The organism is Variovorax sp. UC74_104 (assembly GCF_044055375.1).
Classification (GTDB): domain Bacteria; phylum Pseudomonadota; class Gammaproteobacteria; order Burkholderiales; family Burkholderiaceae_C; genus Variovorax.
In genome coordinates, this window is record NZ_CP171978.1 from 609,349 (window position 1) to 720,430 (window position 111,082).

The 111,082-nt window shown below is 67.9% G+C and carries 101 protein-coding genes, 5 pseudogenes and 1 riboswitch (1 of these 107 cut by a window edge); of the genes and pseudogenes, 33 read left to right on the forward strand and 73 right to left on the reverse strand.

Annotation, left to right across the window (positions count from 1 at the left end; translation table 11 throughout):
* Together ACHMXA_RS03010 and ACHMXA_RS03015 are read left to right on the forward strand one after the other, a co-directional pair.
* On the forward strand, positions 1-555 hold the 3' portion of the coding sequence (locus tag ACHMXA_RS03010) for a hypothetical protein (protein ID WP_395318352.1). The gene continues 39 nt to the left of window position 1, outside the view; 555 of the gene's 594 nt are visible here — the last part of the coding sequence; its start codon lies off the left edge, out of view; it ends in the stop codon at positions 553-555.
* A gap of 25 nt (positions 556-580) precedes the next feature.
* On the forward strand, positions 581-1,171 hold the full coding sequence (locus ACHMXA_RS03015; protein ID WP_395318354.1) for a hypothetical protein: 591 nt from the start codon (positions 581-583) through the stop codon (positions 1,169-1,171).
* Between the two features lie 87 nt (positions 1,172-1,258).
* On the opposite strand, the gene gap is transcribed toward ACHMXA_RS03015, so the two are convergent.
* Together gap and ACHMXA_RS03025 are read right to left on the reverse strand one after the other, a co-directional pair.
* On the reverse strand, positions 1,259-2,260 hold the full coding sequence (gap, locus tag ACHMXA_RS03020; protein WP_176665341.1) for a type I glyceraldehyde-3-phosphate dehydrogenase: 1,002 nt from the start codon (positions 2,258-2,260) through the stop codon (positions 1,259-1,261).
* A gap of 63 nt (positions 2,261-2,323) precedes the next feature.
* Positions 2,324-4,426 (reverse strand): transketolase family protein, encoded by a 2,103-nt coding sequence (locus ACHMXA_RS03025; protein ID WP_395318356.1) that lies wholly within the window; start codon positions 4,424-4,426, stop codon positions 2,324-2,326.
* Positions 4,427-4,579: 153 nt separating this feature from the next.
* Between ACHMXA_RS03025 and speD the strand changes: the two genes are divergently transcribed.
* Genes speD through ACHMXA_RS03040 form a run of 3 tightly spaced genes read left to right on the forward strand, consistent with a single transcriptional unit; the run spans position 4,580 to position 7,091 of the window.
* The gene (gene speD, locus ACHMXA_RS03030) at positions 4,580-4,960 is read left to right on the forward strand and encodes an adenosylmethionine decarboxylase (RefSeq protein WP_395318358.1); all 381 of its coding nucleotides are present in this window, start codon (positions 4,580-4,582) and stop codon (positions 4,958-4,960) included.
* A 20-nt stretch (positions 4,961-4,980) separates the two neighbouring features.
* A complete protein-coding gene (locus tag ACHMXA_RS03035) occupies positions 4,981-5,694 on the forward strand; it encodes an NDP-sugar synthase (RefSeq protein WP_395321213.1) in 714 nt (237 codons plus the stop codon).
* A complete protein-coding gene (locus tag ACHMXA_RS03040) occupies positions 5,691-7,091 on the forward strand; it encodes an aminopeptidase P N-terminal domain-containing protein (protein ID WP_184639187.1) in 1,401 nt (466 codons plus the stop codon). The genes ACHMXA_RS03035 and ACHMXA_RS03040 overlap by 4 nt, the downstream gene beginning before the upstream one ends.
* Here ACHMXA_RS03040 and ACHMXA_RS03045 read toward each other — a convergent pair.
* Entirely contained in the window at positions 7,033-8,007 is a 975-nt protein-coding gene (locus ACHMXA_RS03045; protein ID WP_395318361.1) for a LysR family transcriptional regulator, read from the reverse strand. The two genes, ACHMXA_RS03040 and ACHMXA_RS03045, sit on opposite strands and share 59 nt — an antisense overlap.
* A gap of 141 nt (positions 8,008-8,148) precedes the next feature.
* Here ACHMXA_RS03045 and ACHMXA_RS03050 point away from each other — a divergent pair, with 141 nt between their 5' ends.
* Positions 8,149-9,216, forward strand: coding sequence for an aldo/keto reductase (locus ACHMXA_RS03050; RefSeq protein ID WP_395318363.1), 1,068 nt, complete (start codon positions 8,149-8,151; stop codon positions 9,214-9,216).
* Positions 9,217-9,380: 164 nt separating this feature from the next.
* Here ACHMXA_RS03050 and ACHMXA_RS03055 read toward each other — a convergent pair whose 3' ends face one another.
* From ACHMXA_RS03055 to ACHMXA_RS03155, 21 genes are all read right to left on the reverse strand, one after another.
* Complete coding sequence (locus tag ACHMXA_RS03055; RefSeq protein WP_395318365.1) at positions 9,381-9,755, reverse strand: DUF3325 domain-containing protein; 375 nt, start codon at positions 9,753-9,755, stop codon at positions 9,381-9,383.
* A 5-nt stretch (positions 9,756-9,760) separates the two neighbouring features.
* A complete protein-coding gene (locus ACHMXA_RS03060) occupies positions 9,761-11,449 on the reverse strand; it encodes a PepSY-associated TM helix domain-containing protein (protein ID WP_395318367.1) in 1,689 nt (562 codons plus the stop codon).
* Positions 11,446-11,685 (reverse strand): DUF3649 domain-containing protein, encoded by a 240-nt coding sequence (locus ACHMXA_RS03065; RefSeq protein WP_395318369.1) that lies wholly within the window; start codon positions 11,683-11,685, stop codon positions 11,446-11,448. The genes ACHMXA_RS03060 and ACHMXA_RS03065 overlap by 4 nt, the downstream gene beginning before the upstream one ends.
* A gap of 228 nt (positions 11,686-11,913) precedes the next feature.
* Entirely contained in the window at positions 11,914-12,396 is a 483-nt protein-coding gene (locus ACHMXA_RS03070; protein WP_395318371.1) for a hypothetical protein, read from the reverse strand.
* 4 nt (positions 12,397-12,400) lie between these two features.
* Positions 12,401-13,009: a hypothetical protein gene (locus ACHMXA_RS03075; protein WP_395318373.1), complete on the reverse strand. Its 609-nt coding sequence runs from the start codon at positions 13,007-13,009 to the stop codon at positions 12,401-12,403.
* A gap of 2 nt (positions 13,010-13,011) precedes the next feature.
* Positions 13,012-14,025, reverse strand: a complete 1,014-nt coding sequence (locus ACHMXA_RS03080; protein ID WP_395318375.1) for a phage tail protein — start codon at positions 14,023-14,025, stop codon at positions 13,012-13,014.
* Between the two features lie 13 nt (positions 14,026-14,038).
* Positions 14,039-14,476, reverse strand: coding sequence for a hypothetical protein (locus ACHMXA_RS03085; RefSeq protein WP_126183631.1), 438 nt, complete (start codon positions 14,474-14,476; stop codon positions 14,039-14,041).
* Between the two features lie 31 nt (positions 14,477-14,507).
* Entirely contained in the window at positions 14,508-15,122 is a 615-nt protein-coding gene (locus ACHMXA_RS03090; RefSeq protein WP_395318377.1) for a DUF4376 domain-containing protein, read from the reverse strand.
* Between the two features lie 3 nt (positions 15,123-15,125).
* Positions 15,126-19,175: a hypothetical protein gene (locus tag ACHMXA_RS03095; protein WP_395318379.1), complete on the reverse strand. Its 4,050-nt coding sequence runs from the start codon at positions 19,173-19,175 to the stop codon at positions 15,126-15,128.
* A gap of 131 nt (positions 19,176-19,306) precedes the next feature.
* Positions 19,307-19,723: a DUF6950 family protein gene (locus ACHMXA_RS03100; protein WP_395318381.1), complete on the reverse strand. Its 417-nt coding sequence runs from the start codon at positions 19,721-19,723 to the stop codon at positions 19,307-19,309.
* 2 nt (positions 19,724-19,725) lie between these two features.
* Complete coding sequence (locus tag ACHMXA_RS03105; RefSeq protein ID WP_145759510.1) at positions 19,726-20,343, reverse strand: hypothetical protein; 618 nt, start codon at positions 20,341-20,343, stop codon at positions 19,726-19,728.
* The gene (locus tag ACHMXA_RS03110; RefSeq protein WP_395318383.1) at positions 20,340-20,966 is read right to left on the reverse strand and encodes a hypothetical protein; all 627 of its coding nucleotides are present in this window, start codon (positions 20,964-20,966) and stop codon (positions 20,340-20,342) included. Before ACHMXA_RS03110 ends, ACHMXA_RS03105 begins: the two co-directional genes overlap by 4 nt.
* Positions 20,963-23,524 carry a phage tail tape measure protein gene (locus ACHMXA_RS03115; protein WP_395318385.1) on the reverse strand — a complete coding sequence of 854 codons (2,562 nt, stop codon included), beginning with the start codon at positions 23,522-23,524 and terminating at the stop codon, positions 20,963-20,965. The genes ACHMXA_RS03110 and ACHMXA_RS03115 overlap by 4 nt, the downstream gene beginning before the upstream one ends.
* Positions 23,525-23,615: 91 nt before the next feature.
* Complete coding sequence (locus tag ACHMXA_RS03120) at positions 23,616-23,966, reverse strand: DUF1799 domain-containing protein (RefSeq protein WP_395318387.1); 351 nt, start codon at positions 23,964-23,966, stop codon at positions 23,616-23,618.
* 17 nt (positions 23,967-23,983) lie between these two features.
* Positions 23,984-24,334, reverse strand: coding sequence for a hypothetical protein (locus tag ACHMXA_RS03125; RefSeq protein ID WP_395318389.1), 351 nt, complete (start codon positions 24,332-24,334; stop codon positions 23,984-23,986).
* 46 nt (positions 24,335-24,380) lie between these two features.
* On the reverse strand, positions 24,381-25,310 hold the full coding sequence (locus tag ACHMXA_RS03130) for a hypothetical protein (protein WP_395318390.1): 930 nt from the start codon (positions 25,308-25,310) through the stop codon (positions 24,381-24,383).
* Between the two features lie 63 nt (positions 25,311-25,373).
* The gene (locus tag ACHMXA_RS03135; protein ID WP_395318392.1) at positions 25,374-25,856 is read right to left on the reverse strand and encodes a hypothetical protein; all 483 of its coding nucleotides are present in this window, start codon (positions 25,854-25,856) and stop codon (positions 25,374-25,376) included.
* Positions 25,857-26,009: 153 nt separating this feature from the next.
* Positions 26,010-26,279, reverse strand: a complete 270-nt coding sequence (locus tag ACHMXA_RS03140) for a hypothetical protein (RefSeq protein WP_369660278.1) — start codon at positions 26,277-26,279, stop codon at positions 26,010-26,012.
* Positions 26,276-26,926, reverse strand: coding sequence for a hypothetical protein (locus ACHMXA_RS03145; protein ID WP_395318395.1), 651 nt, complete (start codon positions 26,924-26,926; stop codon positions 26,276-26,278). The genes ACHMXA_RS03140 and ACHMXA_RS03145 overlap by 4 nt, the downstream gene beginning before the upstream one ends.
* Positions 26,923-27,501 (reverse strand): lysozyme, encoded by a 579-nt coding sequence (locus tag ACHMXA_RS03150; RefSeq protein ID WP_395318397.1) that lies wholly within the window; start codon positions 27,499-27,501, stop codon positions 26,923-26,925. Before ACHMXA_RS03150 ends, ACHMXA_RS03145 begins: the two co-directional genes overlap by 4 nt.
* A 104-nt stretch (positions 27,502-27,605) precedes the next feature.
* Positions 27,606-28,328 (reverse strand): XRE family transcriptional regulator, encoded by a 723-nt coding sequence (locus ACHMXA_RS03155; protein WP_395318399.1) that lies wholly within the window; start codon positions 28,326-28,328, stop codon positions 27,606-27,608.
* A gap of 360 nt (positions 28,329-28,688) precedes the next feature.
* Here ACHMXA_RS03155 and ACHMXA_RS03160 point away from each other — a divergent pair, with 360 nt between their 5' ends.
* From ACHMXA_RS03160 to ACHMXA_RS03175, 4 genes are all read left to right on the forward strand, one after another.
* Positions 28,689-29,081: a hypothetical protein gene (locus ACHMXA_RS03160; RefSeq protein ID WP_395318401.1), complete on the forward strand. Its 393-nt coding sequence runs from the start codon at positions 28,689-28,691 to the stop codon at positions 29,079-29,081.
* Positions 29,078-29,323: a hypothetical protein gene (locus ACHMXA_RS03165; protein WP_395318403.1), complete on the forward strand. Its 246-nt coding sequence runs from the start codon at positions 29,078-29,080 to the stop codon at positions 29,321-29,323. Before ACHMXA_RS03160 ends, ACHMXA_RS03165 begins: the two co-directional genes overlap by 4 nt.
* Complete coding sequence (locus ACHMXA_RS03170) at positions 29,320-29,727, forward strand: hypothetical protein (RefSeq protein WP_395318405.1); 408 nt, start codon at positions 29,320-29,322, stop codon at positions 29,725-29,727. The genes ACHMXA_RS03165 and ACHMXA_RS03170 overlap by 4 nt, the downstream gene beginning before the upstream one ends.
* 71 nt (positions 29,728-29,798) lie before the next feature.
* Positions 29,799-30,272 carry a hypothetical protein gene (locus tag ACHMXA_RS03175; RefSeq protein ID WP_395318407.1) on the forward strand — a complete coding sequence of 158 codons (474 nt, stop codon included), beginning with the start codon at positions 29,799-29,801 and terminating at the stop codon, positions 30,270-30,272.
* 19 nt (positions 30,273-30,291) lie between these two features.
* On the opposite strand, the gene ACHMXA_RS03180 is transcribed toward ACHMXA_RS03175, so the two are convergent.
* The 3 genes from ACHMXA_RS03180 to ACHMXA_RS03190 all read right to left on the reverse strand — a co-directional run bounded on the left by ACHMXA_RS03180 (position 30,292) and on the right by ACHMXA_RS03190 (position 39,017).
* Complete coding sequence (locus tag ACHMXA_RS03180) at positions 30,292-31,644, reverse strand: esterase-like activity of phytase family protein (RefSeq protein ID WP_395318409.1); 1,353 nt, start codon at positions 31,642-31,644, stop codon at positions 30,292-30,294.
* Positions 31,645-31,723: 79 nt separating this feature from the next.
* A complete protein-coding gene (gene pbpC / locus ACHMXA_RS03185; RefSeq protein ID WP_395318411.1) occupies positions 31,724-34,096 on the reverse strand; it encodes a penicillin-binding protein 1C in 2,373 nt (790 codons plus the stop codon).
* Between the two features lie 73 nt (positions 34,097-34,169).
* Positions 34,170-39,017, reverse strand: coding sequence for an alpha-2-macroglobulin family protein (locus ACHMXA_RS03190; protein ID WP_395318413.1), 4,848 nt, complete (start codon positions 39,015-39,017; stop codon positions 34,170-34,172).
* On the opposite strand from ACHMXA_RS03190, the gene ACHMXA_RS03195 reads away from it, so the two are divergent.
* A complete protein-coding gene (locus tag ACHMXA_RS03195) occupies positions 38,938-40,278 on the forward strand; it encodes a hypothetical protein (protein ID WP_395318415.1) in 1,341 nt (446 codons plus the stop codon). The two genes, ACHMXA_RS03190 and ACHMXA_RS03195, sit on opposite strands and share 80 nt — an antisense overlap.
* 37 nt (positions 40,279-40,315) lie before the next feature.
* Here ACHMXA_RS03195 and ACHMXA_RS03200 read toward each other — a convergent pair whose 3' ends face one another.
* The 9 genes and pseudogenes from ACHMXA_RS03200 to ACHMXA_RS03240 all read right to left on the reverse strand — a co-directional run bounded on the left by ACHMXA_RS03200 (position 40,316) and on the right by ACHMXA_RS03240 (position 48,912).
* Positions 40,316-40,786 (reverse strand): DUF2269 family protein, encoded by a 471-nt coding sequence (locus ACHMXA_RS03200; protein WP_395318417.1) that lies wholly within the window; start codon positions 40,784-40,786, stop codon positions 40,316-40,318.
* Position 40,787: 1 nt separating this feature from the next.
* Positions 40,788-41,165 carry a DoxX-like family protein gene (locus ACHMXA_RS03205; RefSeq protein ID WP_395318419.1) on the reverse strand — a complete coding sequence of 126 codons (378 nt, stop codon included), beginning with the start codon at positions 41,163-41,165 and terminating at the stop codon, positions 40,788-40,790.
* On the reverse strand, positions 41,162-41,668 hold the full coding sequence (locus ACHMXA_RS03210; protein ID WP_395318420.1) for an SRPBCC family protein: 507 nt from the start codon (positions 41,666-41,668) through the stop codon (positions 41,162-41,164). Before ACHMXA_RS03210 ends, ACHMXA_RS03205 begins: the two co-directional genes overlap by 4 nt.
* Positions 41,649-42,794, reverse strand: a complete 1,146-nt coding sequence (locus tag ACHMXA_RS03215; protein WP_395318422.1) for a saccharopine dehydrogenase family protein — start codon at positions 42,792-42,794, stop codon at positions 41,649-41,651. The genes ACHMXA_RS03210 and ACHMXA_RS03215 overlap by 20 nt, the downstream gene beginning before the upstream one ends.
* A complete protein-coding gene (locus ACHMXA_RS03220) occupies positions 42,791-44,437 on the reverse strand; it encodes an FAD-dependent oxidoreductase (RefSeq protein ID WP_395318424.1) in 1,647 nt (548 codons plus the stop codon). Before ACHMXA_RS03220 ends, ACHMXA_RS03215 begins: the two co-directional genes overlap by 4 nt.
* 7 nt (positions 44,438-44,444) lie before the next feature.
* A pseudogene (locus tag ACHMXA_RS03225) lies at positions 44,445-46,002 on the reverse strand (polyamine aminopropyltransferase).
* Positions 45,999-46,217 (reverse strand): DUF350 domain-containing protein, encoded by a 219-nt coding sequence (locus ACHMXA_RS03230; protein WP_019653703.1) that lies wholly within the window; start codon positions 46,215-46,217, stop codon positions 45,999-46,001. The pseudogene ACHMXA_RS03225 and the gene ACHMXA_RS03230 overlap by 4 nt, the downstream one beginning before the upstream one ends.
* Before the next feature lie 54 nt (positions 46,218-46,271).
* A complete protein-coding gene (locus ACHMXA_RS03235; RefSeq protein ID WP_395318427.1) occupies positions 46,272-47,753 on the reverse strand; it encodes a DUF4178 domain-containing protein in 1,482 nt (493 codons plus the stop codon).
* A gap of 106 nt (positions 47,754-47,859) precedes the next feature.
* Positions 47,860-48,912: an SPFH domain-containing protein gene (locus ACHMXA_RS03240; RefSeq protein ID WP_176665358.1), complete on the reverse strand. Its 1,053-nt coding sequence runs from the start codon at positions 48,910-48,912 to the stop codon at positions 47,860-47,862.
* 180 nt (positions 48,913-49,092) lie between these two features.
* Between ACHMXA_RS03240 and ACHMXA_RS03245 the strand changes: the two genes are divergently transcribed.
* The 4 genes from ACHMXA_RS03245 (at position 49,093) to ACHMXA_RS03260 (ending at position 52,725) form a co-directional block, all read left to right on the forward strand.
* Positions 49,093-51,441 carry an NADP-dependent malic enzyme gene (locus ACHMXA_RS03245; RefSeq protein WP_395318429.1) on the forward strand — a complete coding sequence of 783 codons (2,349 nt, stop codon included), beginning with the start codon at positions 49,093-49,095 and terminating at the stop codon, positions 51,439-51,441.
* Between the two features lie 182 nt (positions 51,442-51,623).
* A complete protein-coding gene (locus ACHMXA_RS03250; RefSeq protein ID WP_176665360.1) occupies positions 51,624-52,037 on the forward strand; it encodes a ribonuclease domain-containing protein in 414 nt (137 codons plus the stop codon).
* A 50-nt stretch (positions 52,038-52,087) separates the two neighbouring features.
* Positions 52,088-52,513, forward strand: a complete 426-nt coding sequence (locus ACHMXA_RS03255) for a barstar family protein (protein ID WP_086011111.1) — start codon at positions 52,088-52,090, stop codon at positions 52,511-52,513.
* On the forward strand, positions 52,492-52,725 hold the full coding sequence (locus ACHMXA_RS03260; RefSeq protein ID WP_176664992.1) for a hypothetical protein: 234 nt from the start codon (positions 52,492-52,494) through the stop codon (positions 52,723-52,725). The genes ACHMXA_RS03255 and ACHMXA_RS03260 overlap by 22 nt, the downstream gene beginning before the upstream one ends.
* A gap of 66 nt (positions 52,726-52,791) precedes the next feature.
* On the opposite strand, the gene rsmA is transcribed toward ACHMXA_RS03260, so the two are convergent.
* The 3 genes from rsmA to ACHMXA_RS03275 all read right to left on the reverse strand — a co-directional run bounded on the left by rsmA (position 52,792) and on the right by ACHMXA_RS03275 (position 57,717).
* Complete coding sequence (rsmA, locus tag ACHMXA_RS03265) at positions 52,792-53,562, reverse strand: 16S rRNA (adenine(1518)-N(6)/adenine(1519)-N(6))-dimethyltransferase RsmA (RefSeq protein ID WP_395318431.1); 771 nt, start codon at positions 53,560-53,562, stop codon at positions 52,792-52,794.
* Between the two features lie 138 nt (positions 53,563-53,700).
* Positions 53,701-55,110 (reverse strand): peptidylprolyl isomerase, encoded by a 1,410-nt coding sequence (locus tag ACHMXA_RS03270; RefSeq protein ID WP_395318433.1) that lies wholly within the window; start codon positions 55,108-55,110, stop codon positions 53,701-53,703.
* A gap of 21 nt (positions 55,111-55,131) precedes the next feature.
* Entirely contained in the window at positions 55,132-57,717 is a 2,586-nt protein-coding gene (locus ACHMXA_RS03275; protein ID WP_395318435.1) for an LPS-assembly protein LptD, read from the reverse strand.
* A gap of 234 nt (positions 57,718-57,951) precedes the next feature.
* On the opposite strand from ACHMXA_RS03275, the gene ACHMXA_RS03280 reads away from it, so the two are divergent.
* The 6 genes and pseudogenes from ACHMXA_RS03280 (at position 57,952) to ACHMXA_RS03305 (ending at position 66,128) form a co-directional block, all read left to right on the forward strand.
* Positions 57,952-59,049, forward strand: a complete 1,098-nt coding sequence (locus ACHMXA_RS03280) for an aminoglycoside phosphotransferase family protein (RefSeq protein ID WP_395318437.1) — start codon at positions 57,952-57,954, stop codon at positions 59,047-59,049.
* Positions 59,050-59,118: 69 nt separating this feature from the next.
* Positions 59,119-59,842 (forward strand): annotated as a pseudogene (locus ACHMXA_RS03285) (16S rRNA (uracil(1498)-N(3))-methyltransferase).
* A gap of 137 nt (positions 59,843-59,979) precedes the next feature.
* On the forward strand, positions 59,980-61,338 hold the full coding sequence (locus ACHMXA_RS03290; protein ID WP_395318439.1) for a M20/M25/M40 family metallo-hydrolase: 1,359 nt from the start codon (positions 59,980-59,982) through the stop codon (positions 61,336-61,338).
* A 100-nt stretch (positions 61,339-61,438) separates the two neighbouring features.
* Positions 61,439-61,900 (forward strand): YidB family protein, encoded by a 462-nt coding sequence (locus ACHMXA_RS03295; protein WP_206169463.1) that lies wholly within the window; start codon positions 61,439-61,441, stop codon positions 61,898-61,900.
* Between the two features lie 102 nt (positions 61,901-62,002).
* Positions 62,003-64,948: a DUF4132 domain-containing protein gene (locus tag ACHMXA_RS03300; protein WP_395318442.1), complete on the forward strand. Its 2,946-nt coding sequence runs from the start codon at positions 62,003-62,005 to the stop codon at positions 64,946-64,948.
* Positions 64,945-66,128: pseudogene (locus ACHMXA_RS03305) on the forward strand (MFS transporter). The gene ACHMXA_RS03300 and the pseudogene ACHMXA_RS03305 overlap by 4 nt, the downstream one beginning before the upstream one ends.
* On the opposite strand, the gene ACHMXA_RS03310 reads toward ACHMXA_RS03305, so the two are convergent.
* Together ACHMXA_RS03310 and ACHMXA_RS03315 are read right to left on the reverse strand one after the other, a co-directional pair.
* The gene (locus ACHMXA_RS03310; RefSeq protein ID WP_395318444.1) at positions 66,100-66,957 is read right to left on the reverse strand and encodes a lysophospholipase; all 858 of its coding nucleotides are present in this window, start codon (positions 66,955-66,957) and stop codon (positions 66,100-66,102) included. The pseudogene ACHMXA_RS03305 and the gene ACHMXA_RS03310 sit on opposite strands and share 29 nt — an antisense overlap.
* Positions 66,954-68,465: a M20 family metallopeptidase gene (locus tag ACHMXA_RS03315; protein WP_295984219.1), complete on the reverse strand. Its 1,512-nt coding sequence runs from the start codon at positions 68,463-68,465 to the stop codon at positions 66,954-66,956. Before ACHMXA_RS03315 ends, ACHMXA_RS03310 begins: the two co-directional genes overlap by 4 nt.
* A 95-nt stretch (positions 68,466-68,560) precedes the next feature.
* Between ACHMXA_RS03315 and ACHMXA_RS03320 the strand changes: the two genes are divergently transcribed.
* Positions 68,561-69,331, forward strand: coding sequence for a DUF72 domain-containing protein (locus ACHMXA_RS03320; protein ID WP_176665372.1), 771 nt, complete (start codon positions 68,561-68,563; stop codon positions 69,329-69,331).
* A gap of 108 nt (positions 69,332-69,439) precedes the next feature.
* On the opposite strand, the gene ACHMXA_RS03325 is transcribed toward ACHMXA_RS03320, so the two are convergent.
* Positions 69,440-69,964, reverse strand: coding sequence for a polymer-forming cytoskeletal protein (locus ACHMXA_RS03325; RefSeq protein ID WP_126020878.1), 525 nt, complete (start codon positions 69,962-69,964; stop codon positions 69,440-69,442).
* A 157-nt stretch (positions 69,965-70,121) separates the two neighbouring features.
* Here ACHMXA_RS03325 and ACHMXA_RS03330 point away from each other — a divergent pair, with 157 nt between their 5' ends.
* A complete protein-coding gene (locus ACHMXA_RS03330; RefSeq protein WP_395318447.1) occupies positions 70,122-71,021 on the forward strand; it encodes an ion transporter in 900 nt (299 codons plus the stop codon).
* On the opposite strand, the gene ACHMXA_RS03335 is transcribed toward ACHMXA_RS03330, so the two are convergent.
* The 4 genes from ACHMXA_RS03335 to ACHMXA_RS03350 form a co-directional block, all read right to left on the reverse strand.
* Positions 70,966-71,553, reverse strand: a complete 588-nt coding sequence (locus ACHMXA_RS03335; protein WP_395318449.1) for an IMPACT family protein — start codon at positions 71,551-71,553, stop codon at positions 70,966-70,968. The two genes, ACHMXA_RS03330 and ACHMXA_RS03335, sit on opposite strands and share 56 nt — an antisense overlap.
* A gap of 7 nt (positions 71,554-71,560) precedes the next feature.
* Positions 71,561-72,151 (reverse strand): methionine biosynthesis protein MetW, encoded by a 591-nt coding sequence (gene metW, locus ACHMXA_RS03340; RefSeq protein WP_395318451.1) that lies wholly within the window; start codon positions 72,149-72,151, stop codon positions 71,561-71,563.
* The gene (locus ACHMXA_RS03345; protein ID WP_176665376.1) at positions 72,148-73,311 is read right to left on the reverse strand and encodes a homoserine O-acetyltransferase; all 1,164 of its coding nucleotides are present in this window, start codon (positions 73,309-73,311) and stop codon (positions 72,148-72,150) included. Before ACHMXA_RS03345 ends, metW begins: the two co-directional genes overlap by 4 nt.
* A 235-nt stretch (positions 73,312-73,546) precedes the next feature.
* A complete protein-coding gene (locus tag ACHMXA_RS03350; protein ID WP_395318454.1) occupies positions 73,547-74,110 on the reverse strand; it encodes a TMEM165/GDT1 family protein in 564 nt (187 codons plus the stop codon).
* 18 nt (positions 74,111-74,128) lie between these two features.
* Positions 74,129-74,306, reverse strand: a riboswitch (yybP-ykoY riboswitch).
* 272 nt (positions 74,307-74,578) lie between these two features.
* Between ACHMXA_RS03350 and ACHMXA_RS03355 the strand changes: the two genes are divergently transcribed.
* Positions 74,579-75,109, forward strand: a complete 531-nt coding sequence (locus tag ACHMXA_RS03355) for an RNA-binding protein (protein ID WP_176665378.1) — start codon at positions 74,579-74,581, stop codon at positions 75,107-75,109.
* An 87-nt stretch (positions 75,110-75,196) separates the two neighbouring features.
* Here the strand turns inward: ACHMXA_RS03355 and ACHMXA_RS03360 are convergent, their stop codons facing one another.
* The 4 genes from ACHMXA_RS03360 to ACHMXA_RS03375 are packed head-to-tail and all read right to left on the reverse strand — an operon-like array spanning position 75,197 to position 78,205.
* On the reverse strand, positions 75,197-75,982 hold the full coding sequence (locus tag ACHMXA_RS03360) for an SDR family oxidoreductase (RefSeq protein ID WP_176665379.1): 786 nt from the start codon (positions 75,980-75,982) through the stop codon (positions 75,197-75,199).
* Positions 75,983-75,996: 14 nt separating this feature from the next.
* Positions 75,997-76,659: an LPS export ABC transporter periplasmic protein LptC gene (gene lptC, locus ACHMXA_RS03365; protein WP_176665380.1), complete on the reverse strand. Its 663-nt coding sequence runs from the start codon at positions 76,657-76,659 to the stop codon at positions 75,997-75,999.
* The gene (locus ACHMXA_RS03370) at positions 76,656-77,204 is read right to left on the reverse strand and encodes an HAD family hydrolase (RefSeq protein ID WP_176665381.1); all 549 of its coding nucleotides are present in this window, start codon (positions 77,202-77,204) and stop codon (positions 76,656-76,658) included. Before ACHMXA_RS03370 ends, lptC begins: the two co-directional genes overlap by 4 nt.
* Entirely contained in the window at positions 77,204-78,205 is a 1,002-nt protein-coding gene (locus tag ACHMXA_RS03375; RefSeq protein ID WP_395318457.1) for an SIS domain-containing protein, read from the reverse strand. The genes ACHMXA_RS03370 and ACHMXA_RS03375 overlap by 1 nt, the downstream gene beginning before the upstream one ends.
* A 104-nt stretch (positions 78,206-78,309) precedes the next feature.
* Here ACHMXA_RS03375 and ACHMXA_RS03380 point away from each other — a divergent pair, with 104 nt between their 5' ends.
* The gene (locus tag ACHMXA_RS03380; protein WP_395318459.1) at positions 78,310-80,295 is read left to right on the forward strand and encodes a monovalent cation:proton antiporter-2 (CPA2) family protein; all 1,986 of its coding nucleotides are present in this window, start codon (positions 78,310-78,312) and stop codon (positions 80,293-80,295) included.
* A gap of 41 nt (positions 80,296-80,336) precedes the next feature.
* On the opposite strand, the gene ACHMXA_RS03385 is transcribed toward ACHMXA_RS03380, so the two are convergent.
* The 7 genes from ACHMXA_RS03385 to rpmH all read right to left on the reverse strand — a co-directional run bounded on the left by ACHMXA_RS03385 (position 80,337) and on the right by rpmH (position 86,141).
* Positions 80,337-81,338, reverse strand: coding sequence for a zinc ribbon domain-containing protein (locus ACHMXA_RS03385; RefSeq protein ID WP_395318461.1), 1,002 nt, complete (start codon positions 81,336-81,338; stop codon positions 80,337-80,339).
* A gap of 106 nt (positions 81,339-81,444) precedes the next feature.
* The gene (locus ACHMXA_RS03390; RefSeq protein ID WP_176665385.1) at positions 81,445-81,906 is read right to left on the reverse strand and encodes a Crp/Fnr family transcriptional regulator; all 462 of its coding nucleotides are present in this window, start codon (positions 81,904-81,906) and stop codon (positions 81,445-81,447) included.
* A 102-nt stretch (positions 81,907-82,008) separates the two neighbouring features.
* Positions 82,009-83,415, reverse strand: coding sequence for a tRNA uridine-5-carboxymethylaminomethyl(34) synthesis GTPase MnmE (gene mnmE, locus ACHMXA_RS03395; RefSeq protein WP_395318464.1), 1,407 nt, complete (start codon positions 83,413-83,415; stop codon positions 82,009-82,011).
* Between the two features lie 83 nt (positions 83,416-83,498).
* A complete protein-coding gene (yidC, locus tag ACHMXA_RS03400; protein WP_395318466.1) occupies positions 83,499-85,196 on the reverse strand; it encodes a membrane protein insertase YidC in 1,698 nt (565 codons plus the stop codon).
* Complete coding sequence (yidD, locus tag ACHMXA_RS03405; protein ID WP_176665388.1) at positions 85,193-85,480, reverse strand: membrane protein insertion efficiency factor YidD; 288 nt, start codon at positions 85,478-85,480, stop codon at positions 85,193-85,195. The genes yidC and yidD overlap by 4 nt, the downstream gene beginning before the upstream one ends.
* Positions 85,477-85,905: a ribonuclease P protein component gene (locus ACHMXA_RS03410; protein ID WP_176665389.1), complete on the reverse strand. Its 429-nt coding sequence runs from the start codon at positions 85,903-85,905 to the stop codon at positions 85,477-85,479. The genes yidD and ACHMXA_RS03410 overlap by 4 nt, the downstream gene beginning before the upstream one ends.
* Before the next feature lie 101 nt (positions 85,906-86,006).
* Entirely contained in the window at positions 86,007-86,141 is a 135-nt protein-coding gene (gene rpmH, locus ACHMXA_RS03415; RefSeq protein ID WP_007834827.1) for a 50S ribosomal protein L34, read from the reverse strand.
* A gap of 317 nt (positions 86,142-86,458) precedes the next feature.
* On the opposite strand from rpmH, the gene dnaA reads away from it, so the two are divergent.
* The 3 genes from dnaA (at position 86,459) to gyrB (ending at position 91,805) form a co-directional block, all read left to right on the forward strand.
* Complete coding sequence (gene dnaA, locus ACHMXA_RS03420; RefSeq protein WP_126020845.1) at positions 86,459-87,838, forward strand: chromosomal replication initiator protein DnaA; 1,380 nt, start codon at positions 86,459-86,461, stop codon at positions 87,836-87,838.
* Positions 87,839-87,934: 96 nt separating this feature from the next.
* Positions 87,935-89,041 (forward strand): DNA polymerase III subunit beta, encoded by a 1,107-nt coding sequence (gene dnaN / locus ACHMXA_RS03425; protein WP_126020843.1) that lies wholly within the window; start codon positions 87,935-87,937, stop codon positions 89,039-89,041.
* Between the two features lie 136 nt (positions 89,042-89,177).
* Positions 89,178-91,805, forward strand: coding sequence for a DNA topoisomerase (ATP-hydrolyzing) subunit B (gyrB, locus tag ACHMXA_RS03430; RefSeq protein ID WP_395318472.1), 2,628 nt, complete (start codon positions 89,178-89,180; stop codon positions 91,803-91,805).
* A 160-nt stretch (positions 91,806-91,965) separates the two neighbouring features.
* Here gyrB and ACHMXA_RS03435 read toward each other — a convergent pair whose 3' ends face one another.
* From ACHMXA_RS03435 to ACHMXA_RS03450, 4 genes are all read right to left on the reverse strand, one after another.
* Positions 91,966-92,658 (reverse strand): hypothetical protein, encoded by a 693-nt coding sequence (locus ACHMXA_RS03435; protein ID WP_395318474.1) that lies wholly within the window; start codon positions 92,656-92,658, stop codon positions 91,966-91,968.
* A gap of 317 nt (positions 92,659-92,975) precedes the next feature.
* Entirely contained in the window at positions 92,976-93,431 is a 456-nt protein-coding gene (locus ACHMXA_RS03440) for a DUF2846 domain-containing protein (RefSeq protein ID WP_395318476.1), read from the reverse strand.
* A gap of 264 nt (positions 93,432-93,695) precedes the next feature.
* On the reverse strand, positions 93,696-94,130 hold the full coding sequence (locus tag ACHMXA_RS03445) for a hypothetical protein (RefSeq protein ID WP_395318478.1): 435 nt from the start codon (positions 94,128-94,130) through the stop codon (positions 93,696-93,698).
* The gene (locus ACHMXA_RS03450) at positions 94,115-94,372 is read right to left on the reverse strand and encodes a hypothetical protein (protein WP_395318480.1); all 258 of its coding nucleotides are present in this window, start codon (positions 94,370-94,372) and stop codon (positions 94,115-94,117) included. Before ACHMXA_RS03450 ends, ACHMXA_RS03445 begins: the two co-directional genes overlap by 16 nt.
* Positions 94,373-94,731: 359 nt before the next feature.
* Between ACHMXA_RS03450 and ACHMXA_RS03455 the strand changes: the two genes are divergently transcribed.
* The 3 genes and pseudogenes from ACHMXA_RS03455 (at position 94,732) to ACHMXA_RS03465 (ending at position 97,270) form a co-directional block, all read left to right on the forward strand.
* Complete coding sequence (locus ACHMXA_RS03455) at positions 94,732-95,253, forward strand: hypothetical protein (RefSeq protein ID WP_176665394.1); 522 nt, start codon at positions 94,732-94,734, stop codon at positions 95,251-95,253.
* A 139-nt stretch (positions 95,254-95,392) separates the two neighbouring features.
* Positions 95,393-95,884, forward strand: a complete 492-nt coding sequence (locus ACHMXA_RS03460) for a hypothetical protein (protein ID WP_395318482.1) — start codon at positions 95,393-95,395, stop codon at positions 95,882-95,884.
* Positions 95,885-96,078: 194 nt separating this feature from the next.
* A pseudogene (locus ACHMXA_RS03465) lies at positions 96,079-97,270 on the forward strand (metallophosphoesterase).
* A 16-nt stretch (positions 97,271-97,286) separates the two neighbouring features.
* On the opposite strand, the gene ACHMXA_RS03470 reads toward ACHMXA_RS03465, so the two are convergent.
* Complete coding sequence (locus tag ACHMXA_RS03470; RefSeq protein WP_395318484.1) at positions 97,287-97,793, reverse strand: polyhydroxyalkanoate granule-associated phasin; 507 nt, start codon at positions 97,791-97,793, stop codon at positions 97,287-97,289.
* Positions 97,794-98,009: 216 nt separating this feature from the next.
* On the opposite strand from ACHMXA_RS03470, the gene ACHMXA_RS03475 reads away from it, so the two are divergent.
* Entirely contained in the window at positions 98,010-98,660 is a 651-nt protein-coding gene (locus tag ACHMXA_RS03475) for an acyloxyacyl hydrolase (RefSeq protein WP_395318486.1), read from the forward strand.
* Here ACHMXA_RS03475 and ACHMXA_RS03480 read toward each other — a convergent pair.
* The 3 genes from ACHMXA_RS03480 to ACHMXA_RS03490 are packed head-to-tail and all read right to left on the reverse strand — an operon-like array spanning position 98,608 to position 101,684.
* Entirely contained in the window at positions 98,608-99,573 is a 966-nt protein-coding gene (locus ACHMXA_RS03480) for a lysylphosphatidylglycerol synthase domain-containing protein (RefSeq protein ID WP_395318488.1), read from the reverse strand. The two genes, ACHMXA_RS03475 and ACHMXA_RS03480, sit on opposite strands and share 53 nt — an antisense overlap.
* A gap of 19 nt (positions 99,574-99,592) precedes the next feature.
* Positions 99,593-100,876, reverse strand: coding sequence for a cardiolipin synthase ClsB (clsB, locus tag ACHMXA_RS03485; RefSeq protein WP_176665400.1), 1,284 nt, complete (start codon positions 100,874-100,876; stop codon positions 99,593-99,595).
* A gap of 10 nt (positions 100,877-100,886) precedes the next feature.
* Positions 100,887-101,684, reverse strand: coding sequence for an endonuclease/exonuclease/phosphatase family protein (locus ACHMXA_RS03490; RefSeq protein ID WP_176665401.1), 798 nt, complete (start codon positions 101,682-101,684; stop codon positions 100,887-100,889).
* Between the two features lie 223 nt (positions 101,685-101,907).
* Between ACHMXA_RS03490 and ACHMXA_RS03495 the strand changes: the two genes are divergently transcribed.
* Positions 101,908-102,339 carry a serine/threonine protein kinase gene (locus ACHMXA_RS03495; protein WP_395318491.1) on the forward strand — a complete coding sequence of 144 codons (432 nt, stop codon included), beginning with the start codon at positions 101,908-101,910 and terminating at the stop codon, positions 102,337-102,339.
* Between the two features lie 86 nt (positions 102,340-102,425).
* Here the strand turns inward: ACHMXA_RS03495 and ACHMXA_RS03500 are convergent, their stop codons facing one another.
* The 8 genes and pseudogenes from ACHMXA_RS03500 to ACHMXA_RS03535 form a co-directional block, all read right to left on the reverse strand.
* Positions 102,426-102,992 (reverse strand): Spy/CpxP family protein refolding chaperone, encoded by a 567-nt coding sequence (locus ACHMXA_RS03500; protein WP_176665403.1) that lies wholly within the window; start codon positions 102,990-102,992, stop codon positions 102,426-102,428.
* Between the two features lie 171 nt (positions 102,993-103,163).
* Complete coding sequence (locus ACHMXA_RS03505) at positions 103,164-104,237, reverse strand: flavodoxin family protein (protein WP_395318493.1); 1,074 nt, start codon at positions 104,235-104,237, stop codon at positions 103,164-103,166.
* A 99-nt stretch (positions 104,238-104,336) separates the two neighbouring features.
* Positions 104,337-105,233: a pirin family protein gene (locus tag ACHMXA_RS03510; protein WP_176665405.1), complete on the reverse strand. Its 897-nt coding sequence runs from the start codon at positions 105,231-105,233 to the stop codon at positions 104,337-104,339.
* A gap of 75 nt (positions 105,234-105,308) precedes the next feature.
* Positions 105,309-106,082, reverse strand: a complete 774-nt coding sequence (locus tag ACHMXA_RS03515; protein WP_395318496.1) for a GNAT family N-acetyltransferase — start codon at positions 106,080-106,082, stop codon at positions 105,309-105,311.
* A complete protein-coding gene (locus ACHMXA_RS03520) occupies positions 106,079-107,347 on the reverse strand; it encodes a biosynthetic peptidoglycan transglycosylase (protein ID WP_395318498.1) in 1,269 nt (422 codons plus the stop codon). Before ACHMXA_RS03520 ends, ACHMXA_RS03515 begins: the two co-directional genes overlap by 4 nt.
* Positions 107,348-107,359: 12 nt before the next feature.
* Positions 107,360-107,933 (reverse strand): annotated as a pseudogene (locus ACHMXA_RS03525) (hypothetical protein).
* The gene (xrtQ, locus tag ACHMXA_RS03530; RefSeq protein WP_395318500.1) at positions 107,914-108,843 is read right to left on the reverse strand and encodes an exosortase Q; all 930 of its coding nucleotides are present in this window, start codon (positions 108,841-108,843) and stop codon (positions 107,914-107,916) included. The pseudogene ACHMXA_RS03525 and the gene xrtQ overlap by 20 nt, the downstream one beginning before the upstream one ends.
* 26 nt (positions 108,844-108,869) lie before the next feature.
* Complete coding sequence (locus ACHMXA_RS03535; protein ID WP_395318502.1) at positions 108,870-110,930, reverse strand: VIT domain-containing protein; 2,061 nt, start codon at positions 110,928-110,930, stop codon at positions 108,870-108,872.
* Positions 110,931-111,082: the final 152 nt, after the last annotated feature.

The following is a 111,082-nucleotide window of genomic DNA, read 5'->3' on the forward strand; positions in this document are numbered from 1 at the left end:
CGCCCGCTCTTGCCCGGCGTGCTGGCAGCCGCCGTTCTGGCCACCGGCTGCGCGCCGTTGCTGACGCCGCCCTACGCGGCCGACTACGAGACCCTCGACAAGCTCGAGGCCACGCGCCCCGGCATGGTGGCCCTTGCGAAGGCGCAGCCCACCGACGCGGACGACAAGGTCAACACCGTGCGCCTGCGCAGCGCCCGGCTGCTGTCGCCCAGCGGCAGCTTCGCGCAGTACCTGCAGGACGCGATGATGCGCGACCTGAGCGAGATCTCCGTCTACGACCCGAAGGCGCCCACGCGCATCGCGGCGCGCGTGCTGGCCAACGAGATCGACCTGGGCGTGATCAACGGCGCGGGCCGCATGGAAGTCGAGATCACCGTCACGCGCGACACCACGCAGCGCCTGCGCAAGACCTATCGCGCCGAGACCGCCTTCGATTCGAGCTACGCGAACATCGTCGCCGTGCCTGCCGGGCAGGCCGCGTATCCGCGCCTCGTGCGTGCCTTGCTGCGGCAGGTGTATGCCGATCCGCAGTTCGTGGCCGCCATCGGCCACTGATCCCCAGAGGCGAGGAGGCGTTTCGATGCGGTTCTTTTCTCTTCCGGCGGCCATGGCGCTGTCGGCTTCGTTGCTGCTGCTCGGCGGCTGCGTGCATCCGATCACCATGATCACCGAGACGGCCCCGGCGCGTTCGCAGGCGTACCTCGTGCCGAAGAAAGTCGCCTACGTGATGACCGATGCCGACCGCGACCTCGAAGTGGTCACCCCCGGCGGCAGCGGCGACCGCGTGAGCTACTACCCGTACCGCGACCTGGAGAAGTCGATCCGCGATGCGCTGCGCGCCGTGTACCGCGACGTCGTCGTGCTGCGCACCGCCGCCGACGCGAAGGCCAACGAGGCGGCGGGCGTGTCGCTGGTGTTCTCGCCGCGCATCAAGACCGACTCGAGCTCATCCTCATGGATCAGCTGGCCGCCGACCTCGTTCACGGCCGAGGTCTCGTGCGTGGTGACCGATGCGGCGGGCGCCGAAGTCACGCGCGTGCGCGCCGTGGGCAATGGCACGGCCGAGTTCGGTGAGTTCAAGGGCGACTTCGGGCTGGCGGCGCGAAGGGCTGCGACGCGGCTGACGTCGCAGTTGAGCAGCGAGATACGCAGAAACGAGAAGCTGCGATAGGAGTGAAAGCGGCGAAAGCGGGGGAGCGGGAGCCCAATAAAAAAACGCGCCCGAAGGCGCGTTTTTCTATATTGAAGCCGCGAAGTCTTACTTCGACACGACCTTCACCATCTCCAGGCACTTGTTCGAGTAGCCCCACTCGTTGTCGTACCAGCTCACGAGCTTCACGAAGGTGCCGTCCAGCGCAATGCCGGCTTCGGCGTCGAAGATCGAGGTGCGCGGGTCGCCGCGGAAGTCGGTGGCCACCACCTTGTCTTCCGTGTAGCCCAGCACGCCCTTGAGCGCACCTTCGCTCTGTGCCTTCATCTCGGCGCAGATTTCCTTGTACGTGGCTTCCTTCACCAGCTCGACCGTCAGGTCGACCACCGACACGTCGGAGGTCGGCACGCGGAAGCTCATGCCGGTGAGCTTCTTGTTGAGCTCGGGGATCACCACGCCCACGGCCTTGGCTGCGCCGGTGCTCGAGGGAATGATGTTTTCCAGGATGCCGCGGCCGCCGCGCCAGTCCTTGTTGCTCGGGCCGTCCACGGTCTTCTGCGTGGCGGTGGCGGCGTGCACGGTGGTCATCAGGCCGCGCTTGATGCCCCACTTGTCGTTCAGCACCTTGGCCAGCGGGGCCAGGCAGTTGGTGGTGCAGCTGGCGTTGCTGATGATGGCTTCGCCGGCGTACTTCTTGTCGTTCACGCCGTAGACGAACATGGGCGTGTCGTCCTTCGACGGTGCCGACAGGATCACCTTCTTGGCGCCCGCGTCGATGTGCTTCTGCGCGGTTTCCTTGGTGAGGAAGAGGCCGGTCGACTCGAGCACGATGTCGGCGCCGACTTCGTTCCACTTCAGCTGCGCGGGGTCGCGTTCCTGCGTGAGGCGGATCTTCTTGCCGTTCACGATCAGCGTGTTGCCCTCGACCGTGACTTCGCCCTTGAAGCGGCCATGCACCGAGTCGTACTGGAGCATGTAGGCCAGGTAGTCGGGCTCGAGCAGGTCGTTGATGGCAACGATCTCGATGTCGTTCTTGAAGTTCTGCACCGCTGCGCGCAGCACGTTGCGACCGATGCGGCCGAAGCCGTTGATACCGAGTTTGATAGCCATCTGACTTGCTCCTAAGGTTGAAAAACTGTTGTCTGTCGTGAAACCAGCGAAAGAACGAACCGATCAGTCGCGCAGCACGGCTTCCACCGTGGCGGCGAGGTTCTCCGCCGTGAACCCGAAGTGCTTGAACAGCGCCGGTGCCGGTGCCGACTCGCCGTACGTGTCGATGCCGACGACTGCCGCGCAGCCGTACTTCCACCAGCCGCCGGTGCAGCCCATTTCAACGGCGATGCGCGGCAGCTTCTTCGGCAGCACGGCCTTCTTGTAGGCCAGGTCCTGGCGGTCGAAGGTGGTGGTCGAGGGCATCGACACCACGCGCACGGCGATCTTCTTCTCGGCCAGCAGCTTCTGGGCTGCCAGCGCGAGCGGCACTTCGGAGCCGGTGGCGATGATGACGGCGGCCGTCTTCTTGCTCTTGAGGCCGACGACTTCGGGCTCCGCGAGCACGTAGGCGCCGCGGCTGATGTCGCCGAGCTCGCTCTTGGGCGCGTAGGCGATGTTCTGGCGGCTCAGCAGCAGCGCGGTCGGGCGCGACTGGTTCTGCAGCGCCACGGCCCAGGCCACGGCCGTCTCGGCCGTGTCGCCCGGACGCCAGACGTCCAGGTTCGGGATCAGGCGCAGCGAGGCGGCGTGCTCGATCGACTGGTGCGTCGGGCCGTCTTCGCCGAGGCCGATGGAGTCGTGCGTGAAGACGTGGATCACGCGGCGCTTCATCAGCGCGGCCATGCGGATGGCGTTGCGGCTGTAGTCGCTGAAGGTGAGGAAGGTGCCGCCGTAGGGGATGTAGCCGCCGTGCAGCGCCACGCCGTTCATGATGGCCGCCATGCCGAACTCGCGCACGCCGTAGTTGATGTGGCGGCCGATGGTGCCGTGCGGCGCTTCGGCCGGGGCTTCGGGCTTGGCTTCGTCTTCAGCGCCCTGCTTGGCAGGGACGGCCGGCACGTTCATGACCACGGCGCCGGTCTTCGGGTCGAAGCGCAGGGCGGCGGTGCTCTTGGTGTTGGTGAGGTTCGAGCCGGTCAGGTCGGCGCTGCCGCCGAGCATTTCGGGCAGCGCGGCGGTGAAGGCTTCGAGCGCGAGCTGGCTGGCCTTGCGGCTGGCGACGGTCTCGCCCTTGGTGTGGGCGGCGACCACGGTGTCGAACGCGACCTGGTGGAAGTCCTTGGGCAGCTCGCCCTTCATGCGGCGGGTGAACTCCGCGGCCAGTTCGGGGTAGGCGACGGCGTAGGCGGCGAACCTGTCGTTCCAGGCGGCCTCGGCCTTGGCGCCGGCTTCCTTGTGGTCCCAGTCGGCATACACCTCGGCCGGGATCTCGAACGCGGGGTAGGGCCAGCCGATGGCTTCGCGGGTGAGCACGATCTCTTCGGCGCCCAGAGCCTCGCCGTGCGCCTTGGCGGTGCCGGCGCGGTTTGGGCTGCCCTTGCCGATGGTGGTCTTGCAGACGATCAGCGTGGGCTTGGTCTCTTCCTTCTTGGCCTTGGCAATGGCCTTGGACACCGCCGCGGCGTCGTTGCCGTCGATCGGGCCGATGACGTTCCAGCCATAGGCCTTGAAGCGCTCCTCGGTGTTGTCGATGAACCAGGGCTTGACCTGGCCGTCGATGCTGATGCCGTTGTCGTCGTACAGCGCGATCAGCTTGTTCAGGTGCCAGGCGCCGGCCAGCGCGCAGGCTTCATGGCTGATGCCTTCCATCATGCAGCCGTCGCCCAGGAAGGCGTAGGTGTGATGGTCGACCACGGTGTGGTCCTTGCGGTTGAACTCGGCCGACAGCAGCTTCTCCGCCAGCGCGAAGCCCACGGCGTTGGTGATGCCCTGGCCCAGCGGGCCGGTGGTGGTCTCGACGCCCGGGGTCACGTCCACCTCGGGGTGGCCGGCGGTCTTGCTGTGCAGCTGGCGGAAGTTCTTCAGTTCACCGATGGGCAGGTCGTAACCCGTCAGGTGCAGCACCGAGTACAGCAGCATCGAAGCGTGGCCGTTCGACAGCACGAAGCGGTCGCGGTCGAACCAATGCGGGTTGGCGGGGTTGTAGCGAAGGTGATCGCCCCAGAGTGCGACGGCCATGTCGGCCATGCCCATCGGTGCGCCCGGATGTCCGGAATTTGCTTGTTGGACGGCATCCATGGCCAGTGCGCGGATTGCGTTGGCCATCAGGGCGTGGTTTGCCATGTGCGGTGGACTTTCGGAGGGAAAAGGGAGGGTTGGGGTGGGGAGAACCCGCGATTTTACCGGGCGAGCCCCGAACGCTCCCGATACGGCCCGAACACCCTTCCGATGCTCCTGTGCGCCCTGGCCCCAGGGGGACTGCTAGAGTTGCCACCCATGCACGGGCTGCACCTCACCGCCGACCTCCACGACTGCCAATGCGGCCCCCAGTGGCTCACCGATCGCGATGCCCTGGGCGCGGTCTGCCTCAAGGCGGTGGCGGCCGCCGGGCTGCAGGCAGTGGGCAAGCTGATCCACGGCTTCCCGGCCACCCCCCGGGGCCCGGGCGGGGTCACGGCCACCGTGCTGCTGGCCGAATCGCACCTGTGCATCCACACCTGGCCCGAGCAGCGCGGCGTGACGCTGGACGTGTACGTCTGCAACTTCAGCGGCGACCACTCGGCCAAGGCGCATGCGCTCATGGAATGCCTGGTGTCGGTGTTCCAGCCCCTGCACAGCGAACGCAACGAACTGCAACGCGGAAGGGTCGCTGCGTGAGCGGCAACGCGGTGCGCGCCATGATCCTGGCCGCCGGGCGCGGCGAGCGCATGCGGCCCCTGACCGACAGCACTCCCAAGCCCCTGCTGGAGGTCCGCGGCAAGCCCCTGATGCAATGGCCGATGGAGGCGCTGGCCGCCGGCGGATTCACCGAACTGGTCGTCAACACCGACTGGCTCGGCACGCAGATTTCGGAACGGTTCGGCGCCAAGCCTTTGCTGGATGGGCACTCTGCGCTATCGATTTCATACTCCGACGAAGGCCGCGACTTCGGCGGCGCGCTGGAAACAGCGGGCGGCATCGTGCGCGCGCTGCCCCTGCTGGGCGATGTGTTCTGGGTCGCGGCCGGCGACGTGTTCGCGCCGGGATTCGCCTTCGCGCAGGCCTCGGTCGAGCGTTTTATCGCCAGCGGCAAGCTCGCGCACCTCTGGCTGGTGCCCAACCCGGCGCACAACCCCAAGGGCGATTTCGGCCTCTCGCCGGAGGGCCTCGCGCTCAACACTGCCGCCGAGAAATACACCTTCTCGACCATCGGCCTATACCGCGCCGCACTTTTCGCGCTGCCCTACTGCGACATCCCGAGCGGCAACCCGGCCGGCCGCAAAGCCCCGCTGGCGCCGATCCTGCGCGCCGCGATGGACAATGAACTCGTGAGCGCCGAGCTCTACACCGGCCCCTGGACCGACGTGGGAACACCCGAACGGCTCGCCCAACTGAACACGCCAACAAGATGACCGCAGCAGACATCGCCACCACGATCTACGCCGAGCGCCGCGCGCGCCTCGCCTCGCAACTCGGCAAGGACGGCATCGCCATCATCCCGACCGCGCCCGAGCGGCCGCGCAACCGCGACACCGACTTCCTCTACCGCCACGACAGCTACTTCTATTACCTGACCGGCTTCACCGAGCCCAACGCCTGGCTGGTGCTGGCGGGCGACGGCCGCGCCACGCTCTTCTGCGCGCCCAAGGACATCGAGCGCGAGATCTGGGACGGCTATCGCCTGGGCCCCGACGCGGCGCCCGCGGCGCTCGGCGTCGACGAGGCCTTCCCCGTCACCGAACTCGACGCGAAGCTGCCCAAGCTGCTGGAGAACCGCGCCACCGTGTGGTTTCCCTTCGCCATCCACAAGGGCCTGGAAAGCCGCGTCGACGGCTGGCTGCAGTCGGTGCGCGCGCGCGTGCGCTACGGCGCGCTGTGCCCCGACGAGCAACGCGACCTGTGCGGCCCGCTCGACGAGATGCGCCTGGTCAAGGACGCGCACGAGCAGGACATCATGCGCCGCGCCGCGCAGATCAGCGCCCGCGCGCACGTGCGTGCGATGCAGCTATCGGCCCGCATGCTGCGCGAGGGCAAGGATGCGCGCGAGTACCACCTCGACGCCGAGCTGCTGCATGAATTCCGCCTGGGCGGTTCGCAGTACCCGGCCTACTACTCCATCGTCGCGGCCGGCGCCAATGCCTGCGTGCTGCACTACCGCGCCGACGCCGCGCCCGTGCGCAAGGGCGAGCTGGTGCTGATCGACGCGGGCTGCGAGCTCGACGGCTACGCCAGCGACATCACCCGCACCTTCCCCGCCGACGGCAAGTTCACCGGCCCGCAGCGCGCGCTCTACGACCTCGTGCTGGCCAGCCAGGACGCGGCCGCCGCAGCCACCAAGGCCGGCAACCGCTTCAACGACCCGCACGACGCGGCGGTGCGGGTGCTCGCGCAGGGCATGCTCGACTTCGGCCTGCTCGATGCCAACAAGGTCGGCAGCGTCGACGACGTGATCGACAAGCGCGCCTACTTCCAGTTCTACATGCACCGCACTGGCCACTGGCTAGGCATGGACGTGCACGACTGCGGCAGCTACGTCGAGCCCACGCAGGTGGGCGAGGTGAGCGAGCGCAAGGACCCGCTGTCGAACGAAGTCATCAAGAACCGGCCCAGCCGCATCCTGCACCCCGGCATGGTGCTCACGCTGGAGCCCGGCATCTACGTGCGCCCCGCCGAGGGCGTGCCCGAGCAGTTCCACAACATCGGCATCCGCATCGAGGACGACGCCATCGTCACCGCCACCGGCTGCGAACTCATCTCGCGCGGCGTGCCGGTGAAGGCGGACGAGATCGAGGCGCTGATGCGGGCCTGACCGCCCGCTGCGACACCGGCGGCGGCGCGTGCCGCGCCTGCAGGAAGTCGATGAACACCCGCAGCTTGCGCGGCATCTGCGCGCGGCTCGGGTAGTAGAGATAGAAGCCCGGAAAGGTCGGCCACCAGGGCTCCAGCAGCGGCACGAGGCGGCCGCTCGCGAAATCCTCCCGCACCGCTCCTTCGAACGACGTTGCGATGCCCGCGCCCGAGCGCGCGGCCGCGAGCAGCAGGTCTGCGTCGTTGCTGACGAGCGGGCCTGCGAGCTCCACGTCGAGCACGCGCCCGTCCTGCGCGTACTCCCAGCGATAGAGGCCGCCGGTGGTCAGGCGGTAGTTCAGGCAGCGATGCTCGCGCAGGTCCTCGGGCGTGCGCGGCGGCTTGCGCCCCTTCAGGTAGCTGGGCGCCGCGTAGGTCACCATGCGCAGCGGCCCGCCCACCGGAACGGCCACCACGTCCTGCGCGAGGCTTTCGCCCAGGCGGATGCCGGCGTCGAAGCCGCCTTCCACGAGGTCGACCATGCGGTTGTCGCAGACGAACTCGAGCGTGATGTCCGGATAGGCGTCGGCGAAGGCGCCGAAGTGCGGAAAGAAGAGCAGCTCCGCCGCCACGCGCGAGACGTTCAGGCGCAGCAGCCCTGCCGGCTTGTCGCGCGCCTCGTCGATGCCCTCGACCGCCTGCGCGAGCGCGGCCAGGCCCTGTTGCGCACCCGCGAGGAACTGCCGGCCCAGCTGGGTGACACCGACGCGCCGCGTGGTGCGGTCCAGCAGGCGCACGCCGAGCTTCTGCTCCAGCGTGCGCACGGTCTGTGAAAGGGCCGATGGCGACACGCCCAGTTCCTCCGCGGCGCGCGTGAAGCTGGCGTGGTGCGCCACGCGGGCGAAGGCGGCGATGGCCGGGAGCAGGTCGGGCGACATGCCGGCCATTATGAAGACCAGCTTCACAAAGCATTCGGTCCGACCGGCTTTTTCCGAAGCAATCGCGCAAATACCTTCGAGGTCATGGCGATGCGGCCCTCGCGTCGCCACCCACACCGCGAAACGAAAGGACTTTCCATCATGAAGCTGGACGACTACATCACCCTCGGCCGCTCGGGCCTGCGCGTCAGCCCCATGTCGCTGGGCACCATGACCTTCGGCCAGGAATGGGGCTGGGGCGCCGACGCGGGCGAATCGCGCCGCATGTTCGACCTCTACGTGGAGCGCGGCGGCAACTTCATCGACACCGCCAACTTCTATACCAACGGCAGCTCGGAAAAGCTGCTGGGCCAGTTCATCGCCGACCGGCGCGAGTCGGTGGTGGTGGCCACGAAATACTCGCTGAACATGCAGCCGGGCAACCCGAACACGGGCGGCAACCATCGCCGCAACATGGTGCGCTCGGTGGAGGCCAGCCTGAAGCGGCTGGGCACCGACTACATCGACCTGCTGTACCTGCACATCTGGGACCGGCTCACGCCCTTCGAGGAAGTGATGCGCGCCTTCGACGACCTCGTGCGCTCGGGCAAGGTGCTCTACGCGGGCATCTCCGACACGCCGGCCTGGCAGATCGCGCGCATGCAGACGCTGGCCGAACTGCGCGGCTGGGCGCCGCTGGTCGCGCTGCAGATCGAGTACAGCCTGATCGAGCGCACCGTGGAGCGCGAGCTGCTGCCGATGGCTCAGGAGCTAGGCCTGGGCGTGCTGGCGTGGTCGCCGCTGGGCAGCGGCGTGCTTTCGGGCAAGTACACGCGCGCCGACCTCGACCATCGCAACGATCCGGGCTCGGGCGTGACGGGCTCGCGCAAGGACGTGGCCGTGGGCAACGGCGCGCTCAGCGCCCGCTCGCTGGAGATTGCCGAAGTGGTCGGGCAGGTCGCGAAGGAGCAGGGCCGCTCGAGCGCGCAGGTCGCGCTGGCGTGGCTGCTGCAGCGCCGCGCGCCTACGGTGATGCCGATCATCGGCGCGCGCACCTTCGCGCAGTTCGAGGACAACCTCGGCGCGCTCGACGTCCAGCTCGACGCCGAGGCGCTGCAGCGCCTCGAAGCGGCCAGCGCCGTGTCGATGGGCTTCCCGCACGACTTCATGGCGCTGCCGATGACGCAGGGCGTGCTCTCGGGCGGCAGCTCGGTGCGGCGGCCTGCATGAAGCCGCGGAGGCTGAGGGTGGCGGTCATCGGCGCGGGCGGCACCATCGGCCGCGCGGTGGTGGACGCGTTGCGCGAGCTGCACGAGGTGATCGCGCTGTCGCGAGGCTCAATGTATCGGCAGTGGAAGGCGCGATGAGCGGACAGGCGCTGCGTCCCGCCCCCGTCACGGCGTGAGCGACGCGGACGACGGCGACAAGAGGCTCGCCAGCAGGCTGCACAGCGCGACGGCCGTCGCCGCGAACGCGATCCAGTGGAAGCGGCGCGGCGCATAGCTGAGCAGCGCCACCGTGGACAGCGCCGCGGCCGTGAGCGCGCCCAGCCACAGCACCCAGCCGATCGCGCTCCCGGCCGCCCACAGGCTGGCGACAAGCGACAGGCACAGCAGCACGGCGCCGCCGAGTTGCAGCCAGCGCCGCCACCGCCCCGGCGTGCTGCCGCGGCCGTAGACGTCCTCGCTGTGGCGGTCCATCGCGAGGCTCAGTACGCAGAAGCCCGCGAGCGATGCGGCGAACACGAGGGAGAGAAGGGACGAGTCCATCGCCGTCACGAGCCCTGGCCCGACGCGGCGAGCGTCGGCGACGGCTGCTGTAGCTCCTGCTGTTGCGGCGAGGCCGACTGTTTCTTCTCCGCCTGCTGCCTCATGGCCATCGACTTGCGCCGCTTGCGCTCGACGATCCACACCCCGCCCGCGAGCCCCAGGCCCAGCGCGATCACGACCAGGTCGAAGCCCGCCACCGCGCTCGGGCCGGTGCGCAGGCTGACGGTCAGCGGCGCCGGCCCGGTGAAGGCGTTGATCACCGGCAGCAGTGCGAAGAGCAGCGCGCCCGCCGCGAGCTGCGCCTGCCACATGCGCAGCGTGGGCCGCAGCAGCCCCAGCACAGCGGCCGCGCCCCAGACGATGAAGAACCAGCGGATCTCCGCGTCGCCGCGCTCGGCCATGCCGACCGGCAGCAGGCGGTTGGCCCAGAAGAAGGAAGCCATCGCGACGGGCAGGCCGGCGATGGCGCCGAGGTTCAAGCCGTCGACCAGGCGCAGTCCGAAGCCGATGCGCCCGTCCTGCCTGAGCGTCTTCGCGAACTTCTGGCGCTCCTTCACGGCCCACAGCAGAAGCCCCGTCGCCACCATCAGGCAGCCCGCGATCCCCGAGAGGAAGAACAGCGCGCGCAGCAGCGGATCGCCGAAGCGCGCGATGTGCAGCCCGTAGAGCACGCCCCGCGTCTCGGCCGCGGGCTTGGGCACGTCGCCGAAGGCGCCGATCAGCGCCCCGGTCGTGCCATTGAAGAGCATCGACGGCTTGTCGTAGGACAGCTGCGGCCCTTCGGCACGGGTGAGCGAGACGATCGCGTTGGCGTCGTTGGGCTGGTGCACAGTGATGCGGCCCACGGGGGCGCCGTTCCAGTGCGCGGAGGCCTGCGCCATCATCGGCGCGATCGGTGCGAGCGGCGCCTTGTTGCCGGAGGCCTTGACCTGGTCGCGGCCGCCGCCGGGAAAGACCTCGGAGAAGAAGGCCTGCTCGCCGCCGCGCTCCTTGTAGGCCACCTCCGGGGCCCAGGGCATGTACATGAACATCAGCGTGACCAGGCCCGTGTACGTGATCATCAGGTGATAGGGCAGGGCAAGCACCGCCGTCACGTTGTGCGCGTCGAGCCACGAGCGCTGGCCCTTCTTCGGGCGGAAGGTGAAGAAGTCCTTGAAGATGCGCTTGTGCGTGACGATGCCGCTGAAGATCGCCACCAGCATGAACATCGCGCAGAAGCCGACGATCCAGCGCGCCCACAGCGCGGGCATGTAGTGCAGGTCGAAATGCAGGCGATAGAAGAATTCGCCGCCGCGCGTCACGCGGGCAGCGGTGAGCGCCTCGCCGGTGGCCGGGTCGAGCGAGACGCGGTCGAAGCGGCGGCGCGACTTGTCGCCGGGTGCGGCGCCCTGGCCAGGAGTAGCGAGATACAGCACGTCGGTCGACGGCTGGCGTTCGGCCGGCAGGTTGATAAACCAGCGCGGGCTGCCGGCGCCGTGCTTCTGCAGATAGGCCACCGCACCCTCGGCCGCCTGGACCTGCGGCACCTGGGCGCGCGCGGCCGGTGCATGCAGCTCGGGCTTCATCCAGAACGTGATCTCGTCCTTGAAGTACGAAGCCGTCCCGGCCGCGAACACCATGAACAGCACCCAGCCGACCAGAAGACCCGACCAGGTGTGAAGCCATGCCATCGACTGGCGAAAGCCCTCCTTCATGCGGCCGCTCCGGTGGTGCGCGTGAGCAGCAGGAGGAGCGAACCCAGCACCGCCGCGGCCAAGGCAAGGCCGGACCACGCACGCAGCGCCGTGCGCGCGGCGAAGACCCACATCACCGCGAAAGCGAAGACGGCGAAGGAAGCGAGCAGGCCGGTCATCGTGGCCTCGCTGCGCGCCATGCCGAAGACGGCGGGCAGGCACAGCGCGAGCACCACGGAAGAAGAGCGCCGCGACACCGTAGCCGCCGGCGATGGCTGCCACGGCTCGCGAAGTCACGCCCAAACGATGGCGGACGCCGGCAGTCACGACGCGCGCCGGACGGCGTGCGAGGTCGTACGGAGGTTCATGGAGGAGGGAAGAGAAATCCGTGAAGATGAGAATAATACTCATCTTCATGATGTCCGCGGCTGGCTGGCGGATATCCGGCCGGGTCTTTTCTTTCCCTCCCTCGCTCCGTCTTCCGGCTAAGGCGCAGGCCCCGCCGGACGCCAGCGCCCGTCGTTGGCAAGCCACTGGTACAGCCGCGATCCGATCTGGACGATGTCGCCGTTCGCGACGTTCGCAGGAAAGAGCTGGTCGTACGCTCGCAAGCGATAGCCGAGGAAGTCCGCCGCCGCCTGGACATAGCCCTCCGACGACACCACGCCCACTCCAACGCCGAGCAGCGGTGCGGACTGAGGCATCAGGCCGGAAACATTGGACACGATCGATGCGGGAGCCGCGAGCGCGGCCCCCTGCGTCATCGCCCCAACCGTGCTGCGCACGGCCGCCAGGCCGCCCGCGGCGTAGGCATCCAGTTCCAGCACACCGGAGGACGAAGCGCGGCTCGCACCGGCTCCCGTCAGGTTGGCGTCCCCGGCCAGGTGGCCTGCGACCTCATAGACGAGCGCACCCGAAAACGGCTTGGCGCCGAAGGTCGAGGCCCCGAAGGTCAATGCGCCGTACATCGGGCTACTCCGATGGCGGCCCGGCCGCCGGCTCGAACGCAAGGAAGTCGCACACAGGCAGCATCGGAAGCAGTTGCTCCAGCGTCGGCTCGTCGGCCTGGCCTGCGGCGACCTTGTCCTGCAGCGAATAGCAGAAGTCCCACACCAGCGAGCGCCATGCGCGGAAGGCACGCCCCTGCGCCTGGAAACGCGGGACGGCCGGTTCGTCGGCGTAGGTGACCGCGGTCCTGATGTCGTCGAAACCATGAGCGGCCGCTGTGCCGTCGAGATGCTTCTGCACCCCGTCGCGCAAGGCTGCGGCACGTTCTTCGAGAGTCGAGTCGTGTGGTTCGGGCGTCACTGGCTGCTCGATGCCGGGCGCTTCCGGCTCCGGCGGCGCCGGCGGTTCGGGAACGGGCTCCGGCACGGGAATGTCCTCGGCGATCCACATGCCGTTGGCGGCAGCGAAGTAGCGCTTGCCTTCGACGGGAGGCGGCGGCTCCACGACCAGGCAATTGCCTGGAACAAGCCACACCTCGCCTTCGTCGGCCGGAGAGAGGTCGCCCTCGTCGAGCACGATGGGACCGATGTAGACGCGGTCGGGGCCGAATGAATAGACGGTCTTTGTTTTCATGGTCAGTACTTGATGCATGCGAGGTAGGCGGTGTTGCGCGGCCGAGCCTCGGCCTCGCCGCTGGTGTTCAGCGAGATGCCTGCGAAGCCAGTCTTGATGACGATGCCAGTCGCCGCCGCGTAAATGCCGATGCCTGTGCCGGAACCGCCGACGCCGACGTTGTGTCCGTGATTGCCAGCGCCGTCGGTGCCCCAGTTCTCGTAGCCATCGGTGATGTTCCCGAGGGATCCCGCAAAGCCCGTACCGACGCCGGAAAAATGACCGCGCGTATAGCCGTGCGCATGATGGCCTTGAGCATCCGTCCACGCACTGTGTGCATGACCAGGATCTGCGACACCATGCGCATGGCCTGGATCCGTGATCGCATGGGCGTGCCCTGGATCGACAACGCCGTGCGCATGCGACAGGTTCGCGCTGTCCTGGTAGGAGCCCAGCGTGCGGCCGGGATCCAGTCCACGCCCATCGTCCAGCCCTCGATCGAACACCCCCCGCCCATCAGGCAGATTGAAGGTGGTCGAACCATCCCCCGCCCCATAGGTCGTGCCGATCTTCGCGAAGAGCCGGGCATAGGTCGTGCGCGACACCGCCGCGCCGTTGCGCTTCAGGTAACCCGCAGGAGGCGTCGACTGCGCGAAGTAGCAGACCATGCCTGTCTGGTCGAGGCCCAGCGCCTCCTGCCAGTCGGCCTTCAGCTGCTCGGTGGAGGCCGAGAGAATGGTCAGCCCGATCTGCTTCGGCCCTTCCGGAAAGTCGACCTTCGCGCCGTCGTTGCTCGATGCGATGACCAGGGTGCGCGCGAGCGCGCCGCCTGTCATCGTGGCCCGGCCAAGCTCGAACAGGCCGGTGGGGCGGCCGACGGAGTCGACCGCGTTGATCATGTAGTGGCAGGTGTCTCCCTCTGCCATGCCAGTTGCGGAGAACGGTCGATATGCATCGACGGCGCCCGCCAGCACGAAAGGCCCCAGCCCCACGGTGGTGCTGGCCTCCAGAATTCGGTCGGCTGTCTTGTGTGCCATCGCGATGTGCCGTTCAGACCGTCAGGAACGCGACCTTGGTCGAGGTCTTCAGGCGCGGAACCACGCCGGCCTGGATCGGGATCACCGGCGTCAGCGCACCGTGCAGCAGCAGCAGGCCGTTGCCCGCCGCCGCCGTGCCGATGCCCAGGTGCGTGGCCGTGCCCACGGCCGTGCCTGCCACTTCGAGGAACTCGAGTGCGTTCACCAGGAAAGCCTCGTTCCCGATCACCGACCAGCCCGCCGGGCTGCGCGGCACCGCGATCCGGGCGTAGCCCGGATACACCAGCTCGTTGGTGCTCTGGTTGGCGCCGGCACCCGGCGCGGCGGTGAGGAGACTGATGTAGAGATCCGTCGACGGATTCGCGGAGGCGTTGTCGGCCAGCCCGGCGATGGGCGTGCCGAGAAGGATCAGCTTGATGAAAGCGTTGGCGGATGCGGATGAATATGCCATTCGAAGCTCCTGGTTCGGGTTGGTTGGTTAGTTATGCAAGCGAGAGGTTGTCGGCGGGCTGTTCGCCCATGAAGTCGGCCAGGTTGCAGCTGGCCGGGATGTCCGAGGCGTCGAGCCCGTCGATGAAGACATGGGCTGCACGCTCGGCGGAAAAGCAGGCCCGCACGTGGTCGGCGATGGCAATGGAGATGGCTCTGGCCTCTTCGCGCGTGAGCGTGACGAAGCCCTCGGCGGCCTTGAAGTCGATGCTGTCGAGTGCGCCGGCCTCCATGTCGGCCAGCATCTGGGCAAAGGCCGCGCGGTCTTCACGGCCGGTTCGCACGCGCAGGCCGTCGGGTAGCGTCAGGCCACCGGTCTCGGCCTTCCAGCGTTGCTCGGCGAGGTCCGACTTGAGCTGGGCTCTGCGGTCGTCCGGCGTGCGCGGATCGCGCCACGCGTGCAGCGACCAGTCGAAGACATGGTGCTCGCTCGGCCGCTGCGGCAGCGGCGCTGGAGCGCCATCGCGGATGTAGGAGCCGGGCTCCGCCGGCCCCAGATAGACGGACTCGCCGGGACCGGCCTGCGCGTGACACCACTCAACGGTGGCTTGCGTGCCGGTACAGCGGATCTCGCCGGTGCGGGTGTTGTAGACGGTGAATTGAGGCATGGTTCAGCGACGCGTGGAGAGCGCGTAGATGGAGGAGCCGGCAGTGCCGGCCCAGACGGGTGAGAAAAGGCTGAGCGAGTGCCAACCCGGATTCAGCAATACCTGGATGCCTCCAGTCACGGTGGTCCCGGAAACGCCCGCGCCCATCCACCGGACCACGCCGTCGACGCTCAATGAGACCGGAGCGGTCTGGGACACATAGACCGTTCCCATGACGAAGGTGTTCAACGGTTCAGAGCCGGGCACGAAGTGATTGATCGATACAGCGCTCGTCGCAGACGAAGCGTATGAAGGCACCGTCACGGCCTGCCCGCGCAGGTTCAACGTGTCGATCACGTTCAGTTGATTGATCGTCAGCCCGTCGTTCTGCAGATTGAAGCCCGGCCCCCAGAGGCGGAATTGCCCGGTGGCGTTATGCATCTGCAGCCCCATGCCGTTGCAGTTCAGCTCGACGAAGGTGTCGCCGCCGGAGTGGCGCGCAAGAATCCATCCCCAGCTGTTGTCGCCGATCCACTTGTTCGCGCTGCGCAGGAAACCCCAGCCGCCCACACCGTCCCCGGAGATGTCGACCTGACCCGCGTTGACATAGCCCAGGCGAGAAGTGATTGCCGACAACCGGTCTACGCTGATCGAGCGCGCGAGGATGCTGCCGTCGACCACCAGCGTGCCGTCGATGCCGACGGTCGATGCACCGGCCACAGCGCCGACGACGAAGGGATACTTCGTGACGCCGCCGGCTGCTTGCTGCGCCACCGCGAAACGGTCGACCAGCACCGTGAAATTGCTCTCCTGGCCATCGTTGTTCAGCAGCACTCCCGCTACCTTGTTGCCTGCGACAACCTTCACGCCCCACTTGGCCGACAACTTGCCCATGTCGTCAACCTGAGTGCGCGACACATGTTCGACCGCAGCCTCCATGTCGTCGACACGCGAGACCAGCGAACTACGCATGTCGGCTTCCGCGGAAACGGCCGTCACACGTGCCGTCACTTCGTCACGGATCGCAGCCACGGCGCCTCTGTCGCTGGCCTCCGAGGTATAAGGCGTCACAGGGAAGCGCCCCTGCTCGATCTTCACGAATCGCACACCGATCGCCCCGCCTGCGGTGTAGTCGCTCCATCGGAACAAGACCCGCCCGGTGGCCGCCGCCACCGGCGCCAGCGCTTCGACCGCGAAGTCGTTGCGCCGGATCTGCTCGTTCATGAACGCATGCCGCCCCTCCTTGATGTTGCTCACATCACCCAGGGATTTCCCGCTAGCGTCGAAGAACTCGATCGCGAAACCGCTGTGGCCCGTGTCGCTCTCGAACATCGAATCGCCCGACGCTGCATACCAGCTTCCCGGCTTTGCAGGAAAGCTGTCGCTGACCAGGCGCCCGCCGGCAGGAACCGCAGCCTGCAGCCGCGCCGATGCACCCCAGTCGTCTTCCACGACATTCCAGTGGTTGCCTTGCTGATCCCACTTGTCGAGATCGAACTCGAACCCGCCGTTGAACACCAGGTTGGCACGCACATAGCCGACGGCACGCGCAGAGACGATGTCGATGCGCTGCGCGAGCTGCTCGGCCGTGTCGCTGACGACCTTCTCCACATGCGTGATCGCAGTGCCGCGCTCGATGGCTTCGTCGACCAGGCGTTCGCTGATGCCCGAGTTGACGTTCAGCAGGTCCGCGATCTGCTCGTCGAGGCCTTCCTGCAGTTCCTTGATCGCATCGTCGATCGACGGCAACGAAGCCAGCTGCACATACCCCGCATCGCTCGCATTGCCCGCCGCATCGAACGCCGTCACCCAGTAGATGCGCGTCGCCGCCATCGGCTCGTTGCGCACGAAGTTGAGCGAGCCCGTGCGCCCGATCTCGGCCGCTTCGGCCAGCGTCGGGCCGACCTTGACGATGTACGCCGAGATCGGCTGCGTCGTGCCGCACGGCTGCCAGGCCATCTCGATTTGCGAACCCCACACCTCGCCGCGCACGATCGGCTGCGCGGGTTGCGCGACCTCGATGGTGGTCGAAATCGGCACGCCCCACACGCCCTGCGTGTTGCCATGCTGCGCCCACACCTTCACCGTGCCCGCGGGCAGCCAGCCGATGTTCGCGGTCAGGGCCTTGCCGGTCCAGCGCTCCACGGCCGTCTCGAAGGTCGGGCCGACGAAGATCCGCGTCGCGCCCCATTCGAGCAGGTCGATACCCGCAGGGGCGGACCAGCGCGCGATCACTCCATTCGCTTCCACCGAAAGGCTCAGCCCCTCGACGTCGCCCGGCTTCACGCTCGCGCCCTGCAGCGTGTGCGTGACCATCGTCCAGTAGCTGGACGCATAGGCCGTCATGAACCTTGCGCGCACCTGGTACTCGCCGTGCACCTCCAGGCCGAGCAGGAAGGTCTCGGTGGCGGTGCCCGGAAGCGTAACGCTCTGCCAGTCGCCGACCGGCGTGGTCGTGCGCCATTGCACCTGCACGTTACCGCCGCGGCGCACGGCATCCTCCGCCGACGCGGACCAGCTCACGCGTGCGCGGATCACCAGCGTGCCGCCCTGCTGCACCATCTGCTCCTGGCCGCTGCGCACCTGCAGGTCGAGCGGGGGCTGCGGCAGCAGGAAGGGGTTGGGCAGATTGGTGTTGGGAGACGGGTCGCGCAGCACCTCGTCGGCGGTGTCGTAGAAGGCCTCTTCGTCCTCGATGACCTGGAACGAGAGCGGCGAGCTCATCGAATAGGTCCAGTCCTGCACCCGGAACGGCTTGTTGGCGAAGCCGTACAGCGCGCTGGTCAGCAGGATGCGGTCGCCAGGCTGCAGGTGCCACGCCAGCATCTTCGGATGGACCTGCAGCACGAAGCCGCCGCGGCTCTGCTCCACCAGCACGCGGGCGATCTGGTGGGTGCGCGCATGGGCCGTGGTGAAGGGCAGCACGAGGTCGAGGAATTTGTCCTTCTGATCGTTCTCGCGGAAGACCGCGTTCTGGTACTGCTTGAAGTCTTCCGACACGCCGTTGCGCGTGAGGTTGACGTACGTGCCCCTCGCGCCGTTGTAGCGCGCGGTGCCGGGGTTGCAGGTCTGCACCACGGTGATGGGCGCCAGCAGATCCTCGTCGGTCAGCGAGAGAACGGGCGTGGTCCAGGCACCGGCCAGGATGCGCCATACGCCGCCCGACTCGAGGCTGTAGCCGGCCATCGTGTCCTCGAGCTGCTGCCGCGTGCTGTCGCGGTCCTGGTCCGAACGGAACATGCCGTCGCAGGTGTAGCGCGCCACGCTGCCGCCATAGTTGGGCCGATCTGCGGCGACCGTCGCGGGGTTGTAGATGGCCGTGTCGCAGGCGTTGGCGGCGACGATGAGCGCGTTCTGGTCGATCTGGTCGTCGGAGGCCAGATAGCCTTCCTCCGAGCGCAGGAAGTCGGCCAAGCACAGCGCCGGATTGCGGCTGTACGCGGTCGCGCCGATGCGCGGGTCGTAGACCTTCTTGCCCTTCACGTTCGCGGTGATGCTGGGCAGGCCACCCTGGAAGCGCTCGACGAAGAGGTTGAGCGTGACGACGATGTACGTGTAGCCGCTGAGCTTGTGCGCATCGGTCCACAGGCCCCTGCTGGCGGGCCACGGATCGAGGTTCGCACGCATGTGCGCATCGGCCGTGTCGACGCTGTTGGGCGACAGGTGGATCTGCACGTTGACGCCGGGCACGCCGCCGCCGATCGACTCCGAATCCGTGACGATGAATTCCGGGTTGGACGAGTACCCGTTCGCGTCGAGCGCACCGATCGAAACGCCATCGATCTGGATATCGGTCACGGCTTCGCAAGGGTGCGCGGCCAGGACCATCACCACATGCTTCAGATGGCTGAACTCCCCACCAGTGAGCACTGCCACGACGGCTCCGCCGACCGGTGCGGGCTCACCGTAGATGACGGTGTGCGGCGCATCGGACGCAAGGATCGTGGTGGTGCGTTCCTTAATGTTGGCAACGTCTTCGGCGAGCTTGCGTGCCGCTGCGGCCTTGGCCTGCTTCTTGGCCTGCATGTTGCCGTAGGCACTCGACACGATGGACAGAGCAGCCGAAACGATCATGCCGCCCACAGCGGCAGCGGCCCCCGCAGCTGCGCCTACAGCCGACCCGATCGCACTAAGAATGGAAACGGGCTCTGCCATCGCAGCAGTGCACACCCCAAAAAGGGCACCGAGGAGGAGTGTGAGACGGATCAGACGCGCCATGTCGCAACCCCCGCACCAAGTGGCAAGAAAATCAGCCGATCAGCCGCCGGCGCCGCGATGTGCGACCCCGTGCAGATCCCGAAGCTGTACCCCGACACGCGCCCCACCTTGCCGCCACTGCGCGCCAACACCACGTCGCCGCGCTGTGCCATCGCGCCGGGCAGGGAAGGGCCGAGCCGCTCGGTAGCAGCCGACAGGAACCCACCGGCCGCGCGCACGGCGCGCATCGCAGCCAACAGGTTCTTTCTTCCGACAGGCGCGTCGGCAGCGCGCAGATCCGCCAGCGGATCCTTGCCTGTGCGCGCGATGATCCAGTCGGCCGCGATGTGCGCGCAGTCGTGCCGGAAGTACTCGAAGGGCACGTCTCGTCGTGCCGCGATGAAATCGTCCAGGTTCTTCGTCATGTTCATTTGCCTCGTGCTCGGGCCCAGTAGTTCAGTGCCATCTGCAGGTGCTTGTTGACCCACACGGTGGGCGATCCGATCATGGAATTCAGGTACTCGAAGCCGCGCTCGCCGGGGTGCCTGACCTGGTGCTGCGCGTCGTTGGTCCGCAGTGACGCGGGGTTGGAACGCACGTCGTAGGAGGCGGTGCGGCACTCCATCGCGATCTTTGCGGTGGTGCCGTCGCGCTCGACCTTCATCTGGTCCATGACGCCGGCGAAGCGCAGCACCGGCTCGCCGCTGACCTGCAAGGTGCCGGCATCGAGCAGCGCGATCCACACGCGCACGCCCCTGTCCTGGTATTCGCTCGGGTCGCCGAGTGCGAGCGCGCGCGTGCCGATGTCCACGGGCGACAGCGTGAGCGTCAGCTTCTCGGCCGCGCCGTCCTCGCTCTCGTGAAGCTCGCCGATGGAGCCCAGATTGCCCACGCCCTGCCACGTCTGGCCCATCAGCTGAAGGCTCAGGGGCCAGTTCGTGAAGCGCGCGGTGCCGCTGCGCAGCTTGAGTTCGACGAGCGCCAGCTGGCCATAGGTCTGCGAACGCGCGGCCGCCTGGAAGCCGGAGTTGGTCAGGATGGTCATTGCTCCCACGACTCCATCAGGTCCAGGCTGAAGCCGCCCTGCGTGCGCGACTCCGAGGCCCAGGTGGTCTTGCTGTCGACCCTGCGCATCAGGCAGGTAGGACGATCCCAGACGACAGTGCTGCCGGCCACCACCGGTGTGCGCAGCACGGGCTCGAACCGCACGGTGATCACGCCCGCGGCGTCGGCCACCGCATCGGCCTGCACGTGCAGCATCTGCCGCTGGTTGGAGCCCTGGTTGACGCCGATCCAATCGCCCTGCAGCAGGGACTTGCCGGCCTCGGAAGCGCCCATGCGAATGGTCAGCTCGGAGGCTCCCGCGGGCGCAGCCACTGCGGTCCACGCACCGCGCGCGGTGCCGCGCGGCACCGGCTGCAGCATGTCGTGCACGGCCAGCACGTTGACCTGTCCGCGCATCGAATGCACGAGCGAGCGCCAGGCGGCGGCATCGCGCATCAGCGGAATCCGCTCCTCGCTGACCAGCGTGCAGGTTCGGCGCGCCGGCCCGAGCACCGCCACCTGCATCGCGCCCGATTCGCTGTTGCTGAAAGTCAGGTCGTAGGCCTGGAGTCCGAAGTCCTGCCGCTTCACGGGCAGATCGGACGGAAGTGTCACGATGTTCATTGGGGAAGCACCTTCACGCGCTTGAGTTGTTCCATCTGGCCGCGGTTGTTCTCCGCGAGCAGGCGTTGCATGTCGGCCATCACCGCACCGCGATCGGAACGGGCGTCGATGTGGAAGACGTTGGAGGGCGCGAACTGGATCGTCGGCACGGCATTGCCGCCACCGCCAGGCGCACTGACCCCGAGGCGGCCATCCGCGCCACGGCGCAGGGGCATGATGGCTTCGGGTCCTGCCTCGCCCATGAGGCCGATGCCGCTGGCGAAGGGGAAGAACGTGGGTTGGCTGACGACGCTGTTGGCGTAGGCGTGCAGGCCGGGGGAGGCGAAGACGTTGCCCTTGGCGCTGGCGATGCCGAAGATGCCCAGCACACCGCTTACGAGACTGCCAAGCCAGTTTCCGCCGGAGCCCGAACCCGAACTCGAACCCGAGTTGCCGCCACCGCCCGAGAAAATCCCCTTGAACGCCCCGGAGAGCCATCCGGAGAAGGCTTCGACCGCTGGCTTCACAGAAGCGTCGTACAGGGCGTCGGCGACGGACGCTGCCAGCTTTTTCTTGAGCGCCTCGCCCATCTTGTCGATGGCATCTTTGCCGCCACCATCGAGGAGATTCACGAACCCGTCGCGGAACACGCCACCGATGTCGTCAGACAGCTTTGTTTTTTTCTTCTCGTCTTCGTCCTTGGTCTTTTTTTGCTCTTCGTCCTTGCTCTTCCGCTCGTCCGCAATCTTGGTGACTGCCAGCAGCTCCTTTTCCGCTTTGAGGCGTTCGTGCAGGGATTGAACGTAGTTCGGAATGACGTTCTCCGTCGCTTCGAGTTCGGTGATCTGTCGCTGCGTCTGCGCAATGTTCAACTCCATCACCGCTTCTTTGGTGAGGCCGTACACGGCGTTCTGCTGCTCTTGCGCACGTACCTGCTCGCGAACTTTTTCCGTCGCCTGTTGCGATGTCTTCAGCACCGCGCTCTGGGATGCGGAATCCAGTTCCGCGACAGAGCGGTCGGCCTCCGAGTTGACGAGTTCGCGTTGCTGCTCGACGGTATTCGACCGAAACACCAGCTGCTGCCGCTCGACTGCCGTCCCCTTCTTCGAACCAAGCAGCTGCCGCTCCTTCTGAATGGCCTCCTCCTGATTCTTCAGGTCTTCGAGGCGAAGGGTTTTCTTTTGAAGAACGACCGCATAGTCGTCGATCAACTCGCGCTTGCGCAGGCTCTCAATGTTCTTCAGACCATCGGCGGTAGCCCGTGCCTTGGCGTTGTATTCCTCCCGAACCGCTTCGATGCTTGCCCGCAATCCTTCGTCTTCGGCTCGGCCCACGCCCGAAGTTCCCGGGCGAGCAGTCGGCCGGTCTTTCTTCTCACTCTCCGTTTTGATCTTGGCGTCGTTCTCCTTCACGCGCTGGCTGTTCAGATATGCGCTCTGGCGAGCCAGACGATCGATATCAACGTAGTTGGCTTTCTCCGCCTCAAGCGCTGCCCTCTCCCCATCTCGCGTAGCTTTTGACTTTGGCCTGCCGAAGGCCGCACCACCGGCATTGACCGCGAATCCGTTGCCCGACTCCACCGCATCCAGTTGCGCGATCTTCTTGTCAACGTCGCCGATCTTCTGCTGGGTGCTTTGCGGGCGTCCGATGTTCAACATCGAATCCCACGCACGCTCCGCGACGCCCTTTACCGCGAGCCAGCCACGCTCCAGGCTGCCAAGGTTTCCCACAACCTCCGCCGTCCGCTGCTTCATAGCATTGGCGAAGGTTGTCTGCGCCAACGCTGCAGCCTCTTCGGTCTTCCCTTGCTTTTCGAGCGCAACGATCCGCTCGTGGGTGCTCGCGCTCAGATAGTGATACGTCTCGTTGAGCTTGGCCGATGCCTTCGACGGCTCATCGGCCAACTTGACGAAGTTGTCGACAGCTTCGTTGATCGAAGTGCCCAGCACACGGTTCATTTCCGCCGTCGCGCCAGCTACTTCGCTCACGACGTCACCGCCGATCCTGCCGGTATTGACCACTGCGGCAATGGCCTCCGCAGATCTTGCTTGCGTGCCTTGCGTTCCGGCGATCTCTACGGCCTTGGTCTGCAGCTGGTCCGTCGTGAGCCCGACGTAGTTGCCGGTCATCGTCCTCGCCCGGTTGTAGGCTGTCGCTTCCTTGCTGCCTTCGACATATGCCTCAGTCAGCAAGGTCACGGCACGAGTCGCCAGGTTGAGGGGCGAGACGAGGTCCCGGGCATAGGCGGCAACACCACTCAAGGCAGGGCCGATGCCACCGAAGGAAGAAACCAGCTTTGCCCCTTCACCCACGAACGAGGTAAGCGGCGATTGCCCGCTCTTGAGGCTCGCGTACAGGCTGTCCACCGATGAGGACACCTTCTCGATGGCGGCCTTCGCCTTTTCCTCGGCCTCCTTCGCAGCCGACTCGGCCTTGGCCTTCACCTCTTCGGCTTTGCTGGCACCGCTGAGGGCCTTGTCGATGGCCTTCGAGACTTCGCCGACGATTCGAGAAGTGTCCGCATTTGCGGCCGTCGCGCTCACCATCATCTGAAACGACATTTGTTGTATTGCAGCCATGTCTGTATGGTCCGTTTGAGCTAAGAAAAAAATGAGGCCGACATCCGCCGGCCCCATGCTTCTTCGATGGCCGGAGGCCTTCGCGGCGCCGCTAGACGTTCAGCACCGCGATGCCTTCGTCTTCCATCACCTGCAGCTGCAGGAACACTTCGCGCTGGCGTGCGCGGGGAATGCCAAGGCGCTTCATGGCGACGTCGACCGCGCCGAAGTCGAGCCCCTGGAACCACGCGCCTGCCGCCCCTGCGACGACCCGCCACTGCGTTCGGCAGGCATGGAACACCTCGAATGCTTCCTGGTGTTCGGGCCATAGCTCGAAGGGTGGCGGGCCGCCGCCGCTGGCCGTCGAAGAGACGAGCCTGACCGGGTCGAGACCGAGCGACGCGCACTGGCTGCGGAGATCGTCGTCCAGCTCGTCGTGGACGCGATTCGCTGCTCCGAGCACGAGGCGCGCGGCGCCTCTCAGTTTTTTACTGCGGCCGGGTACGCGTGTTCGAAGTAGCTGTAGGCGATGGCTGCCTCGAACGACGGCCACTCCTCCACCGCCGCCGCGCGGTTCTCGGCGGTGCAGATGAAGGGCGCGCCGTCGTCGCCGTCCAGGCCCTTCCAGTCGGCCAGCACCATGTCGAGCAGTTCCCGGTCGGTCAGGGTGCGGCCTTCGAGGCGCGACTGCAGGGTGTCGTTGTCGGACTTGGTCAGGCGCTTGAAGACGGCGCTGAAACGCACTTCCTCGACCTGGCCGTCGCCCGGCACGCGCATCACCACCGGCGCGACGAAGGTCGGCTTCACGGCAATCTTGAGTTTCTGGGGCATCTCTGTCTTTTCCTGTGTTCTGTGCTGATGGCGATGACGGTAAAGCTCAGCGCACGACGATCAGCCACTCGTCGTTGCCCGCGCCGGTGGGCACGAACTCGAGGGGCACGGTGATCATCTGCACGCCGTCGACGTCGCTGAAGGTCGGCTTGCCGATCTGCGCATGCGGCGACACGAACTCCACGACGTTGTTCGCGCCCTGGCCGTGCTTGAGCGCAAGGTTCACGCGCTGGCTGGCGCGGGCCATACCGATCCAGTCCTTCGTCGCGACCGAGGTGTTCTCGAAGGTGACCGAGCCGGTCGACACGCGCGCGGTGATGTCCACGGCATCCACGGTCATCAGGTCGCGCTTGATCACGGTGTTGCCCGCATCGAAGCTGAAGGCGTTGGCGGCCACGCCGAGGCCGTCGAGCGTGAGGGTGGTGTTGGCCTTGTTCACGCCCAGCGGGTCCATGAACTTGCTGTAGTCGGCCACAGGCAGCGGCGCGTCCTCGGCGGGCACGAACAGGCCGGTGAACTCGAACTGCCACTTGGGAATGCCCTTGGCGTTGATGGTGGCCTTCACGTTGCCGTGCGCGTCGGTCATCTTGTAGACGGTGCCGTCGACGTTGCCGTAGATGGTGAGCGATTCCAGCGCGTCGGTGGCCGGCGTGAAGGTGGTGCTGACGCCCGGCGCGGTGTTGACGCTGATGGCGCAGCCGCGCATCAGTGCGGCATATGCGGGCACGTCGCCGGCTGCGGCCACGCCAGCGATCTCGACCGAGAAGGCGATCTTGCTGTACTGCGTGACCAGCACGGAGCCGCGCGAGCCGAAGTAGGGGCGCACGTTGTCGCGCTGGACGACGTCGCCTTCGATGGGGGTGAGCGTGACTTCGCTCACCAGGATCGCGTTGGCCGCACCGGTGGGCGCCGCATCGGTGCCGCGTACCGTTTCAGCCTTGGCCAGGATGGCCATCTTGCGCATGAGTTTTGCCATGTCGGCGTTCTCCGTCAGTTGGTTGGTTTGGGTTGTCGAAAGGAAAGGTCTGCCTGCGTGCAGTCAGAGGTAGCGCCAGGTCCGCAGCTGCAGCGCGACGCCGTGGCATCGCACACCGCAGAAGGTGACCAGGCCGGTGCCGTCGACTTGCACGCCGTCGGTGCGCTTGTCGTCGGTGAGAGGGCCGGAGGCGCATGCGCCTCCGAAGGTGGGGTCTGCGCGCACCGCGTCGCGGATGTCCTCGACGAGCGCGTCGAACACCAGCTCCGTGGCGGCGGCATCGTCGAAGGCGAGATGGCCGTGCACGGTCCAGGTGTCGACGCTCATCGCACGTCCAGCGGCGTTGACGCTGCGCTCCTCGGTGGCGGTGCGGCGCAGCCACCAGCCGCGCAGCTGCTGGCCGCCGCCCGGCAGGTCGTACAGGAACAGCGCGCGCTGCGCAGCCTCGTCGGCCAGGGAGCGTTCGCGGTCATGAACGCGGCCGATCTGCGGCACGTTGCTCAGGGTCTGCACGATGGCACTGCGAAGGGTGTCGAGACGGCTCATGCCTGGGCTCCGTTGCGTGTGTGGAAAGTCGTGTGACAGCGGTTGATGAATTGCATCGATGGCTTCGTTGGTTGGTGTATGAACTGTCGCGGCGAAGGCCTGTTCGGCTGAGGCCGACATCCGCCGGCCCCTCGCATCGATGCATCGCAAAAATCAGTTGATGCCGGGCCCGTTGCGGAACCACTGCTTCACGGCCTCCGCAAGCAGCGCCGTGCCGACGGCCATCGCGCCGCCGGATGCGGCGCCGAACACCGCGGCTCGCTGCTCGACGGTGCGAAGCCGCCCGTCGAGCGCGTCGAAGCGTGTGTCGAAGCCGTCCATGCGGCGGGTCTGCCGGTCCTGTCCGTCCTTCAGGGCCTGCACCAGGCCGTGGATCTGGCCGAGCAGCAGGAGCTCCTGGGTGCGTGCGTGGAGATCGCTCATTGCGTGGGTCTTTCTGTGAGGAACTCGATCAGCGCGCGGTACCGGAGCCGATCCGCGGCGTATGACCTGGCGTTGATGTCGTGGTTGATCCAGGCGTCTTCGACCGTGATGCCGGCATCAGCAGCACAGGCTTCGCTGGAGGTGTCAGCAAGTCCGCAGGCACCCGCGGGTACGTCGGTGCCCGCGAGGGCGCTGTTCCACATCCAGACAGCAGCAAGGCTGAGGCGATGAGGGCCGCCGACAGCGTCGCGCTGTGTGTCGCCAGGCGGCGCAGCATCCAGCGTCGGTCGGGCCGCGGCAGACTGCGCAGGATCGGCAGTCCGCTGAGCGCGGCGATCAGGAACAGCAGGAGGAACGACAAGAGAAACGCGCCGGCGTAGATCATTGGTGGGGCCTTCGAGGGAGAGATAGCTGGACTGCAGCGCGCTCGCGCCGAGCTGGTACTGCGCCGAGGCGGCGCGCCCGCGCTCGTACTCGGCCTGCAGGTCTTGCGCGAGCTGCGTCGCGCGCTGCGTTTCCTTCTGCTGCCAGGCCGCGCGCTCCTGCATGCGTCCGGCGCCGTGGATCGCGAAGCCGGCGGCGGCGAGCAGCAGCGCGGCCAGCACACCGGCGATCAGGCCCGCCCAGGCCCTGGCGGTGAGGCTCATGGCGCGTCCCCCTTGCACTGCGCGTGCAGCCTGAGGCGGTCTTTCCAGAGACCGGCGCAGGTCTTGTTGCCGGTTACGGAGCAGTCGACGCCGCCCGCGTACTTCCATCCGAGGATCGCGTCGCACGCGCCCGCGTAGTCGCCTGCATTGAGGCGCTGCACGAGCATGGAGGTGCCGCCCTTGCGGCCACCGGTGCAGAAGTTGGATGCGCCGATGTTGTAGGCCAGGCTCACATACGCGTCGTACTCGTGCTGGTGCAGCGGCACCTTCACGCATTGCTTCAGCGCATGCTCGTAGCTCTGCACGTCGCGCAATGCGCGCTGCAGCGCGGGCACGGGCGTGGTGGTGTCGCCCATGCGCACACCCTCGGTCGTGCCGAAGCCGATGGTCGGCACGGCCGTGCCATGAACGGGGTCGGGGTAGGCCTTGTCGCTGTAGCCCTCGCGCGCGACGATGCCGACGAGGCCGGCGGCGCTGAGCGCGAGCACGGCAAGCAGTTGCCGCGGGGCCTGGCCCCGTTCACGCCCGCGGCGATGTTCGAAGAAGAAAGGTGTTCGGGAAGTGTCTTTGCCCATGGCCCGAATCGTCGGGCGCGAGGGTCAAATGGCTGAGGCCGACATCGGCCGGCCTCGGCGTCAGGAAGTCTTGCTTCCTACACTGCGACGCCTGTCGCGAGGCTTCAGATCTCGCCGCCGTGCCAGACGACGCGGCCGCTGATGTGCAGCTCCGCCGCCTGCTCGGCGCTCAGCACCTGCGGCTTGTACGCGGGGTTGTAGCTGATGATCTGCAGGCCACCGGTGGAGAAGTCGCGCTGCAGCACCTTCACATAGTCGTGGCCATCGAGCTGGATGACGTACACGCCGTCCTGGTCGAGCGACTTGGTCGCGGTGTCGACCAGCAGGATGTCGCCGTTGTTGATCTTGTCGGCCATCGAATCGCCGCGCGCATGGACGATGCGCGCATGCGCCGGCTTCACGCCTTTGCGCGCCATCCATGAGCGGTTGAATGCGAAGCGGCCCATGTAGTCCTGCGAGCTGTTGATGGCGCCGTTGCCCGCACTCACGCGAACGTCGAGCAGTTCGACCAGCACGAAGGTTTCGTCATCCAGTCCGCTCGACAGCTGGCTCGGCGAACTGGCCGACTGAAACGGGTTGAGTTCGGCCGGATCGACCCCGAGCGCCAGGGCCATCACATAAAGCTGCTCGAGGCTGGCATCGCTGACACCACGCTCGATGCGCCCCACGGTATTGAAGTGAAGCCCGCTGCGCTGCGCGAGGTCGTCGATGGTCAGCCCCTTTTGCTTGCGCAGGTCGCGCACGCGCGCGCCTTGCGCGAGGGCCAGTTCACCGACCCGGGCCTTCACCTCGGTGTCGTCGGGCGGAGTATTGATTTGCGACGTCACGATAACTCTGATTTGTGTGCACGGATGAATCCTAGACATCTGGAAGTTGGTTTGCAACCCGTTTCAGGTTAAAGAACACGAGAAAGTTCGTTTTTATGTTTTTCTTGATTGCAAAAACTCACTGCATGTGCATAATCGAGGCAACACACACAGAAAAGAATATTTCAACGGCATGACACCTTGATCGGGTTAAAGAAGCGCGCGAGCAGGAGAAAAAGCACCTGCACTGGTTCAAAAAGACACAAGTACGCGCACATCGACATCACCAAACCGAGCAGTGCTCACAAGCGAGGAGGAACGTACTGTGAAAAGAAACCGTGCCAGGACTAAGGCCCCCGGGCAGCCGGGAGGAAGCGCGTGATGGAAGAAAACACGACCTCCGAGTGGTTCGTCGCCAAGGCGCTGATGGCGCTCGCCCAGCGTCGCACCGAAGGCGGGCAGGGCGACGCGGCCTCCCCCCAGGCCGCGCCCGATGCGGTGATCCGCGATACGGACCCGTTCGCCGAGCGCCTGTGGAACCTGCTGCGCATCCGGCGCGCTCTGACGGCCGACGAAGCGGCCGCCTTGCTGATCGGCGAAGAGGACGACTTCGCGCAGAACCGCCGTCAGGCCGGCGCGCTCATGCTGTCCTGGTCGCGGCAATGTCCCCGGGCCGTGCGCGTCGACGCCCGGCGCGTGGACGGTCTCAAGCGCTACGCCTTGCTGCGCGACATCGGTGCCACGCCTCCGGCACCACCCGGAGAAGCCCCATGACGGGCACGCCGCTTTCCTACATGGGCGAAGCCTGGTTCGCCCTGCTGCGCGATGCCTGCGCCGGACAACGGCGATCCGAAGTCGCGGCGCAGTTGCGGTTGAGCGCCGCGGCGGTGAGCCAGGTGCTCAATGGCAGCGGCAAGTACGGCGCCGGCAAGGCCAGCACCGATCGCATCGCACGCCGGGTGCTCGACACCTTCGGCGCCACCACGACGAACGAGAAAGAAGGAGCCACCGAATGAGCATCGCACCCGATCGCGACCTTGCCGGCGAAGTGCGGCGCGCCGTCGCCGCGCACCTCGAAGCCAACGACGCAGCCTCGGCGAAGGAACTCGACAGCATGCTTGCCGAGCGCGTCGAGGGCTACCGCCCCGACCCCGGCGGCGCAGCGCTGCGGCAGCACCTGGCGAAGCTGGCCGAGGGCGGACACGTCCACAGCGTGGCGGTGGGCGGCAGGCCGCAATGGAAGAGAGGCCCCGCCCCCATGGCCGGACGCATCGCGAAGGGCCGTCGGGTGATGCTGCTCGACGCCAGCGTCTACGAGCCCGAGGCCGTCCCTGTCATCCGGCCCGGCGCCATGGACTTCGCCCGCATTCCCAGCCTGCTGCTCGGGCATCGCAGGGACTACCGGGGCACCTCGCGCTGAACGACGGCAATCCCTTGCACGCCATCCCACGAACAACAAGTCACACATCTGGATCAGAGGAACACAGGAACATGCACGCCCAGGAATTCGTCAGCAGGACACCGTTCGCGCCGAGCGGGTTCGAACCATCATCTTCTCCGTCGCGTGCTTCGAGCGGCCTGCGGCAGGCAGCCACCGCGCTGGCGAGCGAACTGCTGCCGCCGCGGCTGCGCGAGTTCGTGCGCCTGATCGGGCTGCCGGCGACGCTGCGGCTTATCGAGCGCTACGGCGGCCTGCGGATCTACATCCCCGCGCACCCGGCGCCGGACCATCCGCTGGCGGGCCTGATCGGCTTCGACAAGCTGCGCGCGCTGAGCGACGAGTACGCGGTCGACGGCATCGGCCTGCGCTTCGTGCTGCCGAAGGCCAAGCGCGCCTTCGATGCGATCCGCAACGAGCGGATCCGCACCGACTTCAGCACGGGCAAGTCGGTGCGCGCCCTGGCCGCGGAACACTGCCTGGTCGAGCGGCAGGTGGCCCGCATCGTCGCGGACATCACGCTCTGACCAGGCACGGCCGCCTTGCTCACTTGGCCTGCAGCAGCGCCCCCGCCTCCAGCAGCACCAACTCGTTGTCGTCCGCCTTGTTCGGCTCGCGGCTGCTGGAGAAGGGCAGGTTGTTGTCGTTGCCGACCACGATGTGCGTGGCGTCGACCACGTCGACGTTCTCGATGGTGAAGAAGGGGAACTTCAGCACGCCGTCGTTCAGGGGCTTGCGCGCGAGCTTGTTCGGGTCGGCGATGTTCAGCAGGTCGATGTAGCCGATCTTGCGCACCGGGCCGCCGACGTTCGCGTCGTTCAGCTCGACCTTGTAGACGCGCTTGAACCTGGCGATGTCATGGAAGCAGTCGGTGCGCTTCTGGCCTTCGGGGCAGGCCTTGTCGCCGGTGCCCTCGCCGTTGTCGCGCTCGATGATGAGGCCCGTGGTGACGTCGATCATGTTGAAGTCGCCGATGGCGTTGCCATTCGCCTCGAGCACGTACTTCCAGTGGCGGCCGGTCCACTTCTCGGTGGCGACGTCGAACTCCAGCACGCGCAGCGCTTCCTTGCCTTCGACCTTCTCGTAGTCCTTGGCCTCGGCGTTCCACACCGGGCCTTCGAGCAGCGCATACAGCTTGCTGCCGTCCTTCGACGAGGCCATGCCCTCGAAGCCCTTGGAGCGCTTGATCTGGAAGTCGACCGCGCCGCCCGGGGCGCCGGGGGTGGTCACGGCCGGATGGTCGGGCGAGCGCACGACCTTGCCGTCGACCAGCGTGTCGTGCACGGCGAGCACCTTGCCCTTCAGGTCGGCCTTGATGAGGAAGGGGCCGAACTCCTCGCCGATCCACAGTGCGCCGCCGGCGAACTGGAAGCTCTCGGGGTCGAAGTCGGAGCCGGTCAGGTAGCGCTGCTTCGTGCCTTCATGGACGATGCGGAAGGGCACCTTCTTGTCGGGGTCGTGCAGGAAGACGGTTTCGATGCGGTTGAACCTGCCGCTCTTGAAGTCCACCTTGTAGTGGTTCAGGTAGAGCATGAAGTCGGGCGAGTTGGCCTTGGCGCCGGCGCCGTTGTCGGTGAGGATCCAGAAGCTGCCGTCGTCCATCTTCTTGATGCCGGAGTGGCCCTGCAGCGGCTGGCCCTTGAAAGGCAGCGACACGCCGGTGCCACGGCCCCCCGAGAGGCCTTCGACCGAGCCCACTGCATCGACGCGCTTGCCGGTGGTGAACTTGCCGCTGACCTGTAGGTCGGCAGGCGCATCCTTGGGCGCGGAGACGAAGCTCTGCGCGGGCAGCACGGCATGGCCGGCGAGCGTGGCGGGGAAGGCGGTCTGTGCCTGGACTGCGCTGCACGCGAGAGCGGCAGCAAGGGCGATGAAAGACAGGGGGGCGAGACGCGTCATGAGAGGGAAAGGTTCCAAGTCGAAAACGCGTGACCATGCCGGCAAGGAGTGACGCGGCCATGACATGCCCCGCGCGACTTCAGGGCGCGATGTCGACCGTCACCTCGCGCGACTCGGCGCGCCCCTGATCATCGACCGCGCGCAGCAGGTAGCGCCGGCCGGATGACGCGAGATCGGGCATCCACGTGATGCCTTCGCCCGGCGCGGCGCGGCCGATGAGCGCGTCGTCCGCGAACCAGTAGATCGCCTGCGTGCCGGCCGCACCTTCGGCGCGCAGTACCAGGGGCTCGGGCTTCTTGGCGCGCAGCGTGTGGCGCACGCCGCGCAGCGGCGAGGTGATGAGCGGCGCGCTGTCCGACGAGGCATCGCCTTCGCTGCCCTGCGACTTCTCGCAACCGTCGGAAGGTGCGCTCGCACGCGGCAGCCCGGCCTGGCGGAACAGCCGGCGCATGTCGCTGCCCCATTGCTCCACCACCTGCTGGCGCGCATTCGGCTGCGGTCCGCAGACGACCTTGCCCGTGGTCTCGTCGACCCACACCGCGCGGTGCAGGTTGCTGACCTGGATCGGCGACTTACCGGCGATGAACCACGTCATGGTGCGCACCGGGCACAGCGCGTCGGGCAGGCCGCCGGTCGCCGAACAGACCTCGACTTGGCGCAGGTCGGGCGGTCGGCGCGACGCCATCTCGCCCGGGTCCAGCCGCTCCGCGCGTAGTGCGTCGACCATGCGCAGGAAGAGCGGTGCGGCGGCATCCACGCCCACCAGCGCGGGATTGCTGCTGCCATCGAAATTGCCGACCCACACCACCAGCACGTGGCGGCCGAATACGCCCGCGGTCCACGCATCGCGGAAGCCCCAGGAGGTGCCCGTCTTCCATGCGATGGCGGGGCGTGCGGGCAGCGTGGTGTCGGGGCGCGGGGTTTGCCGCATCATGTCGAGCGTGATGAACGAAGCCTCTTCGCTCAGCAGGCGCAGCGGCTGCACGGGCTTCTCGCCGGGCGCTGGCTGCGTGTAGCGGATGGGCTGCGAGACGCCGCCGTTGGCCAGCGTCGCGTACATGCCGGCCAGCTCCTCCGGCGTGACCTCGCCGCCGCCCAGCACCAGCGCGAGGCCGTAGTGCTGCTCGCTCTGCAGCTTCTGCACACCCGCAAGGCGCATGAAGTCGTAGAGCCCGGGCTTCGAGAGCTTCGCGGCCACGGCCACCGCGGGCACGTTGCGGCTGCGGATCAGCGCCTCCTGCGCCGGCAGCGGCCCCGCAAAGCGGTGGTCGAAGTTCTCGGGCGTGTAGGGGCCGAAGGAGGTGGGCGCGTCCTTCAGCATCGTCTTCGGATGCAGCAGCCCCTGGTCGAGCGCCAGCGCGTAGATGAAGGGCTTGAGCGTGGAGCCCGGCGAGCGCTTGGCCAGCACGCCGTTGACCTGGCCCGCGATGGCGTCGTTGCGGAAGTCGGCCGAGCCGATCATCGCGCGCACCTGCATCGTCGACGCGTCGAGCAGCAGCGCGCTCGCGTTGTTCATGCCCACGTCGGCATGCGCACGCAGGTACTGCGCCATGACGCGCTCGAGCGTGGCCTGCATGCGCAGGTCGATGGTGGTGCGCACCTCCTGCACGCCGCGCTCCTGCGCGAGCAGCATGTCGGTGGCGTGGGGCGCGAGAAAAGGCAGGCTGCCGCGCGACTGCGCCGACAGCGCGAGCTGCGCGTCGGGCGCATGCTGCTTCGCCGTGGGATCGCGCTCGGCCCACAGTGCAGAGAGGCGCTCGCGCGCGGCCTGAAGCTCGGCGTTGCGCCCGCGCTCGGCAATGCGCTTGACGGGGTTCTGCGGAATCACCGCGAGCGTCAGCGCTTCGGGCAGGCTGAGCCTGGCGGCGTCCTTGCGGAAGTAGATGAGGCTCGCGGCCTGCACGCCTTCGATGTTGCCGCCGTAGGGCGCGGTGTTGAGATACGCCTCGAGGATGTCGTGCTTGCTGAAGCGGGCCTCCAGCCACAGCGCCGCGAAGATCTGCGCGACCTTGCCGCCGGGCGTGCGGCTGTCGATGCCGTAGACGCGGCGCGCGAGCTGCATCGTGAGCGTGGAGCCGCCCTGCCTGCGCTCGCCGCTGGCGATTCGCCACGCGCTGCGCACCAGCGCGGCGGGGTTGACGCCAGGGTGCGCATAGAAGCGGCGGTCTTCGTACAGCAGCACGGCATCGACCAGCGTGGGCGAGATGCGCTCCAGCGGTACCCAGAGCCGGTACTGCTCGTCGGCCGCGAGCGTGAGGCGCAGCAGCTCGCCGCCTTGCGCATAGACCGCGCGCGAGCTGCCGACGGTTTCGCTCAGCGGGGCGTGGGGCCACAGGCGCAACAGCGCGAGCAACACGGCGACGACTGCAAAAGCAATGAGCGCCTTCCTCCCTCTCCCTCTGGAAGAGGGTTGGGGTGAGGGCATCGGCGACGGATCGAGCGCGGTGGTCATGGGAGGCGCTGCACCCTCACCCTAACCCTCTCCCGCTTGCGGGAGAGGGGGACAAGGCAAGAGCGCGTCATGATCAATTCGCCACCACCTGGAAGCGCGCACCGGCCGAGCGCGAGAACACGCGACGGTCGTACATCGCCTCGCCGTAGGCGGCCGGCACCACGTAGTCGCCCACGTTGGTGGCGCGCGCCTTGTAGGTCACTTCGAGCAGGTCCTTGCCGACGCCGCCGTAGAACACGACGCGGTCTTCGCGGATGTCGGCGTACTGCACCTTCCATGAACCGCCGCCGCCCAGGCGCTTCTTCCAGATGGGCGCGTCGGCATTGGCATCGTCGTCGTCACCCACCGCTTGCAGCACCGGCTCCAGCCCGCCGGGCAGCACGTCGACCAGCGCCACGTCGTTGATCTGCGCGCGCTCCAGGCTGCGCACGCGCACCCGCACCGTGACCTCTTCGCCGAGCTTCGCCTTGGTGACGGGGTTGCCCTTGGCGTCGAGCACCTCGTGGAAGATCTCCATGCCCTTGTTCACCGGCGTGGCGGGCACATTGCGCTCGAAACCCTGCTCGGCCCAGCTGTAGTACAGGTTGAAGTCGCTGTCGTTCGACAGCCTCAGCTTGGCGGTGCCAGCCGGCACCGCAGCGCGCGTGATCGGGTTCACCGCGCCCAGCGCGAGCGCCGCGGCCTGGCCCTGCGCATTGACGGTGCTCGCCGAGAGCTTGCCTTCCACGTTCTGCCCCACGGCCTCGAAGTAGGAGTCCACCGCGAGCAGCATCGAGGCCGACGACAGGCTGTTGTACCAGCCCTCCCGCACCATCTGGGCCATGCCTTCCCACACCGCGGGCTTCAGCGCCTTCAGGCGCGAGGGGAAGTGGCGGCCCACCAGGTGCAGCGTCATGCTGTCGTGCACCAGCGGGTCGTAGTAGGCACCCCAGGCGTTGCGGCGCTGCTTCTTCTCGGTGCGCGCGAGCAGGTCGGACCACACCGGGTCGAGCAGTTCGTTGGCGACCTGCTCCTGCTTCACGAGCTGGTAGCTCGCGGCGAGGTACACGGCGCCGAGGTCGTCGCCCCAGCCCACGCCCTGGCGCGCCAGCTGGTTGCGGCGGGCTTCGCGCAGGTTGGCGAGCGCGGCCGGCGCGACGATGCCCTGGCGCGTCAGCAGGTAGGCCGCCTGCGTGCGCTGGCGCCAGCCGTCGAGCGTGCTGTCGCCGCTGCCGAGCCAGCCCTGCAGGTAGGTGTTGGCCTTCTGCAGCAGGTCCTGCGGCACGGGCAGCTTGCGGTCCTTGGCCTCGACGAGCAGTTGCACCGCATAGAGGGTGGCGAAGGGGTCGGTGCCGGCGCCGGGCCACAGCGAGAAACCGCCGTCGGCCGTCTGCCGCGCGCGCAGCTGAACCAGGTAGCGCTCGAAGGTCTTGCGCGCCTCGGGCAGCGGGCCTTGCTCCGCGGTGCGGCCGCGCGACATTTCCTTCACCAGCTCGGGCCGGCCCGACAGCAGCACGGCCGGGAAGGTCTGGCTGGTGATCTGCTCGGTGCAGCCGTGCGGGTACGCCTCCAGGTACTGCATGAGGCCGGTCGCGAAGGCCCAGGGCGCGGCCGACACGGCCACGTCGCTCTGGCGGAAGTTCGGATACAGGTCGGCCTGGCTCGAGATTTCTCCCGCGCGCTGGAAGCTGCCGGCCTGCACCAGCGTGACGAAGGGCGATGCGGGCCGCACGCTCACTTCGGTAGAGAGGCGCGCGCTGTAGTTCTTGTGCGTCGATGTGAACACGAGCGCGGAAGAACCCAGCACCGCCTGCTCGCCCGGCTTGGCGCGCACGTTGAACTTGGTGCTGGCTTCGCCGCGCTCGTTGACCTTGAGCGTCTGCGTGGCGTCGCCCACCACTTCGAGCCCGCCCGATGCGGTGAGCGTGAGCGCGATGGGCGCCTCCTTGCCCGAACCGACGATGTTGTTGGCCAGGCCCACGCCCACTTCCACCGTATCGCCAGGCGCCATTGCAAGCGGTGCGTTGGGCAATATCACCATGTCGCCGCGCACCACGGTGCGGGTGCTCTTGGCAGCGGTGGTCTCATCGTTCACCGCCACGGCCATCACGCGCAGGCTGCCGTTGAAGCTCTCGGGCACGGTGTAGCTGAACTCGCGGCTGCCGTTCACGTCGACCAGGCCCGACCAGTAGGTCACCGGCTTGTCGCGCTTGCGCTTGAACGGGTTCAGGTGCTTGCCGAGTTCGCCTTCGCCATCGCCGCCGGGCGCGGCGCCCTGCATGAGCTTCTTGAACTCCGGCAGGATCAGGTCGAGCGTCTGCAGCGTGCCCACTTCGAGCGCGCGCTTCTGGAAGAAGTGCTTCAGCGGGTCGGGCGTCTTGTAGCGCGCCACCTGCAGGATGCCTTCATCGACCGCGAACACGACGGCGCGCGTGGGCTTGTCGCTCGTGAGCTTCATCTTCACCGTCTGCCCCGGCTTCACCAGCTCGCTGCTGGTGAGCTGCAGGTTGGCGGTGCGCCTGGTTAACGCGGTTGCGAAAGGCACCACGCCGTACGACAGCGGACTCATGTAGACCTCGTCGGAGGCCGGGTCGCGCACGAAGTGCACGTTGATGTAGCCGGTGCCCTCGAAGTCCTTGGGCAGGGTGATCTTCTGCACCGATGCGGTCTTGTCGGCCTTGAACCATGCATGCGCGTACACCTTGTCACGCTCGATGGTGATGAGGCCCGCGCCCACGTACGGCGCGCGGATGCTCACCGAGATCTCCTGGCCGGGCTCGTAGTCCTTGCGGTCGAGCGTGAGCTGCAGCTCGGCGTTGCGGTCGAGCGAGCGCGACACGTTGGCGTTGCCGGCCACGCTGTACTCCACGCGGTTGAGCTCCAGCCCCTGCGCGTTGCGCACCACGTAGGCGAAGTTGCCGGGCGCGGCGGTGTCCAGCGCCACGTTGTTGCCGGCTGCGGCAATGGCGAAGGGCTTCTCGTCGAGCACGATCTCCTTGCGGCGCGACTCGTAGCGGTACAGGCCGTTGTCCTGCCTGATGAGCACCGACAGCACCTTGCGCTCGACGCGCTCGATCTTCAGGTCGGCCACGGCCGTCTTCTTCGCGCGCGGGTCGATGGCGATCACCGTGGCGTTGCGCGTGGCGCCCTTGCTCACGTAGCTGGTGTCGCCGTCGACCTTCACGCCGACGAGGTAGGGCAGGTCGCTCACCAGCGTCTGCGCCTCGGCCGACACGCTACGCCCGCCCTCGGGCTCGAAGGCCTTGGCGAGCACGTGCACCTGGTAGGTGGCGGCGTCGAAGCGCGAGAGGCGCAGGTCGAACTCGGCCTTGCCGTCGGAACTGGTCTGCACGCTGCCCAGGTCGTCCACCTGCTTCTCGGTGGCGCGCTGCGGGTCGAAGAAAGCGTAGTCGGTGAAGGCGCGGAACACCGGGAAACCGGGGCTCAGCGTGAGCGTGCCTTCCACCTTGCGGTCGGGCGCGGGCGTGCCGAACAGGTTCTGCACGTCGATCTGCGCCTTCAGGTCCTTGGGGCTCACCCAGCCTTCGGCGACTTCGCTGCTGAGCTTGGCCGTGACCTTGGTGCGGTCGGGCAGGAACTCCTGCACCTTCACCGTGGTGCTGCCGATCAGCAGGCTCTCGACCTCGGGCGTGCCCGGCGACGACTGGCGCGGCAGGTAGAGGTTGACGGCGTAGTTGCCGGTGGGGGAGGTGTCCTGCGTGGTGTGGGCGATCTCGGCTGCGCCGCCCGGGCCGAGCCGGAGCTTCTCGCGGCGCACGCTGAGGCCGCGCGCATCGATGATCTCGGCCTCCAGCGGCAGGTCGCGCAGCGAGGTGCCCCAGTTGCCGGCCTTCACCATCATCGCGATGTGCATGGTGTCGCCGGGGCGGTAGATGCCGCGGTCGCTGAAGACATACGCGGTCATCTGATTCGGCACGCCGGCCGCGCGCAGGCCGCCGACGTCGAAGCGCGAGATGTCCAGCGTGCGGTCGCTGCGGTTGAAGGGCAGGAAGCTCAGGTCCCCGTCCTTGCGCACCACCAGCACCACCGGCGCCTTCTCGCGCTGGAAGCCGGCGAGGTTGGGCAGCTTGGCCGCGCCCGTGGCGTCGGTGGACTGCGACGCGACGATCATCCCGTTGCGGCCCCACACCTCGACCATCGCGCCGGCCACCGGCTGACCGCTGGCGATGCTCTGCACGAACACGTCGCGCGTGCCGTCGAGCGACTTCTTGGCCACGATGCCCAGGTCGGTGACGAGCACCAGGCGCTGGTCGATCTGCTGCTCGGGGCTACCGCCTTCGCCACCCTCGCCGTTGCTTTCCTCTTCGGAGGACTGCTCTTCCTGCTGCTGTTGCGCTTCCTCCGGCTGGCCTTCGCCCTCGGGCTTCTTCTTCGCCTTGGGGTCGTAGCCCTGCACCTTCAGCAGGAACACGCCGCGGCGGTCGGTCGCGTCGCTGCGCAGGTACTCGGCGAAGTCGACGGTCTCGTAGTGCGCCTTGCCGGCGGGAATGCTCAGCGGAATCTCCTTCTGGAAGCGATCGACGAGGTTGTCCGACTGCAGGCCGCCGTAGAACTGCGGATGCGCGAAGTCGCCGTTGGTCTGCGTCACCAGGTGCTGCAGCTGCTGCGGCAGCAGGCGGCCGATTTCGAGCCGGATGCCGGGCAGGTCGCGCACCAGGATCGGCAGCTTGCGCTCGCCCGAGAGCGCGAGCAGCGAGCCCTGGCTCATGATGCTGAGCTCGGGCGCGAAGGTCTTGAGCAGGCGCACGTCCTGGAACGCGGCGCCCAGCTGGTAGCCGCCGGGCGTCTTCAGGCCCTTGGCAACGCGCACCAGCAGGTAGCGGCCGCCTTCGGCCTGCGGCATGCGGAAGCTGACCATCTCGGTCACCTCGCGCTCGCTGGCGATGGGCTGCAGGTTGAGCTTCTTCGCGCGACGCAGCACGGCATCGGTCACCTTCGACGGATCGGCGGACCAGTCGAACTTGTCCGGCGGGGTCGCCCTTGGCCTCTTCCGTCACGGGCAACAGCCAGGCCTGCACCACGCGCGCCATCTCGCGCTCGTGCACCGGCATGGAGGCGCTGACCTGCATCACATGCTCGGGCTCGCCGTTCTCGCCGGTGACGATGGTGGGCTCGGCGCCGGAGATGGAAAGGCTGTAGAGGCCGGGGATCTCGACCGCGCGCGACTGGTCATTGCGCAGCGCCGGACCGCCCTTCTGCGCGACCGCACCGGCCGTGAGACTGAGGATCGCGGGCCGGTTCTTCTCCGGAATGGGCAGCGGCTCCGACTGCAGCGTGGCGATGAGGCGCAGCTTGTCGTAGCTGACGGTGAACTTCTCGCTCGCGCACTTGCCCACGCTGAAGAAGGAACTGCTGCAGGGCTGGTCGTAGGTCAGCACCAGGCGCTTCTCGAACTCGGCCGTGTTGACGGGGTGCGAGAAGCGCACCTGGAAGAGCGCACGCCGCACGTTGGCCTGGACCGGGTCCTGGTAGAACTCGGCGCCGATGAACTGCGCGGTGAACTCGGGAGAGGTGAACTCGTACTTGCGCTGCGCCAGTTCGATGTGCGGCGCGAGGGCGCTGTCGGCGATCTGCACCTTGTACGGCTGGCCGATGGGCCAGTCCTGCGCGGGCAGGAATTCGAGGCGGTTCTGCTTCGTCCAGGTCCAGCGGCCGGCGATGGCGGGCTCCATGGTGACGCCGGTGGCTTCCTGGCCGATGCGCGCAATGGGCGCGACGGAGGCCGAGAAATTGATGACGAAGGGGTTTGGGCCCCTGTCGAACTCGATCTGCGTGCGCTGCGGCGGATCGGTCTTCGCGGTGGCGACCACGGGTTCGACTCGGTCGGGCGTGAGGCCGTGCCACCACTTCATCACATGGGGATGGGCGATCCAGCCTGCCAGCACCAGCAGCGCAAGCAGCACCAGCCACGCAAGCCGCTGCTGCAGCCACTGCAAGCCCAGGAGAAGGAATGCACCCAGGATGCGCAGCCACCCCGGGGGTCGCCAGGAACCGATGAGCCCGCGGGCCAGCGGACGCAGGAAGCCGAGCGCGCGGCCCAGCCCGGTGAAGAACACGTCGCTGATCGACGCGAGTTTTCTGTTGGCGACTTGAAGCATGGAGGCTCCCCACTGTTTTTGTTGGCGCCCGCGAGTGTGCGAGCCATCTGTGAAGCAATCGCGCTGTGTGTGAAGTCTTCGTGAAAACCGCACAGGCCCGCGCCGGGCCGCATTCAACGAGTCATAGCTGGGGCTTGTTCACCATCAGGTAGAAGACCACCACCATGGCCGCGAAGGCCGGATAGCCCAGCAGTTCCCACCATCGCTGGTAGCGTGCATAGAGCGGCGGCAGGGGCGCCGCATCGCGATGCGCCCGCGCCGCGATCGCCGCCATGCGGATCTGCAGCCACACCACCGGCAGCCAGCAGGCCCCCGCGAAAACGAATAACGCCAGCGACAGCGCAAGCCATGGGGTGGAAAGCGGAAAGCCCGCCATATGCGCCAGCGCGAAGCCGGTAGCCGGCTGCAGGATGGCGGTGGGCGTGGTGAACCACCAGTCGGAGCGCACCACCAGTCGACTGACCACCGCCTGCGCAGGCACGCTGCCGCTGCGGTTGGCGAAGAACATGTAGAAAGCCGAGCCCAGCCCGGTGCCGACCATGAGGACGCTGGAGACGATGTGCAGCCACTTGAGGATGAGGTAGGTGTTCATGTCATGGTGCGGCGCGCCGGTACAGATGCCAGAGCAGCGCGGCGATCGGGATGTTCTTGAGCAGCGGACCGAGCGGATGCAGCCACAGGCCGGGCTGCAGCACCGTCGCCACCAGTGTCATGATGAGCATGAGGGCCAGGGCTGCCGCATAGCTGGCGCGCCCGGGCCACCGCCACAGCGCGATGCCGACCGCAAGATCGGCCGCCGCGCCGCCGACGATCAGCCCTTGCACCAGCCACTGCGGCGAGGCGATGCCGGCAGCGGCCAGCACCTGGCGGCTCTGGCCGTCCAGTTCGAAGATGCTGGCGATTGCGGTGAAGAGCCACACGGCGACAAGACTCAGGCGCAACAAGCGCTCCTCCGCAGCAGGATCTTTCACGTGGCGGAGCTCCCGTGCTCAGTGCGCTGCCACGCAACGACTTCATGCGCATGCGCAGCCAGGAACGCATGCATGCGCGCGAAGCGCCGGCGCGTCTGCCGTGCGAAGACCCACGCGACCACCGGCTCCAGCAGCCAGCGCAACGCCTGCGGGCCCGCCTCGATGGTGTAGACATAGATGAGAACCGAATGGCCCGGCTGCGCGTCGCGGTGCCGCATGGACGCGGCCCAGCGGCTGAAGGGAAAAGAGAGGCCGACCATCGAGGCCGCAGCCACATGCGGTCGGTCGAAGCTCACGAACCGTGTTCGCATCGACAAGCCGCGCAACCAGCCGTGGCCCGTGTTCTCCGTCTCGGCGCCGACAAACGGACAGGGCGCGCCGCCCACCACGCGGGCGTTGCCGACCAGTGAGTCCCAGCGTGCCCGCCACACGTGGTAATGGAAAGCGTCGAAGACCACGTCGGCAGGCGCCGGCATGTCGAATTCAAAACGCCGGTGCGCCATGGCCTGTCACTGCGATTGGCGCTTCTTCGACGATGTCGGTCACCATGCCCCAGCGCGCGAACTCCGGCTCGAACTCAGGCAGAGCCAGCAGGCCCATGCAGGCATGCGCACCGACGGGCAAGGTTGCGTTGCCGTTCGCGAGCCGGCGCGCCAGCAGGATCGCGGCCATGCATGGGATTTCCGGCCCATGGTTGTCGTCGGCCGCGATGTGCCAGGCGCGCCGCGCCGGCCGGCCCTGTGCATCGGTGCCGTCGACGCGCACGACCATGCCGCCCAGTGCCGTACCCAGCGCGTCGAACATGCCGCCGGTGGCATGCAGCAGGGACGCCAGCTTCTGCGGCGCCGGCAGCAGTCCCGCGCGGCGCATGAAGGCGAGGAAGGCGAAGGCGCGCTGCGTCAGTTCGACTTCGAGCGCGGCGCGGAACATCACCGACTGCACGCCTTCGTAGCGCGCCGGAAAGAGCTCCAGGTCGGGAATGTCGCAGAGCGCACCGCGGCGCGGCTTCATGCGCGCGAACTCCACCTTCGCCGGATCGGCCCAGCCGGGCATCTCGACCCAGCGGCCGCCTTGCCAGACGCGGATGGGCTCGCCGCAGTATGCGAGCACGCCGGCCAGCGTGGCCTCGCCGCGCGGCGCCCCCTGCGCGGGGGCGATGCAGATGTCGATGCTCCGGATGTCCTGCCAGCCGTCCGCGAGATGGTCGACCACGGCGGACGACAGTGCGGGCACGGTGCTGGCGCCGCTCACCGCAGTGCGGCCAGCGCGGCGAAAGGTGGCGTCCAAGGCAGCAGGAAAGTCGCACACGAAGCGGCGTCCGTCGGCCAGGTCGATGTAGTGCGCGCCCGCGGCAGCGACGGCCTGCGGCACGCGGTAGTCCTGGTTCTGGAAGGGCCCGGCGGTGTGGATCACGAGCTCCACGCCGAGGCCGCGCAGGGTGCCAGAGAGATCGGCAGCCTGCACGTCGATGCGCACGCCGCTCGCGGCCGCGTCCAGCGATGAGGCGAAGGCCGTGGCGCGCTGCGCATCGCGCCCCGCCACGAGCAGTTCGATACCGGGGCTGCCGGCCAGCGCGCGGCAGATGCGCGCGCCGAAGTTGCCGTAGCCGCCGAGCACCAGTGTCTTCATGCTGCCACCGCCGCGTCCGTTCCCGCGACATGCCCGCGCGTGAACGCCTCTTCGAAGATCGAATAGCCCGACCAGTCCGCGTGCGCAAACGACAGCCGGCCCGCCACCACGCTGCCGCGATGCTCGCCATCGGGCGCGCTGCGCTGCGGGCCGATCTGCGCCAGCAGGCCGGGCATGGGGATGGACATGGCGTGGCCGTAGCGAGTGATCTCGATGCGCGAGACCAGTGAAGGCAGATCAGGGTGCGGCACCGACAGCTCGGCGAGCAGGTCGTCGCGCCAGCCGGTCCAGGGGCGCTCCAGCAGCAGCTTGCGGCCGTCGACGGTGTCGTAGCCGCTCGGGCCCAGCGGGCGGTACCAGCTCAGCACCGTGCCGCGCGGCGTGGGGTCCAGCGCCTGGTGGCGCGCGTCCACGTAGCCGAGGCCCCTGGTGCCGTAGATCACGTTGTCCCAGCTCGGCGCGGCGCCCACGCGGTCGGCCAGCGGACCGCGCAGGTGGATGTTGGCCACCAGCCAGGGGGCGTAGCGCACGTGCGCGGCGGCGTTCTTCAGCACCTCGGGCGGGTTCTCGACCACGCGCGCGGCGATGAACACGGGCAGCGCGACGATGCAGCGCTCGGCCTGCCAGCGCACCATGGATTTCGACCCCGCATCCCACGCATCGATCTCGACGCCGTCGCGCACTTCCGCGATGCGCGTGACGATACTGCCGGTGCGCAGGCGCTCGCCGAGCGGCCTGGCGAGCTGCTTCGTGAGCCAGCCGTTGCCCTCGGGCCAAGTGAGGATGCCGTCGCGCTCGGGGCTCGAATCGTTGACGCTGCCCGTCGGATCTCCGGGCGCGTGGAAGCCGTGTCGGCTCGCGAAGTAATGGATGCCGGCCCAGGCCGACACCTGCCCGATGCCGGCGCCGTAGTCGTCGCGGCAGCAGTAGTCGAGGTACCAGCGCAGCTGCACATCGCCGAAGCCTTCGCCGTCGAGCCAGCTCTCGAAGCTGATGGCATCGAGCGCCAGCAGCTCGGGCGTGATGGCGACCTTGAGCGTCGGAATGGCGAAGTGCGCGGCGTGCTGCAGCGCGTCGATGCGCTGCGCGAACTTGCGGTACTGCGCGAGCGTGGCTTCGCCCACGCCGTGCACGGGCAGCAGCCCGTCCTGCCACTCGCCGTGGAAGAACAGGCGCTCCTGCGGGCTGTGGCACAGCGTGACCTCGTCGTATTCCCAGCGGCCCGCCACGCGGCGGCGCAGGCCGAGTTCCTCCAGCAGATCCTGCACCTCGCGCGCGTCGTCGCCAGGCACCGGCAGGTAGTGCGCGCCGAGCGGGCAGGCGATGCCGTTGACCACGCCGCCGCGCGCGTTGCCGCCGGCAGTGTCTTCCAGCTCGAGCAGCGCGAAGTCGTCGATGCCCGAAAGCCGCAGCGCGCGGGCAGCTGCGAGGCCCGCCACGCCGCCGCCGGCGATGACCACGCGCGTACGCTTCACCGTGGCAGGCGTCGTGCTCCCCAGGGCGTGGTCGCGCATCGCATGGCCCCGCGTGACGTCGATGCCGGTGAAGCCGCCCTCGATGGGCGGTGGCGGGGCCTCGCAGCCCGCGAGCGCCAGAGCACCCGCCGCGCCCGCAGCCACGCCGAGGAATTCGCGCCTTTGCATGACGGGGCTAGTGAGCCATGACCTTGCCCCACTCTTGCTCGTAAGTGGTGACCAGGATCTGGTTCGACAGCCGGTTCACTTCCGCCGGCACGCGCGCCATGTCGAGCGGAAAGTCGAACATCAGCGGCAGCGTGCTCGGGGATAGGAACCGCAGGCCCTGCGGCAGCGCATCGGGCATGCGGTAGGGCCTGCGGCTGGCGATGATGTAACCCCATTCGCCGAAGCTGGGAACGTGCGCGTGGTACGGCGTGGCGCGCAGGCCGACCGACTCGATGGTCGTCGCCACGGTCCAGTAGCTCTTGCGCGCCACCAGCGGCGAGGTGGTCTGGATCACCGCATAGCCGCTGGCCGACAGGCGCTTCTCGAGCAGCGCGTAGAAGCTGTTGGTGTAGAGCTTGCCGATGGCGAAGTTGGTCGGATCCGGAAAGTCGACCACGATCACGTCATACATGTCACCAGGCTGCTGCAGCCACTGGAAGGCATCGGTATTCACGATCTTCACCTTCGGCGAAGACAGCGAATGCCCGTTGAGCGCAGCCAGCGTCTCGTGCTCGGTGAAGAGCTTCGTCATGTTCGGATCGAGCTCCACCAGCGTGACCGATTCCACCGACGGGTACTTGAGGATCTCGCGCACCGCCATGCCGTCGCCGCCGCCGAGCACCGCAACCTTCTTGGGCGCGCCCTGCGCCACCATCACCGGATGCACCAGCGCCTCGTGGTAGCGGTATTCGTCGCGCTCGGCGAACTGCAGGTTGCCGTTGAGGAAGAGCCGGTGCCCCAGCAGCCCGCGCGTGACCACGATGCGCTGGTACGGCGAGGTGGCGCTGAAGACGATGCGGTCCTGATAGAACTTGTCTTCCGCCAGCGTGGTGATGTGGTTGGCCCCGACGAAGGCGCCCACCAGCGCCGCCAGCGCGAGAAAACAGGCCACGGCATGCGCGCCCACGCGGCGCAGCTCATGGCGGAACAGCCACAGCGCCCACACAGCCACGGCCGCGTTCATGAAGCCGAACAGCAGGCCGGTGCGGATCATGCCGAGCTGCGGCACCAGGATGAGCGGAAACGCCACCGACACGGCCAGCGCGCCGAGGTAGTCGAAGGTGAGGACCTGCGACACCAGGTTCTTGAGCACGATGTTGCGCTTCAGGATGCGCATCACCAGCGGGATCTTCGAGCCCCACCAGCGTGCCCACGACCATCACCAGGCCGTAGAGCAGCAGCCGGAACGCGCCCGGCACGTAGGCGTTGGCCAGGAACAGGACGGCCGGCAGCGCGCCGCCGATCAGCGCCACCAGCAGTTCGATGCGGAGGAAGTGCGCGGGCAGCTGCCGCTCGAAATAGCGCGAGAGCCACGAGCCCACGCCCATGGCGAACAGGTAGGTGCCGATGATGGTGCTGAACTGCAGCACCGAATCGCCCAGCAGGTAGGAGCTGAGCGCGGCCGCGGTGAGCTCGTAGACGAGTCCGCAGGCGGCGACCACGAACACGCTGGCGAGCAGCGCGATCTCGATCGGTTGCGGCCCCCGCGCGTCCGGGGTGCGCGCGGGCAGGGCCGCGTCGCTCAATGGATTGCAGCAGCCACGATGATGCTGATGCCGAGGCTCATCGCGGCAACCACCAGCCCCAGCGCCACGTTCTGCTTCTCGACGATCTCGCCCCACAGGTCGTAGGGCGTGATCTTGTCGATGATCAGGAAGCAGAGCCAGAAGATCACGACGCCGATCAGCGCGTACACGAGCGATCCGAGGACCACGCCCGGTTTCAGCCATTCAAATCCCATGGGGACCTCCAGTCGTAGCAGTAGTTAGAGAGAGCATCGCGCGCATCTTCGCCGTCATTTGTGGCCGCCGCCACTCGAGTAGCCGCCATACGAGCCGCCCGAGCTGCGATAGCCGGAGCCGCCGCTGCTGGAGCAGGTGCTCAGGATGATCAGCACGATGATGATCACGACGATGATGAGGATGATGGTGCCGCAGCCCAGCCCCGAGGCGGCGCTCACCGGCAGCGCGTCGGCGCGCTTGAACATGTCCTTGCGCGCATCGAGCTTGAAGGCGGTGGCGACCGCGCCGCTGTCGATCTTGCTGCCGGAGGACCACGTCAGCTCGTTGGCCGAGCGCTCCATCGACAGCAGCGCGCCGCCGTTGGCGAAGTCGCGGTTGAAGGTCTTCTGGCCGCGCTCGACCTGCCAGTAGAACTCGCCCGCCACGTAGGTGGTCTCGGCGTTGTAGGCGTATTGCTGCTGGTAGCGCTTGCCGAGGTAGGTGGCGGTGTTGCCGCTCTCGGCCATCACGGGCGCGCCGGTGGTCGGCTTGACCATGCTCCAGCCGTCCTCGGCGTCCACCAGGAAGCTGAAGCCGCGCTTGTTGTTGTAGAGCAGGTATTCGTCCCAGCCGAAGTGCTCGTCGTCGCCGGGCTCGCTGCCCATGCGGTGCTGGAAACCCACCACCTGCCACTGCGCGCCCTGCAGCTGACCCATGCTGCCCAGCGCGATGAGCGGGCGAACCGGCTCGTCCTGCGTGGCGTGCTTGAGCTCGCCGCCGATGCCCTGCGACAGGTCGATGATGCTGTTGCACGAGCCGCAGGTGATGCTCTTGCTGTCGGCGAGGTTGACCGTGACGGGCGAGCCGCAGTTGGGGCAGTTGAAGCTGCGGCCTTTTTCGTCCTTGGCGGATTCGGCGCGCAGGCCGGTGAGCTGGAGGTCTTCCAGCTGTACCGAGCGACCGAGATAGGCGCTGGGCTTGGCGGTGCCGTAGTCGATGCTGAGCACCAGCCCGCGGTCGTTGCGCAGCTCGACCATCGCGAACGGCCGGCCGAGTTCGGGCAGGTGCGGCAGTTCGCCCTGCGCCGAGGTCAGCGCCACCTGCTCGTTCGAAGTGACGGTGTAGCTCTGGCCGGCGAAGGCGCTGGTGGCGCCCACGCGCAGGTCGACAGGCGGGGGCGCGGCGCGCTGCAGGTCGAAGGGCAGCGCGAACACGTAGGCGCCGTTGTCCTCGCTGAGGATGGCGGTACGGTCGCCGTCGAGCGCGGCGATCCATTCGGTCCAGCGCCCGCCGGGATAGGTGTACTGCAGCCGGCCGATGAGCGTGAAGGGCTTGTCCTGGATCCGGCCGGCGGCGAACAGCTGCAGCGGGCTGAAGTCGTCGAACAGCTCCGCCATCTTGCCGGTGCGCGCGAGCGTGTCGCCCTGGCGCACTACGGTGCTCTGGCAGTAGGGACAGACCGCGTGCGTCGATTGCGCCGATCGGAATTCGACCGGCGCGCCGCAGCCGGGGCAGGGCGCTCGGTAGTAGCGTTGGTTGCCGGTTTCCTCAGCCATGGCGTCTCATCAGCCATGGCGCGGGCGGCCACGAGTCTTTCAAGCCAACGAGGCTTCCGACGCCCGTCGAAGGGGCGTCAGGCGCTGTGCGGAACATGGCGCCGCGTCAGACCAGCTTTTTGAGTAGTTCGGCCTTCTTGGCGTCGAACTCTTCCTGCGTGAGGATGCCCTTCGTCTTCAGCTCGCCGAGTTTTTCCAGCGTGGTCATCACATCGGCGGCGCTCACCACGGCCACCGCCGGTTGCTGCTGCTGCGCCGCAGCGGCGGCCGCCGCATTGGGGCTCAGGCCCTGCGCGAGGTTCTGCGCCAGCACCTGGCCGAGCGCCACGCCGGCACCCAGGCCCATCGCGTCGCCCGCGATGCCGCTGCCGCCGCCAGCCGCGCCCTCGGCGAACTTGGGAATGGCCTGCGCCGTCTGGTACTGCATGAACTTGCCCATGTCGTTGCCGACCATGCCCATGCCGATCTTCTGGTCGAGGATCTTCTGGAGCTCTTCGGGCAGCGAGACGTTCTGGACGGTGATGTTCTCGAGCTTGATGCCGATCTTCTCGAACTCGGGCACCAGCTGGGCGGCGAGCGCCTGGGCGAACTGGATCTGGTTGGCCGCGAGGTCCAGGAAGGGCACGCCGCTGGAGGCGATGGCGTTGCTGATGTTCTGCAGCACCAGGCCGCGCAGCTGGCCGTCGAGGTCGGCCACGGTGTAGGTGTCGCGCGTGCCGGAGATCTCGGTGTGGAAGGCCTTGGCATCGCCGATGCGGAAGGAGTAGTTGCCGAAGGCGCGCAGGCGCACGGCGCCGAAGTCCTTGTCGCGGATGGTGATCGGCTGGGGCGTGCCCCACTTCTGGTCGACCTGCTGGCGGGTGCTGAAGAAGTAGACGTCGCTCTTGAAGGGGGACTCGAACAGCTTGTCCCAGTTCTTCAGGTACGTGAGCACGGGCAGCGTCTGCGTCGTGAGCTTGTACATGCCGGGGCCGAACACGTCGGCCACCTTGCCCTCGTTGACGAAGACGGCGACCTGCGATTCGCGCACCGTGAGCGAGGCGCCGTTCTGGATTTCCATCTCCGCCATCGGGAAGCGCCAGGCCAGCGTGCCGTCGCCGGTCTCGGTCCACTGGATGATGTCGATGAACTGCTTCTTGATGAAATCCATCAGGGCCATGGTCGGTCGCTCCTCTTGAGGTTTTTTCAGGTTCTGTCCGAACTGCGCATATTGCCACACGGGCCCGGGAAAACACCCGTGCTATTGGTCATGGGAACCCCTGGCCATGCGGCCTAGGGCGTCATGCGCGAGGTCTACAATCGGCGCCCCCAGAAGAAGCGCCACCAGGAGCTACGGCACATGTCAGATTCGACCCCCTCGACCTCATCGACTCCCACGCCCGAAGACAAGCGCGCAGAACTGCGCCGTGCCGCCCTCGAGTACCACGAGTTTCCCGTTCCAGGCAAGGTCGCCATCGCGGCGACCAAGCAGATGATCAACCAGCGCGACCTGTCGCTGGCCTATTCGCCCGGCGTGGCGGCTCCCTGCGAGGAGATCGTCAAGGACCCGGCCAACGCATTCAAGTACACCTCCCGGGGCAACCTCGTGGCCGTCATCAGCAACGGCACCGCCGTGCTGGGCCTGGGCGACATCGGCCCGCTGGCCTCCAAGCCGGTGATGGAAGGCAAGGGCGTTCTCTTCAAGAAATTCGCGGGCGTCGACGTGTTCGACATCGAGATCGACGAGAAGGACCCGGCCAAGCTGGTGGACATCATTGCCTCGCTGGAGCCCACCTTCGGCGCCGTCAACCTCGAAGACATCAAGGCGCCGGACTGCTTCTACGTCGAGCGCGAGCTGCGCAAGCGCATGAAGATCCCGGTCTTCCACGACGACCAGCACGGCACGGCCATCACCGTGGCGGCCGCCATGGTCAACGGCCTGAAGGTGGCCGGCAAGAAGATCGAGGAGGTCAAGCTGGTCGCCTCGGGCGCGGGCGCCGCGGCGCTGGCCTGCCTGAACCTGCTGCTCAAGGTGGGCCTGAAGCGCGAGAACGTGTTCGTCACCGACCTGGCCGGCGTGGTCTACGAAGGCCGCACCGAGCTGATGGACGACGACAAGCGCCAGTTCATGCAGAAGACCGACGCGCGCACGCTCGGCGAGGTGATCGAGGGCGCCGACGTGTTCCTGGGCCTGTCGGCCGGCGGCGTGCTCAAGCCCGCCATGGTGGCCAAGATGGCCAAGCGCCCGGTGATCTTCGCGCTGGCCAACCCCAACCCCGAGATCGCTCCGGAAGACGCCCACGCGGTGCGCGACGACGTGATCATGGCCACCGGCCGCACCGACTACCCGAACCAGGTCAACAACGTCCTGTGCTTCCCGTACATCTTCCGCGGCGCGCTGGACTGCGGCGCGACGACGATCACCGACGAGATGGAGATCGCCGCGGTGCACGCCATCGCCGACCTGGCGCAGGCCGAGCAGAGCGAGCGCGTGGCCGCCGCCTACGTCGGTGAAAAGCTCAGCTTCGGCCCCGAATACCTGATTCCGAAGCCTTTCGACCCACGCCTGATGATGAAGATCGCGCCGGCCGTGGCCAAGGCGGCCGAGGAAAGCGGCGTGGCGCAGCGCCCCATCAAGGACATGGACGCCTACCGCGACAAGCTGCAGAGCTTCGTCTACGCCTCGGGCACCACGATGAAGCCCATCTTCGACGCCGCCCGGCGCGCCAGCAAGAAGCGCGTGGCCTACTCGGAAGGCGAGGAAGAGCGCGTGCTGCGCGCGGCCCAGATCGTGGTGGACGAGGGCGTGGCGCGCCCGACGCTCATCGGCCGCCCGGCCATCATTGCCCAGCGCATCGAGAAATTCGGCCTGCGCCTGAAGGAGGAGCTGGACTACGACGTGGTCAACGTCGAGCAGGACCATCGCTACCGCGAGTTCTGGCAGACCTACCACCGCATGACCGAGCGCAAGGGCGTGACGGTGCAGGTCGCCAAGATCGAGATGCGTCGCCGCCTGACGCTGATCGGCTCGATGCTGCTGCACAAGGGCGAGGTCGACGGCCTGATCTGCGGCACCTGGGGCACCACCGCCAACCACCTGCACTACATCGACCAGGTGATCGGCAAGCGCCCCGGCGGCTGCGAAAGCACCCCGCAGGACGTGCCGGTGTACGCCTGCATGAACGGCCTGCTGCTGCCCGACCGCCAGGTGTTCCTGGTCGACACGCACGTCAACTACGACCCCTCGCCCGAGGAGCTGGCCGAGATCACCACCATGGCGGCCGAGGAAATGATGCGCTTCGGCCTGAAGCCGAAGGCGGCGCTGCTGTCGCACTCCAACTTCGGCACCAGCAACGGCCCCAGCGCCATCAAGATGCGCCGCACGCTCGACCTGCTGCGCGTGCAGGCGCCCTGGCTCGAGGTGGACGGCGAAATGCACGGCGACGTGGCGCTCGACAGCAAGCAGCGCGCGGTCGTCATGCCGCACAGCGCGCTGGCGGGCGACGCCAATCTGCTGGTTTTTCCCAACATCGACGCGGCCAATATTTCCTACAACCTGCTCAAGACGGCGGCGGGCGGCAACATCGCGATCGGCCCGGTCCTGCTCGGTGCGGCCAAACCTGTGCATATTCTCACGGCGAGCGCGACTGTTCGGCGCATCGTGAACATGACAGCCTTGACAGTCGCCGACGCAAACGCGGAGAGATAGGCCATTTGGCGAGAGTGGCCGCCAACTTAAAAAGCCATTCGATACCCCTGGCGACTGCTCAAACTTTGGGCAGTCGCTTGCTATTTTCGCCAGCGTGGTGCACACTCGCGGGCTTGAATTTGCGGGTTAACCCCGACGTTGATCGCCAATTCGAACCCCCCGCTCTTTTCTTGTGGTGCCCCATGGCGGCTTACGCCTCGATCACGTCCTCTGTCACAAAGTTTGCGCTCACCAGTCTGATGCTGGTCGCGTTGACGACGGGGGCCGAGGCCCGCGGATGGTTCGGCGCCGGAAAAACGTCCGCCGAGGAAACGATCGCGCTGTCCGAGCTGCCGGCGCAGGGCCAGCAGACCTACCGCGCCATCCTCGATGGCGGCCCTTTCAGGTACGACAAGGACGGCACGGTGTTCGGCAATCGCGAGCGTCTTCTGCCGCCGGCACGCCGCGGCCACTACCGTGAATACACGGTGACGACGCCCGGTTCGCGCAACCGTGGTGCAAGGCGGATCGTCTGCGGCGGCGAGCAGCGCACCGCGCCCGAGGCCTGCTGGTACACCGCAGACCACTACGCGAGCTTCAGACGGATTGCGCCATGAGCGATGAAAACGACCTGAGCGGCGCCTCGAAGCGCCCCGACGAAATGATGATGACTATGGAAAGACCAGCGGAGATGACCTTATCCCTTCGTGCCGTACGCCCGAACATCGTGCAATCGATCCGCGCGTTCCGCGTGAACGACCTGCAGGACGCAGCCAACGCGGCCGGCCAGCACTTCCTGTACGCCAACCTGGGCAACGCCCAGACCAAGCAGGACGTGCTCGACCTGATCGCCCAGCAGTTCACGTTCCCGGCCCACTTCGGGAAGAACTTCGACGCGCTGTACGACTGCATGACCGACCCGTTGCATAAATCGGGCCCGCAGCCGGGATTCGTCATCGTGCTGGAGCAGATCCCCGCCAACGCCAAGTTCGACAAGGAAGCCCGCGAGCAGCTGCTCGACATCTTCCGCGACGCCTCGGACTACTGGGGCGACCGCAAGGTCCCGTTCCGGTGCTTCTATTCTTTTCTGTAGCCCGTTCTGCATCCACCAGCCAAGCAGAACGGGCGAACGAGGCTCAACCGAACGTTGAAACCCTCGATGGCATCGAAGTGAACACCGCGGCAGCCGCCGCTGCCGAGCCGGCCGGCGAAAAGATGCCGACCGACAAACTGGTCGACGTTTCGCCCCTGGCGCTGCGCATGAGCAGCCCCTTCAACGCAGGTTACTGGCTCGCCGCCGCCTGACGAGAAGAAAAGAAGCCGGCAAGCCTGCCGGCCGACAAACAAAAAGCGCGCCGACGGCGCGCTTTTTCATCGGGGCAGGGCCTGGGCCAGCGCCACGTATTCGGCCACCGGCACTTCCTCGGCCCGCCGCTGGGTGTCGAAGTCGCCGGCGAAGCCCTTCTCCTGCAGCCACTTGCCCAGCGTGTGGCGCAGCAGCTTGCGGCGCTGGCTGAAGGCCACCTGTACGATCTCGCCCAGGAGCTGCGCATCGACCGCCGGCGGCACCGCCAGCGGCACCATCCGCACCACCGCGCTGTCCACGCGCGGCGGCGGGTCGAAGCTCTCCGGCGGCACGAACAGCACGTTCTCCATCTCGTAGCGCCACTGCAGCATCACGCTCAGGCGGCTGTAGTCCGAGGTGGCGGGCTTCGCCACCATGCGGTCGATCACTTCCTTCTGCAGCATGAAATGCTGGTCGGCGACCAGATGGGCGCAGCCAAGCAGATGGAACAGGATCGGCGTGGAGATGTTGTAGGGCAGGTTGCCGACCACGCGCAGCGGCTTGCCGGCCGGGAACCTCGCGGCCAGTTCGGCGAAATCGACCTTGAGCACATCGGACTCGACCACGTCGAGCTGCGGATGCTCGCGCAGTCGCTTGGCGAGGTCGCGGTCGAGTTCGATCACGGTGAGGCGGCCCAGCCGCTCCACCAGCGGCTGCGTCAGCGCCGCGAGCCCCGGCCCGATCTCGACCATGGCGTCGCCCGGCTGCGGCGCGATCTCGCGCACGATCGCATCGATGATCCCGCCGTCGGACAGGAAATGCTGCCCGAACCGCTTCCTCGCGATGTGCTGAGCCATGCCGTCAAACCACCATCGACGTGAAAGGGATGCCGTGCCAGAAACACCGCGGAGCCGGCTTTGCCGGGCCGCTGGTGTTGCCCCCTGCAAGGGGGTTGGCAAAGCGACACGAAGTGCGCGCAGCCTGGGGGTGTGCCATCAGGACTGCGGGGGGTCGCGGTATTCGACGTAGGCGCGCGCGCGCACTTCCTGCACCCAGGTGGTGAAGGCCTCTTCCACGCGCTGTTCGCGCAGCGCGGCGCGCGCGGCTTCGCGCTGTTCCGACTGGCTGAGCTTGGAATCGCGGCGGCCCACCACCTGGATCAGGTGCACGCCGAAGCGCGACACCACGGGATCGCTGATCTGGCCCGGCGAGAGCCGGTCCATGGCTTCCTCGAACTCGGGCACGAACTGGCCCGGGCGCGACCAGCCGAGGTCGCCGCCCTGCTTGGCGCTGCCGTCCTGCGAGTTGTCGCGGGCGAGGCCGGCGAAGTCGGCCGTGCCGGCCTGGATGCGGCGCTTGAATTCGGCCAGCTGCGCCACCGCCTGCGCCGTGGTGCGCTTGGGGTCGTTGAGTAGCAGGATGTGGCGCACCTGGGTCTGGGTCACGGTGGCGTCGCCCGATCCGATCTGGGCCTTGGCCAGCACCTTGAGCACGTGGAAGCCAGCGCTGGAGCGCACCGGCCCGGCGATGCCGTTCACGGCGGTCGACTGCGTGGCCTCGACGAACAGCGACGGATAGCGGTCGGCGCTGCGCATGCCGATGGCGCCGCCGTTGCCGCGGTCGGGCGAATCGGAGTTCTCGCGCACCAGCTTGGCGAAGTCTTCGCCGGAACGGGCGCGCTGGGCGATGTCCTGCGCCTTCTTCTGCGCGGCGGCCACCTGCGCGTCGGTGGCGTTCTCGGGAACGGCCACCAGCACCTGCGCGAGGTTCAGGTTCTCGAGCGCAGCGTTCTTGACGGAGGTGTTGCGCTGGTCGCGCAGGTATTCGTCGGCCTCGGCGTCGCTGATCTTGACCTTCGCCTCGACCTCGCGGTCGCGCAGGCGCGTGAGCAGCAGCTGGTCGCGCAGGTCGTTGCGGAAATCCTGCTGCGCGATGCCTTCGGCAGCCACGCGGCGGCGCAGCTCGACCAGGCTGATCTCGTTCTGGCGCGCCACGGTCTGCTCGGCCTGGTCGATGGCCACTTCGTCGACCTTGATGCCGTTTTCCTTGGCGAGCTGCAGCTGCGCGCGCTCGGTGATCAGCCGTTCCAGCACGAGCCGCGTGAGCTCGCCGCGGGGAACGCGCTCGGCGTCGGGGTTCTCCTTGATCAGCCGCGACACGCGCGACTGCACGTCGGTGTTGGTGATCGGCTCCGAGTTGACCAGCGCGACGATGAACTCGGCCGAGCGCTGCACGGGCGGCGCCGCGGGAGCGGCGGCGGAGGGGCGCGCCGCCGGCGGGCCCAGGCGCGGGCCGGCGCGCATGATGTCGGTGATGCCGGTACCGGGACGATAGCCCTGCGCACCCGCGGTGGCGGCGATTGCCGCGAGACAGCCCAGGGTCATGATGGAACGGATGTGTTTCATGGCGTCGCTCAGTCAGTCGTCTCAGTCGTAGTTGGTGAAGCGGCTCGGCGCTTCGCCCGGTTGGCGCAGGGGTTCGTAGCGCTGGATGTTCTGCCGCAGGGTCTGCATGGGGCTCGAGCCGATGCTGGAGAAACCCACGAATTCGAGCTGGAACATGATGCGGGTGTTCGCCGTCACTAGGCCCGTGGTGGTGCGCTGCAGCACCACGCGCCCGATCCAGCAGCAGCCGTCGTACTCGAAGCCGAGCACGCCGTCGGTGAGCTTCTTGTCCTGCAGGCTGTAGTTGAGCCGGCCGACCGCATACCAGCGGCCGCCGCCCTGGCCCTTGCCGGGGCCGAGGTTCTTGCCTTTGTCGCCCCACAGGTCGTTGAGCGGCCACTGCCAGCCCACGTCGATCGACTTGTTGCCGTCGGTCGCCGTCGGGGTGCTGGGCGCCTGGTAGCGGAAGGCCGCGCTCAGGTTGTGGTACGGCTCGGGGTTGTAGCGCGCGCTGATGGCCGAGCGCTCCGACTTGCGGGTGTCGGGGTTGTACTGGACGAGGGTGTCCAGGCTCCACTTGGGCGTCCAGTTGATCGTGGCGCCCAGCAGCAGGTCGCTCGCGCGGTCGGTCACCGGCGTGCCGCCCGGCAGCGTGACCTTCTGGTCGCTGAAGCGCAGCCGCTGCGCGATGCCGAAGCGCGCGGCTTCGGCGCCGGTATCGGGGTCGATCAGGCGGGAGGTCACGCCCAGCGTGAGCGCGTTGGTGTCGGAGACGCGGTCGCCGCCGGAGAACGCGTTCTCGGTGTAGATGGTCGCGAAGCTGAAGTCGTTGGCCGCCGAGTCGTAGTTCGGCAGCATGCTCTGGTTGCGGTACGGCGTGTAGACGTAGTACGCGCGCGGCTCCAGCGTCTGGCGGAAGGCGCGGCCGAAGTAGCTGGCGTCGCGCTCGAAGGTCAGGCCGCTGTCGAGGCTGAAGGTCGGCACCGTCCGGTTGCTGGACGTCGGGAAGAAGTACAGCGAATTCGGGTTGTAGACCTGTCCGTTGACGTACTGCACGCCGTTGAGCGTGAGCTTCGGAATGTCGGACTGCGGCACGTAGTAGTTGTACGAGGCCGCGTTCAGGATCAGCTTCGGGATGACGTACGTGCTCGGCGTGATGAAGGGCCGGCTGATCGTCGCTACCGCCATCGCGCGGTCGCCGTCGGGCTGCGACTGCTGGTTGAAGTCGTAGCCGAGCTGCGTCGACGAGAGCCTGTTCACGCGGAAGCGCGTGTAGTCCAGGTTCAGCGCGACGTCGAAGCCATGCCAGTCGTACTTGTTGTAGTTGGCCGTGATCTGCGGCATCCGGTCGTACGCGGGCACGATCGGCGACAGGTTGTACTGCAGGTTCTGGTACTTCAGCGCCCGGACCATGCCGCTCCAGTCGCCCTTGCTCCAGTTGAGCGACGCGTCGTTGGGCAGCTGGCGCTGCGCGAGCGAGGGCGTGCGGGTGAAGTCGCGCCAGTAGTCGTCGTCGCTCACCCGGTTGATGTTGATGTTGGCCGACAGCGAATCGAGGCCCAGCGCCTTGGCGTCGAAATCCTGGTGGTGGTTGAGCCACAGGCCCCAGCGCCGGGTGTTCTTGGGTGCGGGGGTCAGGCTGCTGGCGGTGATCTGCCCGTTGATCAGCTGCTGGAGCTGGCTGGCGCGCAGTTCGTTGTAGCGGTCGCCCACGAGGCGGTCGCTGCCCATCAGGTCGAAGCGGACGGTTCCCTTGTATTCCTTCTCGAGGTAGCGGAACTCGTTGCTGAAATTGATGCCGCGCTTGCTCATGAGCGTCGGCGTGAACGTGGCGTCGCGGTTCGGCGCGATGTTCCAGTAGTACGGCTGCGCGATCTCGATGCCGTTGGTGTTGTCGATGCCGACGGTCGGCGGCAGCAGGCCGCTCTTGCGGTCGTTCGACAGCGGGAAGCTCACGCTCGGAATGGGCGGCGTCGTGATGCCCATGAAGCTCAGGCGCGCGTTCTTCGCCATGCCCTCGTTCTCCTCGGTGTCGGTGGTGATCGAGGCCGCGGTCAGCAGCCAGGCGGGCATCCAGCCGGGGAAGTCCTCGCGGCGGCAGGTGGTGTAGGTGGCTTCGCGGGCGATCGACACGTTGGCGTCGACGAAGTCGATGCGCTTGGCCTCGCCGTGCGCCTCGTTCGCGAGGAACTTGTAGCGCACGTTGTTGAAGAAGCCCTCGAAGGTCTCGAGCTTGAGCTGCAGCTCGGGGCCTTCATAGATGTTGCCGGCCTGGTTGACCCGCACGTTGCCGGTGGCCTTGGCGCGGTCGTCGGGCTGGTAGTACTCGAGCCGGTCGGCGGTGATGGACACAGCGCCGCGGCGCAGCGTGGCGTTGCCCTCGACCACGGTCTCGAGGTCGGGCCGGCCGGAAATGCGGTCGCCGGTGACCAGGCTGGGCATCTGGCTGCGGTCGGCGGGCGTCAGGGTCTCGGTCAGCAGCGGCGTGCGCTTCAGCGTGAGCGGCCCCTCGAGATTGCCGGCCGGCTGCGCGGACGCGCCGTGCGCGTGCATCAGCGCCAGCGACAGGACTGCCAGCGGCAGCGGCGGCGGGCCGGAGCGCCGCGGGACGACACGACGTCGGCTCATCAGGCCTCCCGCCCGGCCATTCCGAGGGAAGCCGGCGACTCTCCCATGGAGAGCAGCGAGCGCACAAGGTGCCAAGCGTGGGGGCTTTGGGTCGTAGGCATCGGTTCGGAACGAAAGGTCGTCGGGGACGGCGCGGCAGGCCGGCGGGTTGCAGGGGCCGGCGGCGATCCGCATCGGCCGGGGGCCGGCCAAGGGGGATTGCCGCGCCAGGCGGATTTGTAGAATCGATTATCCATGACAGCACCCCCGCCCCCGGCCGCATTGGCCCCAAGCCTCGCCGAACCCATTTCCTGGACCGATCCGCAGCGAGCCGAGGTGTTCAGGGCCTGGCTGGCGGCCGTCGCGCCCGCCCACCGGCTGCTGCCCGAGACCGTGCGCCTGGCCTCCGCCGACGCGAGCTTCCGGCGCTACTTCCGCCTCGACACCACCGACCCGGCCGCGCCCACGCGCATCGTGATGGACGCCCCGCCCGACAAGGAAAACAGCGCCCCCTTCGTCCAGGTGGCGCAGCTGATGGCCACCGCCGGCGTGCTCGCTCCCACGGTGCTCGAATGGGACAAGCCCAACGGCTTCCTCCTGCTCGACGACCTGGGCCGCCAGACCATGCTGGACGTGATCGACCCGGCCGACCCGCGCGCCGCCCGCCCGCTCTACGACCAGGCCATCGACGCGCTGATCCGCTGGCAGCTGTCCTCGAAGCCCGGCGTGCTGCCGCCCTACGACCGGGCGCTGCTGGAGCGCGAACTGTCCCTCTTCCCCGAGTGGTACATCGGCCGCCACCGCGGCATCGCCGTCGAGGGCAAGCTGAAGGAACGGCTCGACCGCAGCTTCAAGCTGATCGTCGAGAACAACCTCGCATCGCCCAGCGTCTACGTGCACCGCGACTTCATGCCGCGCAATCTGATGACAGGGAATGCGGCGGGCCTGGGCGTGCTCGACTTCCAGGACGCCGTCTACGGCCCCGTCACCTACGACATCGCCAGCCTGATGCGCGATGCCTTCCTGAGCTGGGACGAGGAGTTCGTGCTCGACGTGACCGTGCGCTACTGGCAGGCGGCGCGCAAGGCGGGACTGCCGGTCGACGAGGACTTCGGCGCCTTCTACCGCGCGGTCGAATGGATGGGCCTGCAGCGCCACCTGAAGGTGGCCGGCATCTTCGCGCGCCTCACGCTGCGCGACGGCAAGCCCAGGTACCTGGCCGACACGCCGCGCTTCATTGCCTACATCCGCGCCACTGCCAGCCGCTACACCGAGCTGACGCCGCTCTCGCGCGCTATCGACGAGGTCGAGGGCAATTCGGCCATCACGGGCTTCGCCTACGGCCGTGTCTGAAGGGAAACTGAAAAAGCACCACGCTGTGACGCCCGCGCAACGGTCGTTTGCAGCTATCGATTCCGTAGCATGCCGCGCTTTCACTGCTCCGTGCCCCTGAGCGCCGGCGCCAGCCTCGCGCTGCCGTCCGGTGCCGCCCGCCATGTGCAGGTGCTGCGGATGCAGCCCGGCGACGCGCTCACGCTGTTCGACGGCACGGGCGGCGAGTACGCGGCCACGGTCGAGCGCATGGGCCGCAGCGACGTCTCGGTGACGGTCGGCGCGCACCTCGCCGTGGAGCGCGAGGCGCCGCGTGCCGTGCACCTCGCGGTCGGCATGCCGGCGAACGAGCGCATGGACTGGCTGGTCGAGAAAGCCACCGAGCTCGGCGTGGCGAGCATCCAGCCGCTGGCCACGGCCCACGGCGTGCTGCGCCTGGCGGGCGAGCGCGCCGAGAAGAAGCGGGCGCACTGGGAAGCCATCGCGATCGCGGCCTGCGAACAGTGCGGACGCAACCGCGTGCCGGCGATCCACCCGGTGCAGTCCTTTTCCGCCTGGCTCGAAGCGCAGGGCGGCCCCGGCGCCCCGGCCGCGCGCCTCGTGCTGAGCCTCGCCGAGGGCACGCGAAGCCTCGCCGGCATGACCACGGACGGGCAGGGCGTGACCGTGCTGAGCGGCCCGGAAGGCGGCCTGAGCGCCGCCGAGGAGCAGCAGGCCATCGCGCGCGGCTTCGCTCCCGTCACCCTGGGCGCGCGCGTGCTGCGCGCCGAAAACGGCGGCGCTGGCCGCGCTGGTGTCCCTGGCCGGCCTCTAGCGGCCTCTAGCGAGCGTCCAGCCGCCGGACCGAAAGACCCGGAACGCCGTTCCGGTGAGTGTTTTCCGCAACGCGCGCGCGGAAAGCCTGGGAAACAATCGTTACTCCTTTAAAACAAAAGAAGGACTTCCGAGCCCATGCCCAAGTCGACCGGTCCGCTGCGCCTTGCTCCCCTGGTTCTTGCGGCGCTGCTGTGCGCCACGCAGGGCGCGCTCGCCCAGAGCACGGCCGTCGCACCGACGCCCGCCCAGGTCAGCCCGGAGGTCGACCGCGCCTACACCCAACTGATGGCCTCGCCCGCGATCCAGAAGCTGCTGGACGCGGTGAAGGCCGACCACGAGCGCTCGGTGGAAGACCTGAAGATGCTCACCGAGATCGAGGCGCCGCCCTTCAAGGAGCAGAAGCGCGCCGAGGCCTTCCTCGCGCGCATGAAGGCCTTCGGCCTGACAAGCGCGAAGATCGATGCCGAAGGCAACGTGGTCGGCGTGCGCAAGGGCACGGGTGGCGGCCCGAAGCTGCTGGTCTCGGCCCACCTCGACACCGTGTTCCCCGCCGGCACCGACGTGAAGGTGAAGGAGCGCGACGGCCGCCTCCACGCACCGGGCATCGCCGACGACACGCGCGGCCTCGCGGTGCTGCTGTCGTGGCTCAAGGTGCTCAACGACAACAAGGTGCAGACGGTGGGCGACCTGATGTTCGTCGCCAACGTCGGCGAGGAAGAGCTCGGCAACCTGCGCGGCATGAAGGCGATCTTCCGCGACCACCTCGACATCGACGGCATGGTGGGGCTCGAGCCCTCGGCGCCCGGCTCGGTGCTGGTGCTGGGCACCGCGAGCCATCGCTACGAGGTCACGTTCCAGGGGCCGGGCGGGCACAGCTTCGGCGCCTTCGGCCTCGTGCCCAGCGCCATCCACGGCATGGGCCGCGCCATCGCGAAGATCGCCGACATCCGCACGCCGAGCTTCCCGAAGACGACGTTCACCGTCGGCACCGTGGGCGGCGGCACTTCGGTCAACACCATCGCGCCCGATGCGCGCATGGCCATCGACATCCGCTCGGACGACATGGGCTCGCTGCTGGAGACCGAGAAGAAGATCCTCGCCGCCATCGACGAAGCCGTGGCCGAGGAGAACAAGCGCTGGAACGTGAGCACTCTGGGAGCGAGCGTCAGGCTCATCGGCGAGCGCCCCGGCGGCCGCACGCCGTCCGACTCGGCGATCGTCGAGGCCGCGGTCCGCTCGAACGCCGCCTTCGGCCACAGGACGCTGCTGCGCGGCGGCAGCACCGATGCCAACGTGCCGATCTCGATGGGCGTGCCGGCCATCATCGTGGGCGGCGGCGGCAAGGCCTCCGGATTCCATTCGCTGAACGAGTCCATTGACATGACAGATGCATGGAAAGGCGCGCAGAATTCGCTCGTCACCGTGCTCGGCCTGGTGGGCGTGCAGGGGGTCAGCCCCGCGTTGCTGGCCAAACGGACGGCGCGTACCAAGTAATTTGTCACGTTGCCAGTTCGAAAGTGGCGTGCCACTTTCGACTTACGGTCCGCGGCATTTAACAATGTTGGCGGTTCTGTCACACACCAAGGAAACAGCCATGGGATTGCTCGATTCGGTACTCGGTCAGGTGCTCGGAGGCGCTGCGCAACAGCAGCAGCCGCAAGGTGGAGGCCTCGGCGGCTTGGGTGATCTGGGAGGCCTGGCCGGCGCGCTGGGCGGCCTGCTCGCCAACAACGGCAGCGTGGGCGGCCTCGGCGGCCTGGTCTCGAAGTTCGAGCAGGCCGGCATGGGCGACGTCATCGGCTCGTGGATCGGCAAGGGAGAAAACCAGCCCGTCTCGGGCGACCAGCTGCAGAACGCACTGGGCAGCGACACCATCGCGAGCATCGCGTCCAAGCTCGGCATCAACGCGCAGACGCTGCTGCCGATGCTGGCCACCATGCTGCCGGCGCTCATCGACCAGCTCACGCCGCACGGCAAGATCCCCGACCAGGGGCTGGGCAACCATGACGACCTGCTGGGCTCGCTCAGCGGTCTGCTGCAAGGCAAGCAGTCCTGAACCGGACTGCCTTCTCCAGCGTTCGAGCGCCCGCGAGGGCGCTTTTTTTTGGTCCGCGCGTGTTGGCCGACAATCCCTGCGGCATCAACGGAGAGCAATGGCATGGCGGGCAGTCGCAAGTCGAAGGGGGAAGCACAGAAGAGCGAAGAGAAGAAGGAGGGCGGCCTCGACGCGCGGCCCGACGGCAAGGTGCGGTGGACCAAGAACATGCGCGAGGCGCTCGCGCGGTTCAACGACCGGCCCTGCGGCCAGTGCGGCGGCTCGCTTTCCGACGAGCGCAGCCTGGCCGACAGCCTCGACTTCTTCCGCCGCCACCGCTCCAGCTTCTATCCGCCGCGCGCCGCGCGGCTTCGAATGCTCGAGATGCACGGCGCCGCCGCAGCCGAACTGCTCTTCGAGCCCTCGCCGCACAAGGAAGCCGTCACCGACCTGCTGGCCATCCATGACGCGGAAGTGGTGCGCTTCTTCGTCGCGCAGGTCAAGCAGATCGACTGCAAGAACGCGCTGGTGAAGCAGGCCGCGCGCTGGCCGCTCTTCGTGCTGCGCGAGCTGCTGTCGGCAAACCCGGCGCGGCACCAGGCCGGCGCGGCGCTGATCCTGGAACTGCTCGCGGCGAACCCCGAGTGGCAGAAGCCCCTCGAAGCCTCCTGCGACGAAGCCCAGCGCAAGACGCTCGCGCGCCTGCAGGAAGACGGCTCCCCCGGAGTGGCCGACGCCCCCGCCGACGACTGGCCCGCGCTGCTGCGCCGACCGCCGTGGAAGAACCGGCAGGCGCTGCCCGTCATCCCGGTGCTGGCGCTGCAGCCGCTGCCTCCGACGGCCCGGCTCCATTGGGCCGACCTCGAGCCGCCGCAATACCTGCAGGCCACGGGCGACCTGTCCGACTGGCTGGCGCGCGAGGTGCGCGTCTCGCGCGATCGCTCGAACCAGTGGATGACCGAGTTCCCGCGCCACCAGCCCGATGCGCCCGATGCCATCCGCGAAGGCGGCAGCGTGCACAAGGCGCTGTGGATGCTGGGCCTGCGCCCCGAGCTCATCGACGACGTGGCCGCCGGGCGCCGCGAGATCGCCGGACCCGAGGACTTCGGCCCGCTGCCGGGCTCGCGCTGGGGCGTCGCCGAATACATCTGGCAGCTGCCCGCGCCGCTGGCGGTGGCGGCGTTCACGCACGGGCCGGCCGTCGATCACTTCATGGGCGACGTGGCGCGCGTGCGGCCCATCCTCCATGCCTTCGGCGCGGACGCGCTGCCGGGGCTGCCGCGCTTCCTCAAGCAGGGCTCGCGCGCGATGTTCGAGCTGGCCTCGGTCATCGAGTGGGACCCGCTCGCCGGCTGGATCGCCAAGGGCTTCCACACCAACCGTTGGGTGCGGCGCGAGGCGGCCGCATGGCTGGCGCGCTACCCCGAGACGGCCGCGCGCGGCCTGGTTCCCATCGCGCTGGGCGAGCCAGGCCCCGCGCACGAAGCGGCACAGGCCGCGCTGCGCTGGCTGCACGACAACGGCCATGCCGAGGCGGTGCGCGCCCAGGCGCAGGCCTACGGCGCCGAAGCCGCCGGCGCGGTGGCGCAGCTGCTGTCCATCGCGCCCGAGGACGTGCTGCCCGACAGCCTTCCCGCGGTACCGAAGACGCTGCCGCTGCCGACGCTGCCCCGGCTGATCCTCGCCAAGGACGGCCTCGCGCTGCCGCAGGCCACGGTACCCGACGTGCTGATGGCGATGATGCTCGGCAAGGCCGACGCGCCATACCCGGGGCTCGCCGGCCTGCTGGAGGCGATCACGCCCGACTCCCTCGCACGCTTCGGCCGCGCGCTGCTGGCCTGGTGGATCGGCAACGGCCGCCCGGCCAGGGAGCGCTGGATGTTCGCGCTGCAGGGCCGGCTCGGCGACGGCGAGACCGCGCGCCAGCTCTACGGCCTGCTGCGCCAGTGGCGGGCGGCGCTCGACCGCGTGCGCGCCTACGACGCGATGGCGATGCTCGGCGAGATCGGCAGCGACGCCGCGCTGATGCACCTGGCCGAACTCGCGCGCCAGACCCGCTACGACGACCTGCGCACCCGCGCCGACCGCATGCTCGGCGAGGTGGCCGAGCAGCGCGGCCTGAGCCTCGACCAGCTCGCCGACCGCACCGTGCCCGACCTCGGCCTCGATGTCCGCGCGCGCCTCGTGCTGGATTTCGGCCCGCGCAGCTTCGAGGTGCGCATGGACGACAGCTTCCAGCCCGTGGTGCACGATGCGAAGGGCAAGGCGCTCAAGACGCTGCCCAAGCCGGGCGCCAACGACGACGCAGGCAAGGCGGCCGCCGCAACGACCCAGCTCAAGGAACTGCGCAAGCTCGCGAAGACCGTCGCCACCACGCAGATCAGGCGGCTGGAGGCCGCGATGTGCGCGCAGCGCCGCTGGGGCCCCGACGAGTTCATGCCCTTCTTCGCCAACCATCCGGTGCTGCGCGTGTTCAGCCGGCCGCTGGTCTGGGGCCTGTTCGATGCCGCCGACAGGCTGCAGGGCACCTTCCGCGTCACCGCCGAAGGCGAGCTGGCCGACCTGCACGACGACCCGGTGAAGCTGGCGGAGAACGCCCGCATCGGCCTGCCGCATCCGCTGGACTTCGCGGCGCTCGGCACGTCGCTAGCGGCCGCCTGGGGCCAGGTGCTGGCCGACTACGAACTGCTGCAGCCCTTCGAGCAGCTGGCGCGCCAGTCCTTCGTGCTCGACGATGCGCTGCGCGCCGGCCGCGAGCTGCCGCAATGGGCCGGCCGCGCGGTGTCCAACGCCGCGCTCATGGGCCTGGAGACGCGCGGCTGGGTGCGCGAGATCGGCGACGGTGGCATGGTCAACGCCTTCAACAAGGGCGTGCCCGGCGAAGGCCAGGTCCGCCTGCAGCTGGAAGAAGGCTGGTTCGTGCAGGACAGCCCCGATGGCAAGGCGCTTCAGACCGTGCTCGGCGTGGCGCTCACCGGCACCGAACGCACGCTGGGCGACCTGCCCGCCATCGCCTTCAGCGAGATCGAGCGCGACCTGCAGCGCGCCATACGGGAGACAGCGCCATGAACCGCAACCTGTGGCTGCTCGCCATCTGCCAGGGCCTGCTGCTGACGAACAACGTCACCTTCATCGCCATCAACGGCCTGGTGGGCCTGGCGATCGCGCCGCGCGGCTGGATGGCGACGCTGCCGGTGATGAGCTACGTGATCGGCGGCGCGCTCTCCACCGGGCTGGTGGCGCGCACGCAGCAGCGCTTCGGCCGGCGCGGCTCGTTCCAGACCGGGCTGGCGGTGGCGCTGGTGTCGGCGCTGCTGTGCTGCTTCGCCGCGGTCACCCGTAACTTCTGGCTGCTGTGCTTCGCCACCGTCGTCACGGGCTACTACAACGCCAACGCGGGGCTCTACCGCTTCGCCGCGGCCGAACTGGCGGCGCCGGAATGGCGCGAGAAGGCGGTGTCGATGGTTATGGCCGGCGGACTCATCGGCGCCGTGGCCGGGCCCAACCTCGCCAAGGCCACGCGCGAGGCCTTTGCCGTGCCCTTCGCCGGCGCCTACATCGCGCTGGCCGCGGTGGCGCTGCTGTCGATGGCGGTGATGCACTTCATCGAATTCCCGCCGGCGCCCACGCGCAAGGAATCGGGCGGCGGGCGCTCGCTGGCGGAGATTGCGCGCCAGCCGGTGTTCATCGTGGCGGCCGCGGCCGGCGCGCTGGGCTACGGCGTGATGAACCTGCTGATGGCCGCGACGCCCATCGCGATGCAGATCTGCAGCCTGCCGTTCTCCGACGCCGCGCTGGTGCTCGAATGGCACGTCATCGGCATGTTCGCGCCGGGCTTCTTCACCGGCCACCTGATCCGCCGCTTCGGCGTGCTGCCGGTGATGGGCGTGGGGCTGCTGCTGAACCTCGGCTGCATCGCCGTCGCGCTCTCGGGCGTGGAGCTGCATCACTTCATCGTGTCGCTGTTCCTGCTGGGCGTGGGCTGGAATTTCCTGTTCACCGGCAGCACCACGCTTTCGCTCACGGCCTACGCGCCGGAGGAGCGCGACCGCGCGCAGGGCGCGCTCAACTTCTGCGTGTTCGCCACGCTGGCGCTGACCTCGTTCGCCTCGGGCGTGCTGGTGACCACGCAGGGCTGGGGCTGCTGAACTTCGGCTCGCTGGTGCCGGTGGTGCTGACCGGCGCGGCGCTGCTCTGGCTGGCGCGCCGCAGGCGCGCCCTCAGGCCAGCGGCGGAAAGCGCCGGTTGAGCCAGCGCTGCAGGGCTTCGAAGACCGGATCGGCTTCGAGCTCGTTGAAGATCTCGTGGTACAGCGCGTCGAAGCAGTGCGCCTCGACCTTGCCGCTGGCCGCCGCCGCCGAGGCGAAGGCCCGGCTCGCGTCGGGCCGCACGAGGCGGTCGTCGCCCGCGTAGAGCAGCAGCGTCGGCACGGGCCAGTTCGCGGCCTGCCGCAGCACGTTCTCGCCTTCGTACGCGAGGAAGCGCGCCAGGCGCCCGCCGATGCGGTCGTGCGTGAGCGGATCGTCTCGGTAGGCCTGCACCACGGCCGCATCGTGCGAGAGGTAGTTGTCGTCGAGGCCGTTGCCCACGCGAAGGTCGGGCGCGAGGCGCGGCAGCACCGCGAGCAGCAGCTTCTGGAAACCGCTCAGGCCGGGATCGAGCCCCGGTGAGGACAGCACCGCGGCGTTGACGTGCCGCACGCCGCGCGCAACCAGGCTCGCCACGACAAGCCCGCCCAGGCTGTGGCCCAGCAGCACCACCGGCAGACCTGGGTTCTCTCGGCGCGCGTCGTCGATGACGAGCGCGAGGTCGTCCACCAGTCGCAGTTCGCTCGGCAGGCCGCCGCGCGGGCCGCTGGATTCGCCGTGCCCGTAGTGGTCGTGCGCCCATACCGCGAAGCCCCATTCGTGCAGGCATTCGGCCAGCCCGTGGTAGCGGCCGGCGTGCTCGCCGAGCCCGTGGACCACGACGACCACGGCACGCGCCGGCCCGGGCGCCGGCAGCCGGCGCAGTGCGAGCGTTTCGCCGTCGGGCGTGGACAGCGACACGCGCTGCGGCAGAGGCAGCGCCTCGCTCAAGCGGCCACCGGCTCCGATGCTGCTGCGCGGTGCGCGGCCGGCAATGCGGCGATCACTTCGGCCACGGCGGCGGTGAGCTTCTTGGCATAGGGCACGTGCAGGAACTCGTTGGGACCGTGCGCGTTGCTCTTGGGGCCGAGCACGCCGCAGACCATCATCTGCGCCTTCGGGAAGCCGGCGCTGAGCATGTTCATCAGCGGGATCGTGCCGCCCTGGCCGATGTAGCCGCAGGAAGCGCCGAAGTGCGCCTTCGAGGCCTTGTTGAGCGCGTCCTCGAACCACGGCGTGATGGTGGGCGCGTTCCAGCCGGTGGCGCCGCCGTTGCTCTCGAAGGTCACGCGGGCCTGGTAGGGCGCGTTGTCCTCCAGCAGCGTCTTGAGGTTCTGCACGGCCTCGGCCGCGTCGACCAGCGGCGGCAGGCGCAGCGACAGCTTGAAGGCGGTGTAGGGGCGCAGCACGTTGCCCGCATCCTTCAGCGCCGGGAAGCCCTCGGCGCCGGTCACCGAGAGCGTGGGCTTCCAGGTGCGGTTGAGCAGGGCCTCGACCGGGTCGGTGGTGGTGGGCAGCGCGAACACAGTGGAGCCGCCGCAGTCGTAGTGCGCCCACGGGAAGCGCTTGTAGACCTCCTCGCCGAGGATCGCGGCGGTGGCCTTGGCCTGCGCGAGGCGGTCGGCCGGCACTTCGCAGTGGAAGCTCGCGGGCAGCAGGCGGCCGGTGGCGCTGTCTTCGAGGCGGTCGAGCACCTGCCGCATGATGCGGAAGCTCGAGGGCACGAGCCCCGAGGCGTCGCCCGAGTGGATGCCTTCGGTCAGCACCTCGACCTTGAGCGTGCCGCTGGCCATGCCGCGCAGCGAGGTGGTGAGCCACAGCTGGTCGTAGTTGCCGGCGCCGGAGTCGAGGCAGATCACGAGCTCGACGTTGCCCAGGCGCGGGCGCAGCGCGTCGACGTAGGGCAGCAGGTCATAGGAGCCGCTTTCCTCGCAGGTCTCGATCAGGCCGACGATGCGCGGGTGCGCCGCGCCCTGGTTCTTGAGCGCCTGCAGCGCGGCGATGCTGGCGTACACCGCGTAGCCGTCGTCGGCGCCGCCGCGGCCGTAGAGCAGGCCGTTCTCGTACTTGGGCGTCCAGGGACCGAGGTCGTTGCGCCAGCCGGTGAACTCGGGCTGCTTGTCGAGGTGGCCGTACATCAGCACGGTCTCGCCCATGTCGGTGCCGGTGGCCGGCACTTCGAAGAACAGCACCGGGGTGCGGCCCTCCAGGCGCACGATCTCCAGCTTCAGGCCTTCCACCTTCTGCGCCTCGACCCACGCGGCGGCGTTGCGCAGCACGGTCTCGAGATAGCCGTTGGCCGACCAGTCCTTGTCGAAGCCGGGCGACTTGGCCGGGATGCCGATGTAGTCGGTGAGTTGCTTGACGATGTCGCCGTCCCATTGGGCGGTGACGTCGGACAGGGCACGCTCGGCGTCGAGCGTGCCGGCGGGCATTTCGCGGTGCAGGGGGGCGTTCATCGTTGGGTTCTCCGCGGGTGACGAAAGAAAGGACGCATTTTGCGCCTTGGAACAACCGCGCGTAGAGTGCGGGCGATCTCAACCCGGAGGGCCACGTGAGCAAGGCAAACATCAAGGTGGGCATCGGCGGCTGGACCTACGAGCCCTGGCGCGACAACTTCTACCCGAAGGGGCTCGCGCACGCGAAAGAGTTGAACTACGCGAGCCGCAAGGTCAGCGCCATCGAGATCAACGGCACCTACTACAGCACCTTCAAGCCCGAGACCTTCCGCAAGTGGCACGACGACACGCCCGACGACTTCATCTTCTCGATGAAGGCCTCGCGCTTCGCGACCAACCGCAAGCTGCTCTCCGGCGCGGGCGATTCCATCAAGCGCTTCATCGACAGCGGCGTGGCCGAGTTGGGCGACAAGCTCGGGCCGATCGTGTGGCAGTTCATGCCGACCAAGCAGTTCGACGCGGAAGACTTCGAGGCCTTTCTCGCGCTGCTGCCGAAGAAGGAGGGCAGCCGGGTGCTGCGGCACGTGATGGACGTGCGGCACGAGAGCTTCATCGTGCCCGCCTACAAGGCGCTCGCGAAGAAGTACAAGGTGTCGACGGTGTTCACCGACGCCGACAAGTTTCCGTCCTTCGAGGAACCCGAAGGCGACATCGCCTATGCGCGGCTGATGATGGCCGACGCCAAGCTGAAGACGGGTTATGCGCCGAAGGCGCTCGATACGTGGGCCGGGCGCGCGCAGGGCTGGGCCGTGTCGCCGAAGAAGCGCGACGTGTTCGTCTACTTCATCAACGGCGCGAAGGAAAAGGCACCGGCGGCTGCCGGTGCCTTGCTGGAGCGTCTTGGCTGGACCGCACCTACCGCGTGAAAGACGCCTGCGGGCGCCGCCGGGCCGCTCCCAAGGCGGCCCGCGCCTCCCCCTCGGGGGGTGGAGTTACACGCAGCGAAGCGGAGTGAAAAGCCGGGGGGGCCTGTTTCAGGCAGCTGCCTGCAGCGAGGGCTTCGCGGCGCCGAAGCTGATCTCGCCGGAGATCTGGCCGCCTTCCTCGATCACGATCTTGCCGTAGCGGATCTTGCCCGTGACCTTGCCGGTCGAGTGGATGACGAGCTTCTCGCGCACGGTGAGGCTGCCGTCGAACACGCCGCGGATCTCGGCGATGTCGATCTCGGCGGAGCCCTTGAACGCGCCCTGCTCGGCGATCTGCATCAGGCGCGAGTCCATGGTGGCTTCGACCAGGCCTTCGACCACGAGCGTGTCGCAATCGGTGATCTCCACGCCCTTGAGCTTGATGTTGGGGCCGACGGTGAGCTTGCTGCCGCCTTCCTTCGCGACGGGCGCGGCCGCTGCCGCATTCAGGCCGCCTTGCTGTGCGGTGAGCGACGAGGGATTGACGGGGGTTCCGGAGAGGTTGGTGCCCGAACCGACGAGCGGCGCGGGGCGCGATGTCAACGAATCGGTGTCACGATCACGCTTGCCGAAGAAGGGGGACTGTGTAGCCAAAGGGGAGCTCCTCAAGAAAGGGGACTATCGTAAGAACGCACTCACGGCCTGCGGCACTTCATTGCGCAATAAGCGTAACTGAATAAGTCGATCGCGCACATGACAATGTGGCGCCATGAGCCCTTCAAACGCCGAACGGAACGCCGCATCGCGCGCAATGTCATCCACCACCGACTCGCGCTTCGACAAGCCCGCGCACGGCTGGCGGCGCACGCTCTTCACCGTGATCTTCGAGGCCGACACCCGCGCCGGCCTGATGTTCGACCTGGCGCTGATCGCGGTGATCGTGGCCAGCGTGCTCGTGGTGATCCTCGACAGCGTGCAGTCCATCCGCGAGCAGTGGCGCTCGGTGTTCAACGTGCTCGAATGGGTGTTCACTGCGCTCTTCACGCTGGAGTACATCGCGCGGCTCAGTTGCGTGAACAAGCCGCTGCGCTACGCGCTGAGCTTCTATGGCGTGATCGACCTGCTCGCGCTGCTGCCGACCTTCCTCGTGGTCTTCGCGCCCGAGATGGGGCTGAGCTACCTGATTGACGTGCGCATCCTGCGGCTGCTGCGCGTGTTCCGCATCTTCAAACTATCGCGCTACTCGGTCGAGTACCGCGCGCTGGTGTCGGCGGTGGCGGCGAGCCGCCGGAAGATCACCGTGTTCGTGGGCTTCGTGATGCTGGTGGTGCTGGTGATGGGCACGCTGATGTACGTGGTCGAGGGGCCGCCGCACGGCTTCACGAGCATTCCGGTGGCGGTCTACTGGGCCATCTCGACGATGACCACCGTGGGCTTCGGCGACCTCGTGCCCAAGACCGACCTCGGCCGCGCGATCGCCTCGGTGATGATGCTGGTGGGCTGGGGCGTGCTCGCGGTGCCGACCGGCATCGTGACCGCCGAGATGGCGCGGCGCGGGAGCGACGACGAACCGGCCGCGTTGCCGGTGGCGCAGCGCGGCGTTCTCTCGATGGTCGAACCGGCACCCACAGTCCCGGCAGTACCGGCGAAGAGGCTCACTCCCGCCGCCAGACGACGCGCCCTTGCGCAGCATCGCCGAGGCGCGCGATGAAGGCGTCGGCATCCGGCTCGGGCAGCGAGAAGGCGAAGGCCACGTCGTCACCGTGCTGCACGGCCTCGAGCACCGCGCCGGCGGCCGAGAGCTCGCGCCGCACCAGTCCTTCGAGCGCGTAGGGCACGGAGCAGCGCAGGCTGCGCTGGCGCAGCAGCGGCACCAGCGTGGCGCCGAGCAGGGCCTGCGCAATCGCATCGGTGTAGGCCCGCACGAGGCCGCCCGCGCCCAGCTTCACGCCGCCGAAGTAGCGCACCACGGTCGCGAGCGCGCCTTCGACCTGCTGGTGGCGCAGCACTTCCAGCATCGGCCGCCCTGCCGTGCCGCCGGGCTCGCCGTCGTCGTTCGCGGCCGACTGCCCGCCCGCCATGAGTGCCCAGCACACGTGCGCCGCCGCGGGATGCTCGGCGCGCAGCGAGGCGACCACCGCCAGTGCCGCCGCGCGATCGGCCACCGGCTGCACACAGCCGATGAAGCGGCTCTTCTTGATGACGAGCTCGCTGTGGACCGGCTGTGCGAGCGTGAAGCTCATTGCGCCGTCAACCGCCGCCGCGCTCGAACTTGAACACCGCCGTGCTGGCGCGCGCGTTGGGCAGCCAGCGCACATCGCGGCCGTTTTGCAGGCCAAAGGCGTCGAGGATGCGCAGGTTGTTCTTGCCGGCCAGCACCTCGAAGTCCTTGAAGGTGCCCACGCGGATGTTGGGCGTGTCGTACCACTGGTAGGGCAGGCGGCGCGTGACGGGCATGCGCCCGCGCGCCACGCTCAGGCGGTTGGGCCAGTGCGCGAAATTGGGGAAGGCGACGATGCCGATGCGCCCCACGCGCGCGGTCTCGCGCAGCATGACCTCGGCGTTGCGCAGGTGCTGCAGCGTATCGATCTGCAGCACCACGTCGAAGGAGGCGTCGTCGAACATCGCGAGGCCTTCGTCGAGGTTGAGCTGGATCACGTCGACGCCGCGGCGGATGCACTGCAGCACGTTGCCATCGGCGATCTCCACGCCGTAGCCGGTGCAGCCGCGCTCGCGCTGAAGCAGGTCGAGCAGGGCGCCGTCGCCGCAGCCGAGGTCGAGCACGCGGGCCCCCTTGGGCACGAGCTCCGCGATCAGGCGTTGATGTTCGAGGTCGCTCATTGCTGGAACTCCTTGGCGACGCGCTCGAAGTAGGAGCGCACCACGCCCATGTAGCGCACGTCGTCGAGCAGGAAGGCGTCGTGGCCGTGCGGCGCGTCGATCTCGGCGTAGCTCACGTTGCGGCTGTTGTCGAGCAGCGCCTTGACGATCTCGCGGCTGCGCGCGGGGGAGAAGCGCCAGTCGGTCTTGAAGCTCACGAGCAGGAACTTGGCGCGCGCCTGGGCCAGCGCGGCGCTGAGCTTGCCGCCGTGGTTGCGCGCGGGGTCGAAGTAGTCGAGCGCGCGGGTGATGAGCAGGTAGGTGTTGGCGTCGAAGTACTCGCTGAACTTGTCGCCCTGGTAGCGCAGGTAGCTCTCGATCTGGAACTCGACGTCCTGGGTGGAATAGCGATAGTCCGCGCCCGCCACTTCGCCTTCCACCGCGCTGCGCAGGATGCGGCCGAACTTGGCGTTCATCACGTCGTCGCTGAGGTAGGTGATGTGGCCGATCATCCGCGCGATGCGCAGGCCGCGCTTAGGCACCACGCCGTGCTCGTAGAAGTGGCCGCCGTGGAAATCGGGGTCGGTCACGATGGCGCGGCGCGCCACCTCGTTGAAGGCGATGTTCTCGGCCGTGAGGTTGGGCGCGCTGGCCACCACCACGGCGTGGCGCACGCGCTCGGGGTACTGCAGCGTCCACGACAGCGCCTGCATGCCGCCGAGGCTGCCGCCCATGACGGCCGCGAGCGTCTCGATGCCGAGCGCGTCGAGCAGTGCGGCCTGGGCGTCGACCCAGTCCTCGACCGTCACCACGGGGAAGTCGGCACCGTAGACGCGGTCGGTGGCGGGGTTGACGTGCATCGGGCCGGTCGAGCCGAAGCACGAGCCGAGGTTGTTGACGCCGATCACGAAGAAGCGGTCGGTGTCCACCGGCTTGCCCGGACCCACCATGTTGTCCCACCAGCCCTCGGAGCGGGCCTGGCCCTGGTAGACGCCCGCCACGTGGTGCGAGGCGTTGAGCGCATGGCACACGAGCACCGCGTTGCTGCGATCGGCGTTCAGGGTGCCGTAGGTTTCGTAGGCGAGCGTGTAGTCGCTGATCGATGCGCCGCTGCGCAGGGCCAGCGGGCCTGCGAACTGCATCGACTGCGGAGTGACGACCAGAGGTGGTGACGACGACATGAATGAAAAACCCGGCCTCGCCAAAAACGAGCCGGGTCTGCCGCGCCTGTCTTTAGCTGAATTTATAGAGCGCCCGCAAGCTGAAGCAAATCGGCGCAGAGGGAGTATATCCCCCAGGCTTCGCGCACTGCGTGTCGCTTCGCCAACCCCCTTGGGAAGGGGGCAACACCGGCGGCCCGGCGGAGCCGGTTCCGCGGTGTTCCTGGAAAGGGGCGAAAGGGGTCGGGGGTTTCTCTTATATGCCGACGATCATGAGGACGCCGAGCACCAGGAAGATCGCGGCCGAGACACCGTGCACCAGCTTGATCGGCACGCGCCGCACGATCTTCTCGCCGAGCCACACCACGGGCGCGTTGGCCAGCATCATGCCCAGCGTGGTGCCCATGACCACCCAGATGTAGTCGTGCGTGAAGCGGGCGGCGAGCATGACGGTGGCGATCTGGGTCTTGTCGCCCATCTCGGCGAGGAAGAAGGCGACGACCGTGGTGCCGAAGACGCCGAACTTCGATGCGCCGGGGGCATCGTCGTCGTCGAGCTTGTCGGGAATCAGCATCCAGACGGCCATCGCGATGAACGAGCCGCCCAGGATCCAGCGCAGCACCTCGGGCCCGAGCCAGCGCGTGAGGTAGTTGCCGACCGCGCCCGCGAGCGCGTGGTTGATGACGGTGGCGGCGAAGATGCCGAGGACGATCGGCCAGGGTTTCCTGAAGCGCGCGGCCAGGAGAAGGGCCAGGAGCTGGGTCTTGTCGCCCATTTCCGCGAGCGCGACGACGCCCGTTGCTACGAGAAAAGCTTCCATGATGAACGTGGGGTTCCTTGGGCCGAAGGACGCAATTGACCGTGCAACACCTTCGGCCATATTCCCGAAGTTGCACGGTCAAAGGTCTCGCCAGGTGTGTTCACTGCACGCGCCATATCCTGGTGGGACAGGACAAGTCTGTTGACGCGGGCCCTTCTCGCAGATCGGAAGGCGGCTACTCCCCAATGACGGGCAGAATTCTACATCGGCGCACGGATGTAGGGCGAAGGACCTCGCCCGATCGCGCAAGTAGGCGCTAGCTTTCGAATAGTTTTGACAGGTGCTACCTCAGGAAGCAAATTCCCGCTTGCAATTCGGATATTTCACCCATAATGCACGAGCCTCCCTCTTCAATTTGGTCGGGAGGCAGTTCGGTGATCGGTCAGTTTCGCGCGACTCGACGCTCTCGTTTGAGTGATGCTTTCGGGACTCCATCGCTTTTCTTGATGTGTTTATAGGAGTCCCTTGATGGGCAACAAACTGTACGTCGGCAACCTGCCTTACTCGGTGCGCGACGGAGATCTCGAACAGGCCTTCGGGCAGTTCGGCGCCGTGACCAGCGCCAAGGTCATGATGGAACGCGACACCGGCCGCTCGAAGGGCTTCGGCTTCGTCGAGATGGGCAGCGACGCGGAAGCACAGGCTGCAATCAACGGCATGAACGGCCAGCCCCTGGGTGGCCGCAGCGTCGTCGTCAACGAAGCACGCCCGATGGAAGCACGTCCCCCGCGCAGCGGTGGTGGCGGCTACGGCGGCGGCGGTGGTGGTTATGGCGGCGGTGGTGGCGGTGGCTACGGCGGCGGCGGTGGTGGCGGCTACGGTGGTGGCGGTCGCTCCGGCGGTGGTGGTGGCTACGGCGGCGGTGGCCGCAGTGGTGGCGGCGGCGGTGGTGGCGATGGCGGTTTCCGCAGCCCCTACGGCGCTGGTCCCCGTGGCGGCGGCGGTGGCCGTTCGGGCGGTGGCGGCGGTGGTTACGGCGGCGGCAACAGCGGCTACTGAACCCTGCACACTCCAGAAAAGCACATATAGAAAAAGGCTCCTTCGGGAGCTTTTTCATTGATTGGTCGATCCAGCCGCAGCCGGCGCTCAGGCTTCGCCGCTTCGCTTCTTGCGTTCGCGCCCCTGCACGGCCCGGTCGAGCACGGCGTTGGGAAGCATGCGCATGATCTTCGCGACCACGCCCATCTGCCAGGGAATCACGCGATAGCTGGTGCCGGCCTCGATGGCGCGCAGCGCCTGGGCGGCGAAGTCCTCCGCCTTCATGAGAAAGGGCATGCCGTAGCGGTTGCCCTGCGTGAGCGGCGTGTCGATATAGCCCGGGCAGAGGGTGACGACCTTGACGCCGCTGTTGTGCAGTTCGCCACGCAGGCTCTCGCAGTACGCCACCACGCCGGCCTTGCTCGCGCAATAGGCGCCGTGCCCCGGCAGCCCGCGGATCGAAGCCACGCTGCCGATGCCCACCAGCCGCCCGCTGCCGCGCCGGACCATCGCCGACACGAAGGGATGGAAGGTGGCCATCAGGCCCACGTTGTTGGTCGCGAAGGTGCGCGCCATCACGTCGATGTCCTCGCGCTCGGCGGTATCGATGCCCACGCTGATGCCGGCGTTGGCGATCACCACGTCGGGCAGCCCCTGCTGCTCGATGCAGGCCTTGCCGGCGGCGACGATGCTGTCGGTCTGCGCCACGTCCGCGCCGTAGACGCGCCAGCGGTCGGCGCCCAGCTGGCGGGCGCTCGCCCACGATTCGATCTCCTGCGTGCGCCGCGCGACCAGCGCCAGCCGGTAGCCCGCGTCGTGGAAGCTGGCGGCCAGGGCCTGGCCGATGCCGCTGGAGGCGCCGGTGATGAAGACGAGCGGAGAAGTGTTTGCCATGCCGAGATGCCCGTTCAGCGCTTCTTCGCCGGCGCGGGAGCAGCCGCTGCCGCCGACGGAATCAGCACGCCGCGCACCCGGCCGTTGAGGTTGGCCACGCCACTCAGGTTGTCGTAGTCGAGCGTGTCGCCAGTGAACTGGTCGGTGCCGCGGATGAGCGTGACCGGCTTGTTCGACGTGACGCGCTCGGTGTCGACGTAGGCGTGCAGGAAGTCGCCGCGGAATTCGAGGCGCGGCGTGGGCTTGCCGTTCGGCGCCACGGAAGGATCGCGAATGACGATCGCGTTGCCGAACAGCTGCACTTCGCTGCCGTCGGAATTCGACAGCCCGCGGTCGGCGGTGCCGCGCGTCACGAGCCCCTCGGGCGACACCGAACGCATGCGCACCTTGTCGATCTCGATGGTGTCGGTGTCGGGGTAGTGCCGGCCCTCGACGCCGTGCAGCTCGCTGCGCAGATCGCCGTTGGGCAGGAAGTTCTTGATGACGAAGTCGCGCATGAAGTAGTCGGGCTCGTGCGTGGGCGCGACCTTGGGTGCGGGCTCCAGCAGCTTGGGCGCGTTGCGCACCAGCCAGTAGGTGCCGAGCGCGACGGCGGCCGTCAGGATGATCGGCAGGTAGATGGTGGCGCGGTCGAGACCGTCGCGTAGCGTGTTCCATGCGCGTTTCATGCCGCTCATGCGCCCGGTCCCTTCGCAGCGTCGAGCATGACGCGGTATTGGCCGCAGGCCGTGAGCAGCAGGTCGCAGAACTCGCGCGCCGCGCCTTCGCCGCCGCGCGCCTTGGTCACGTAGCGCGCAATGCCGCGCACTTCCGCGTGGGCATTGGCCGGCGCCGCCGGGAAGCCCACGCGCAGGAGCACCGGCAGGTCGGGCCAGTCGTCGCCGATGGCCGCGGCCTGCGCCCAGCCGAAGCCGAGCTGGTCGAGCATGGCCTGTGCGGCGGGGAGCTTGTCTTCGGTGCCATAGCGCACGTGCTCGATGCCCAGCGCCTCCAGGCGCACGCGCAGCGGCTTGGAGTCGCGCCCGGTGATCACCGCCGGCACGATGCCCGCCTTGCGCAGCAGCTTCAGGCCGTAGCCGTCGAGGATGCTGAAGCGCTTGAGCGTCTCGCCGTGCTCGGTGAAGTACACGCCGCCATCGGTCAGGACGCCGTCGATGTCGAAGAAGACGATGCGCACGTCCTGCGCGGCGAGCAATGTCTCGGCCTGGAACTCGAGCGGCATCAGATGACCTTCGCGCGCATCAGGTCGTTGGTGTTGATGGCGCCGACGACCACCCCCGTGCCGTCGATCACGAACAGCCGCGTGATGCCGCACTGCTCCATGAGCTCGGCCGCCTCCACCGCCAGCGCGTCGACGCGGATGGTGCGCGGGTTGTGGTGCATCACCTCGGCCGCCTTCGGACTGCGCAGGTCGGCGCCGGCCTCGATCAGGCGGCGCAGGTCGCCGTCGGTGAAGATGCCGAGCGCGCGGCCGTCGGGCGCGACCACCGCCGCAGCGCCGAAGCCCTTGTTGCTCATGGCGCGCATCAGCTCGCCGATGCCGGCGTCGGGCGTCACGCGCGGCACGTCTTCGTCCGAGCGCATGACGTCGCTCACATGGGTGAGCAGCTTGCGCCCGAGCGCGCCGCCCGGGTGCGAGCGCGCGAAGTCTTCCGAGCCGAAGCCGCGCGCGTCGAGCAGCGCCACGGCCAGCGCATCGCCCATCGCCATCTGGGCGGTGGTGCTGGCGGTGGGGGCGAGGTTGAGCGGGCAGGCTTCCTTGGACACGCCCGCGTCGATCACGATGTCGGCGTGGCGGGCGAGGGTGGATTCGGGGCGGCCGGTCATGGCGATCAGGGGCACGCCCTGGCGCTTGACGACCGGCAGGATGACGGTGAGCTCGTCGACCTCGCCGCTGTTGGAGATGGCGAGCACCAGGTCGACCGCCTTGATCATGCCGAGGTCGCCGTGGCTGGCCTCGGCCGGATGCACGAACATCGCGGGCGTACCGGTGGAGGCGAGGGTGGCGGCGATCTTGCGGCCGACGTGCCCGCTCTTGCCCATGCCCATCACGACCACGCGGCCGCGCACCTCGAGGATCTTGCGCACGGCCTCGACGAAGCTGGGGCCGACGCGGTTCTTCAGGCCGGAGACGGCTTCGGCTTCGATGTCGAAGGTGAGGCGTGCCCGAGCGAGGATGGCTTCGGGATCGACCACGGGGGCCGGGGCGGGACGGGAGCTCATCGCCGGATTTTACGGGCCCGCGGCTTGCCCCCGCGGCTCCCGGGGCGCCTCCGGGTGTCCTCCCTGAGGCGCCGCGCATGGCTCTTGCTCTAGCATCGGCGCCTATGTCTTCGTTCGATCTCACGCTGTTGTACTTGCTGGCCGCGGTGATCGGCGTGGTGGCGTGCCGCTCCCTCAAGCTGCCGCCGATGCTCGGCTACCTCTCGGCCGGCGTGCTGATCGGGCCGCATGCCTTCGCGCTGGCCCAGAACACCGAGGGCATCCAGCACCTGGGCGAGTTCGGCGTGGTGTTCCTGATGTTCGTGATCGGGCTGGAGTTCAGCCTGCCCAAGCTGCGCGCAATGCGAAAGCACGTGTTCGGCCTGGGCATGCTGCAGGTGCTGCTGACCATGGCCCTCGCCACCGTCGGCGCGCTGCTGATGGCACGGATGCTGCCGCCGGCATGGCACCTGGGCTGGCAGACGGCGCTGGCGCTGTCGGGCGCGCTCACCATGAGCAGCACGGCCATCGTGGTCAAGCTGATGGCCGAGCGGCTCGAACTGGAGAGCGAGCACGGCAAGCGCGTGATGGGCGTGCTGCTGTTCCAGGACCTGGCGGTGGTGCCGCTGCTGGTGCTGATCCCCGCCCTGGGCGCGCCGCCCGAGGCACTGGCCAAGGCGCTGGGCCTGGCGCTGCTGAAGGCGAGCTTCCTGATCGGCGTGCTGCTGTACGGCGGCCCGCGCGTGATGCGCTGGTGGCTCACGCTGGTGGCGCGGCGGCGCAGCGAGGAGCTGTTCATCCTGAACGTGCTGCTGATCACGCTGGGGCTTGCCTGGCTCACCGAGCTGGCCGGCCTGAGCCTGGCGCTTGGCGCCTTCATCGCGGGCATGCTGGTGTCGGAGACCGAATACAAGCACCAGGTCGAGACCGACATCCGCCCCTTCCACGACGTGCTGCTCGGGCTGTTCTTCATCACCGTGGGCATGTCGCTCGACTGGCACATCGTGGTCGAGCGCTGGCTGCTGGTGGGCGTGCTGCTGCTGGTGCCGCTGGCCTTCAAGCTGGGGCTGGTGACGGTGCTGGCGAAGGTGCTGGGCGCCACTTCGGGCGTGTCGCTGCGCACCGGCCTCTACCTGGCGCAGGCCGGCGAGTTCGGCTTCGTACTGCTGACGCTGGCGCAGGAGCGCAGCCTGCTGCCGCCGTGGCTGGCCAACCCGGTGCTGGCGTCGATGGTGCTGTCGATGCTGGCAACGCCCTTCATCATCATGTACAGCAACGCCATCGTGCGAAAGCTCGTGGCCAGCGACTGGCTGCAGCAGTCGCTGCAGATGACGACCATCGCGCGCAAGACCATCAACACGGCGCAGCACGTGATCATCTGCGGCTACGGGCGCTGCGGCCAGAACCTGGCGCGCATCCTGGAGCGCGAGGGCATCCCGTACATGGCGCTCGACCTCGACCCCGACCGCGTGCGCCAGGCCGCCGCCGCCGGCGACTCGGTGGTGTTCGGCGACGCGGCGCGGCTGCAGGCGCTGATGGCCGCGGGCCTGGCGCGGGCCAGCGCGGTGGTCGTGACCTACCTCGACGTGCCCGGCGCGATGAAGGTGCTCGCCAACACGCGCGCCCATGCGCCGCACGTGCCGGTGATCGTGCGCACGCAGGACGACCACGACCTCGAGAAGCTGCAGGCCGCCGGCGCGACGGAGGTGGTGCCCGAGGCCATCGAGGGTTCGCTGATGCTCGCGAGCCATGCACTGGCGCTGGTCGGCGTGCCGATGCGGCGCGTGATCCGCGTGGTGCAGGACCAGCGCGACGCCCGCTACAACCTGCTGCGCGGCTACTTCCACGGCGCCGACGACGACAACGCCGACGAGATCGACCACGAGCGGCTCAACAGCTTCACGCTCGACGCTCGCGCGAGGGCGGTCGGCCAGACGCTGGAGCGGCTGGCGCTGCACACGCTGGGCGTGCGCGTCGCCAGCCTGCGCCGGCAGGACGGCCAGCCGCGCGCGCTGGCCGACGACACGGTGCTGTCGGACGGCGACACGCTGGTGCTGTCGGGCAAGCCGGCCGCCCTGGCGATGGCGGTCGAGCGGCTGCAGAAGGGCTGATCGGGGAGCGGGCGGGCGGGCGCTCTCGCGCCTGTCCCCCCTCAGTTGATCAGCGTCGGATTGCGCTTTTCCTCTTCGAGACGCTGCTGGCGGCGCACCGCCTCGCACTGCGCGTGAGCCTTGTACTCGGGCTTCAGGCACTGCGCCGCCATGCATTGGGCCCTGGCGATGAAGTTGCGGTCACCGCACATGGCCGCAGGCTCGGCCGGGGCGGCCGGTGCCGGCGGCGGGGGGGCAGCGGCGGCCTGGGGCGCGGCTTCGGGCGCGGCCGGCGAAGGTTGTGCGGCGGGGGTCGCCTGCTTGCGCGACTTGACGGCAGGCTTGGGCGCCGGAGCCGGCGCGGCTTCCGCGGCGGGCGGGATCGTGCTTGCCTGGTCGGCCGCCTGGGGATCCGCCGCGGCGGCGGGGGCCTCCGGCGCGGGAGGCGGCGGCTCGGCCGGCGGCGGCGGTGCGACCGCGGGAGCGGCCGGCTCAATGGCCGGCGCGGACTCTTCGACGGCGGCGGGCGCTTTTCGCGTGCCGTAGCCGTACCAGCCCGCGACGATCATCGCCACCGCCACCAGCAGCAGGACCAGCCACGGCAGGACGACGCGCCAGCGCGGCGAGCGTTCGACCGACGCGGGCCGCCGCATCCTGACCCGGCGGGGCCGTTTCGTTCTTTCGGGCGCCATGGCCCAGCTCGATTCGAGCCCGGGCGGCGAGGCAGGCGAATCAGGTGAATCGGACGAGGCGGGCGAATGCGGCAAGCCGTCGTCGTGCAGCATGAAGACGGTCTGCTCGTCGTCGCGCCGCGGCGCGGAGGCCGGCGACCTGCTGAAGAAGAACGACTGGCGCGCCGGCGGCGGTGCCGGCGAGAGCTCTTCGAGCGGCGCCGGAATGGTCGGCGCGCGCAGCTGGGCGGGTGCGGTGGTGGCCCATTCGCGTTCGGGAGTCGGCGGCGGCGGGATCCGGTCGCCCGCGGCGGACAGCTTGATGCCGCAGCTCCTGCAGAAATTCGCGCCGTCACGGTTCTCCGTGCTGCAGACCGGACAGATCGAGGCCATGGATTGCTTGCTGACTACTTCTTGTTTTTCGGGGGTCTTGGACGGAGGTGGCTGGCCTGCATCCGCAGGATCGATCCGGCGGCGGGCGGGAAAGGAGGTTTCCTGCTCAGGTCACCGCGACGCGCTTGGAACGGTGCGCCATGCGCTTGGCGATCACGGCGCCCAGCGCCATCGCGATCTCCAGCGCCATGTTGGGCTGGCGGTTGCTCATCTCTGCGAAGCGGATTGCGGTGAGCCGCCACACGCGGCCCGCGCCGGTGACCACCACGTTGGCCGAATGCGGCTGCCGCGAGAAGAAAGAGCCTTCGCCGACCACCGAACCCGCGGTGAGCACGGCCAGCTTCATCTGCTCCTTGCTGCTGACGCGGTGCACGCTGATGGCGCCGCTCTCGACGAAGAACACCGAGCGGTCGGGCGTGCCCTGTTCGATCAGCACGTCGCCCACGCCGGTGTCGATCGGCTGCAGGTAACCCGCCAGCGTTTCCCACTGCTGGACGTTGAACGTCAACGCGAACGCGTCGGTGTTGATGTTCTCCGCGATGGCGCGGCTCAGGTTCTGGATGGACATGTTTTTTTCGACCCCCGCATGTGGGCTGAAGTATCCGCCATGGCCATGTTATTTCGCTACAACTGTTTACGTTTTTTGGTGGCTGGCCGCCGCCATCTGTGGCTATTTACCAATGCAGAAGCGCGAGAAGATGACGCCCAGCAGGTCGTCGGCGCCGAACTCGCCCGTGATCTCGTTCAGGGCGTTCTGCGCCAGGCGCAGCTCCTCGGCCAGCAGGTCGAGCCGTTGCGCCTGCGCCGCGAGGTGGTCGGCGGCCAGCGCCAGGTGCGTCTCGACACGCGCCAGCGCCTGCACGTGGCGCGCACGCGCGAGGTACACGCCCTCTGGCACGGCCTGCCAGCCGGCCATGGCCAGCAGCTGCTCGCGCAGGGCCTCGATGCCCAGGCCGGTCTTGGCGGAAAGGGCGATGCCCTGCGCGGGGTGGGCCTCGGGCGCCGCGTCCTGCTTGTTCCAGACGTCGAGCACCGGCACGCTCGCGGGCAGCTTGCGCTGCAGGCCGGCCAGGATCTCCGCGTCGGCGGCGGCGTAGTCGGGCTGGTCCGCGCGCGTCAGGTCGTGCAGGAACAGCACCGCGTCGGCGCTCTCGATCTGCCCCCAGGCGCGCGCCACGCCGATCTGCTCGACCTCGTCGCTGCTCTCGCGCAGACCGGCGGTGTCGGCCACGTGCAGCGGCACGCCGTGGATCTGGATGGTCTGCGAGACCACGTCGCGCGTGGTGCCCGCCACAGCGCTCACGATGGCCAGCTCCGCGCCGGCCAGCGCGTTGAGCAGCGAACTCTTGCCCGCGTTGGGCTGCCCCGCGATCACGACCTTGATGCCCTCGCGCAGCAGGGCGCCCTGACGCGCGCGCTGCTGCACGGCGGAAAGCTGCGACTGCAGCTTCGCCAGCTGCCCGGCGGCGTCGGCCTTCTGCAGGAAGTCGATCTCCTCCTCGGGAAAGTCGAGCGTGGCCTCCACCAGCATGCGCAGGTGGATCAGCGCATCGCGCAGCGTGTGGATCTCGCGCGAGAAGGCGCCCGACAGCGAGCGCCCGGCGCTGCGCGCGGCGGCCTCGGTGCTGGCGTCGATCAGGTCGGCGATGGCTTCGGCCTGAGTCAGGTCGATCTTGCCGTTGAGGAAGGCCCGCTGGCTGAACTCGCCGGGCTCGGCCACGCGCAGGCCGGGCAGGCGAGGGCGGCCGGTGACCGGGTCGGGCTCGGCCGCCGCCTCCAGGCAGCGCGCCAGCAGCAGCTGCAGCACGACCGATCCGCCGTGGGCCTGCAGTTCAAGCACGTCCTCACCGGTGAAGGAGTTCGGCGAGGGAAAGTGGATGGCCAGGCCGTGGTCGACCGGTTCGCCCTCCGCGTCGCGAAACGGCAGGTAGGTGGCCTCGCGCGGCTTGAGCGCGCGGCCGCAGATCGCGTCGACCAGCGGGGCCAGCCTGGCGGCCGACACGCGCACGATGCCGACCGCGCCGCGCCCCGAGGCGGTGGCGATGGCGACGATGGGATCGGAGGTGCGGGCGAGCATGGTGGTGCGGATTCTTTCAGCAAAAGGGCCGCTGACGCGGCCCTTCGTGGGATGGCTGGAGTGCCGTGCGGCTACTGCCGCCGTCACTTGGTGCCGAGCACGCCCAGCCGCTTGTTGATGAACCACTGCTGCGCGATCGACAGCACGTTGTTCGTGATCCAGTACAGCACCAGGCCGGCCGGGAAGAAGATGAACATCACGCTGAAGGCGAGCGGCATGATCCACATCAGCTTGGCCTGCATCGGATCGGGCGGCGTCGGGTTGAGCCAGGTCTGGAACAGCGAGGTGGCCGTCATCACGATCGGCAGGATGTACCAGGGGTCGGGTGCCGACAGGTCGGTGATCCAGCCGATCCAGGGTGCATGGCGCATCTCGACCGACGACAGCAGCACCCAGTACAGCGCGATGAACACCGGGATCTGGATCACGATGGGGAAGCAGCCGCCCATCGGATTGACCTTCTCGGTCTTGTAGATCCGCATCATTTCCTGCTGCATTTCCTGCGGCTTGTCCTTCAGCCGCTCGCGCATTTCCATGATCTTGGGGTTGATGGCCTTCATCTTGGCCATGCTGGCGTAGGCCTTGGCGTTGAGCCAGTAGAAGGCCGCCTTCAGCAGCACCACCAGCGCCACGATCGACCAGCCCCAGTTGCCCAGGAGGCCGTGCAGCTGGGTGAGCAGCCAGTACAGCGGCTTGGAGATGATCGCGAAGATGCCGTAGTCCTTCACCAGGTCCAGGCCCGGAGCGATGGCTTCGAGCTTCTTTTCTTCTTCAGGGCCTGCGAACAGCGCACTGTTCACGACCTGTGTGGCACCCGGAGCGATCTTCGGCAGCGTGGCCACCATGGCGATGGAGAACTGGTTGTCGCCCAGGTCCTTCACCCGGAACTCGCGGCGCAGCTGTTCGCTGGCCGGGTCACCCTTGAGCAGCCAGGCCGATGCAAAGTAGTGCTGCACCATCGCGATCCAGCCGTCGTTGGCTGGCGGCGGCGGTTCGATCTTGCCCTTGGCGATGTCCTTGAAGTCGAGCTTGTGGAACTTCTTCTCGTTGGTGTACGCGGCCGGGCCGGTGAAGGTGTTGGTGCCGAACATGGTGCCGGCGGCCACAGTGCCATGGCGCAGCAGCTGCAGGTACAGCTGCGCGTCGCGCGGCTGGTCGGTGGTGTTGACCACTTCGTGGCGCACGCCGATGACGTAGTCGCCGCGGTGGAACACATAGGTCTTGACGTACTTCAGGCCGCCGACGGGGGCGCTTTCGAAGCTCACCTCGAGCGTGTTCTGGCCGTCGGCCATCTCGCGCGGGCCGGCCTTCGGCGTCATCTGCGTCAGGTGGTTGGGGTAGCGCTCACCGGTGTCGACCTGGTTGAGCAGGCCCGTCTGCGCGACGTAGCGGGTGGCGGGCGAGCCGTTCTCGAACAGCACCACGTGCTTGGTGCGGTCGGCCTCGTCGTACTTCAGCAGCTCGAGGTAGTTGACCGTGGCGCCTTCGCTGTCGATGGTGGCCTTGAACAGGTCGGTGGTCACCTTGACCTGCTCGCGCGGCGTGGCGGCAACAGGCTGCGTGGGAACGGCGCCAGCGTTGCCGCTGGTAGCGCCCGACGCGGTCGGCACGCCGTTGTTGGCCGCGGGGGTGCCATTGGCGGGGGCGGCGGCCGTGGCGGCCGGCTTGGTCGACGGCAGGAAGGTCGGCTTGTTGCCGTTGAAGACCTGCCATTGGTCCCACAGCAGCACCAGCGAGAAACCAAAAATCACCCACAGTATCGTGCGGCGGATATCGTTCATGACGAAGACTTCTTGTCGGAAGAGAGAAGAGACGAAAACAGCGATCCTGACCTGTCAGTGCGACGCTGCGATTTCGGCGGGACCGGATCGTGGCCGCCCTGGCACCAGGGCTGGCAGCGCGCGATGCGGTGCAGGGTGAGGTAGCTGCCCTTGAGCGCGCCGTGCACTTCCAGCGCCTCGATCGAATACACGGAGCAGCTCGGCGTGAAGCGGCACGACTGGCCAAGCCAGGGGCTCAGCAGCAGGCGGTAGGCCTTCACGATGCCGATCAGCACGCGTTTCATGGCGAGGAGGAGGGTGCCGCAGAAGGGGCCGGAGCCGGCGCCGCGGGGGTGCGCGCGGCCCGTGCGAGCAATTGCTGGAGCTCGGCGCGCACGGCGGCCTTGAGCTTGTCCGAGGAAGCGCTCACGAACTCCTTGCGGTCGAAGCCCGCGCGCAGCCGCACCACGTGCGCAGCACGTGGCAAGGCGACGCCGGGAGCGGCGCTCACGGCGTAGATCTGGCGCTTGATGGCGTTGCGCGTGACCGCGCGGCGCGCCCAGCGCTTGGGCACCATGGCGCCCAGCCAGACGTCGTCGGACGCGAACAACGGCTGTGCGCTCGATGCGAGATCGAGCGCACAGCGGTGCAATGCGAAATGAGCAGTGCGCGCCACGGTGGCACCTGCGAGGACGGCCTGGAATTGCGCGCGGGTCTTGAGCCGCTGCATGGAAGCCGGGCCGCTTGCGTCGCGCCTGTTCGGGCCAGGCGCGCTGGCTGTCGGAGTGGGCGCTGACGAGCCGGCTGCTGGCAACGGCAGGCGGGTTGCCGTCAGACGGCCAGGCGCTTGCGGCCCTTGGCGCGGCGTGCGTTGATGACGGCGCGGCCGCCGCGGGTCTTCATGCGGACCAGGAAGCCGTGGGTACGGGCGCGGCGGACTTTGGATGCTTGGTAGGTGCGTTTCATGGTGATTTCCTAATTCCCTGTTCGCGCTGGCCCTTCGCGCTTTCGTGTTCGAAAGCCTGAAGTACCTGCGGGGCGCCGGGCGAGCGTGTTTCGGATGACCCCCGAAAGACGCAAAGAGGTTTTCAGGGAAACCCGCAATTATCGCAAACATTGGCTCCGGGAACAATCTTCGAGCGGATTTGCGGGCCTTTCGAAGTGCCGGGCAGCGTGTGGATAAGGTTTTGACAAGTTAGAATGCCGGGCGCCTTCCAGCAGAGAATATCCACAATACCTATACCAAAAAATGCCCGAGGGTTTCATCACTTTTTCCTACGCCCATGTCGACTGACGGCATCGGCGAGAGCCTCTGGCAAGCCTGCGTCGACCAGCTCGCGCAGGAGCTGTCCGAGCAGCAGTTCAACACCTGGATCAAACCCCTGACGGCACAGGTCGCCGACGACCTGTCGCGCATGACGGTGTTCGTCGCCAACCGGTTCAAGCTCGACTGGATCCGTGCCCAGTACGCCGGCAAGATCGCCGCCATGGCGGAGAAGATGTACGGCCAGCCGGTCGCCATCGAGTTAGCGCTTGCTCCTCGTGAAATCCCCGTGCGTGCTGCGCCCGTGGCCGTCATGACTGAAACGGACGTGCCGCGCGACGTGGCCGGCCCGGGCGAGGAGCCGGCGGCCGCCGGCTTCAAGAACCGCCTGAATTCGGGCCTCACCTTCGACACCCTGGTCGAGGGCACGGCCAACCGCATGGCACGCGCCGCGGCGATGCACGTTGCCGGCATGCCGGGGCATCTTTACAACCCTCTTTTCATCTACGGCGGCGTCGGCCTGGGCAAGACCCACCTGATGCATGCTGTGGGTAACCGGCTGCTGGCCGACAAGCCGGACTCCAAAGTTCTCTACATCCACGCCGAGCAGTTCGTCTCGGATGTGGTCAAGGCCTATCAGCGCAAGACCTTCGATGAGTTCAAGGAGCGCTACCACTCGCTCGATCTGCTGCTGATCGACGACGTGCAGTTCTTCGCCAACAAGGACCGGACGCAGGAAGAATTCTTCAATGCGTTCGAGGCCCTGCTGGCCAAGAAGTCGCACATCGTGATGACCAGCGACACCTATCCGAAGGGGCTGGCCGACATCCACGAGCGCCTGGTCTCGCGCTTCGATTCCGGGCTCACGGTCGCCATCGAGCCGCCCGAGCTCGAGATGCGCGTGGCCATCCTGATCAACAAGGCGCGCGCCGAATCGGCCGAGATGCCGGAAGAAGTCGCCTTCTTCGTCGCCAAGAACGTGCGCTCCAACGTGCGCGAGCTCGAAGGCGCGCTGCGCAAGATCCTCGCCTACTCGCGCTTCAACCAGAAGGAGATCTCGATCGCCCTGGCGCGCGAGGCGCTGCGCGACCTGCTGTCGATCCAAAACCGGCAGATCTCCGTCGAGAATATCCAGAAGACGGTGGCCGACTACTACAAGATCAAGGTCGCCGACATGTACAGCAAGAAACGCCCGGCCAGCATCGCGCGGCCGCGGCAGATCGCGATGTACCTGGCCAAGGAGCTCACTCAGAAGAGCCTGCCGGAAATCGGCGAGCTGTTCGGCGGGCGCGATCACACGACGGTGCTGCACGCGGTGCGCAAGATCTCGGGCGAGCGCCAGCAGCTCACCGAGCTCAACCAGCAGCTCCACGTGCTCGAACAGACCCTCAAGGGCTGACCGGAAAGAAATCGGATGTCGTCCAGGAAGCCCCTCGCGACAGCGGAGAATGGCGCCCTGCAAGCTGATTCAAAGAGATAGGAAGAGGAAGAAGACATGATCGTTTTGAAGGCAACCCAGGACAAGGTCCTCGCCGCGCTCCAGTCGGTCGCGGGCATCGTGGAGCGGCGTCACACATTGCCGATCCTGGCGAACGTGCTGATCCGCAAGACCGGCGGCCAGCTGCAGCTGACAACCAGCGACCTCGAGATCCAGATCCGCACCACCGCAGAGCTCGGCGGCGACGAAGGCAACTTCACCACCACCATCGGCGCGCGCAAGCTGATCGACATCCTGCGCACCATGCCGGCCGACCAGACCGTGAGCCTCGAATCGAGCGCGAGCAAGCTGGTGCTCAAGGGCGGCAAGAGCCGCTTCACGCTGCAGTCGCTGCCGGCTGAAGACTTCCCGCTGGTGCAGGAAGCCGCCAACTTCGGTCCCGTGTTCAGCGTGCCGCAGAAGACGCTGAAGGACCTGCTCTCGCAGGTCTCGTTCGCGATGGCCGTGCACGACATCCGCTACTACCTCAACGGCATCCTCTTCGTGGCCGAGGGCAAGCAGCTGAGCCTGGTCGCCACCGACGGCCACCGCCTGGCCTTCTCTTCCGCCACGCTCGACGTCGAAGTGCCGCGCCAGGAAGTGATCCTGCCGCGCAAGACCGTGCTCGAGATGCAGCGCCTCCTGTCCGACGCCGAGGGCGCCATCGAGATGCAGTTCGCGAACAACCAGGCCAAGTTCAGCTTCGGCGGCATGGAGTTCGTCACCAAGCTGGTCGAGGGCAAGTTCCCCGACTACAACCGCGTCATCCCGAAGAACCACAAGAACACCGTCACGCTGGGCCGCGCGCCGCTGCTGGCCAGCCTGCAGCGCACCGCCATCCTGACCAGCGAGAAGTTCAAGGGCGTTCGCCTGAACATCGAGCCGGGCACGCTGCGCATCGCGTCGAACAACGCCGAGCAGGAAGAGGCCCAGGACGAGCTCGACATCGACTACGGCGGCGACACCATCGAGATCGGCTTCAACGTGACCTACCTGATCGACGCGCTGTCGAACATGGACCAGGACATGGTCAAGATCGACCTTGCCGACTCCAACAGTTCGGCGCTGCTGACCATTCCCGAGAACGCATCCTTCAAGTACGTCGTGATGCCGATGCGAATCTAGAAGACACACCACACGGCGCCTTGCGCACACGACCCGCGGCCCTCCGCGGGTTTGCGCTTTCAAGAGGCGGCGAATTGAGCTTTTGAGAGCCCGAAAAATCACGCGCGAATGCCGTGAGAGACAGAGGAATATCCGAATGAGTGCTGAAGAAAACAAGCCCGACGTGCCGCACACCGAGCCCGTCTACATCCCCGAGATCGAAACCGTGGCCGCCGACACCAGCTATGGCGAAGGCTCGATCACGATCCTCGAAGGGCTTGAGGCCGTGCGCAAGCGCCCCGGCATGTACATCGGCGACACCTCCGACGGCACCGGGCTGCACCACCTCGTCTTCGAGGTGGTCGACAACTCCATCGACGAGGCGCTGGCCGGCCATTGCGACGACATCGTCGTGACCATCCACACCGACAACTCGATCTCCGTCACCGACAACGGCCGCGGCATTCCCACCGGCGTGAAGATGGACGACAAGCACGAGCCCAAGCGCTCGGCCGCCGAGATCGCGCTGACCGAGCTGCACGCGGGCGGCAAGTTCAACCAGAACAGCTACAAGGTCTCGGGCGGCCTGCACGGCGTGGGGGTGAGCTGCGTGAACGCGCTGAGCGTGATGCTGCGCCTTGTGGTGCGCCGCGAAGGCAAGATCCACGAACTCGAATTCAGCCGCGGCTTCGTGCAGAACCGCCTGCTAGAGACGGTGAACGGCGTCGAGGTCTCGCCCATGAAGATCATCGGCGACACCGACAAGCGCGGCACCGAGGTGCACTTCCTGCCCGACACCGAGATCTTCAAGGAGAACTCGGACTTCCACTACGAGATCCTCAGCAAGCGCCTGCGTGAACTGAGCTTCCTGAACAACGGCGTGCGCATCCGCCTGAAGGACGAGCGCAGCGGCAAGGAAGACGACTTCTCCGGCGCCGGCGGCGTGCGCGGCTTCGTCGAGTTCATCAACAAGGGCAAGACCGTCCTGCACCCGAACTCGTTCTACGCCGAGGGCGAGCGCCCGGCCGACACCTACGGCGGCATCCCCGGCACGCACATCGGCGTGGAAGTGGCGATGCAGTGGAACAGCGGCTACAACGAGCAGGTGCTGTGCTTCACCAACAACATCCCGCAGCGCGACGGCGGCACCCACCTCACGGGCCTGCGCGCGGCGATGACGCGCGTCATCAACAAGTACATCGAGGAGAACGAGCTGGCCAAGAAGGCCAAGGTCGAGGTCTCGGGCGACGACATGCGCGAAGGCCTGTGCTGCGTGCTGAGCGTGAAGGTGCCCGAGCCCAAGTTCTCGAGCCAGACCAAGGACAAGCTGGTGTCCAGCGAAGTGCGCGCGCCGGTGGAAGACATCGTCGGCCGCCTGCTGACCGACTACCTGCAGGAGCGCCCGAACGACGCCAAGATCATCTGCGGCAAGATCATCGAGGCCGCCCGCGCCCGCGAGGCCGCGCGCAAGGCCCGCGAAATGACGCGCCGCAAGGGCGTGCTCGACGGCATGGGCCTGCCCGGCAAGCTGGCCGACTGCCAGGAAAAGGACCCGGCGCTTTGCGAGGTCTACCTGGTGGAGGGCGACTCCGCCGGCGGCTCCGCCAAGCAGGGCCGCGACCGTAAGTTCCAGGCCATCCTGCCGCTGCGCGGCAAGATCCTGAACGTCGAGAAGGCACGCTACGAGAAGCTGCTGACCAGCAACGAAATCCTGACGATGATCACCGCCCTGGGCACCGGCATCGGCCGCGCCGGCGCGAGCACGCCGGGCGGCGGCGCTGACGACTTCAACGTCGCCAAGCTGCGCTACCACCGCATCATCATCATGACCGACGCCGACGTCGACGGCGCCCACATCCGCACGCTGCTGCTGACCTTCTTCTACCGGCAGATGCCGGAGCTGGTCGAGCGCGGCCACATCTACATCGCCCAGCCGCCGCTGTACAAGGTCAAGGTCGGCAAGGAAGAGCAATACCTGAAGGACGGCCCCGCGCTCGACGCCTTCCTGCTGAAGGTGGCGCTGAAGGACGCGCGCATCGAGACCGGCGGCGCCGGCTCGACCACGCTCAGCGGCGACACGCTGGCCGAACTGGCGCGCAAGCACCAGGTGGCCGAGGCGGTCATCGCGCGGCTGCGCAACTTCATGGACGCCGAAGCGCTGCGCGCCATTGCCGACGGCGTGGCGCTCGACCTCGACACCACGCCCGCCGCCGAGGCCTCGGCCGTCGCGCTGCAGGCCAAGCTGCGCGAACTCAACACGACCGGCGTGCCGGCCGAGGTGAGCCACGAGTTCGACGCACGCACCGACAAGCCGCTGCTGCGCATCAGCCGCCGCCACCACGGCAACATCAAGAGCAGCGTGATCACGCAGGACTTCGTGCACGGCGCCGACTACGCCGCGCTCGCCGAGGCCGCCAACACCTTCCGCGGCCTGCTGAGCCCCGAAGGCGCGCTGGTGAAGCGCGGCGAGGGCGACCGCACCAAGGAAGAAAAGGTCGACGACTTCCGCCAGGCCATGAAGTGGCTCATCGGCGAAGCCGAACGCGCCACCTCGCGCCAGCGCTACAAGGGCCTGGGCGAGATGAACCCCGAGCAGCTGTGGGAAACCACCATGGACCCGAACGTGCGCCGCCTGCTGAAGGTGCAGATCGACGACGCGATCGAGGCCGACCGCGTGTTCACGATGCTGATGGGCGACGAGGTGGAACCGCGGCGGAGTTCATCGAGCAGAACGCGCTTCGGGCGGCGAATATCGACGTGTGATAATTCGATTCCTGTCGAGTGACACGGAAAGTGAAAAAAGCGGCTAAATCAGCCGCTTTTTTTTCAGCAAACAGAGGCTTAAGAGCCTGTGCGGCGAACCTGTCCTGAATCAACCGGGCGCACCGCTTTCTACGAGTGCAGCGAGACATAGGAACAAGTACAGAATAGAGCGGCGCACCACACTAGGTCCCGGTGCCAGTCGCAACATTTGCTCGGGCGCGATCACGCATGACGGTAAATTGCCGGAGCATGTCTACCCTGTCATAGCCCCGGTACCAGTTCACTTCCGTATCACGGCGCCTCTCAGCCGTTTCGTGGTTGAAATCGGCTGCGAATCTTGCGCTTCCGTCTACAGTGAATATGTATGGAACGCCGCCAGAATAGTGCCTGATCGCGCCAGTTCTCATCAGGACCGCTTTGCCATTCGGTGCATATTGCGCGTCGATGCGAACGACCACGAAGTTTGCGGTAACGAAATCACGAAGCGCTTTTGCCTGGACATCTTGGGCGCCTGAGGGCTCCTCGACCATCTTCTGCGTATGCCGGGCTTCTGGATCCCGAGGCAAGCCATAGGTATAGCGAAACTCTCCATGCTCCCCGCTGATATGGGCATCGAAGACGTGGCACCAGATGCACCACTCCGCGCCATATTCCACGAGCAGAGTCTTGCCCTCGCTATTTGCTTTTGCCAAGGCCGCTGTGAAAAGAGCCAACTGATCGCCGCACTCATCGAAAACGCGGGCCTTTCCATTGCGACACTGGGGGTCGATCCTCTCCGGAAAGCTGACATACGCCCTTGGCAAGTTCTCCGAGTCCTGGCTGCACGCAGCCAGCAACGCGATGAGACCCGCTACCCAAATCCATTTCCTTCTCATTGCCCTCTCCCTGTTTTGCTTTGAATAACCCGCCTGCTTTATCGGAGCCTGAGGCCGCTCCCCACGTATGGACACCGTGACCTACGAGTACCGAGACTTCGAACGCTCTGCATTTCGCGAACTTCGCTGATATCCCTGACAGTCATTCGCGAACTGCGCGAATCCTTCACGTTGCGTGGCCAGACTGCGGGATTTTTGAAAGTAGGCGCCAGGCTTCTGTCTCATCCGACACCGTCGAAAGAGCGCGCTACTGACGGGCGAGCCGACAGTAGCGCGCATCCTGTTCCGCTGGCGCGCAAAACAGGCGCAGCGCGGACTTATTTGCTGCAGGTTCCCGGCGCAGCGAGCCCCAACGCCGTCACCGCCTTCTTGCCCTCGGCCTCGGGCATCACTTCAAGGTTGGCACCGCCGACGAAAGCGCCCATCTTGATGTACTGGCGAACGAAGTAGTTCTTGCCCGTCTCGAACATCAGCTTGAGCGTGTTGGGCGAGAACTCGGATTCCGTCGCGATCTCGTGTTCCTTGCCACCCGCAACTTCCGTGCGGAAGAACACGTCGGGCGCCGACTCGCCAAGGCACTTTCCATCGACCCAGATGTCCTTCTTGAGCGCCTTTCCGACGAAGCTGTCCCGATAGACATAGAGACCGGAATTGCCCGGCGACGGTGGCGAAAACTTCTTGGCCTGCGCCGAGGCCTCCGCGCTTTCCATCTTCACGGAAGCACAACCCGTAAACAAGACGGACATCAGGGCGATAACTGCGATTTTTCTCAAAATCCCTCCGATTGAGTAATTGAAGTTGCTTTACGCCGAAAGGGTGACGACCGCTTCGGCGGATGAAATGTAACTTCGTTCTGGGAGCATTCGGTCGACCGGGCCCACCATGCCTCATCGAGTGCACGGACGCCTTCGTTGTTCGACGGAGCGACCAAGCCCCAAATCAATCTTGAATGTGCTGGCGTGAGGCCAGACCGCGAGTTTTCGGCAAGTGCCAACACGACAGCAATCAACCAAACGCCCGGCTCGCCCGGGCGTTCGTCATTGCAAGCGCAGCGTCGTGGCGCGTGCGCCTTCGGAGCAGGGCCCATCCGAATATTCAGCCTCGCCGGACGGCGTCACGCACTTGGTCACCTCGAGGCGCACAGGCTGTGCCACGACGGGTGAAAGTTCGGCCGGCTGGGGCTGTTCGATGCGGCGAGCCGCGGGCACGACGGCAGCCATCCGCACCGGCGCCTCGACCCCGGCTGGTTCCGGGGCCGGCGTGGAGGTCCGCAGCGGCGCCTGGACGACGGCGGGCATCACGGCCACCTGGGCCGCGGCGCGGGCAGCACTTTCCTTCACCAGGTCCGTCAGCGTCACATAGAAGAGGAACATCGCCACCAGCGCGACGGCGATGCACGGCGCCCAGTAGCGGCGAGAGTCCCCGACCTCGAGCGCCCGCCTGCTCGCCCTGCCGATCAGCGCCGCGGCCATGACAGGCCTCCGTTCTGCAGCGCGCCCGCCAGCCTGGCGATACCGCCGGTGCCGCTCGCGGCCCGCCCGACCAGCGCACCGCCGGCCGCGCCGATGGCGATCCGCGCCAGGAACGAGCGGCTGCGTCCCGCCGCCAGCAGCAGCAACACACCCGCTGCGAGCACCGCGAGATGCTCGCCCGGGTAGTCGGCGCGCTGGGCGTCGACTCTCTTGAACTCGTTGATCGTCGATTCGATGCTCATGGCTGAAGCTCCTTGTTGATCCTTGCTCCAGCCATTGATATCGCGAGGGCCAACGCACCGCTGTAGGCCTGCACCAATGCAGCGCTGCAGACTTCGACGCCAGGCAGCCTCCAGGCGGCGCGCACAAGAGACGCAGAAAAGACGCGGGAGGGGGCGAAACCGTCCGATCAGGGTTTTCGTGGAGGCGGTCGGCAAATCCATCGTGGATGCGCGTCACAAGGCCGTCATCAGCTATGAAAACAATAGCATTCAGTTCCGATCCGCAGATCGTTCCTCGTAAACGCTATATCTAGCCCGACTCTTGCTAAGCAAAATCCCCGACGGATTTCACGTCACGCAAGATCGAGGACCTCACAGCAATGAAACCTATGCGTCTCCGCCGGCCGCTGGCCGCGCTGGTATTGGGCGGTACCGCAGCTTTCCTCGGGGCCGTGACTTCGGCCCATGCGTTCTCGAACCCGCCCATCCAGGTGGCGCAGGGCATCGAATACATGTGCGGCGGCGCCGCGAAGGACGAGGCCGCGTTCATGGAAATGGTGTCGCCGCGCTGGGCCGCGACCATCGAACTGGGCATCAGCGACGGCAAGGGCGCGCAGCGGCCCGGCTTTCCCGCCAAGGCGGGAATCGAGGTGCGCCAGAAGTACACCGGCCAGGTCGTGATGAACGTGGAATCGCAGAGTCCCTTCATGCTCGCGCGCCTCAATCCGGGCGCGTACGACGTGAACGTGACGCTCGGCGGCCTCACGCTGACGCAGTCGCTGGTGGTGATCGCCGGGGTGCCGGCACGCGCATCGTTCATCTGGCCGTCGAACTTCGACATGGCCTCGGTGATGCCGCCGCAAACGCAGACGCTGGCGCAGACTTCTTCCGCCGCCCGCTGAGAAGCGGCGAACGAGCACGCAGGTAGACGGGCACGCCGCACGGCGAGTCCGCTCCTTTTCCAGGTCAGCCTTTCCTAAGCCGCGCGCCGCAAAGTGGCGCCGTGGCTTTCGCCACGCAAGGAAAGAAAGGACTCAGACCATGACCCCCCGTTTTCCATCACTGCGCACCGCGCGGCCGCTGGCGGCCGCGATGTTCTGCGGCGCGGTCCTGCTCGGCGCGCTCTCGACAGCCCAGGCAACTGTGAATCCGCCGATCTACATGGCGCACGGTGTCGAGTACATGAGCGGAGGCATCGGCAGCGACGAGGCCCAGCTGATGGAGACGGTGTCGCCGCGCTGGCCCGCGACCTTCGAGTTCGCGATCAAGGATCACAAGGGCGCCGATTTCGCGGCCAACGTGCACGTGACGGTGCGCGACAGCAGCGGCACGGCGCTGCTCGACAACGTGGTGTCGGGCGGCCCGTTCATGGTGGCGCGGCTGGACCCGGGCAACTACGAGGTCGAGGCGCGCATCGGCAGCCAGGTGCTGAAGCAGGAGTTGCGCGTGCCGCAGGGCGGACCGGCCAAGGCAACCTTCGTCTGGCCCGCCGGCACCGACATGGCCTCGGCCGGCACGCGGCCGGTGCAGTAGCGCGGGGCGAGTGAGCGCCGGCACGCATCGGGCTGGCGCACAATCCGAGGGTTGGGCCATGCTGCAAGGCTTGCTATCCGGGCGCTGTCCGCTATAGAAAAAATAGCGACCGACGCGCTTCGCGGTGTCTTGAATGCGCGGCATGCGCCTTGCACATGCCTTGTCCCCGGGCAGTGCCCGACCCCATTGCCCCGATGCCGATCCGTCCCCTGAGCGCGCTGACCGCGCTGTTGCACGTCTATATCGCGCTGCGCCTGCTGCCCGCGCTGGCGACGCTCACGCCCGCATGGCCGCTGGCGCTGCTCGCGCTGGTGGTGTCGGCGGCGACGATTCCCCTGCCTTTCGTTTCGCGCCGGCGCGGGCGGGAGGGCGCCGGCAACGGCAACCTGCTCAAGTGGACCGGCCTGATCAGCATGGGCTGGTTCTCCTCGATGTTCGTGCTGACGCTGGTGCGCGACGCCGGCCTGGCCCTGACCTGGCTGGCGGGCGCGGTGGGCGGCATCCAGGTGCAGTGGAACGCGCTGCTGCCGTGGAGTGCGCTAGCGGTGCTGGCGCTGGCCACGGCCACGTCGGCGATCGGTTTTTTCAATGCGCGCCGCACGGCCGGCGTGAAGCGGGTGGAAGTGCCCATCCGCGGCCTGCCGCAGGCGCTCCAGGGCTTCAGCATCGCGCAGCTCAGCGACATCCACGTGGGCCCGACGATCCGCAACAGTTACATCCAGCGCATCGTCGACGCGGTGAACCGCCTGGGCGCCGATGCCATCGCGATCACCGGCGACCTGGTCGACGGCAGCGTGCCCGAACTGCGCGAGCACATCGCGCCGCTGGCCGGGCTGCGCGCACGGCACGGCACCTTCGTGGTCACGGGCAACCACGAGTACTACGCGGGCGCGCATGCGTGGATCGACGAGCTGCGCCGGCTGGGCCTGAAGGTGCTGCTCAACGAGCACGTGGTGCTGCAGACGCGCAACGTGCGCGGCGCCCAGACCGATGAAGAGCTCTTCGAGAGCGCGCTGGTGCTCGCCGGCGTGACCGACTTCACCGCCGGGCACTTCGACGCGGCGCATGCCAGCGATCCGCACCTGGCGCTGCATGACGCCCCCCCGCTGGTGCACACGCGCGTGCTGCTCGCGCACCAGCCGCGCAGCGCGCCGCTGGCGGCCGCGGCCGGCTACCAGCTGCAGCTGTCGGGCCACACGCACGGCGGCCAGTTCTTTCCGTGGAATCTTTTCGTGCCGATGCAGCAGCCCTTCACGGCCGGCCTGCACCGCCTGCACGACATGTGGGTCTACGTGAGCCGGGGCACCGGCTACTTGGGGCCCGCCCAAGCGCTTTGGCGCGCCCTCGGAGATCACGCTGCTGACGCTGGTGCCGGCGAAGTCCTGAACCTGAAGGAAGAGGCTCAGGACTCTTCGAGCCCCGACAGCCGCCGCGCATTCGACGTGGCAGCGGCGTGGATGGGCGTGAGGCCCTGCCTTGCGATGCGTGCCGCGATCGCGGGCAGTTCGCTCGCCGCATCGACCGTGTCCGCGGCCGATTGCACGAAGGCATCGCCATGCGCGGCCGCCTGCGCCGGCGTGACGCTGCCCGCCAGCGAGAAGAAGGCCGTCGTGCTCTGCAGCCATTGCTGGAGCACGCGGTTGGCGAGCGAGAAATGGCTGCTGTGCCATTGCCTGGCCATCGCCATGCCCGATTCGCTCGCGGCATCGAGCTTTTCCTGTCCCATGAGGTGGAACTCCGCGAGATCGTCGGCGCTGGGCGCGAGCCCCGCGCGGGCCATGCGCCCGGTGCGCATGCCGATCACGAGGCCGGACGACAGCAGCATCTCGTGGGTCTTGAACGCCAGCTCGAACCACTGCTGCACGAGGGGGCCCGGGACGCTGGCAACTGAAGAAATTGAAGACGACATGGCGTAGAAGACCGCGCTCGAGCGCGTGGAGAAGGGGTCGGGCCACTATAGGCGCAGCCGGGCGGCGGAGGTTTGCGCACACCAGGAGCGAACCTGCATTTTTGTTGATCAAGTCCTACTTTCCGATGTGGAAATTACGTGCCGGGCGAATGCCGGATGCGGCGGAAATTGAAGATGAGCTTCTCGTTTCCGCTTAGTGCATTCATGCCCCGCATCATGAGATTCCACACCTGCGCGTCCCTTGCCGGAGCAGCCCTTTTCGCCGGCCTTCTCGGCCTGTCGGGCACCACGGCCCACGCGTTCGAAGACAGCGCGCGCGGCTTCTATGCCGAAGGCGGCCGCGCCCCGCACGGCGACATGGGCAGCACCAATTCGGCCACCGTGGGCATGACCATTCCCTGGTCGTTCCGCCAGCCGGTGCACGAGGGTGCGCTCACCACCTACTGGGACGTCTTTCTGAGCAACTGGCATGCACCGGCGCTGGGCGACGGCCCGCACGACTACGCGCAGATCGGCGCGATCTACACCTGGCGCTACCGCTTCGACCACGGCGGTTCGCCCTGGTTTGCCGAAGGCGGTGTGGGCGGCAGCGTGATGGACCACGTCTACCGCACGCCCGATCGCAGCTTCAGCACCGCCTTCCAGTTCACCGAGGTGATCGGCATCGGGCGCAGCTTCGGCGAGCACGGAGAACACGAGCTCTCGCTGCGGCTGCAGCACTTCTCCAACGGCGGCATCAAGAAGCCGAACCCGGGGCGAGAACTTCGTCCGGCTGCGCTACACGTATCACTTCTGAGCACTTCCGGGCCGGGCGCTACCGCCCGCGGCGCAGCGGCATGCGCAGCCGCCGGGCCCGCGCCTCCGTGACCAGATAGCCCAGCGTGGCCACGGCCAGCGGCAGCAGGTAGTAGAGGCCGCGATAGGCCAGCAGCGCGCCGAGCAGCTGCGCCTGAGGCACCTGGTGCGAGAGCAGCGTCACGAACACCGCCTCGAGCACGCCGAGCCCCGCCGGCACGTGCGTGATGACGCCGGCCACCGCCGCCACCAGCAGCACCGCGAGCACTTGCACGTACGCCACCGGCCCCTGCAGCAGGAACCAGATCACGCCGCCGATCAGCGACCAGTTGGCGCACGACATCGCCAGCTGCAGCAGCGCCATCGCGAGCCCCGGCATCCTGAATTCATGGCCGCGCACGCGCCATGCGCGCCCCCGCGAGGTGGCGCACAGCACCAGATAGGCCAGGGCCGCCGTCAGCAGCACCGCGCCGAGGATGCGCAGGCCTTCGCTGTCGATCTTCCATTCGGGCGGCAGCGCCATCGGCCAGAAGCAGAAGGCCGCGCCGGCCACCACCAGGTAGCCCAGCCAGTTGGTCAGCATGCTGAAGCCGAGCACGCGCGTGATGGTGTGGTTCGCGAGGCCCAGGCGCGAATAGAGCCGGTAGCGGAACGCCACGCCGCCCACCAGCGAGCCGAGGTTGAGGTTGAAGGCGTAGCTGATGAAGGTCACGCCCATCACGGTGCCCGTGCCGAGGCGGTGCCGCGTGAGGTGCCGCCCGAGCAGGTCGTAGGTGCTGTAGAGCGCGAAGCTGCCCGCAGCCAGCGCGGCCGCCGCGAGCAGGGCCGTGGCCGGCAGCGCGCGGATCGCGTCGAACACGTCCTCCCAGTCGATGGCGCGCGCCTGCCGCACCAGCAGCCACGCGATCAGCGCGAAGAAGCCCCACACCGCCGCACGGCGGGCCCAGGGCCACCAGTTGTGGCGCGAGAGGGCCAGGGTGCTCATCGCGATGCTGCCTCCGCGCTCAGGCGGCTTCCGTCTGCGTGGCGCCGCCGGCCGGGTCGCTGCGCCCCGTGTCGCGTCGGCTCGCGAGGTCGGTGGCCTCCGCCGGCGTCAGGCGCGGCACGTGCCGCGGCAGGCGGCCCAGCAGGGCCGGATACCAGCGCATGATGTGGAAGACGAAGAAGCTGCGCACCAGCCGCCAGCCGCTCCATTCGCTGGCGAGATCGGCGGCCAGCACCTGCTTGCAGCTCTGCCGCATCAGCCCGTCCATGCGCTTCCACAGGACCTCGTTGAAGGCCGCGTCGCGCACGACCACGTTGGCCTCCAGGTTGAGCGAAAGGCTCAGCGGATCGAGATTGCTCGAGCCCACGGTGCTCCACCTGTCGTCCATGAGCGCGACCTTGCCGTGCAGCGGGCGGTCGCAGTACTCGTAGATGCGCACGCCCGCGTGCAGCAGGTGGTGGTACAGCATGCTCGCGGCGGTCTTCACGATCGGCATGTCGGGCTCGCCCTGGAGGATGAGCCGCACGTCCACGCCGCGCCGCGCGGCACGCCGCAGCTCCTTGATGAGCCGGTAGCCCGGAAAGAAATACGCGTTCGCGATCACGATGCGCTCGCGCGCGGCGCGTATGGCCGCGCGGTACTGCCGCTCGATGTCGTTGGTGTGGCGCCGGTTGTCGCGCGTGACGAACATGGCGTCGGCCGTGCCGGCATGCTGCATGTGCGCGATGCCCGGCACCTGGCGCAGCCGCCGGCGGAACCAGCCCGCGCCCTTGCCGCCCAGCGCGATGGCGCGCAGCACGAACTGATGGATCTCGCCCACGATCGGGCCCTCGAGCTCGACCGCGTAGTCCTGCTTGGCCATGGGGCCGTAGTCGAGCAGGTGGTCGGCCGAGTAGTTGATGCCGCCGACGAAGGCCCGCTCGCCGTCGACCACCACGATCTTGCGGTGCATGCGGCGGAACACGTTGAGCCGCTGGCCCATGAAGCGACGACCGGGGTCGAACACGCGCACCTTCACGCCCGCCGAGGTCAGCCCTTCGATGAACTCGCGCGAGAGGTCCGGCGAGCCGAAGCCGTCGACCATCAGGTCGACCTTCACGCCGCGCAGCGCCGCCTCGCGCATCGCGGCATGCAGCTGCAGGCCCACCTTGTCCTCGAACAGGATGAAGGTCTCGACAATCGCCTCGCGCCGCGCCTGCCGGATCGCCTCGAACACGCGCGGAAAGAACTCCTCGCCGTTCTCCAGCAGCTCGACGCGGTTGCCAGGGATCCAGTGGCCGTTTCCGTTATTGCTTTCGTTCATGGCGCGGCGCTCACAGGTCGATGTCCGCCACCAGCGGTGCGTGGTCCGACAGGTGCGACCACGGTCGGCGCGGCAGCACCACCGGTGCATGCGCGCCGGCATTGCGCACGTAGATACGGTCCAGCGACAGCACCGGGAAGCGTGCCGGAAAGGTCCGCGCCGCGCGGCCGGTGGCGTGCACGAACACCTCGCGCAGCGACGCGCCCTTTTCCAGGATCTCGTGCGCGCGGCCGCGCCAGTCGTTGAAGTCGCCCGCAACGATCAGCGGCGCCTCGGAGGGCACCTCGTCGCGCACGATGTGGCACAGCAACTCCAGCTGCTGCTGCCGGTGCGCCTCGGCCAGGCCGAGGTGGGTGCAGATCACGTGCACGTCGACCACGCGGCCCGGCAGCCGCAGCACGCAGTGCAGCAGGCCGCGCTTCTCGGGGCCGCTCACCGACACGTCGTGGTTGCGGAAATGCACGATCGGGAACTTCGAGAGCACCGCGTTGCCGTGGTGGCCCTTGGGGTACACCGCGTTGCGGCCATAGGCGAACTGCGGCCACATGGTGTCGGCCAGGAATTCGTAGTGCGGCGCCTCGGGCCAGTTGTTCACCCGGCGCGAATGGCGCGAGTGCGTGCCCAGCACCTCCTGCAGGAACACCACGTCGGCGCCCACGGTACGCACCGCGTCGCGCAGCTCCGGCAGGATGAACTTGCGGTTGAGCGCGGTGAAGCCCTTGTGGGTGTTCACCGTCATGACCTTGAGCGAGGTCGGCGTGACCGGCGCTGCCGGCTCGGCTTCGGGAATGATGGGCGAAGAGGACATCGTCACTCAGGTTGTACGTGGCCGCGCCCGTCCTGACTGTAGGAACGCGCCAACTTCTTTTCCCCGCCATCCCGCCGCCGCCTTCGTGCGCGGACGGCCGGTTCCTACAGGCACGCCTGCCGCACCCCCACACGGACGGAAATCCGGGGCTCCTACGGTGAATTCACGGTTCGAAAAAGGCAGCCCGCCTTTTTTCGAGGAACAAGCCACAAGGAGCACACCCATGAAACACCAAGCCGCTTTCCACGCCACCGTACTTGCCGCGCTGCTGGGCGCGGCAGGCGTCGCGATGGCGCAGACCACGTCCATTCCGGCCCAGCCCGATCCCTCGGTGGGCGGCGAAGCCAGCACCATGACGCCGGCCGGCGTCGCCAACCCGCCGCAGCGCCCCGACAACTCGATGCCGATGTCGCGCGAGTCGGTGAAGGCCGAAGCCCGCGCGCACAACCGCAACAACGCCAACAACCCGGTGCCCAAGGGCGAGGTGACGACCACGGTCAACCACCAGCCCAACGCCATGCCGCAGCCGACCGGCGAGATGTCCCGTGCGGAAGTCAGCCAGACCGGCCGCAAGGTGACGCCGCGCTTCGGCGAGAAGGGCGAACGCCCGGACGTGGTGACGAACCCGACCGACAAGACCGGCACGCCGAAGTAAGCACGAGGCCTGATCGCCAATGAAAAAGCCCGCAGCGCTTTCGCGTTGCGGGCTTTCCTGCGGCTGCCGCCGAGGGCGGCGATCGATCAGCTCTTGGCAGGGGCCGCGGGCGCGCCGTGGTTGGCGCCGTCATGGCCGCGATGGCCGCGATGGCCGAAGTGCGCGGTCTCGGCGTCGAAGGTCTTCTGCTGCTCGGGCGTCAGCGCGGCGTAGAAGGTCTTCGTGGCTTCGGCGCGCTTGGCAAACCTCGCGCTGCGTTCGGCCTGGCGGGCCTGCATGCGCTCCAGGCGCTCCGGCGTGGTCAGCTTGGCGAACTCGGCGCGGTCCATGTGCGGGCGCGGGCCGGCCGGCGGCTGCGTCGCGCTGGTGTAGGTGCTCCATGCGCCTTCCTGCGCCGAGGTGAGCTTGAGCTTTTCCTTCAGGGCCGCGAGGCGCTTGGCGCGGTGTTCCTTCATGCGCTCCATGCGCTGGGCCGGGTCCATGCGCTTGTGCTGCGCCTTGGGCGCAGCGGCGTTGTCGGCCTGGGCCACCGCGGCGGTGGGTGCGGCTGCGGACGGAGCGGCTGCCGGCGCTTGAGCGAAGGCGCCCGAGGAGGCGAGGGCGGCCGAACCGAGCAGGCTCGCCCAGACGATGCGTTGGCGGAGAGAAATCATGAGAACTGCTTCCTTTCGAAGAAGCCCGCCGCCGATGGGCAGCAGGTGAGACGAAGTGTGGAAGCCCTCTGTATCGCATCCGTTAGCCCGGCGTGAGCTTGCGTAAAGAATGATGAACAGGCCCTGCGCGTGCGGCCCGCGGCGTGATTTATTGCCCTTGCGGGCGCTGCATCACTTGGGCCGCGGCCGCTTCAGTCCCCGATCGGGCGGCTGCAGCCTGCCCGCGCGCACCTCGGCAACCGCCTTGGCCACCGCGCGGGCCACCTGGCGAACTTCCTCCTGCACGTCGGCGTCGGCATCGAGCGCGTCATGGCTGGTGGCGTAGGGTTCGTAGTAGCCGATGTAGCGGTCCAGCCGCGACTGCGTGCCGGCCTCGATCAGGCCCATCCAGTCGAGCCAGTCGCAGAGGTTGCGGCGCACGCTCTCGATGCCGGCCACGTCGCCGTGCACCACCACGCCATAGGCGCGGCCGTCGAGGTGCCTGGGATAGCCCCAGCCTTCCAGCTCCAGCGCCTTGGCCTCGTCGGGCTTCTTGCCGTGCGTGCTGGTGGGGTCGGGGTTGCCGCCGTCGGCACAGACCAGGCGGTCGATCATGAGCTTCAGCGGGCTCGTTGCCTGGTACCAGTGCGTGGGCGTGAGCAGGATCACGCCGTGCGCGGACACCCAGCGCTCGTAGATCTCGTTCATCCAGTCGCCGGTCTGGCGCAGCGAATGGTTCGGATAGCAGCTGCAGGGCCAGTGGCACAGCGGCATGGCGGTGGAGACGCAGCCCTTGCAGGGGTGGATCTGCCGGCCGTACTCGGAGGTGAGCAGGCTCAGGTCGAGCAGGTCGGTCTCGATGCCGCTGCCGTCGAGCACCTCGCGGGCGATCTGCGCCAGCCGCCATGTCTTGGAGACTTCGCCGGGGCAGGTGCCGTCGTTGCGCGGCGAGCCGTTCACCAGCAGCACGCGCGAAGGCGTCTGCGGCAGGCCCCAGGCCGCCTGCGCCGCATCGATGCGCGCCTTGGCCTCCAGCCAGTCGACCGAAAGTTCGTACTCTGGGTCGGCGTATCCGGGCCCGGCCTTGCGGGTGACGGGTGCCTTGCGGCCTTCCTCGTAGGCCTGCCAGGCGATGAGCTCGATGCGCCGCAGCGAATCGGCCTCGGCACGGAAGGCCGGGTCCTGGAAGGGCTGCATGAAGCGTTCGTGGAACTCGGCGCGCTGCAGCGTCTCGGGCGCCTGTCCTTTCCGGATCGTGGGAGGCATTGGCGCAATCTAGATCCGAAGCGCGGCAGCCGGTGCATGTACGCGATGCCGAATTCCGGTAGGCGGGCGACTACATCGCTCGCCCCCGCGGGTGGGCGTTCAGCCCAGCTTTCCGTTCTGGAAGTCGTGCACCGCCTGCCTGACCTGCTCGGAGGTGTTCATCACGAAGGGGCCGTACTGCGCGATCGGTTCGTTGAGCGGCTTGCCGGCGATGAGCAGGGCGCGCGCCGGGCTGTGGTTGGTCGCGCCGGCGCGCAGCACCACGCCGTCGCTGCCCGGGTCGTTAGCGAGGATGGCCATGCGCCGCGTGGGGATCTCGCTGCCCGCGATCCACAGCGATTCGCGGAACACGTAGATCAGCGCGTTGTGGTCGTGCGGCAGCGGCTGCGCGAACTCGGCGCCCGGCGGCAGTTCGATGTCGAGGTAGAGCGGCTCGGTGTGCTCGCGCCGCACGGCGCCCTCGATGCCGTGGCTCGCGCCCGCGATCACGCGCACGCGCGCGCCGCCGGTGGTGGTGAATTCAGGGATCTCCGCGCTCTGGATGTCGCGATACCAGGGCTCGCGCATCTTGTCTTTTGCCGGCAGGTTGAGCCAGAGCTGGAAGCCTTCCATCAGGCCTTCTTCCTGCTCGGGCAGCTCGCTGTGCACGAGGCCGCGGCCGGCGGTCATCCACTGCACGCCGCCGTTCTCGAGCAGCCCTTCGTGGCCGGCGCTGTCGCGGTGGCGCATGCGGCCCGAGATCATGTACGTGACGGTCTCGAAGCCGCGGTGCGGATGGCTGGGAAAGCCGCCGATGTAGTCGCCCGGGTTGTCGCTGCCGAAGGCATCGAGCATGAGGTACGGGTCGAGCCGCTTCTGCAGCGGCTGCTGCAGCACGCGGGTGAGCTTCACGCCGTCGCCATCGCTGGTGGAGACACCGGCCACGATGTGGTCGATGCCGCGCGGCGTGGCGACGGGATCGGTGGGGTGGTTGGCGTGGTGATTGGCGTTCGTCATGCGTCCATGGTGGCACTAACGCGCCCACCGCGCCACCCGCACCCTGTCAGCCGACAGCTCGTGCGGCCTGCGGCTTCAGGGCCACTGCTGGCGCTGCCAGTAGCTGTATTTCCACTGCGTCTCGAAGCCCGCGCGGCGATACAGCGACAGCGCCGCGTGGTTGCCGGCATCGACCTGCAGGAACACCCGCTCGAAGCCGCGTTCCACCGCGGCCTGCGCGAGCCCCGCCAGCACGCGGGCGGCCAGCCCCCGGCCGCGCTGGGCCTGGTCGGTGCGCATGCCGTGCACGCTGGCCCAGCCGTGGCCGAAGGCCATGGCGCCGGCAGCCAGCGTACGGCCGTTCTCGCGCACGCTGGCGTAGAGCGTGCCCTTGGCGCGCGAGAGCATCCGCACGCGATGGGCGCCATCGACCGGATCGAAGCCCTCCCCGAGGAACAGCGCCGACCAGGCGGCGTCGGGTGCGCGATCGACGTCGGCCAGCGCGCCGCCCGGCGCGACCACCTCCTGCATGCGCCGCACCGAAGCCAGCTGCACGCAGGTCGGGCTGTCGGCGACGTAGTGCCGCCGCTCTAGCTCGGTGCGCAGCCCGTCGAAGCAGGGCGCATCGGCCAGGCGCAGCGCGGGCTTGGCCTGCCGGCTGTCGTAGCGGTCCTCGATGCGATCGAGCGTGGCGTGGTCGACCGGGCCCCGGTGCAGCGGCACGGCCGACTTGGCGCGCTTGACGGTGCCTCCGGCGAAGGGCAGCAGCCAGCCGTCGAGCTCCTCTGTCAGGTCGGGCGACACCGCGGCGATGGTGGCGCGCTCGATGGCTTCGATATCGGTAACGCCCAGCACGGCTGTGTTCGTCATTGCGTTGCGGCCTCCGGTGCCGTGAATTTCGCCGCGGCCACGCTCTTGAGCAGCGCCTCGCGCTGGTTGCGGCTGATGCCGCGGATGCCCTCGGCGATCCATTTGATGCGGTCGGCGTCGATCTGGCCGTCGCGCCGCCATTGCTCGAGCACGGCCTGCGGCTTGTGCAGCATGGCGGCGAGCCACACGGCCTGTGCCGGCTCGAGCGTGCGCGCGCTGCGCTTGAAGTAGCGCTTTGCCGCGGCCTCGGCGCCGCAGAGGTTGCCGCCCCATGGTGCGTTGTCGAGGTACAGCTGCAGGATGCGGGCCTTGCCCAGCGTCTGTTCCATCTCGACCGCGTAGAGCAACTCGCGCAGCTTGCGCTCGGCCGTGCGGTCGCTGCCCGTCACCAGCAGCTTGGCGAGCTGCTGCGTGAGCGTGCTGCCGCCGCGCCGCGTCTGGCCGGGCTTCTGGTTGTTGTCGATGGAAGCGAGGATCTCGGTCAGGTCGTAGCCGCCGTGGGTGAAGAAACGCTGGTCTTCGGCGGCGATGACGGCGCGCGCCAGCCAGCTGTCGTTGGCCAGCTTCGCCGACGGGCCGCAGCTGGTGCGCGCGCCCAGCATGGCCTCGGTGCCCAGCCCTTCCACGGTGAACTGGCTGATGGTGGGCTGCACCGCGAAGGTGGCCTCCGGCAGCACGAGCTGGCCACGCAGCGCCAGGGTGCCGCCGATGCGGGCGCGCTGGAGTTCGGGCAGCGCGGGCACCAGCACTGCGTACCAGCGCTCGATGGGCGCGTCCTGCACGCTGGCGTTGAGGTGGATGTTCTTCGGCATCAGCCTGCCGTCCCACTGTCCCTGCAGCCGGGTGGCGTCGGTGCTCCGCGGCGTGGCCTCGAAGGTACCGTTGAGCGTGTTGCCGTCGCGCTTCACGGTGGCGACCAGGCGCTCCACGCGGATCGGCTGGGTGCCGAGCGCCGGCACCTCCGCGCTGCAGGGCGCGCACTGCATTTCCAGCAGCTCGCCGGCCGGCTTCCAGGCGAAGCGCACGGTGCCGAAGCGCGTGTCGAGCGAGCGCCCGTCCAGGTGAGGCGCGAACCACGCGGAGGTGGCGACGCGCACCGCGGTCGGCACGCCGATCTCGAAACTCAGGGGCCCCGCCTTGACCGTGGTGCTCCATTCGCCGGAGGCCGGCGCGAGCGCCAGCCTGACTATCAGGAACATAGCCACGCAGGCCGTAATGACCAGGGCCAGCAGGCCGAAAAGCACGAATCGCAGGGTCTTCTTCACAGGCAGGTTTTCTCAGATCGGTCTCGCTACGGTGACAGCTTGCCACGGCCCATGCGATTGGCCGCTGGCGGCTGCCCAGTACCAGCTTGAAGTGTCTGTGAAAGCCGTGCCCTGGGCATCGACGATGCGCTCGCAGACGCGGATTTTTTGCGCTCCGTGCCGTTGAGCAACAAAACAGCGCCACATGCGCTCCTGCGCGTCGCGTTCCAGGCGCGCCTGCTCGATGCGGTAGCCCAGCGCGCGGTAGCAGTCCGCGGCGGGGTGCAGCATGCGCGTGGGCTGGCTGACCTCGCGCATCACCAGCGTCTGCGTGCCATCGGTCATGCGACCGATGGCACCGGGGGAAGCGATCGGCAAAACGCTGCTCCACGTCGCTCAAGGCCAGCGGGCGCAGCGCGGCGCCGTCCCACTGGCTCGGCCATTCGTGCGAGGCCACTGCGGCCGGCATCGCTTCGGCCGGCTCGCGCAGGGCCGCGCCGGCCGACCACAGCATGCACAGCACCATCGCCAGCGCGAAAGCCGTCTTGTGCCCGATGCGATTGATGAAATGGTTCGCAAACCAGCGTTCAAAGAACGGTGTCGACATGGCGGGCTCCCTGGGTGGTGATCAGGCCCGGAATGGGCAGTTCGGCGGCTTCGGGCGCGGGGCGGGCCGGCACCATCAGCCGCGCGATGACGCCGCACACCGCGGCCAGCAGCACCAGGCCCAGCGCGTTGTGCGCCCACGGCGCGAGCGGATGGCCCGCGCCCTCGAAGGCGATCAGCACGCTGTTGCGCACGATGTTCCCGGCAAGCACGAGGAGGCCGACCATCGGCAGCCGCTGCATGAAGGCCCTGCCGCTGCGCGAAGCCCACAACGCGACCGCGCAGGCCGTGAAATAGCCCAGCCACACCATCTGCACGCCCGAGCAGGGCGCATCGACGATCACCAGGCGTCCGTCGACGACCAGGCTCGCGCCTTCGCGCGCCACCTCGAAGCCCGGCGACAGCAGCCAGCGGCTGACCTCGGCCGTCACGACGCGCAGCGGGTAACCCGCATAGAACTGCAGCGACGAGAGCAGCGGCAGCGCGAGCACCGCGAGGCCAGCCACCGGCAGCGCCGCCACCTTGCGCGGCAGGAAGGCCAGCAGCCCGCAGGCCAGCGACAACACCGCCACCAGCCCGGCCGCGAGCGGCGGCAGCGCGGGCACGAAGCCGAGCCCCGTGCGCATCAGCGTCGCGAGCACCGTGCCCACGCCGGCCAGCGCGAGCCAGCCCAGCCGCGGCGATGCGCGCAACTCGCGCCGGCGGCTCCAGGCCAGCGCCGCGAGCGCGACCAGTGCCAGCAGGCCCAGCGGATCGTCGGAGCCGTCGCGCATGCGCTGGGCCATCCACACCCAGGTGGGCATCAGCGCGAGGAACTGCAGGCCGATCCAGCCGGCGACCGGCGTGCGATCGATGTGGATGCCCCAGTCCACGATGCGCGGATGGCGGTGGGCAAGCATTGCCAAGGACATTCTTTTCTTTCTTTTTTCCGGATGGGTCAGGCGGTGAAGCGGCGAGCGTCGTTGCGGCGCGCGCGGCGGCGCAGCATGGCGAGCATCGACAGCACGACGGCGATGGCGCCCAGCGATTCGGGCTCGGGCGTGCTCGGCACCTCGGCGCCGAGCGCGAGCTCGCTCACGCCTTGCGGCAGGGGCAGCGGCTGGCTCACGCCCACGCTGTCCTGCGGCGTCATGTTGCGCACCACCTTGTCGACGGCGATGAAGCTCGTGTATTGCGTGAGCAGGCTGTACTTCAGGCCGAGCTCGGTGATGCGCTCCTTGAACGCCGTGCCGCCTTCCAGCGTCTCCTGGTCGCTCAGGCTCTGGATGCGGTGGCGTGCCCACAGCGTGCGCAGCGCGGCCGTGTCCTGGCGGGTGTTGCCGTCGATGCGCACTTCCTGGCGGTAGGGGCCGTTCGCGCCCTGGCCTTCGATGATCACGCGGCCCTTGGCTTCGCCGCGCCACTTGCCGAACACGATCACCGGGCGCTCGCCGAGCACGTCGGGCAGCGCCTGCGGTTCCACGTCGTACACGTCGAGCCCGCCGAAGGTGGCCTTCACGTTCGTGAGCACCGGCGACTCGACCATGCGGCGGAAGCGCGCAGCCTGCTCGGGGGCCTGGATGGGATCGGTGATGATGAAGGGCTCGCCCATGCCGGCGCATGCGATGCCTTCCATCAGGCTGCGGTTGACCGAGGAGCCGATGCCGAAGGCGAACACGTTGGCCTTCGACAGGTTGTTGCGCACCAGCTCGAAGGCCTCGCGCTCCACCGTCACGTAGCCGTCGGTCACGACCACCACGGTGCGCGACACGTTCGCTTCCTTCGGTTCGGCATATACGCGCTTGAGCGCCGGAATGAGTTCGGTGCTTCCGCTGCCGCTGTAGTTCTTGATGGTGGCCAGCGCCTGCTCGATGTTGGCGCGCGTGGCCGGCACCGACTTGGGCGAGAGCATCTTGTTGCTGCCCGAGAACAGCAGCACGTTGAAGGTGTCGCTCGGGCGCAGCCCGCCGATCAGGCGCTCCAGCACCGTCTTCGCGGTGTCGAGCGGAAAGCCGTGCATCGAGCCCGAGATGTCGACCACGAAGATGTAGTCGCGCGGCGAGATCGCGCTGGCGGCCACGGCCTTGGGCGGCTCGACCATGGCGAGGAAGAAATTCTCTGCATTGTTTCCCTGGCCCTTGTAGAGCATCAGGCCCGATTCGATCTTCTCGCCCGCGAGGCGGTAGTCGAGCACGAAGTCGCGGTTGTCGGCGGGGCGGCCGTCGGCGGCGAGCACGACGTCGGCGTGCTGGTCCTCGTCGCTCTTCTTCACGTCGATGGCGTGCGTGGCCGAACGGATCTCCTTGATGCCCATCGGCGTGTCGATGGTGGCCTTGAGCTTGAAGCTCGTTCCGGCGGCAGTGCCGGCGGCCAGCGTGGGCTGCGCGACCCACTTGGCCTGCGCGTTCCCCGATTGCGGGGAGTTGTAGCGCGGGCCGACCACGGTCGGAAACACGAACTGGTAGTTGCCCGACTGCGGCACCAGCAGCTCGGTGTAGCGCAGCTCCACCTTCACGTCGTCGCCCGGCAGGATGTTGGCGACATTCATCTGGAACACGTTGGGCAGGTGCTGCTCGAGCAGCGCGGCGGTCTTGCCTTCCTTCTTGGCGGTGTCGTATTCGATCTGCGCCTGCTGCTTCTCGCGGATCTGCGCGGTGATGAGCCGGTCGGCCAGGCGAACGTTGAGGCCGCTCACCGCGGCCTTGGTCGAGCCCGGGAAAACGTATTTCGCCTCGATGGCGCGCTGGCCTTCGTTGCGGTAGGTCTGCGTGACCGTCACGTCGGCGATCACGCCCGAGATCTTCACCGACACCTCGGTGCCCTTGAGCGGCAGGCGGTCGACCGAGGGGTCGTCGCTCTTCACGAAGAAATAGGGGCTCTCGGTCTTCAGGCGCGGGCCGGCGGGCGCTTCCTGCGCGTGCGCCGGGCGCACGCCCATGGCGATGAAGCCCGCGGTCGCCAGGCTCACGGTGGCGAGCCAGAGCCAGCGGCCGGGACGTGTGGTGGTTTGGGCATCCATGGCGGGGTCCTTGTCCGTGCGAACTTGCACGGCCGCAACTTTCTCCACCGCGCGAGAAGCCAGTTGGAAGGCGTCTTGAAGTCGACGGCCGCCCGCATCCGCTGTGTGAAGTCTGTGTGAAGCGAGGCGGCCCGGGCCCTTCACACGGCCTT

What these genes read in the sequence shown, in the direction of transcription:
- ACHMXA_RS03515 (WP_395318496.1), bottom strand. Translation starts at nt 106,082, where the DNA reads ATGACGAACACAGCCGTGCTGGGCGTTACCGATATCGAAGCCATCGAG.
- ACHMXA_RS03480 (WP_395318488.1), bottom strand. Translation starts at nt 99,573, where the DNA reads ATGAGCACCCTGGCCCTCTCGCGCCACAACTGGTGGCCCTGGGCCCGC.
- ACHMXA_RS03460 (WP_395318482.1), top strand. Translation starts at nt 95,393, where the DNA reads ATGACCCCCCGTTTTCCATCACTGCGCACCGCGCGGCCGCTGGCGGCC.
- ACHMXA_RS03505 (WP_395318493.1), bottom strand. Translation starts at nt 104,237, where the DNA reads ATGCCTCCCACGATCCGGAAAGGACAGGCGCCCGAGACGCTGCAGCGC.
- ACHMXA_RS03235 (WP_395318427.1), bottom strand. Translation starts at nt 47,753, where the DNA reads ATGGCTGAGGAAACCGGCAACCAACGCTACTACCGAGCGCCCTGCCCC.
- ACHMXA_RS03390 (WP_176665385.1), bottom strand. Translation starts at nt 81,906, where the DNA reads ATGTCCATCCAGAACCTGAGCCGCGCCATCGCGGAGAACATCAACACC.
- ACHMXA_RS03220 (WP_395318424.1), bottom strand. Translation starts at nt 44,437, where the DNA reads ATGCAAAGGCGCGAATTCCTCGGCGTGGCTGCGGGCGCGGCGGGTGCT.
- ACHMXA_RS03060 (WP_395318367.1), bottom strand. Translation starts at nt 11,449, where the DNA reads ATGAAGGAGGGCTTTCGCCAGTCGATGGCATGGCTTCACACCTGGTCG.
- ACHMXA_RS03230 (WP_019653703.1), bottom strand. Translation starts at nt 46,217, where the DNA reads ATGGGATTTGAATGGCTGAAACCGGGCGTGGTCCTCGGATCGCTCGTG.
- ACHMXA_RS03295 (WP_206169463.1), top strand. Translation starts at nt 61,439, where the DNA reads ATGGGATTGCTCGATTCGGTACTCGGTCAGGTGCTCGGAGGCGCTGCG.
- lptC (WP_176665380.1), bottom strand. Translation starts at nt 76,659, where the DNA reads ATGAGCGGCATGAAACGCGCATGGAACACGCTACGCGACGGTCTCGAC.
- ACHMXA_RS03135 (WP_395318392.1), bottom strand. Translation starts at nt 25,856, where the DNA reads ATGAGCCGTCTCGACACCCTTCGCAGTGCCATCGTGCAGACCCTGAGC.
- ACHMXA_RS03015 (WP_395318354.1), top strand. Translation starts at nt 581, where the DNA reads ATGCGGTTCTTTTCTCTTCCGGCGGCCATGGCGCTGTCGGCTTCGTTG.
- ACHMXA_RS03210 (WP_395318420.1), bottom strand. Translation starts at nt 41,668, where the DNA reads ATGGCGCACCGGCGTTTTGAATTCGACATGCCGGCGCCTGCCGACGTG.
- ACHMXA_RS03045 (WP_395318361.1), bottom strand. Translation starts at nt 8,007, where the DNA reads ATGTCGCCCGACCTGCTCCCGGCCATCGCCGCCTTCGCCCGCGTGGCG.
- ACHMXA_RS03435 (WP_395318474.1), bottom strand. Translation starts at nt 92,658, where the DNA reads ATGAGAAGGAAATGGATTTGGGTAGCGGGTCTCATCGCGTTGCTGGCT.
- ACHMXA_RS03510 (WP_176665405.1), bottom strand. Translation starts at nt 105,233, where the DNA reads ATGACGAACGCCAATCACCACGCCAACCACCCCACCGATCCCGTCGCC.
- yidC (WP_395318466.1), bottom strand. Translation starts at nt 85,196, where the DNA reads ATGAACGATATCCGCCGCACGATACTGTGGGTGATTTTTGGTTTCTCG.
- ACHMXA_RS03215 (WP_395318422.1), bottom strand. Translation starts at nt 42,794, where the DNA reads ATGAAGACACTGGTGCTCGGCGGCTACGGCAACTTCGGCGCGCGCATC.
- ACHMXA_RS03445 (WP_395318478.1), bottom strand. Translation starts at nt 94,130, where the DNA reads ATGGCCGCGGCGCTGATCGGCAGGGCGAGCAGGCGGGCGCTCGAGGTC.
- ACHMXA_RS03410 (WP_176665389.1), bottom strand. Translation starts at nt 85,905, where the DNA reads ATGCAGCGGCTCAAGACCCGCGCGCAATTCCAGGCCGTCCTCGCAGGT.
- ACHMXA_RS03115 (WP_395318385.1), bottom strand. Translation starts at nt 23,524, where the DNA reads ATGGCTGCAATACAACAAATGTCGTTTCAGATGATGGTGAGCGCGACG.
- ACHMXA_RS03180 (WP_395318409.1), bottom strand. Translation starts at nt 31,644, where the DNA reads ATGACGCGTCTCGCCCCCCTGTCTTTCATCGCCCTTGCTGCCGCTCTC.
- ACHMXA_RS03290 (WP_395318439.1), top strand. Translation starts at nt 59,980, where the DNA reads ATGCCCAAGTCGACCGGTCCGCTGCGCCTTGCTCCCCTGGTTCTTGCG.
- clsB (WP_176665400.1), bottom strand. Translation starts at nt 100,876, where the DNA reads ATGAACGAAAGCAATAACGGAAACGGCCACTGGATCCCTGGCAACCGC.
- ACHMXA_RS03110 (WP_395318383.1), bottom strand. Translation starts at nt 20,966, where the DNA reads ATGAACATCGTGACACTTCCGTCCGATCTGCCCGTGAAGCGGCAGGAC.
- ACHMXA_RS03130 (WP_395318390.1), bottom strand. Translation starts at nt 25,310, where the DNA reads ATGGCAAAACTCATGCGCAAGATGGCCATCCTGGCCAAGGCTGAAACG.
- ACHMXA_RS03040 (WP_184639187.1), top strand. Translation starts at nt 5,691, where the DNA reads ATGACCGCAGCAGACATCGCCACCACGATCTACGCCGAGCGCCGCGCG.
- ACHMXA_RS03145 (WP_395318395.1), bottom strand. Translation starts at nt 26,926, where the DNA reads ATGAGCCTCACCGCCAGGGCCTGGGCGGGCCTGATCGCCGGTGTGCTG.
- ACHMXA_RS03095 (WP_395318379.1), bottom strand. Translation starts at nt 19,175, where the DNA reads ATGATCGTTTCGGCTGCTCTGTCCATCGTGTCGAGTGCCTACGGCAAC.
- ACHMXA_RS03050 (WP_395318363.1), top strand. Translation starts at nt 8,149, where the DNA reads ATGAAGCTGGACGACTACATCACCCTCGGCCGCTCGGGCCTGCGCGTC.
- ACHMXA_RS03385 (WP_395318461.1), bottom strand. Translation starts at nt 81,338, where the DNA reads ATGGCCTCGATCTGTCCGGTCTGCAGCACGGAGAACCGTGACGGCGCG.
- ACHMXA_RS03350 (WP_395318454.1), bottom strand. Translation starts at nt 74,110, where the DNA reads ATGGAAGCTTTTCTCGTAGCAACGGGCGTCGTCGCGCTCGCGGAAATG.
- rpmH (WP_007834827.1), bottom strand. Translation starts at nt 86,141, where the DNA reads ATGAAACGCACCTACCAAGCATCCAAAGTCCGCCGCGCCCGTACCCAC.
- ACHMXA_RS03100 (WP_395318381.1), bottom strand. Translation starts at nt 19,723, where the DNA reads ATGACGAAGAACCTGGACGATTTCATCGCGGCACGACGAGACGTGCCC.
- ACHMXA_RS03370 (WP_176665381.1), bottom strand. Translation starts at nt 77,204, where the DNA reads ATGCCGCTCGAGTTCCAGGCCGAGACATTGCTCGCCGCGCAGGACGTG.
- ACHMXA_RS03495 (WP_395318491.1), top strand. Translation starts at nt 101,908, where the DNA reads ATGAAACACCAAGCCGCTTTCCACGCCACCGTACTTGCCGCGCTGCTG.
- gyrB (WP_395318472.1), top strand. Translation starts at nt 89,178, where the DNA reads ATGAGTGCTGAAGAAAACAAGCCCGACGTGCCGCACACCGAGCCCGTC.
- ACHMXA_RS03475 (WP_395318486.1), top strand. Translation starts at nt 98,010, where the DNA reads ATGAGATTCCACACCTGCGCGTCCCTTGCCGGAGCAGCCCTTTTCGCC.
- ACHMXA_RS03170 (WP_395318405.1), top strand. Translation starts at nt 29,320, where the DNA reads ATGAGCATCGCACCCGATCGCGACCTTGCCGGCGAAGTGCGGCGCGCC.
- mnmE (WP_395318464.1), bottom strand. Translation starts at nt 83,415, where the DNA reads ATGCTCGCCCGCACCTCCGATCCCATCGTCGCCATCGCCACCGCCTCG.
- rsmA (WP_395318431.1), bottom strand. Translation starts at nt 53,562, where the DNA reads ATGGCTCAGCACATCGCGAGGAAGCGGTTCGGGCAGCATTTCCTGTCC.
- ACHMXA_RS03035 (WP_395321213.1), top strand. Translation starts at nt 4,981, where the DNA reads ATGATCCTGGCCGCCGGGCGCGGCGAGCGCATGCGGCCCCTGACCGAC.
- ACHMXA_RS03090 (WP_395318377.1), bottom strand. Translation starts at nt 15,122, where the DNA reads ATGCCTCAATTCACCGTCTACAACACCCGCACCGGCGAGATCCGCTGT.
- ACHMXA_RS03105 (WP_145759510.1), bottom strand. Translation starts at nt 20,343, where the DNA reads ATGACCATCCTGACCAACTCCGGCTTCCAGGCGGCCGCGCGTTCGCAG.
- ACHMXA_RS03125 (WP_395318389.1), bottom strand. Translation starts at nt 24,334, where the DNA reads ATGCCCCAGAAACTCAAGATTGCCGTGAAGCCGACCTTCGTCGCGCCG.
- ACHMXA_RS03195 (WP_395318415.1), top strand. Translation starts at nt 38,938, where the DNA reads ATGCGGAAGCTGACCATCTCGGTCACCTCGCGCTCGCTGGCGATGGGC.
- ACHMXA_RS03450 (WP_395318480.1), bottom strand. Translation starts at nt 94,372, where the DNA reads ATGAGCATCGAATCGACGATCAACGAGTTCAAGAGAGTCGACGCCCAG.
- ACHMXA_RS03335 (WP_395318449.1), bottom strand. Translation starts at nt 71,553, where the DNA reads ATGAGCTTCACGCTCGCACAGCCGGTCCACAGCGAGCTCGTCATCAAG.
- ACHMXA_RS03075 (WP_395318373.1), bottom strand. Translation starts at nt 13,009, where the DNA reads ATGAAAACAAAGACCGTCTATTCATTCGGCCCCGACCGCGTCTACATC.
- ACHMXA_RS03140 (WP_369660278.1), bottom strand. Translation starts at nt 26,279, where the DNA reads ATGAGCGATCTCCACGCACGCACCCAGGAGCTCCTGCTGCTCGGCCAG.
- ACHMXA_RS03500 (WP_176665403.1), bottom strand. Translation starts at nt 102,992, where the DNA reads ATGATTTCTCTCCGCCAACGCATCGTCTGGGCGAGCCTGCTCGGTTCG.
- ACHMXA_RS03490 (WP_176665401.1), bottom strand. Translation starts at nt 101,684, where the DNA reads ATGTCCTCTTCGCCCATCATTCCCGAAGCCGAGCCGGCAGCGCCGGTC.
- yidD (WP_176665388.1), bottom strand. Translation starts at nt 85,480, where the DNA reads ATGAAACGCGTGCTGATCGGCATCGTGAAGGCCTACCGCCTGCTGCTG.
- ACHMXA_RS03380 (WP_395318459.1), top strand. Translation starts at nt 78,310, where the DNA reads ATGTCTTCGTTCGATCTCACGCTGTTGTACTTGCTGGCCGCGGTGATC.
- ACHMXA_RS03240 (WP_176665358.1), bottom strand. Translation starts at nt 48,912, where the DNA reads ATGGCCCTGATGGATTTCATCAAGAAGCAGTTCATCGACATCATCCAG.
- ACHMXA_RS03250 (WP_176665360.1), top strand. Translation starts at nt 51,624, where the DNA reads ATGGCGGCTTACGCCTCGATCACGTCCTCTGTCACAAAGTTTGCGCTC.
- ACHMXA_RS03200 (WP_395318417.1), bottom strand. Translation starts at nt 40,786, where the DNA reads ATGAACACCTACCTCATCCTCAAGTGGCTGCACATCGTCTCCAGCGTC.
- ACHMXA_RS03025 (WP_395318356.1), bottom strand. Translation starts at nt 4,426, where the DNA reads ATGGCAAACCACGCCCTGATGGCCAACGCAATCCGCGCACTGGCCATG.
- pbpC (WP_395318411.1), bottom strand. Translation starts at nt 34,096, where the DNA reads ATGACCACCGCGCTCGATCCGTCGCCGATGCCCTCACCCCAACCCTCT.
- ACHMXA_RS03055 (WP_395318365.1), bottom strand. Translation starts at nt 9,755, where the DNA reads ATGGACTCGTCCCTTCTCTCCCTCGTGTTCGCCGCATCGCTCGCGGGC.
- ACHMXA_RS03315 (WP_295984219.1), bottom strand. Translation starts at nt 68,465, where the DNA reads ATGAACGCCCCCCTGCACCGCGAAATGCCCGCCGGCACGCTCGACGCC.
- ACHMXA_RS03255 (WP_086011111.1), top strand. Translation starts at nt 52,088, where the DNA reads ATGACTATGGAAAGACCAGCGGAGATGACCTTATCCCTTCGTGCCGTA.
- ACHMXA_RS03150 (WP_395318397.1), bottom strand. Translation starts at nt 27,501, where the DNA reads ATGGGCAAAGACACTTCCCGAACACCTTTCTTCTTCGAACATCGCCGC.
- ACHMXA_RS03345 (WP_176665376.1), bottom strand. Translation starts at nt 73,311, where the DNA reads ATGTCGTCGTCACCACCTCTGGTCGTCACTCCGCAGTCGATGCAGTTC.
- metW (WP_395318451.1), bottom strand. Translation starts at nt 72,151, where the DNA reads ATGAGCGACCTCGAACATCAACGCCTGATCGCGGAGCTCGTGCCCAAG.
- ACHMXA_RS03270 (WP_395318433.1), bottom strand. Translation starts at nt 55,110, where the DNA reads ATGAAACACATCCGTTCCATCATGACCCTGGGCTGTCTCGCGGCAATC.
- ACHMXA_RS03470 (WP_395318484.1), bottom strand. Translation starts at nt 97,793, where the DNA reads ATGTCGTCTTCAATTTCTTCAGTTGCCAGCGTCCCGGGCCCCCTCGTG.
- ACHMXA_RS03245 (WP_395318429.1), top strand. Translation starts at nt 49,093, where the DNA reads ATGTCAGATTCGACCCCCTCGACCTCATCGACTCCCACGCCCGAAGAC.
- ACHMXA_RS03280 (WP_395318437.1), top strand. Translation starts at nt 57,952, where the DNA reads ATGACAGCACCCCCGCCCCCGGCCGCATTGGCCCCAAGCCTCGCCGAA.
- ACHMXA_RS03175 (WP_395318407.1), top strand. Translation starts at nt 29,799, where the DNA reads ATGCACGCCCAGGAATTCGTCAGCAGGACACCGTTCGCGCCGAGCGGG.
- ACHMXA_RS03275 (WP_395318435.1), bottom strand. Translation starts at nt 57,717, where the DNA reads ATGAGCCGACGTCGTGTCGTCCCGCGGCGCTCCGGCCCGCCGCCGCTG.
- ACHMXA_RS03080 (WP_395318375.1), bottom strand. Translation starts at nt 14,025, where the DNA reads ATGGCACACAAGACAGCCGACCGAATTCTGGAGGCCAGCACCACCGTG.
- gap (WP_176665341.1), bottom strand. Translation starts at nt 2,260, where the DNA reads ATGGCTATCAAACTCGGTATCAACGGCTTCGGCCGCATCGGTCGCAAC.
- ACHMXA_RS03300 (WP_395318442.1), top strand. Translation starts at nt 62,003, where the DNA reads ATGGCGGGCAGTCGCAAGTCGAAGGGGGAAGCACAGAAGAGCGAAGAG.
- ACHMXA_RS03330 (WP_395318447.1), top strand. Translation starts at nt 70,122, where the DNA reads ATGTCATCCACCACCGACTCGCGCTTCGACAAGCCCGCGCACGGCTGG.
- ACHMXA_RS03355 (WP_176665378.1), top strand. Translation starts at nt 74,579, where the DNA reads ATGGGCAACAAACTGTACGTCGGCAACCTGCCTTACTCGGTGCGCGAC.
- ACHMXA_RS03165 (WP_395318403.1), top strand. Translation starts at nt 29,078, where the DNA reads ATGACGGGCACGCCGCTTTCCTACATGGGCGAAGCCTGGTTCGCCCTG.
- dnaA (WP_126020845.1), top strand. Translation starts at nt 86,459, where the DNA reads ATGTCGACTGACGGCATCGGCGAGAGCCTCTGGCAAGCCTGCGTCGAC.
- ACHMXA_RS03160 (WP_395318401.1), top strand. Translation starts at nt 28,689, where the DNA reads ATGGAAGAAAACACGACCTCCGAGTGGTTCGTCGCCAAGGCGCTGATG.
- ACHMXA_RS03360 (WP_176665379.1), bottom strand. Translation starts at nt 75,982, where the DNA reads ATGGCAAACACTTCTCCGCTCGTCTTCATCACCGGCGCCTCCAGCGGC.
- speD (WP_395318358.1), top strand. Translation starts at nt 4,580, where the DNA reads ATGCACGGGCTGCACCTCACCGCCGACCTCCACGACTGCCAATGCGGC.
- ACHMXA_RS03455 (WP_176665394.1), top strand. Translation starts at nt 94,732, where the DNA reads ATGAAACCTATGCGTCTCCGCCGGCCGCTGGCCGCGCTGGTATTGGGC.
- ACHMXA_RS03085 (WP_126183631.1), bottom strand. Translation starts at nt 14,476, where the DNA reads ATGGCATATTCATCCGCATCCGCCAACGCTTTCATCAAGCTGATCCTT.
- ACHMXA_RS03375 (WP_395318457.1), bottom strand. Translation starts at nt 78,205, where the DNA reads ATGAGCTCCCGTCCCGCCCCGGCCCCCGTGGTCGATCCCGAAGCCATC.
- xrtQ (WP_395318500.1), bottom strand. Translation starts at nt 108,843, where the DNA reads ATGTCCTTGGCAATGCTTGCCCACCGCCATCCGCGCATCGTGGACTGG.
- ACHMXA_RS03535 (WP_395318502.1), bottom strand. Translation starts at nt 110,930, where the DNA reads ATGGATGCCCAAACCACCACACGTCCCGGCCGCTGGCTCTGGCTCGCC.
- ACHMXA_RS03070 (WP_395318371.1), bottom strand. Translation starts at nt 12,396, where the DNA reads ATGTACGGCGCATTGACCTTCGGGGCCTCGACCTTCGGCGCCAAGCCG.
- dnaN (WP_126020843.1), top strand. Translation starts at nt 87,935, where the DNA reads ATGATCGTTTTGAAGGCAACCCAGGACAAGGTCCTCGCCGCGCTCCAG.